At 71.8% G+C, this 115,343-nt stretch carries 99 protein-coding genes and 3 pseudogenes (2 of these 102 only partly in view); 61 read left to right on the top strand and 41 right to left on the bottom strand.

What is annotated here, in order from left to right; all coding sequences use genetic code 11:
* The 6 genes and pseudogenes from ASF78_RS19410 to ASF78_RS23450 all read left to right on the top strand — a co-directional run.
* Positions 1-432: the 3' portion of a GNAT family N-acetyltransferase gene (locus ASF78_RS19410; RefSeq protein ID WP_200940662.1), read on the top strand. It extends 45 nt beyond the left edge of the window; the window shows 432 of its 477 coding nt (coding positions 46-477); the start codon falls outside the window, past its left edge; its stop codon occupies positions 430-432.
* A 43-nt stretch (positions 433-475) separates the two neighbouring features.
* Positions 476-820, top strand: a complete 345-nt coding sequence (locus ASF78_RS22115) for a sigma factor (protein ID WP_082495249.1) — start codon at positions 476-478, stop codon at positions 818-820.
* A gap of 65 nt (positions 821-885) precedes the next feature.
* Entirely contained in the window at positions 886-1,758 is an 873-nt protein-coding gene (locus ASF78_RS19400; protein ID WP_156374243.1) for a hypothetical protein, read from the top strand.
* Between the two features lie 225 nt (positions 1,759-1,983).
* Positions 1,984-4,653 (top strand): annotated as a pseudogene (locus ASF78_RS23460) (GDSL-type esterase/lipase family protein); the annotation flags it as partial.
* 621 nt (positions 4,654-5,274) lie between these two features.
* A pseudogene (locus ASF78_RS23455) lies at positions 5,275-7,086 on the top strand (rhamnogalacturonan lyase); the annotation flags it as partial.
* 640 nt (positions 7,087-7,726) lie between these two features.
* On the top strand, positions 7,727-11,233 hold the full coding sequence (locus ASF78_RS23450) for a hypothetical protein (protein WP_056593431.1): 3,507 nt from the start codon (positions 7,727-7,729) through the stop codon (positions 11,231-11,233).
* A gap of 173 nt (positions 11,234-11,406) precedes the next feature.
* Here ASF78_RS23450 and ASF78_RS19385 read toward each other — a convergent pair whose 3' ends face one another.
* Positions 11,407-12,618, bottom strand: coding sequence for an alpha-hydroxy acid oxidase (locus tag ASF78_RS19385; protein WP_056593428.1), 1,212 nt, complete (start codon positions 12,616-12,618; stop codon positions 11,407-11,409).
* Positions 12,619-12,846: 228 nt separating this feature from the next.
* On the opposite strand from ASF78_RS19385, the gene ASF78_RS19380 reads away from it, so the two are divergent.
* The 6 genes from ASF78_RS19380 (at position 12,847) to ASF78_RS19355 (ending at position 18,765) form a co-directional block, all read left to right on the top strand.
* Positions 12,847-14,172 (top strand): ABC transporter substrate-binding protein, encoded by a 1,326-nt coding sequence (locus tag ASF78_RS19380; protein WP_056593426.1) that lies wholly within the window; start codon positions 12,847-12,849, stop codon positions 14,170-14,172.
* Between the two features lie 197 nt (positions 14,173-14,369).
* The gene (locus tag ASF78_RS19375) at positions 14,370-15,236 is read left to right on the top strand and encodes a carbohydrate ABC transporter permease (RefSeq protein WP_369816353.1); all 867 of its coding nucleotides are present in this window, start codon (positions 14,370-14,372) and stop codon (positions 15,234-15,236) included.
* On the top strand, positions 15,236-16,147 hold the full coding sequence (locus ASF78_RS19370) for a carbohydrate ABC transporter permease (protein WP_082495207.1): 912 nt from the start codon (positions 15,236-15,238) through the stop codon (positions 16,145-16,147). The genes ASF78_RS19375 and ASF78_RS19370 overlap by 1 nt, the downstream gene beginning before the upstream one ends.
* Before the next feature lie 44 nt (positions 16,148-16,191).
* Complete coding sequence (locus tag ASF78_RS19365) at positions 16,192-16,896, top strand: hypothetical protein (RefSeq protein ID WP_082495206.1); 705 nt, start codon at positions 16,192-16,194, stop codon at positions 16,894-16,896.
* Positions 16,897-16,899: 3 nt separating this feature from the next.
* On the top strand, positions 16,900-17,220 hold the full coding sequence (locus ASF78_RS19360) for a hypothetical protein (protein ID WP_056593420.1): 321 nt from the start codon (positions 16,900-16,902) through the stop codon (positions 17,218-17,220).
* Positions 17,221-17,385: 165 nt separating this feature from the next.
* Positions 17,386-18,765 carry a hypothetical protein gene (locus ASF78_RS19355; protein ID WP_056593417.1) on the top strand — a complete coding sequence of 460 codons (1,380 nt, stop codon included), beginning with the start codon at positions 17,386-17,388 and terminating at the stop codon, positions 18,763-18,765.
* Here the strand turns inward: ASF78_RS19355 and ASF78_RS19350 are convergent.
* Positions 18,752-19,768 (bottom strand): alpha/beta hydrolase, encoded by a 1,017-nt coding sequence (locus tag ASF78_RS19350; protein WP_056593415.1) that lies wholly within the window; start codon positions 19,766-19,768, stop codon positions 18,752-18,754. The two genes, ASF78_RS19355 and ASF78_RS19350, sit on opposite strands and share 14 nt — an antisense overlap.
* Before the next feature lie 172 nt (positions 19,769-19,940).
* Positions 19,941-21,458: an alpha-N-arabinofuranosidase gene (locus tag ASF78_RS19345; RefSeq protein ID WP_056593412.1), complete on the bottom strand. Its 1,518-nt coding sequence runs from the start codon at positions 21,456-21,458 to the stop codon at positions 19,941-19,943.
* Positions 21,459-21,569: 111 nt separating this feature from the next.
* On the opposite strand from ASF78_RS19345, the gene ASF78_RS19340 reads away from it, so the two are divergent.
* The 3 genes from ASF78_RS19340 to ASF78_RS19330 are packed head-to-tail and all read left to right on the top strand — an operon-like array spanning position 21,570 to position 24,642.
* On the top strand, positions 21,570-23,000 hold the full coding sequence (locus ASF78_RS19340; protein ID WP_056593409.1) for a Gfo/Idh/MocA family protein: 1,431 nt from the start codon (positions 21,570-21,572) through the stop codon (positions 22,998-23,000).
* Positions 22,997-23,917 (top strand): PmoA family protein, encoded by a 921-nt coding sequence (locus ASF78_RS19335; RefSeq protein ID WP_056593406.1) that lies wholly within the window; start codon positions 22,997-22,999, stop codon positions 23,915-23,917. The genes ASF78_RS19340 and ASF78_RS19335 overlap by 4 nt, the downstream gene beginning before the upstream one ends.
* Complete coding sequence (locus ASF78_RS19330) at positions 23,914-24,642, top strand: cupin domain-containing protein (RefSeq protein ID WP_056593403.1); 729 nt, start codon at positions 23,914-23,916, stop codon at positions 24,640-24,642. The genes ASF78_RS19335 and ASF78_RS19330 overlap by 4 nt, the downstream gene beginning before the upstream one ends.
* Before the next feature lie 138 nt (positions 24,643-24,780).
* Here the strand turns inward: ASF78_RS19330 and ASF78_RS19325 are convergent, their stop codons facing one another.
* Entirely contained in the window at positions 24,781-25,275 is a 495-nt protein-coding gene (locus ASF78_RS19325; protein ID WP_056593399.1) for a hypothetical protein, read from the bottom strand.
* A gap of 144 nt (positions 25,276-25,419) precedes the next feature.
* Here ASF78_RS19325 and ASF78_RS19320 point away from each other — a divergent pair, with 144 nt between their 5' ends.
* Positions 25,420-25,923, top strand: a complete 504-nt coding sequence (locus tag ASF78_RS19320) for a hypothetical protein (protein ID WP_156374242.1) — start codon at positions 25,420-25,422, stop codon at positions 25,921-25,923.
* A gap of 3 nt (positions 25,924-25,926) precedes the next feature.
* Here ASF78_RS19320 and ASF78_RS19315 read toward each other — a convergent pair whose 3' ends face one another.
* The 5 genes from ASF78_RS19315 to ASF78_RS19295 form a co-directional block, all read right to left on the bottom strand.
* The gene (locus ASF78_RS19315; protein ID WP_056593395.1) at positions 25,927-27,573 is read right to left on the bottom strand and encodes a bifunctional 3'-5' exonuclease/DNA polymerase; all 1,647 of its coding nucleotides are present in this window, start codon (positions 27,571-27,573) and stop codon (positions 25,927-25,929) included.
* Between the two features lie 34 nt (positions 27,574-27,607).
* The gene (locus tag ASF78_RS19310) at positions 27,608-28,417 is read right to left on the bottom strand and encodes a nucleotidyltransferase domain-containing protein (RefSeq protein WP_056593392.1); all 810 of its coding nucleotides are present in this window, start codon (positions 28,415-28,417) and stop codon (positions 27,608-27,610) included.
* Between the two features lie 107 nt (positions 28,418-28,524).
* Positions 28,525-29,175 (bottom strand): GNAT family N-acetyltransferase, encoded by a 651-nt coding sequence (locus ASF78_RS19305; protein ID WP_235518708.1) that lies wholly within the window; start codon positions 29,173-29,175, stop codon positions 28,525-28,527.
* A gap of 82 nt (positions 29,176-29,257) precedes the next feature.
* A complete protein-coding gene (locus ASF78_RS19300; protein WP_056593387.1) occupies positions 29,258-30,472 on the bottom strand; it encodes an ABC transporter permease in 1,215 nt (404 codons plus the stop codon).
* Positions 30,469-31,404: an ABC transporter ATP-binding protein gene (locus ASF78_RS19295; RefSeq protein ID WP_056593383.1), complete on the bottom strand. Its 936-nt coding sequence runs from the start codon at positions 31,402-31,404 to the stop codon at positions 30,469-30,471. Before ASF78_RS19295 ends, ASF78_RS19300 begins: the two co-directional genes overlap by 4 nt.
* 47 nt (positions 31,405-31,451) lie before the next feature.
* Here ASF78_RS19295 and ASF78_RS19290 point away from each other — a divergent pair, with 47 nt between their 5' ends.
* Positions 31,452-32,549 carry a DNA glycosylase AlkZ-like family protein gene (locus ASF78_RS19290; protein WP_056593380.1) on the top strand — a complete coding sequence of 366 codons (1,098 nt, stop codon included), beginning with the start codon at positions 31,452-31,454 and terminating at the stop codon, positions 32,547-32,549.
* A 4-nt stretch (positions 32,550-32,553) separates the two neighbouring features.
* Here ASF78_RS19290 and ASF78_RS19285 read toward each other — a convergent pair whose 3' ends face one another.
* The 5 genes from ASF78_RS19285 to ASF78_RS19265 all read right to left on the bottom strand — a co-directional run bounded on the left by ASF78_RS19285 (position 32,554) and on the right by ASF78_RS19265 (position 38,413).
* Positions 32,554-32,946 (bottom strand): hypothetical protein, encoded by a 393-nt coding sequence (locus ASF78_RS19285; protein ID WP_056593377.1) that lies wholly within the window; start codon positions 32,944-32,946, stop codon positions 32,554-32,556.
* A gap of 119 nt (positions 32,947-33,065) precedes the next feature.
* Positions 33,066-35,030, bottom strand: a complete 1,965-nt coding sequence (locus ASF78_RS19280) for a beta-galactosidase (RefSeq protein ID WP_056593374.1) — start codon at positions 35,028-35,030, stop codon at positions 33,066-33,068.
* On the bottom strand, positions 35,027-35,881 hold the full coding sequence (locus ASF78_RS19275; RefSeq protein ID WP_235518707.1) for a hypothetical protein: 855 nt from the start codon (positions 35,879-35,881) through the stop codon (positions 35,027-35,029). Before ASF78_RS19275 ends, ASF78_RS19280 begins: the two co-directional genes overlap by 4 nt.
* Positions 35,882-36,045: 164 nt before the next feature.
* Positions 36,046-37,155: a Gfo/Idh/MocA family protein gene (locus ASF78_RS19270; RefSeq protein ID WP_056593371.1), complete on the bottom strand. Its 1,110-nt coding sequence runs from the start codon at positions 37,153-37,155 to the stop codon at positions 36,046-36,048.
* 211 nt (positions 37,156-37,366) lie between these two features.
* Positions 37,367-38,413 carry a LacI family DNA-binding transcriptional regulator gene (locus ASF78_RS19265; protein ID WP_056593368.1) on the bottom strand — a complete coding sequence of 349 codons (1,047 nt, stop codon included), beginning with the start codon at positions 38,411-38,413 and terminating at the stop codon, positions 37,367-37,369.
* Between the two features lie 260 nt (positions 38,414-38,673).
* On the opposite strand from ASF78_RS19265, the gene ASF78_RS19260 reads away from it, so the two are divergent.
* From ASF78_RS19260 to ASF78_RS19240, 5 genes are all read left to right on the top strand, one after another.
* Entirely contained in the window at positions 38,674-39,039 is a 366-nt protein-coding gene (locus ASF78_RS19260; protein ID WP_056593366.1) for an L-rhamnose mutarotase, read from the top strand.
* Positions 39,036-40,190, top strand: a complete 1,155-nt coding sequence (rhaI, locus tag ASF78_RS19255) for an L-rhamnose isomerase (protein WP_056593363.1) — start codon at positions 39,036-39,038, stop codon at positions 40,188-40,190. The genes ASF78_RS19260 and rhaI overlap by 4 nt, the downstream gene beginning before the upstream one ends.
* Positions 40,187-42,211, top strand: a complete 2,025-nt coding sequence (locus ASF78_RS19250) for a bifunctional aldolase/short-chain dehydrogenase (RefSeq protein ID WP_369816347.1) — start codon at positions 40,187-40,189, stop codon at positions 42,209-42,211. Before rhaI ends, ASF78_RS19250 begins: the two co-directional genes overlap by 4 nt.
* Positions 42,212-42,248: 37 nt before the next feature.
* A complete protein-coding gene (locus ASF78_RS19245) occupies positions 42,249-43,712 on the top strand; it encodes a rhamnulokinase family protein (protein WP_056593356.1) in 1,464 nt (487 codons plus the stop codon).
* Between the two features lie 154 nt (positions 43,713-43,866).
* Entirely contained in the window at positions 43,867-44,523 is a 657-nt protein-coding gene (locus ASF78_RS19240) for a class II aldolase/adducin family protein (protein WP_056593353.1), read from the top strand.
* 1 nt (position 44,524) lies between these two features.
* On the opposite strand, the gene ASF78_RS19235 is transcribed toward ASF78_RS19240, so the two are convergent.
* A complete protein-coding gene (locus ASF78_RS19235; protein ID WP_056593350.1) occupies positions 44,525-45,430 on the bottom strand; it encodes an AEC family transporter in 906 nt (301 codons plus the stop codon).
* Positions 45,431-45,471: 41 nt separating this feature from the next.
* Positions 45,472-45,945, bottom strand: a complete 474-nt coding sequence (locus ASF78_RS19230) for a hypothetical protein (RefSeq protein ID WP_056593347.1) — start codon at positions 45,943-45,945, stop codon at positions 45,472-45,474.
* Between the two features lie 119 nt (positions 45,946-46,064).
* Between ASF78_RS19230 and ASF78_RS19225 the strand changes: the two genes are divergently transcribed.
* The 3 genes from ASF78_RS19225 to ASF78_RS19215 are packed head-to-tail and all read left to right on the top strand — an operon-like array spanning position 46,065 to position 49,977.
* Positions 46,065-46,823 carry a 3-ketoacyl-ACP reductase gene (locus ASF78_RS19225; RefSeq protein WP_056593344.1) on the top strand — a complete coding sequence of 253 codons (759 nt, stop codon included), beginning with the start codon at positions 46,065-46,067 and terminating at the stop codon, positions 46,821-46,823.
* Positions 46,823-48,844 carry an FAD-binding protein gene (locus tag ASF78_RS19220; protein ID WP_056593341.1) on the top strand — a complete coding sequence of 674 codons (2,022 nt, stop codon included), beginning with the start codon at positions 46,823-46,825 and terminating at the stop codon, positions 48,842-48,844. The genes ASF78_RS19225 and ASF78_RS19220 overlap by 1 nt, the downstream gene beginning before the upstream one ends.
* Positions 48,844-49,977, top strand: coding sequence for an SGNH/GDSL hydrolase family protein (locus ASF78_RS19215; RefSeq protein WP_056593338.1), 1,134 nt, complete (start codon positions 48,844-48,846; stop codon positions 49,975-49,977). The genes ASF78_RS19220 and ASF78_RS19215 overlap by 1 nt, the downstream gene beginning before the upstream one ends.
* On the opposite strand, the gene ASF78_RS19210 is transcribed toward ASF78_RS19215, so the two are convergent.
* The 6 genes from ASF78_RS19210 to ASF78_RS19185 all read right to left on the bottom strand — a co-directional run bounded on the left by ASF78_RS19210 (position 49,954) and on the right by ASF78_RS19185 (position 55,639).
* Complete coding sequence (locus ASF78_RS19210) at positions 49,954-50,499, bottom strand: hypothetical protein (RefSeq protein ID WP_056593335.1); 546 nt, start codon at positions 50,497-50,499, stop codon at positions 49,954-49,956. The two genes, ASF78_RS19215 and ASF78_RS19210, sit on opposite strands and share 24 nt — an antisense overlap.
* A gap of 3 nt (positions 50,500-50,502) precedes the next feature.
* Positions 50,503-50,769, bottom strand: coding sequence for an SHOCT domain-containing protein (locus ASF78_RS19205; RefSeq protein WP_156374241.1), 267 nt, complete (start codon positions 50,767-50,769; stop codon positions 50,503-50,505).
* 65 nt (positions 50,770-50,834) lie between these two features.
* Positions 50,835-51,722: a sugar phosphate isomerase/epimerase gene (locus ASF78_RS19200; RefSeq protein WP_056593330.1), complete on the bottom strand. Its 888-nt coding sequence runs from the start codon at positions 51,720-51,722 to the stop codon at positions 50,835-50,837.
* The gene (locus tag ASF78_RS19195; RefSeq protein WP_056593327.1) at positions 51,719-52,882 is read right to left on the bottom strand and encodes a Gfo/Idh/MocA family protein; all 1,164 of its coding nucleotides are present in this window, start codon (positions 52,880-52,882) and stop codon (positions 51,719-51,721) included. The genes ASF78_RS19200 and ASF78_RS19195 overlap by 4 nt, the downstream gene beginning before the upstream one ends.
* A gap of 130 nt (positions 52,883-53,012) precedes the next feature.
* Positions 53,013-54,527: a mannitol dehydrogenase family protein gene (locus ASF78_RS19190; protein WP_056593323.1), complete on the bottom strand. Its 1,515-nt coding sequence runs from the start codon at positions 54,525-54,527 to the stop codon at positions 53,013-53,015.
* Positions 54,524-55,639, bottom strand: a complete 1,116-nt coding sequence (locus tag ASF78_RS19185) for a LacI family DNA-binding transcriptional regulator (protein ID WP_082495204.1) — start codon at positions 55,637-55,639, stop codon at positions 54,524-54,526. The genes ASF78_RS19190 and ASF78_RS19185 overlap by 4 nt, the downstream gene beginning before the upstream one ends.
* Positions 55,640-55,852: 213 nt before the next feature.
* On the opposite strand from ASF78_RS19185, the gene uxaC reads away from it, so the two are divergent.
* The 4 genes from uxaC (at position 55,853) to ASF78_RS19165 (ending at position 59,549) form a co-directional block, all read left to right on the top strand.
* Positions 55,853-57,337 (top strand): glucuronate isomerase, encoded by a 1,485-nt coding sequence (uxaC, locus tag ASF78_RS19180; RefSeq protein ID WP_056593321.1) that lies wholly within the window; start codon positions 55,853-55,855, stop codon positions 57,335-57,337.
* Positions 57,334-57,963, top strand: a complete 630-nt coding sequence (eda, locus tag ASF78_RS19175; protein ID WP_056593317.1) for a bifunctional 4-hydroxy-2-oxoglutarate aldolase/2-dehydro-3-deoxy-phosphogluconate aldolase — start codon at positions 57,334-57,336, stop codon at positions 57,961-57,963. The genes uxaC and eda overlap by 4 nt, the downstream gene beginning before the upstream one ends.
* 25 nt (positions 57,964-57,988) lie before the next feature.
* Positions 57,989-59,092, top strand: a complete 1,104-nt coding sequence (locus ASF78_RS19170) for a sugar kinase (RefSeq protein ID WP_056593314.1) — start codon at positions 57,989-57,991, stop codon at positions 59,090-59,092.
* A 247-nt stretch (positions 59,093-59,339) separates the two neighbouring features.
* Entirely contained in the window at positions 59,340-59,549 is a 210-nt protein-coding gene (locus ASF78_RS19165; protein WP_056593312.1) for a hypothetical protein, read from the top strand.
* 30 nt (positions 59,550-59,579) lie between these two features.
* On the opposite strand, the gene ASF78_RS19160 is transcribed toward ASF78_RS19165, so the two are convergent.
* On the bottom strand, positions 59,580-59,783 hold the full coding sequence (locus ASF78_RS19160) for a hypothetical protein (RefSeq protein WP_056593309.1): 204 nt from the start codon (positions 59,781-59,783) through the stop codon (positions 59,580-59,582).
* A gap of 232 nt (positions 59,784-60,015) precedes the next feature.
* Complete coding sequence (locus tag ASF78_RS19155; RefSeq protein ID WP_056593307.1) at positions 60,016-61,545, bottom strand: UxaA family hydrolase; 1,530 nt, start codon at positions 61,543-61,545, stop codon at positions 60,016-60,018.
* Between the two features lie 89 nt (positions 61,546-61,634).
* Here ASF78_RS19155 and ASF78_RS19150 point away from each other — a divergent pair, with 89 nt between their 5' ends.
* Complete coding sequence (locus ASF78_RS19150) at positions 61,635-62,657, top strand: LacI family DNA-binding transcriptional regulator (protein WP_056593304.1); 1,023 nt, start codon at positions 61,635-61,637, stop codon at positions 62,655-62,657.
* On the opposite strand, the gene ASF78_RS19145 is transcribed toward ASF78_RS19150, so the two are convergent.
* From ASF78_RS19145 to ASF78_RS19135, 3 genes are all read right to left on the bottom strand, one after another.
* Positions 62,654-63,340, bottom strand: coding sequence for a FadR/GntR family transcriptional regulator (locus ASF78_RS19145; protein WP_056593303.1), 687 nt, complete (start codon positions 63,338-63,340; stop codon positions 62,654-62,656). The genes ASF78_RS19150 and ASF78_RS19145 overlap by 4 nt on opposite strands.
* 25 nt (positions 63,341-63,365) lie before the next feature.
* Positions 63,366-64,235, bottom strand: a complete 870-nt coding sequence (locus ASF78_RS19140; RefSeq protein WP_056593301.1) for an amidohydrolase — start codon at positions 64,233-64,235, stop codon at positions 63,366-63,368.
* Between the two features lie 97 nt (positions 64,236-64,332).
* Positions 64,333-66,159 (bottom strand): gamma-glutamyltransferase family protein, encoded by a 1,827-nt coding sequence (locus ASF78_RS19135; RefSeq protein ID WP_082495202.1) that lies wholly within the window; start codon positions 66,157-66,159, stop codon positions 64,333-64,335.
* A gap of 226 nt (positions 66,160-66,385) precedes the next feature.
* Here ASF78_RS19135 and ASF78_RS19130 point away from each other — a divergent pair, with 226 nt between their 5' ends.
* A complete protein-coding gene (locus ASF78_RS19130; protein ID WP_369816352.1) occupies positions 66,386-67,831 on the top strand; it encodes a beta-1,3-glucanase family protein in 1,446 nt (481 codons plus the stop codon).
* A 9-nt stretch (positions 67,832-67,840) separates the two neighbouring features.
* On the opposite strand, the gene ASF78_RS19125 is transcribed toward ASF78_RS19130, so the two are convergent.
* On the bottom strand, positions 67,841-68,302 hold the full coding sequence (locus ASF78_RS19125; protein WP_056593298.1) for a tRNA (cytidine(34)-2'-O)-methyltransferase: 462 nt from the start codon (positions 68,300-68,302) through the stop codon (positions 67,841-67,843).
* A 28-nt stretch (positions 68,303-68,330) separates the two neighbouring features.
* Here ASF78_RS19125 and mgrA point away from each other — a divergent pair, with 28 nt between their 5' ends.
* Positions 68,331-69,356, top strand: a complete 1,026-nt coding sequence (mgrA, locus tag ASF78_RS19120) for an L-glyceraldehyde 3-phosphate reductase (protein WP_056593297.1) — start codon at positions 68,331-68,333, stop codon at positions 69,354-69,356.
* A gap of 180 nt (positions 69,357-69,536) precedes the next feature.
* Here mgrA and ASF78_RS19115 read toward each other — a convergent pair whose 3' ends face one another.
* A complete protein-coding gene (locus ASF78_RS19115) occupies positions 69,537-70,511 on the bottom strand; it encodes an acetylxylan esterase (RefSeq protein WP_056593292.1) in 975 nt (324 codons plus the stop codon).
* Between the two features lie 2 nt (positions 70,512-70,513).
* On the bottom strand, positions 70,514-71,599 hold the full coding sequence (locus tag ASF78_RS19110; RefSeq protein WP_056593289.1) for a LacI family DNA-binding transcriptional regulator: 1,086 nt from the start codon (positions 71,597-71,599) through the stop codon (positions 70,514-70,516).
* A 252-nt stretch (positions 71,600-71,851) separates the two neighbouring features.
* On the opposite strand from ASF78_RS19110, the gene ASF78_RS19105 reads away from it, so the two are divergent.
* The 9 genes and pseudogenes from ASF78_RS19105 to ASF78_RS23445 all read left to right on the top strand — a co-directional run.
* Complete coding sequence (locus tag ASF78_RS19105; RefSeq protein WP_056593287.1) at positions 71,852-74,158, top strand: glycoside hydrolase family 3 N-terminal domain-containing protein; 2,307 nt, start codon at positions 71,852-71,854, stop codon at positions 74,156-74,158.
* A complete protein-coding gene (locus ASF78_RS19100; RefSeq protein ID WP_235518706.1) occupies positions 74,155-75,192 on the top strand; it encodes a sugar ABC transporter permease in 1,038 nt (345 codons plus the stop codon). Before ASF78_RS19105 ends, ASF78_RS19100 begins: the two co-directional genes overlap by 4 nt.
* A complete protein-coding gene (locus ASF78_RS19095; RefSeq protein WP_056593283.1) occupies positions 75,186-76,097 on the top strand; it encodes a carbohydrate ABC transporter permease in 912 nt (303 codons plus the stop codon). The genes ASF78_RS19100 and ASF78_RS19095 overlap by 7 nt, the downstream gene beginning before the upstream one ends.
* A 30-nt stretch (positions 76,098-76,127) precedes the next feature.
* Positions 76,128-77,795, top strand: coding sequence for an extracellular solute-binding protein (locus ASF78_RS19090; protein ID WP_056593280.1), 1,668 nt, complete (start codon positions 76,128-76,130; stop codon positions 77,793-77,795).
* Between the two features lie 57 nt (positions 77,796-77,852).
* On the top strand, positions 77,853-79,868 hold the full coding sequence (locus ASF78_RS19085) for a beta-galactosidase (RefSeq protein WP_056593277.1): 2,016 nt from the start codon (positions 77,853-77,855) through the stop codon (positions 79,866-79,868).
* On the top strand, positions 79,865-81,379 hold the full coding sequence (locus ASF78_RS19080; protein ID WP_056593275.1) for a xylan 1,4-beta-xylosidase: 1,515 nt from the start codon (positions 79,865-79,867) through the stop codon (positions 81,377-81,379). The genes ASF78_RS19085 and ASF78_RS19080 overlap by 4 nt, the downstream gene beginning before the upstream one ends.
* A gap of 5 nt (positions 81,380-81,384) precedes the next feature.
* Positions 81,385-82,062, top strand: a complete 678-nt coding sequence (locus ASF78_RS19075) for a DUF624 domain-containing protein (RefSeq protein WP_082495248.1) — start codon at positions 81,385-81,387, stop codon at positions 82,060-82,062.
* Between the two features lie 96 nt (positions 82,063-82,158).
* Positions 82,159-83,886, top strand: a complete 1,728-nt coding sequence (locus ASF78_RS19070) for an Ig-like domain repeat protein (RefSeq protein WP_056593273.1) — start codon at positions 82,159-82,161, stop codon at positions 83,884-83,886.
* A 241-nt stretch (positions 83,887-84,127) separates the two neighbouring features.
* Positions 84,128-84,787 (top strand): annotated as a pseudogene (locus tag ASF78_RS23445) (Ig-like domain repeat protein); the annotation flags it as partial.
* Between the two features lie 317 nt (positions 84,788-85,104).
* Here the strand turns inward: ASF78_RS23445 and ASF78_RS19060 are convergent.
* The 4 genes from ASF78_RS19060 to manD form a co-directional block, all read right to left on the bottom strand.
* Positions 85,105-85,317, bottom strand: coding sequence for a hypothetical protein (locus ASF78_RS19060; RefSeq protein ID WP_156374240.1), 213 nt, complete (start codon positions 85,315-85,317; stop codon positions 85,105-85,107).
* 72 nt (positions 85,318-85,389) lie between these two features.
* Positions 85,390-85,716 (bottom strand): hypothetical protein, encoded by a 327-nt coding sequence (locus ASF78_RS19055; protein WP_156374239.1) that lies wholly within the window; start codon positions 85,714-85,716, stop codon positions 85,390-85,392.
* A gap of 304 nt (positions 85,717-86,020) precedes the next feature.
* Positions 86,021-88,156, bottom strand: coding sequence for an alpha-glucuronidase (locus ASF78_RS19050; RefSeq protein ID WP_369816346.1), 2,136 nt, complete (start codon positions 88,154-88,156; stop codon positions 86,021-86,023).
* Entirely contained in the window at positions 88,153-89,436 is a 1,284-nt protein-coding gene (gene manD / locus ASF78_RS19045; RefSeq protein ID WP_082495201.1) for a D-mannonate dehydratase ManD, read from the bottom strand. Before manD ends, ASF78_RS19050 begins: the two co-directional genes overlap by 4 nt.
* A gap of 185 nt (positions 89,437-89,621) precedes the next feature.
* Between manD and ASF78_RS19040 the strand changes: the two genes are divergently transcribed.
* The 3 genes from ASF78_RS19040 to ASF78_RS19030 are packed head-to-tail and all read left to right on the top strand — an operon-like array spanning position 89,622 to position 92,132.
* Positions 89,622-90,626, top strand: a complete 1,005-nt coding sequence (locus tag ASF78_RS19040) for a LacI family DNA-binding transcriptional regulator (protein ID WP_056593261.1) — start codon at positions 89,622-89,624, stop codon at positions 90,624-90,626.
* Positions 90,627-90,681: 55 nt separating this feature from the next.
* A complete protein-coding gene (locus tag ASF78_RS19035) occupies positions 90,682-91,656 on the top strand; it encodes a phosphotransferase enzyme family protein (protein WP_056593260.1) in 975 nt (324 codons plus the stop codon).
* The gene (locus ASF78_RS19030; protein ID WP_056593255.1) at positions 91,653-92,132 is read left to right on the top strand and encodes a nucleoside deaminase; all 480 of its coding nucleotides are present in this window, start codon (positions 91,653-91,655) and stop codon (positions 92,130-92,132) included. Before ASF78_RS19035 ends, ASF78_RS19030 begins: the two co-directional genes overlap by 4 nt.
* Before the next feature lie 53 nt (positions 92,133-92,185).
* Here ASF78_RS19030 and recQ read toward each other — a convergent pair whose 3' ends face one another.
* On the bottom strand, positions 92,186-94,189 hold the full coding sequence (gene recQ / locus ASF78_RS19025) for a DNA helicase RecQ (protein ID WP_235518705.1): 2,004 nt from the start codon (positions 94,187-94,189) through the stop codon (positions 92,186-92,188).
* A gap of 110 nt (positions 94,190-94,299) precedes the next feature.
* On the opposite strand from recQ, the gene ASF78_RS19020 reads away from it, so the two are divergent.
* The 5 genes from ASF78_RS19020 to ASF78_RS19000 all read left to right on the top strand — a co-directional run bounded on the left by ASF78_RS19020 (position 94,300) and on the right by ASF78_RS19000 (position 97,617).
* Positions 94,300-95,094, top strand: a complete 795-nt coding sequence (locus ASF78_RS19020; RefSeq protein WP_056593252.1) for an SDR family oxidoreductase — start codon at positions 94,300-94,302, stop codon at positions 95,092-95,094.
* A 23-nt stretch (positions 95,095-95,117) separates the two neighbouring features.
* Positions 95,118-95,693 (top strand): orotate phosphoribosyltransferase, encoded by a 576-nt coding sequence (gene pyrE, locus ASF78_RS19015; protein ID WP_056593251.1) that lies wholly within the window; start codon positions 95,118-95,120, stop codon positions 95,691-95,693.
* Positions 95,694-95,701: 8 nt separating this feature from the next.
* Entirely contained in the window at positions 95,702-96,412 is a 711-nt protein-coding gene (locus tag ASF78_RS19010) for a DUF3137 domain-containing protein (protein ID WP_056593250.1), read from the top strand.
* Between the two features lie 48 nt (positions 96,413-96,460).
* Entirely contained in the window at positions 96,461-97,030 is a 570-nt protein-coding gene (locus ASF78_RS19005) for a LemA family protein (protein ID WP_056593249.1), read from the top strand.
* 188 nt (positions 97,031-97,218) lie between these two features.
* Positions 97,219-97,617, top strand: coding sequence for a hypothetical protein (locus tag ASF78_RS19000; protein ID WP_056593246.1), 399 nt, complete (start codon positions 97,219-97,221; stop codon positions 97,615-97,617).
* Here ASF78_RS19000 and ASF78_RS18995 read toward each other — a convergent pair.
* Together ASF78_RS18995 and ASF78_RS18990 are read right to left on the bottom strand one after the other, a co-directional pair.
* Positions 97,614-98,354 (bottom strand): HAD-IIA family hydrolase, encoded by a 741-nt coding sequence (locus ASF78_RS18995; protein ID WP_056594026.1) that lies wholly within the window; start codon positions 98,352-98,354, stop codon positions 97,614-97,616. The two genes, ASF78_RS19000 and ASF78_RS18995, sit on opposite strands and share 4 nt — an antisense overlap.
* Before the next feature lie 41 nt (positions 98,355-98,395).
* Positions 98,396-99,130: a VTT domain-containing protein gene (locus tag ASF78_RS18990; protein ID WP_056593245.1), complete on the bottom strand. Its 735-nt coding sequence runs from the start codon at positions 99,128-99,130 to the stop codon at positions 98,396-98,398.
* Positions 99,131-99,214: 84 nt separating this feature from the next.
* On the opposite strand from ASF78_RS18990, the gene ASF78_RS18985 reads away from it, so the two are divergent.
* From ASF78_RS18985 to fbaA, 7 genes are all read left to right on the top strand, one after another.
* Positions 99,215-100,219, top strand: coding sequence for a LacI family DNA-binding transcriptional regulator (locus ASF78_RS18985; RefSeq protein WP_056593244.1), 1,005 nt, complete (start codon positions 99,215-99,217; stop codon positions 100,217-100,219).
* 152 nt (positions 100,220-100,371) lie between these two features.
* Positions 100,372-101,730: an extracellular solute-binding protein gene (locus ASF78_RS18980; RefSeq protein ID WP_056593243.1), complete on the top strand. Its 1,359-nt coding sequence runs from the start codon at positions 100,372-100,374 to the stop codon at positions 101,728-101,730.
* Between the two features lie 15 nt (positions 101,731-101,745).
* Positions 101,746-102,687 carry a carbohydrate ABC transporter permease gene (locus ASF78_RS18975; protein ID WP_056593242.1) on the top strand — a complete coding sequence of 314 codons (942 nt, stop codon included), beginning with the start codon at positions 101,746-101,748 and terminating at the stop codon, positions 102,685-102,687.
* On the top strand, positions 102,687-103,607 hold the full coding sequence (locus ASF78_RS18970) for a carbohydrate ABC transporter permease (RefSeq protein WP_082495199.1): 921 nt from the start codon (positions 102,687-102,689) through the stop codon (positions 103,605-103,607). Before ASF78_RS18975 ends, ASF78_RS18970 begins: the two co-directional genes overlap by 1 nt.
* The gene (locus ASF78_RS18965) at positions 103,607-105,142 is read left to right on the top strand and encodes an alpha-N-arabinofuranosidase (protein WP_056593240.1); all 1,536 of its coding nucleotides are present in this window, start codon (positions 103,607-103,609) and stop codon (positions 105,140-105,142) included. The genes ASF78_RS18970 and ASF78_RS18965 overlap by 1 nt, the downstream gene beginning before the upstream one ends.
* 1 nt (position 105,143) lies before the next feature.
* Complete coding sequence (locus tag ASF78_RS18960) at positions 105,144-105,779, top strand: TrmH family RNA methyltransferase (RefSeq protein ID WP_056593238.1); 636 nt, start codon at positions 105,144-105,146, stop codon at positions 105,777-105,779.
* An 81-nt stretch (positions 105,780-105,860) separates the two neighbouring features.
* Positions 105,861-106,886: a class II fructose-bisphosphate aldolase gene (gene fbaA / locus ASF78_RS18955; protein WP_056594021.1), complete on the top strand. Its 1,026-nt coding sequence runs from the start codon at positions 105,861-105,863 to the stop codon at positions 106,884-106,886.
* Positions 106,887-106,934: 48 nt separating this feature from the next.
* On the opposite strand, the gene ASF78_RS18950 is transcribed toward fbaA, so the two are convergent.
* Positions 106,935-107,354: an STAS domain-containing protein gene (locus ASF78_RS18950; protein WP_056593236.1), complete on the bottom strand. Its 420-nt coding sequence runs from the start codon at positions 107,352-107,354 to the stop codon at positions 106,935-106,937.
* A 169-nt stretch (positions 107,355-107,523) separates the two neighbouring features.
* Between ASF78_RS18950 and ASF78_RS18945 the strand changes: the two genes are divergently transcribed.
* Complete coding sequence (locus tag ASF78_RS18945) at positions 107,524-109,560, top strand: SpoIIE family protein phosphatase (protein WP_082495247.1); 2,037 nt, start codon at positions 107,524-107,526, stop codon at positions 109,558-109,560.
* Here the strand turns inward: ASF78_RS18945 and ASF78_RS18940 are convergent.
* Positions 109,557-109,928, bottom strand: coding sequence for an STAS domain-containing protein (locus ASF78_RS18940; RefSeq protein WP_056593234.1), 372 nt, complete (start codon positions 109,926-109,928; stop codon positions 109,557-109,559). The two genes, ASF78_RS18945 and ASF78_RS18940, sit on opposite strands and share 4 nt — an antisense overlap.
* Positions 109,929-110,025: 97 nt before the next feature.
* Here ASF78_RS18940 and ASF78_RS18935 point away from each other — a divergent pair, with 97 nt between their 5' ends.
* Positions 110,026-110,454, top strand: coding sequence for a DUF3151 domain-containing protein (locus ASF78_RS18935; protein ID WP_056594016.1), 429 nt, complete (start codon positions 110,026-110,028; stop codon positions 110,452-110,454).
* A gap of 124 nt (positions 110,455-110,578) precedes the next feature.
* Entirely contained in the window at positions 110,579-111,865 is a 1,287-nt protein-coding gene (locus ASF78_RS18930) for an adenylosuccinate synthase (protein WP_056593231.1), read from the top strand.
* Here the strand turns inward: ASF78_RS18930 and ASF78_RS18925 are convergent.
* Both ASF78_RS18925 and ASF78_RS18920 read right to left on the bottom strand, forming a co-directional pair.
* Entirely contained in the window at positions 111,858-112,439 is a 582-nt protein-coding gene (locus ASF78_RS18925; RefSeq protein WP_056593230.1) for a GNAT family N-acetyltransferase, read from the bottom strand. The genes ASF78_RS18930 and ASF78_RS18925 overlap by 8 nt on opposite strands.
* 19 nt (positions 112,440-112,458) lie before the next feature.
* Positions 112,459-113,712 (bottom strand): MFS transporter, encoded by a 1,254-nt coding sequence (locus ASF78_RS18920; protein WP_056593229.1) that lies wholly within the window; start codon positions 113,710-113,712, stop codon positions 112,459-112,461.
* Between the two features lie 75 nt (positions 113,713-113,787).
* On the opposite strand from ASF78_RS18920, the gene ASF78_RS18915 reads away from it, so the two are divergent.
* Together ASF78_RS18915 and ASF78_RS18910 are read left to right on the top strand one after the other, a co-directional pair.
* Positions 113,788-114,384 (top strand): helix-turn-helix domain-containing protein, encoded by a 597-nt coding sequence (locus ASF78_RS18915; protein WP_056593228.1) that lies wholly within the window; start codon positions 113,788-113,790, stop codon positions 114,382-114,384.
* Positions 114,385-114,490: 106 nt separating this feature from the next.
* On the top strand, positions 114,491-115,343 hold the beginning of the coding sequence (locus ASF78_RS18910) for a phosphoenolpyruvate carboxykinase (GTP) (protein ID WP_056593221.1). Its footprint extends 1,004 nt past the window's final position; 853 of the gene's 1,857 nt are visible here — the first part of the coding sequence; it begins with the start codon at positions 114,491-114,493; the stop codon falls past the right edge of the window.

Genomic DNA, 115,343 nt, shown 5'->3' with positions numbered 1-115,343 from the left:
GAGGTCTTCCGGCGCGCGATCCGCCGGACGGCCGCCCGCGACTACACGCCCGAGCAGGTCGCTGCCTGGGCGAGCGACGACATCGACCCGGACGGGTGGGCCGCCCGGCGCCGGTCGGCGCGCACCCGGGTCGCGGAGGTCGACGGCCGGGTCGCCGGGTTCACGGACGTCGACGAGCGCGGGTACGTCGACATGCTGTTCGTCGACCCGGCGGTCGCCCGACGCGGTGTGGCGACGGCGCTCCTCGGGTGGGCGACGGCGACGGCGCAGGAGCTGGGAGCCACGGAGCTGAGCACCCACGCGAGCCTGACCGCGCGCCCGTTCTTCGAGGCGCACGGGTTCGTGGTCGTCGTCGAGCAGCAGCCCGTGCTGCGTGGGGTCGCGCTCACGAACTTCGTGATGCGTCGCGCCCTCGAACCAGTCGGTGGCTGACAGTCAACCTGTGGCCGTCGGCGAGCGTGTAGAGAGTATGACCATGCCGATCGTCGCCGGACCCGTGGTCCCGGCAGAGCCCGTCGACGCGGACGACATCGTCGTGCTCGTCGCCCCGGCGGGCCGCGATGCCGAGTTCACGGCGTTCGTCCGGGCGGCGACACCAGCGCTGACGCGCACCGCGTGGCTGCTGTGCGGCGACGTGCACCAGGCCGACGAGCTCGTCCAGAGCGCGCTGGTGCGCACCTACCTGGCCTGGCCCCGTGCACGCGAGCGGGACCCGCTGGCCTACGCGCGGGTGGTCTACGTCGAGCAGCGTGAGACGCACGAGATCCCCGTGCAGCCGACGATCGAGATGGCCGGGTGCGTGGCGTGGGAGTCCTGCTGACTCCGGGCCGAAGGCCGCCCGTCACAGGGCTTCGCCCGTAGCCGCACCTGCGGCACCATCGGTGCATGTCCGTACGGTGGTGGGTGGCGGTGCCGGCGGTGGTGCTCGCGCTCGCGGGCTGCAGCGGGCCGACGCCGTCGACCACCCCCACGCCCCTCCCTGCCGACGTGCTCGCCGGGATCAGCGTCGAGCTCCGGCAGGGCCGCAGCACCTGGGCGGACCGCGTCGTGCAGGTGCGCGTGACCAACGCCGGACCGGGGGACGTGTCGGTGACAGGGGTGCGGCTGGCGACGCCGGACGTCGAGGGGGTCGCGTCGACCGACAAGGGCAGGATCCTGCGGGCCGGGGTGGACCGTGACTTCTCGGTGGCGCTGGGCGACCCGCTCTGCGACGAGCCGGGTTCGGGTCCGGCCACCGCGGAGGTCGACCTCACCGACGACGCGGGCCGGCGGTCGACGGTCGTCGCCGAGCCGACGGACCCGCAGGGGCACCTGGCACGGATCCACGGCGAGGACTGTGCGGCCGTCGCGGTAGCGGAGGGGGCGACGCTGACCCTCGCGGACACGATCACGACGAGCGACGTCGACGGGACCCTCGCCGCGCAGGTGCGGCTCGAGGCCGAGCCGGTGCCCGGTGGGCCGCGGGTGGAGGTCACGCAGGTGGACCGGACGGTGCTGTTCGCGCCGCCCGGGGGAGCCGTGAGCTGGCCGGTCGCGCTCGATACCGAGGACGGTGCGGGCGCCGTCAGCCTGCCGGCGGTCGCGGGGCGGTGCGACCTGCACGCCGTCGCGGACGACAAGCGCGGGACGTTCTTCGGCGTCCACGCGCGCGTCGACGGGGTGGCGCAGCCGGTGTTCTACCTGCCGTCCAGCGAGGCGTTGCGGTCCGCCCTGTTCAGTTTCATCCGGACGGCGTGCGGCGTGCCGACGGACGGGTGACGTCCGGCGCCGCCGCCCGAGGCGGCGGGGACCCGACCGGCCGCCACTGACCGCGTCGTTGTCGCCCGGTCCCGGAAAGACCGGGACGGCGAGCGCTTTCCCCAGTTTGCCCGAAACCCTTGCGCGACCCGGGATCGCGGCTGTACGAATGGTCCTGCTTGCGCCGGTGAATCGTTCCAAGGATCCAGCCGGTGTGCTCTCAACGACGAGACAAAGGGTGATGCCATGCGCTCGACGCGCGTGCACAACGGCAACCGACGGGCACTTCTGGCCGGGGCGGCCGCGGCCGCGCTGGTGGCCACGGCAGGGCTGCCCGCCCTGGCGGCGGACCCGCCCACCACGTGGAAGTTCGACCTGGGTACCGCGACGAGCCCGGTGGCCGACGGCTACCAGCAGGTGTCGGACGCGACCCGCTACAGCGCAGCCACCGGGTTCGGCATCGTGCCCGCCGACGGTGTCACCCCCATCTCGCGCGACCGCGGTGCGGAGGATCCCGCTGACCGCGACTTCGTGCTCGCCACCGCGTGGACGTTCGTCGTCGACGTGCCCAACGGCACCTACGACGTGACCGTCCGCTCGGGTGACCTGCTCGCGGGCAGCAGCACCACGAAGACCACCGTGACCCTGGAGGGCGCGGGCGGCGGCTCGCTGAGCAGCAAGGTCGCCACCGTGTCCGGCACCTGGCCGGCCACGGTCGCCGACGGCCAGCTCACGATCGGGGTCACCGGCACTGGTGCGGGCGGCTACGTGAGCTCGATCGTCGTCGCGCAGACGGGGACCGCCCCCGAGGAGCCGGAGCCCGGCACGTCGACGATCGCCGCGCCGACCTCTGTCCGGCTGGCCCACGTGACCTCGGACGCGGTCACGCTCCGCTGGAACGAGGTGGCGGGCGCCACCGGGTACGCGGTCTCGCGGTCCGACGCCGTCGACGGCACCTACACGGAGATCGCGCGGACCGCCGCGCGCGACGTGGTGACCACCGACCCCGTCGACACCTCGATCCTGCACTACTACCGCGTGCAGGCGATCGACGCGGCCGGGTTGTCCGTCCCGTCGGCGGCCGCGGTGAGCAGCCTGCCGGCCGCGCCGACGGTCCCGGCCGTCCTCGACTTCGACCTGGGCAGCGGAGCGCTCTCGCCCGGCACGACGAGGCTCGATGCCACCAGCGCGTACAGCGCGACCACGCGGTACGGCTTCGTCGACACCCGGGCCGTCACGGCGACGGATCGCGGCACGGCCGACGCGTTGCGCTCCGACTTCGTGAGCGTGGGCGACACCGAGCTCGTCGTCGACCTGCCGAACGGCGACTACACCGTGAGCCTGGTCGCGGGCGACGCCACCGAGGCGACCGACGTCGCGATCACCGCCGAGCAGATGGCGAAGGTCGCCGCGACGTCGAAGCCCGCGGGGCAGTTCCTCGAGATGTCGTTCGACATCGCGGTCGTCGACGGCCAGCTCAACCTCGAGCTCGCCGGCTCGGCGCCGAAGCTCAACCAGCTCCGGATCGCCGCGCAGAGCCCGCGGGCACCCGGCAGCGAGCCGACCGTCTGGGTCACGGGTGACTCGACCGTGCAGTCGTACACGGCGGACTACGCACCGCAGGCCGGCTGGGGCCAGATGCTCGACCGGTTCCTGTCCGACGACGTCACCGTGGACAACCGGGCCATCGGCGGGCGCTCGTCGAAGAACTTCATCAGCCAGGGCCGCCTGGACGAGGTGCTCCGCCTGGTCAAGCCCGGCGACTACCTGTTCGTCCAGTTCGGGCACAACGACGCCAGCTACGGGGTCGACGACCGGTTCGCCGCTCCCGACGACTACGCCGAGTACCTGCGCACGTTCGTCGACGGTGCCACGCAGCGCGGCGCGCAGCCCGTGCTCGTCACGCCGGTGTCCCGTCGCAGCTTCGATGCGGCGACCGGGAAGTTCAACGTCTCGTTCCCGGAGTACGTCGCCGCGGCGACCGCCCTGGCGACCGAGACCGGCACCCCGCTGGTCGACCTCTCGGCGTCGAGCCGTGCCTACCTCGACGAGATCGGTCCCGAGGCGTCGACGAGCGTGTTCCTGCACGTGCCCGCCGGGGTCTACCCGGGCCGCCCGAACGGCACGGTCGACGACACCCACTTCCAGGAGTACGGCGCCATCCAGCTGGCCCGCCTCGTCGCCGGCGACGTCGCCGACCTGGACATCCCCCTGGCCGACGAGGTGGTCGACGTCGCACCGCCCGCCGAGGTCCCGGCCGCACCGGCCGGTCTGGTCGCGGGCAGCGTCTCCAACGCCGGCGTGCAGCTGACCTGGACGCCGAGCGAGGGTGCAGACATCTACCAGGTGTTCCGCAAGGACGCCGCCGCCGGGGACGACGCGTACGCGCTCGTCGCCACCTCGACGCTGCCGCAGGCCGCGATCGGCGGGCTCGTCGAGGGCGCGTCGTACGACCTGCGGGTCGTGGCGGTCAACGGCCGCGGGCCGTCGGCACCGTCGGCGACCGTCCGGGTCACGACGAAGGCCGCGCTGTTCAAGTTCGACGTGCAGCTGGCCGGCAACCCGCTGATGCCGGGCTACACCGAGGTGAGCGAGCAGTCGGTGTACACCCCGGAGATCGGCTGGGGCTGGCTGGACCCGACCGGGATGGGAGGTCGTGACCGGGGGATCGGCTTCACGCCGCCGCCGAACGACCTGCAGCGCGACTTCCTGCTGCCGGGCACGCAGCACGTGTTCGCCGTCGACCTCCCCAACGGCAGCTACGCCGTCAAGACGTACAACGGCGACTGGATCGGCACCAGCCGCTCCAACGTGCAGCTCGAGGGCAAGGACTTCGGCGCCTCGAACGCGGGCCGCGGCGCCGTGTCGGAGAAGGTCAGCCAGCCCGTGCTGGTCACGGACGGGCAGCTGAACCTGGTGATGACGGGGACCTCGTCGCGGCTGAACGGCATCGAGATCACGCCGCTCCTGCTGGCCCCGAGCGCCCTCACGCTGGACGACCTCACCATCGACGGCACCGCAGTCGAGGTCGCCCTGAGCTGGACCGGGACGCCCGACGCCGCCGGCTACCGGGTGTACCGGACGGCGGCGGGAGCGGCTGCTCCGGTCGCGCTGGCCGACGTCACGACGACGACGTTCGTCGACACCACGCCGGACGTGGGGCTCGCGTACGGGTACCACGTCGTGGCCCTCGACCCGAGCGGCGTCGAGTCGGTTCCGACGGACACCCTCGACGTGACCACCGTGGACCTCGACGTCCCGACGGCCGCCGTGCCGACCGGGCTGCGCCTGGGCGCGGTGAACAAGAACGACGTCACCGTCCGATGGGACGCCGTCGACGGTGCGCTGTTCTACCAGGTGCTCCGCGAGGCGAAGGACGGGACGTTCGTCGTCGTCGGACGCGCTGACGGACCCACCTACACGGACACCACGGTGCTCACCACCATCGAGTACACGTACCGCGTGGCCTCGGTGAACGCCGGCGGGGTGTCGGCGTCGTCCGAGGCGATCACGACCCCTGCCGTCACCACCCTGGCACGGCAGGCCGAGCGGCTCGACCGCTCGCCCGTGGCCGTGCAGACCGACGCCGGCGTGTACCTCGGCTGGCGTCAGCTGGGCCTGGACCCCGACTCGATCGCGTTCCACGTGTACCGGGACGGCACCAGGATCACCGACGCGCCGATCACGACCAGCACCAACGTCCTCGACGAGGACGGAGCCGGTGACGACGTCTACCGGGTCAGCTCGGTGGTCGACGGCATCGAGCGCTGGGCCACCGCGGAGTTCCGCGTGTGGGACAGCCAGCACCTCGACGTGCCCCTGGACAAGCCGGCCGACGCGTATACCAAGGACGGTCAGCCGTACTCGTACCGGGCCAACGACGCGTCCGTCGGGGACCTCGACGGTGACGGGCAGTACGAGATCGTCGTCAAGTGGGACCCGTCCAACGCCAAGGACAACTCGCAGGGCGGCTACACGGGCAACGTGTACGTCGACGCGTACGAGCTGGACGGCACGCGACTGTGGCGGATCGACCTGGGCCACAACATCCGCGCCGGTGCGCACTACACCCAGGTCCAGGTGTTCGACCTGGACGGCGACGGGACGGCCGAGGTCAGCATGAAGACCGCGGACGGGACCGTCGACGGCGCGGGCACCGTGATCGGCGACGCGCGGGCGGACTACCGGAACAGTGGCGGTTACGTGCTCACCGGGCCGGAGTTCCTCACCGTGTTCTCCGGCGCGACCGGCGCAGCCGTCGACACGCTCGACTACACGCCCCCGCGCGGCGACGTCGGCGCCTGGGGCGACGCGTACGGCAACCGGGTCGACCGGTTCCTGGCCGGGGTCGCCTACCTCGACGGCGAGAAGCCCAGCGTCGTGTTCAGCCGCGGCTACTACACGCGGACCGTCGTGGTCGCCTACGACTTCGACGGGTCGTCCCTGAGCGAGCGCTGGACGTTCGACTCCGACGTCGCGGGCTCCGAGTACACCGGCCAGGGCAACCACAACCTGTCCGTGGCCGACGTCGACGGGGACCAGAAGGACGAGATCGTCTTCGGGTCCATGACGCTCGACGACGACGGGTCGGTGCTCTACAACACCGGCCTCGGGCACGGGGATGCGCTGCACCTGAGCGACCTCGACCCGAGCCGGCCCGGCCTCGAGGTGTTCGCGGCGCACGAGGACATGGGTGCGTCGGGCAACCTGGGCGCCACGTTCCGCGACGCCGCGACCGGCGAGGTGATCTGGTCGATGCCGGCCGTCGCCGACACCGGCCGTGCGGCGTCCGGCGACATCGACGCTGCGCACCCGGGTGCCGAGTCGTGGGCCGTGGTGTCCGACGGCGAGTGGAACTCGCCGGACGGCGAGCTGCGGGCCGCGGACGGCACCCTTCTCGGGACCACCATCCCGGCGGCGAACTTCCTGACCTGGTGGGACGGCGACCTCCTGCGGGAGATCGGCGACCACGACTACGACGAGACACTCGGGGCCGGGGTGCCGACGATCGCGAAGTGGGACGGGGACACCGGTACCTCGCAGGAGGTCTACCGGGCGACGGGCACCCTGTCGAACAACTCGACCAAGGGCACCCCGGCGCTCCAGGCCGACCTGTTCGGCGACTGGCGCGAAGAGCTGGTCACGCGTCTCGACGACTCCTCGGCCCTCCGGATCGCCACGACGGTGGACCTCACCGACCACCGGCTGCGCACGCTGCAGTCGGACCCGGTCTACCGCCTGGGCGTCGCGTGGCAGAACACCGGCTACAACCAGCCGCCGCACACGGGCTACTTCCTGGGTGAGGGCATGTCCACCCCGCCGTCTCCCAGCATCGTCTACACGGGTGCCGCGCCGGGCCCGGACGAGCGGGTTCCCGGACCGGCCACCGCCAAGCCCGCCAAGGGCGTCCTGTCCAGCGACAACTGGGACAAGGACAGCAGCTACACGGTCGCCCTGAACCTGTGGTGGGGCCAGAACGCCCAGTCCGTGACGCTGCTGGAGAACGGGGTCGAGGTCGCCACGCGGGACCTCGTCGACGCCACGCCGGCGGCCCAGTCGGCGGCCTTCCAGCTCACCGGGAAGCGCAACGGCACGTACGTCTACACCGCGGTGCTGACCAACCAGCACGGGTCGACGACGACGTCGGCGCTGACCGTCACGGTGACGGCGGCCAACCCCGGCACCCCGGCGCTCAGCCACGACAACTGGGACGGCGACGGGTCGTACACCCTCACCACCAACCTCTGGTGGGGCACCAACGCGACCGAGTACCGGCTGTACGAGGACGGGGTGCTCATCGACACCCGGTCGCTCACCGCCGACGGGTTCAACGCCCAGAAGGCCACCACCGAGGTGACCGGCCGGGCGGTCGGGACGCACGTCTACCGCGCGGAGCTGTCCAACCCCCTGGGCTCCACCAGCAGCTCCGACCTCCGGGTCACGGTCCGGCGCTGACCCAGCGCTACCCCCTTCCCACCGAAAGGTCACCATGCAGCTCCGCCGAACATCTGCCCTGGTCGCGGCCGCGGCACTGGCCCTCGCGGCCGTCCCGCTCGCCGCCGGACCGGCCGCCGCGGCCGGCCAGGACCACCTCTTCGACTTCCAGTGCGCGGGCAACCCCACCGCGCCCGGCCACACGGCCGTCTACCCGAACACCGCCTACAGCGCGTCGACCGGCTTCGGTCTCACCGTGCCCCTCGCGGCCAACGCCTGCCGTGACCGGGGCAGCGAGGACCCCGCCCTGCGGGACTTCATCCTGCCGCCGACGACGGGCTCGACGTTCGTCGCCGACGTGCCCGACGGCACCTACACGGTGATCCTGCGCACGGGCGACGGGATCGCGACGAGCAACACGGGCGCGACGGTCGGCGGCATCGCGGTGCCGGCCCGTCGCGCCGACGCCGGGGTCGTCGACGAGCGCGTCGTCGACGGCGTGCAGGTCACCGGCGGACAGCTGTCGATCGTCGTCACCGGCTCGTCGGCCCGCCTCAACTCGATCCAGATACTGCAGCCCGTCGAGTCACCGACCGGGGTGACCGCAGCCGTGACCGCCACGGCGACCGAGGCGTCCGTCGGGCTGACCTGGTCACCGGTCGAGGGCGCCGCGGGCTATCGCGTCTACCGCTCCGAGGTGGGCGGTACGGCCGTCGCCGTCGGCACCGTCGACCCCGCGACCCCCGCCTGGACCGACACCGACGTCCGTCTGGCCGAGCAGTACACCTACGCGGTGAGCACGGTCGGCGCGACGGGCCGCGAGAGCGCGCGCTCGGCCGAGGTGTCGGCCACCGTCGTCGACCCCGCCGTCGCACCCCCGGCGGTCCCCACCGGGCTGACGGGTGCCTGGGCTGCCGACGGCATCGCCCTGTCCTGGGCCGCGGTGCCCGGCGCCGTCGCCTACGACGTGTACCGCGCGCGCTCGGGCTTCGACCCGGTGGTGGTCGCGCGGACGACCGAGCGCACCTGGACGGACGCCACCGCGCAGGCGACCGTCGACTACGACTACCGTGTCGCGGCCGTCGGCCCGGGCGGCCGCAGCGCCGTCTCGCCGGTCCTCGAGATCGCCCGCTCCGTGCAGTTCGTGCGCGAGGCCGAGCGGCTGGACCGCGCACCCGTCGCCGTCGCGACGGACGGCGGGGTCTACGTCGGCTGGCGCCTGCTGGGTCTCGACGAGCAGGACCTGCCGTTCCACGTCTACCGCGACGGCGTGCGCGTCACGTCGACCCCCGTCACCGGCAGCACCAACGTGCTCGACCCGGCCGGCACGGCGACCTCGACCTACCGGGTCAGCACCGTCGTCGGCGGCATCGAGCGGTGGGCCACCCCGTCGTTCGAGGTGTGGGACCAGCAGACGCTCGACGTGCCGATCAGCAAGCCCGCCGACGGTGTCACGCCGGCCGGCGAGGCGTACACGTACCGCGCCAACGACGCCTCGATCGGCGACGTGGACGGCGACGGCCAGTACGAGATCGTCCTGAAGTGGGACCCGTCCAACTCCAAGGACAACTCGCAGGCCGGGTACACGGGCACCGTGTACGTCGACGCCTACGAGCTGGACGGCACGCAGCTCTGGCGGGTCGACCTCGGCCGCAACATCCGCGCCGGCGCGCACTACACGCAGCTGCAGGTGTTCGACCTGGACGGCGACGGGAAGGCCGAGGTCGCCATGAAGACGGCCGACGGCACGGTCGACGGCGTCGGCACGGTCATCGGCGACGCCGCGGCGGACTTCCGGAACGCCACCGGCTACGTCCTGGCCGGTCCCGAGTTCCTCACGGTGTTCGACGGCCTCACCGGTGCCGCGGTCGACACCATCGACTACACGCCGCCGCGCGGGAACGTCGGCGCGTGGGGCGACACGTACGGCAACCGCGTCGACCGGTTCCTCGCCGGGGTCGCGTACCTCGACGGCCAGCACCCGAGCCTCGTCGTCAGCCGTGGCTACTACACGCGGGCCGTCCTCGTCGCGTACGACTTCGACGGGGCCTCGCTGAGCCCGCGGTGGACGTTCGACTCCGACGTCGAGGGCAGCCAGTACCGCGGGCAGGGCAACCACAACCTGTCCGTGGCGGACGTCGACGGGGACCAGAAGGACGAGATCGTCTTCGGGTCCATGACCATCGACGACGACGGCACGGCGCTCTACACGACCGGCCTCGGCCACGGCGACGCCATGCACGTGTCCGACCTGGACCCGTCGCACCCCGGCCTCGAGGTGTTCGCGGCGCACGAGGACATGGCGTCGTCGCGCAACCGCGGCGCCACGTTCCGGGACGCGGACACGGGAGCCGTCCTGTGGTCGATCCCGGCCACCCGCGACACGGGCCGTGCGGCAGCGGGGGACATCGACCCGCGGCACCTCGGTGCCGAGGGCTGGGCCGTCGGCGGCGACGCCGCGTGGAACTCCCCGGTGGGCGAGCTCCGGACGGCGAAGGGCGAGCTCCTCTCGACGTCCATCCCGCGGGCCAACTTCCTGACCTGGTGGGACGGCGACCTGCTCCGGGAGGTCACGGACCACGACTACTCCGAGGCGACGGGGTCGGGTGTTCCGACGATCTCGAAGTGGGACTGGGAGACGTCGACGTCCGACGAGGTGTACCGGGCGACCGGCACCCTCACCGTCAACGGCACCAAGGGCAACCCGACCCTGCAGGCCGACCTGTTCGGCGACTGGCGCGAGGAGATCGTCACGCGTCTCGACGACTCCTCGGCCCTCCGGATCGCCGCCACGGTCGACCTCACCGACCACCGGCTGCGCACCCTGCAGTCCGACCCGGTGTACCGGCTCGGCGTCTCGTGGCAGAACACGGCCTACAACCAGCCGCCGCACACGTCGTACTACCTGGGCGAGGGCATGACCACGCCGCCGGCGCCGGCCATCGCGTACACGCAGCCGCTCCCCGTGGGCGACCGCGTGCCCGGACCCGCCACCGGCAAGCCCGGAGCCGGGGTCCTGTCCAGTGACAACTGGGACGGAGACGGCACCTTCAAGGTGTCGATGAACCTGTGGTGGGGCCAGAACGCGCAGTCGGTGACGTTCTACGAGAACGGTGTCGCGCTGGGGACGCAGGACCTGGTCGACGCCACCCCGGCCGCGCAGGCCGCTGCCCTCCAGGTGGCCGGCCGGACGAACGGCACCTATGTGTACACGGCGGTGCTCACCAACCAGCACGGGAGCACGACGACCTCGCCGCTCACGGTGACGGTGAACAAGGCGAACCCCGCGACGCCGGTCCTCAGCCACGACAACTGGGACGGTGACGGCACGTACACGCTGACCACCAACCTGTGGTGGGGCACGAATGCCACCGAGTACCGGCTGTACGAGGACGGCGTCCTCATCGACACGCAGTCGCTCGTCGCCAACGGGTTCAACGCCCAGCAGGCGGTCACCACGGTCACCGGGCGGCCCGTCGGGACGCACGTGTACCGCGCCGAGCTGTCGAACGCGCAGGGGTCGAGCACCAGCCCGGAGGTGAAGGTCAAGGTCACCCGCTGACCTGCCCGACGCGACGGCCGCCCCGCACACCGGGGGCGGCCGTCGCCGCACCCGCAACGTCCGCACTCGCGCGTGCTGGAGCCCGCACGAACGCGGACGTCCCACCCACCCACAGCGCAACGTCCGCACTCGATCGGGCTCCGGGCCCATCGAGTGCGGACGTTGCGGGTGGGTCAGGGGAGGCGGACGTGCTGGGGGCCCAGCTCCTTGACGGTGGAGACGCCGAGCAGCGCCATGGTGCGGCGGACCTCGCGCTCGAGGATCTCGACGGCGCGGTCGACGCCGCGCTCGCCGCCGGCCATGAGGCCGTACAGGTAGGCGCGCCCGACCAGCGTCGCGTCGGCACCGAGCGCGAGGGCGGCGACGACGTCGGCGCCGGACAGGATGCCGGTGTCGACCCAGACCTGGGTGCGGTCCCCGACGGCCTCGGCGACGTCGGGCAGGAGGCGCAGCGGCACGGGGGCGCGGTCGAGCTGGCGGCCGCCGTGGTTGGACAGCACGACGGCGTCGGCCCCGGCGTCGGTGACGCGGCGGGCGTCCTCGACGGTCTGGATGCCCTTGATGATCAGGGGCCCGTCCCAGGACGCGCGAATCCACTCCAGGTCCGCGATCGTCATGGTCGGGTCGAAAAGCTTGTCCAGCAGGTCCGCGACGGTTCCCGACCAAGAGGACAGCGACGCGAAGGTCAGCGGCTCGGTGGTCAGCAGGTTCATCCACCAGGCGGGGTGGGTGGCGGCGTCCACGACGGTCTTGACGGTCAGCGCCGGGGGGATCGAGAAGCCGTTGCGTGCGTCGCGCAGCCGGGCGCCGGCGACCGGCACGTCGACGGTGAGCATGAGCGCCTCGTACCCGGCGGCCTTGGCGCGGGCCATGAGGTCCTCACCGGCGGAGCGGTCCTTCCAGACGTACAGCTGGAACCACTTGCGCGCGTCCGGGCCGGCCTTCGCGACCTCCTCGATGGACGTCGTGCCCATCGTGGACAGCGCGTACGGGATGCCGCGGCGCTGCGCCACGCGGACCACCGCGCGCTCGCCCTCGTGGTTCATCATCCGCGTGAACCCGGTCGGGGCGAACGCGAACGGCAGGGCGGACGCGGTGCCGATCATGTCGGTCGTCGGGTCGACGTGGGACACGTCGTGCAGGATCGACGGCTGGAACTCGAGCTCACGGAACAGGTGCCGGGCGCGGCGCAGGCTGATCTCGGCCTCGGCGGCGCCGTCGGTGTAGTCGAAGACCGAGCGGGGTGTGCGCTTGCGGGCCAGGGTCCGCAGGTCGGCGATGGTCAGCGCGTCCGCGAGGCGACGCTCGGTGCCGTTCAGGACCAGGGGCTTGGGTCGCATCAGCGGCTTGAGCTCGGACCACGAGGGGATCTGACGGTCGGTCACCGGGGGCTCCAGGGTGTGTGGCGCATCGTCGGGCAGCACAGGATTGAAACGATACATTATCGTGGGCGCCGCCCGGTGGACAGGGCGGCGGGCTGGGTCGAGTCTGGCACTGTGACGCGGAGCACAACGTCTTTGTAACGATTCAGTGAGATTCGTTGACAGCCGCTCGAACGCTCGCCTAACGTCCGGAATGCGCTTTCACACCCCGAGCAAGGAGGCTCAACGACGATGAAGCGAATCATCTGGAAGACAGCCGCTGTAGCAGCCGTCGCCGCCCTCGCCCTGACCGCCTGCTCGTCTGGCGACTCCGGCGAGACCGAGCCCACGGCCAGCTCCACCGGTCCTGACACGTCCGAAGTGACCCTGAACTTCACCTGGTGGGGCAACGACGACCGCGCCGCCCGGTACAACGAGGCTCTCGCGCTCTTCGAGGAGAAGTACCCGTACATCACGGTCCAGACCAGCTTCGCTGCGTTCCCGGACTACTGGACCGCGCGCTCCACCGAGGCCGCCGGTCGCTCCCTCCCGGACGTCATGCAGTTCGACCTGTCGTACCTGCGTGAGTTCAACCAGAACGGCCAGCTGCTCGACCTGCAGGAGTGGGTCGACAACGGCACGATCAACCTGGACGGCTTCGACGAGACGCTCACCACGGCGGGCGTCCTCGAGGACAAGATGATCGGCATCCCGACGTCGACCAACACGTTCGCGATGTTCCAGAACCCCAACGTGATCGAGCAGACCGGGGCGACGTTCCCCGACGAGGCCGAGTACACGTGGGAGGACTACAACGAGTTCATCGCCGAGGTCTCCGGCGCCGGCGAGACGACGGCCGACGGCTACGCGCTGTACGGCGCGGTCGACTACACCGGCACCTTCTGGTTCTTCATCCAGTGGCTGCTGCAGAAGGGCGTCACGCCCTTCGAGGACGACGGCACCTTCGGCTTCGACGAGGCCGACGTCACCGAGTTCCTCGACCTGACGGCCGACCTGCGGGCCGACAAGGCGGTCTTCCCCGTCGACCGCAACGTCTCGCTCGCACCCAAGGGCGGCTTCACGGTCAACGAGACCGCGTCCGAGATGAGCTGGGACAACTTCCTGGCCGGCTACGTCGCCGACTCGGGCACGGACAACCTCGCGATGGCGCAGATCCCGTCGATCGAGGCCGGCGAGAAGGCTCTGTTCTTCAAGCCGTCCATGCTGCTGTCCTCGGGCGCCAACACGGAGTACCCCGAGCAGGCCGCGACGCTGATCAACTTCCTGCTCACGGACCCCGAGGTCGGGACGATCTTCGGCACCTCGAAGGGTGTCCCGGCGGACGCCGCCCAGCGCGCCGCCGTCGACACCACCGAGGGCAGCGTCGACGCCCAGGTGATCGCGTACGAGGAGGCGGTCGCCGAGCAGGTGACCGAGTCCACCCCGATCCCGGTCAAGGGCTTCGGCACCATCGAGGCCAAGTGGCGGACCCTCGCCGAGGAGCTCGCCTACGGCACGCTCACCGTGGACGAGTTCGCCGAGCAGTGGTTCGCGGAGGCTGAGCTCTCCACCCAGTGACACCGGTGGTGGGCCGCCCGTCGGCACGGCGGGCGGCCCACCCCACCGCGTAAGGACGACCGGTCCGTACGCTCCAGCACTCTAAGAAACCCGACGAACGGATCACGCTCGTGACCCTCACTGCTGAGGCTCCGACAACGGGCCCCTCGACGGCCGCGCACACCGCGGCCCGCAAGCGCCGCAAGCGGACCGAGTCCCTGGCCGGCTACGCCTTCCTGAGCCCCTGGTTGCTCGGCTTCGTCCTGCTCACGGCCGGCCCCATGATCGCCTCGCTGTACCTGGCGTTCACGAACTACAACCTGTTCGCGCCGCCCGAGTGGATCGGCCTGGAGAACTTCACACGTCTGTTCTCCGACCCGAACTACCAGCAGGCGTGGAAGGTCACCCTCACCTACGTCGTGCTGGGAACCCCGATCAAGCTGCTCGCCGCGCTGGCCGTGGCGATGCTCCTGAACAACGCGTTCAGCGGCAAGGGTTTCTACCGGTCCTCGTTCTACGCACCCTCGCTGATCGGGGCCTCGGTCTCCATCGCGATCGTGTGGAAGGCGATGTTCATCGACAACGGCATCGTCGACCAGGTCCAGCAGTTCTTCGGCTTCCCCGCCGGCGGCTGGGTCGGTGACCCCGAGCGCACGATGCCGATGCTCATCCTGCTGACCGTCTGGCAGTTCGGGGCGCCCATGGTCATCTTCCTGGCGGGGCTCAAGCAGATCCCGCAGGAGCTGTACGAGGCCGCGTCGGTCGACGGCGCCGGGCCCTCGCGCAAGTTCCGCCAGATCACGCTCCCGATGCTCTCGCCGGTGATCTTCTTCAACCTGCTGCTCGAGATGATCCACGCGTTCCAGATCTTCGCGTCGGCCTTCATCATCTCCAACGGCACCGGCGGTCCCGCCCGGTCGACGCTCTTCTACACGCTCTACCTCTACTTCCGCGGCTTCCAGGACTTCCAGATGGGCTACGCCTCGGCGATGGCCTGGATCCTCGTGATCGTCGTCGGCGCACTCGCGGCCGTCTTCTTCTGGAGCTCGAAGCGTTGGGTCCACTACTCCGGGGAGGGGAAGTGATGAGCACCGTCACGTCGACGTCCGACCACATCGTCAGCACGCAGGACAGCGCGCGGCTGCGGCAGTCCACCAAGAACCGGAAGCGCGGACGGGCCCTGGTCTTCCACCTGTGCTCGCTCGCCCTGATCGTGATCGTGCTCTACCCCGCGGTGTGGATGCTGATGTCGTCGTTCAAGCCGTCGAGCGAGATCGTCGGCAACGTCAGCCTCATCCCCGCCGACTTCACGCTCGCCAACTTCCAGAAGGCCATCGAGGGCATCGGCGGCGTCTCGTTCTGGACGTTCTTCATGAACTCCGTGATCCTGGCCGTCGGCTCCGTCATCGGGATCACGCTGTCCTGCTCGATCAGCGCCTACGCGTTCGCCCGGATCGACTTCCCCGGCCGGAACATCTTCTTCGCGCTCATGATCGGCACGCTCCTGCTGCCGTTCCACGTCGTGATCATCCCGCAGTACATCGTGTTCAACCGGCTCGGCCTGGTCGACACCTTCGTGCCGCTGCTGATCGGCAAGTTCCTGGCCGCCGAGGCGTTCTTCGTCTTCCTCATGGTCCAGTTCATGCGCAACCTGCCGCGTGAGCTCGACGAGGCGGCACGCATCGACGGCGCCGGGCACGTGCGGATCTTCCGCTCGATCATGCTCCCGCTGATGAAGCCCGCGCTGGTCACCAGCTCGATCTTCGCGTTCATCTGGTCCTGGAACGACTTCTTCGGACCACTGCTGTACCTGAAGAAGCCCGACCTGTACTCGCTGCCCATCGCGCTGCGGCTCTTCGTCGACCAGACCACGACCTCCGACTACGGCGCCCAGATGGCCATGGCCGTCCTCGCCCTCGTCCCGGTCATGCTCTTCTTCCTCGTGTTCCAGCGCTACCTCGTCGAAGGCGTGGCGACGCAGGGGCTCAAGGGCTGATGGGCGTTTCCGCAGGGCGGCAGGAGCATGTCAGCCTGGGAGGCATGAGCACCCCGCTTCCCGACGACGACTCCCGCCGCCCGGCGGACGCACCGCAGGGCTCCGACGACGTCACAGCACGTCCCGACGACGTCACGACGGGTCCCGACGGCGACGCGACGCCCGGTCCCGACCAGAAGCCGCTGCTCGGCGGCGGGCGGTTCGGGCTGTTCAGCGAGGCGCTCCTGGTCGGCCTCGGCGTCTCGGTGCTGAGCCTCCCGGTCATCACGGCCGTCCCCGCGCTCGCCGCCGGGGTGTCCCACGTCCGCCGTCACCTCGACGGTCGGCCCGACACCGTCGCCGCGCTCTGGGAGGACTTCAAGGCTGCCTGTCGCGGCGTCTGGCTCGTCTCGATCGGCATGCCGGTCCTCCTGCTCGTCCTGCTGTTCAACCTGCAGCTCATCGGCGTCGGCGGGATGCCCGGCGGGACCGGGGTCCGGATAGCAACCGTGTTCCTGGTCGCCGTCCTGCTCGTCGTCGTGCTCCGCTCCGCGGCCGGCTGGTCACCCCGCGCGCGGTGGGGGACCGTCGTGCAGACCGCCGCCAAGCGCGCCGGTGACGACCTCACCGGCACATTCCTGCTGATCGTCGCCCTCGGGCTGTGCGCGGTGATGGTCTGGATGCTCGCGCCGCTCGCCGTGATCGTCCCGGGTCTGCTGTCGCTGGCAGTCGTCGCCATCGAGCACCGCGCGACCGTCCGTCAGGGCTAGCGAGTGTCGAGTCTCGAGCTCTCGGATCGTTGGTCGGGTCTCGACGAATCGACTGACCAGGTCGAGGCCAGTCGGGCGAGGATCCTTGCCGAGCTGCACCGGGAGCTCGGCGAGTCGCACGAGCTGTTCGACCAGGTCGTGCGGGTCGAGGCGTTCTTCGAGGCCAGCGACGACGTCATCGTCAGCCTCGTGGACCACACCTTCGCGCTCGTGCACCCGACGTACTCAGGTAGGCGCGAGACCCCACCGTGGCCGCTGGCTCGGCGACTCGGGACCAGGGCGGAAGCCTCAGTAGCGATCGCGCGGTGGGAGTGCGACTGGTGATGGAAACGCCCGGGGCCGATCACGCCATGGGACCTCGGCCGTTCACTTGGGCAGCCCGACCACGGGAGTCCTGACCGACATGCGGATGGCTGTAATTCGCCTGCGCCTGCTCTTCTCAGTTGCTCGTGGCTAATCTCTAGGGAAGCCCGAGCGAAGGAGCTCACCGTGGTCGAGGAGAACTGGCACGAGGCGAGGTTGATCCCGACGTCGGGAATCAACGGCGCCGACGAGCAAGAACGTCGAGCCACGTCGGCCCTGCTGGCTGTGATGTGCGCCGTTCGTGAGTACGGGCGATCGTTGACCAAGCCGTTCGGTGCGCCGGCCGGTGCTGTCGAGGCCTATATCGAAGTGCCGTTCATGCTCGGAGAGTCGCGCCTCTATCCAGACGGACTGATAAGAGTCAAACGCGGTCAGAAGGCCTGGACTGCTCTCATCGAGGTCAAGACAGGTGGCAATGCGCTGGCCGTTCCCCAGATCGAGTCCTACCTCGACATCGCGCGTGAGCAAGGCTTTGACGCCGTCATCACGATCTCGAACCAGATTCCAGCCGTCGCGGGTCAGCACCCCACGAAGGTCGACAAACGCAAGTTGCGGAAAGTCGAACTTCACCACCTGTCCTGGACGCAGGTGTTGGCCGAAGCCGTGATGCAGAAGGAGTTCCGCGGCGTCGCGGATCCTGACCAGGCTTGGATTCTTGGAGAACTCATCCGATATCTCGAGCATCCACGCTCCGGCGCCCTCGAGTTCGACGACATGGGCGAAAGCTGGGTCGCCGTTCGAGAATCCGTGCGCGCAGGTACCCTCCGCGCGACCGACAAGGGTGTCACCGAGGTCGCCGCGAGGTTCGACGCACTTCTGAGGTTCTCGTGCTTGACGCTCGGCCGACAGCTCGGAGCCGAGGTCGTACCCGTCCTGTCACGGAAGGAGCAGGCCGAGCCGCACCTGCGGACGCAGTCCCTGGTTGCGGGGTTGGTGTCGTCGGGTCAATTGGCAGGTGCGGTGCGCATACCTGGGACGGCGGGGGATCTCGTGATCACAGCGGACCTTCGGGCGAGCACAGTCACGTGCCACATCGACATCGACTCCCCGCGAGAGGGGCGGCCGACGACCCGGGTCAACTGGCTCGCTCGGCAGCTCAAGAACGCGCCCGAGACGGTGAGGGTCGAAGCCTTCGTCATGCACGCCCGTGGGCCTGGGGCGGCTGAGCTGTTGCGCGTGGTCCGGGAGAACCCGTCAGCTCTCGTCGTCGACCCGGCGCGCGAGATCAAGTCGTTCCGCGTCGCAAACTCTGTCGCGATGGGATCCAAGCGCGGCCGCGGCAGGGGTGCGTTCATCGACTCCGTCCTTGCCGCGGTGGACGTCTTCTACATCGAGGTGGTCCAACAGTTGAAAGCATGGGCCGCCACGCCACCACGCCTTCGACCCGAGCTCACCAAGGACGCTTCCGAGCAGGACGTGCCGCCGTCGCTCGTGTCCACGGCTCTTTCGTCACAGGACGGTGCGGAAGAGCCGACGCCGCTGGAGCCTGTTGCTACGGCTGACTAGCCCGCGGGGGCAGGCCCGCGATGAACCGCTGGATCGCGGCCAGCGCCTCCTGGCCTGCGTCGGTGCCGAGCCGGAACTGGTACTGGTGCCCCAGGGGCGGCACGTGGTCGGCGTCGAAGAGGAGGGTCTCGTGCGGGACGCCGAGCCTCTCGAGCGTGGCGATCAGCGACAGGGTGTGGCCGAGCCCAGGATCGGCGTTGCCGCAGGAGACGAACGTCGGTGGGAAGTCGGCGGTCAGGTGCTCGACGACGGAGATGCCGGAGAAGCGCGCGTCGTCGAGGTAGTTCAGGGTGCCGGTGAACGAGCGCATCACCGAGTCGACGAACCAGCGGTTCGGACCGCGGAGCCCGCGGGCGAGTGACATGTCGAACGCCCCGCAGAAGAGCACCGTCCCGGCGAGCTGGTCGGGGGTGATCCGCGGGTGGGCATCGATCGAGTCGGCGTACGCCGGGCTGGTCACCATGCCTGCGACCTGGGCGCTGATCTGGGCGCCCGCCGAGTCGCCTGCCAGGACCAGGCGTCGTGCGTCGACGCCGAGCTCGTCGGCGTGCTCGGTGAGGTAGGCGAGGGCGTCGAGCAGCTGCAGCGCGGCGGTCGGGTAGGTGGCGCGCGGGGAGATCGAGTAGCCGACCCCGACCACCGTGCACCCCCCGCCGGCAATGACCCGCAGGTAGTTGGCGATGTGGTCCTTGCTGCCCGACAGCCACGCGCCCCCGTGCACCCAGACGATCGTCGGGAGCCCGGTCCCGGAGGTCGCGGACCGGTGCACGTCGAGGCGGGCGTCGGGGTCGTCGTCGCGGTAGGGGATGTCCAAGGTGGAGACCACGTGCCCGGGGACGAACGGTGCGGTCGCGGTCAGCCGCTCGGCGCCGTTGCGGTCGAACCGGCGGCGGATCACCACCGACGCCGGCTTGGGGCTCAGGTAGGAGGCCACCCCGACGCCCACCAGCCCGGCGGCGACGAGCCCGACCAGCCAGCCGATCGCGAGCCCGAGGCGCCTCATCCTCCGATCGTCGCACCAGGGTGCGCCGATCACGACGGCGAGCGCCGGAGCCCGCCAGAACCAGCCGCTCTGGTGACGCGAGTGCCGGGTGGGATGGGTGTCGCGCCCCACCGGTCCCATCCGCCACAGGAGCGGCTGGGTCGGGCGTGGCTGGGCGGGCGCGTCCGCGCCGTCAGGTGCGGGTGAGCGTCCCCGGGAGGGCGGTCCACGACTCCGGGGCGAGTGTCACGACCGTGCTGCCGGTCGCCGACGCGGGGCCGTCCACCTCGGAGACATGCCGCTCGGCGAGGGCGGCCGCGTGCTCGGGTCCCTCGACGGCGGGCTCGTGGTCGGCGGTGACCTGCACGCCACGGCCCAGTGCGAGCGTCACGCCCGGGTGCGACAGCTCGACCTCGACGGGTTCGGCGGAGCGGTTGACCAGGAACACGGCGACGTCGGAACCGTCGAGGGTCGCGGCGGCGGTGACCACGGGGACGTCGCCGTGGGCGACCGTCGTCAGGGACGGACCCGAGACGCGCAGGTCGAGGGCGGTGCCGCGGGCCAGGCGCGCGGTCGTCGCGAAGGGGTGGAACGTGGGCTGGCGCCAGGCCGGTCCGCCGGGTTCGGTCATGATCGGCGCGATGACGTTGACCAGCTGGGCCAGGCACGCGACGGGCACGCGGTCGGCGTGATTGAGCAGGGTGACCAGCAGGTCGCCGACGACGACCGCGTCGAGCGCCGAGTAGACGTCCTCGATGATGCGCGGGGCGTCGCGCTGCAGCGGCAGGTTCTTCTCGCCGGGGAAGCGGGACTGCAGGTACCAGACGTTCCACTCGTCGAACGAGATGGTGACGACCTTCTCGGAGCGGCGACGTGCGGCGACGGCGTCGGCGGACGCCTCCACGCGGCGGATGAACCGGTCCATCGCGGTGCCGGACCCGAGGAACGACGCGCGGTCGCCGTCCAGCTCCTCGTAGTAGGCGTGCATCGAGACGTGGTCGACGACGTCCCAGGTGTGCTCGAGGACGGTCTGCTCCCAGGAGCCGAAGGTGTCCATCATCATCGACGACGAGCCGCAGACGACGAGCTCGATCGACTGGTCCACCAGCCGCATGGCCTTGCCTGCCTCGGCGGCGAGCTTGCCGTACTCGTCGGCGTCCTTGTGCCCGATCTGCCACGGGCCGTCCATCTCGTTGCCCAGGCACCACAGCTTCACCCCGTACGGCTTCTCGCGGCCGTTCGCGATGCGCAGGTCGGCCCAGCGCGACCCGGCCTCACCGTTGCAGTACTCCACCAGCGCCGCCGCCGCGGCGACCCCACGGGTGCCCAGGTTGACGGCCATCATCGGCTCGATGCCCTCGCGCTCCGCCCACTGCAGGAACTCGTCGGTGCCCACGGTGTTCGGCTCGATGGTCCGCCAGGCGAGGTCGATGAACGGCAGACGGTCCTCGACGGGGCCGACCGCGTCCTCCCACACGTAGTTGGACACGAAGTTGCCGCCGGGGTACCGGACCATGCTGACGCCGAGCTCGCGGGTCAGGTCGGCGACGTCCCGGCGGAACCCGTGCTCGTCGGCCGTCTCGTGGCCCGGTTCGTAGATGCCGGTGTAGACGGCGCGCCCGAGGTGCTCGACGAACGACGCGAACAGGCGGCGGTCGATCTCGCCGACGCGGAAGTCGGGGTGAAGCAGGACGGTGGCTCGCGCGGACATCCGGATCTCCTCTGTGCAACGTTCTCGTCCACGGCCTAGGCTACCTACTCGACGGACAACGCTTTCCACAGGTCCGTCGCGACGAGGCGACGACACACACCGAGGACACCCGTGAGCGACCAGAACCCCACCGCACCGCGTCCCGCATCGAGCAGCAGCACGTCCGCCGGACCGGGCGTCGTGCCGGAGTTCGCCCCCGCGCCGGACGGGCAGCACCTGCGGTACGCCGTGGCCGGCACCGGGCACCGGGCGGGCATGTACGTCGACGCGATCGTCGGGGAGCACGCCGACGTCGCCATCCTCGTCGCGCTGCTCGACACCAACCCGGGTCGGATGGACCACTACGAGGGCGTCGTCTCCGGGGCCCTCGGTCGGCCGGCCGGGCTGCCGCAGTACGCGCCCGACGGCCTGGAGAAGATGATCGCCGAGCAGGCGGTGGACGTCGTCGTCGTCACCGCGCCCGACCACGCGCACGCGGAGCTGGTCGCGCGGGTGCTCGCCGCCGGGGCCGACGTGGTCGTCGAGAAGCCGCTGACGGTCGACCGGCCAGGCTGCCGACGCATCACGGGTGCGGTCGCGGAGACCGGCCGGGACGTCGTCATGACGTTCAACTACCGGTACGCCCCGCGGAACTCCTCCCTGCGTCAGGTCATCGCGTCCGGCGAGATCGGCGAGGTCACCTCGGTGCACTTCGAGTGGGCGCTCGACACCGTGCACGGCGCCGACTACTTCCGTCGCTGGCACCGCGACAAGAAGAACTCCGGCGGACTGGTCGTGCACAAGTCGAGCCACCACTTCGACCTGGTCAACTGGTGGATCGGCGACGTGCCCGCCCGCGTCTACGCGCGCGGCGGCCTGAAGTTCTACGGCGACCGCAACGCCGCCGACCGTGGCCTCGGCGCCCGGCCGGCCCGTGGCACTGGTGTCGTCGGTGACCCGTTCACGCTCGACCTGAACGCCGACCCCCGCCTGAAGTCGCTGTACCTCGACGCCGAGGAGCACGACGGGTACCTGCGCGACCAGGACGTCTTCGGCCCGGGGATCACCATCGAGGACAACCTGGCGCTGCTCGTCGACTACCGGCGCGGCGCCACCCTGACGTACTCGCTGAACGCGCACAGCCCCTGGGAGGGGTACCGCGTCACCGTCAACGGCACCGCCGGCCGCGCGGAGCTCGAGGTCGTCGAGCGTGGTGCGATCGCGCTCGACGAGAACGGGAACGCGCTGCTCGACCCGTCGGCCACGCCGACGTCGCTCGGCGACGCGCTGCGTCCCGAGGGGGAGCGGCTGCTGGTGCAGAAGCACTGGGAGCGGGCCTCCGAGTACCCGATCCCCGACGGCATCGGCGGGCACGGCGGCGGCGACGCGATCCTGCTCAAGGACGTGTTCCGACGCCATCTGCGCGTCTCCGAGGATGCGCTCGGCCGCCCGGCCGGCTACCTCGACGGGGTGCGGGCGGTCTCGGTCGGCATCGCGGCCAACCAGTCGCTCGTCACCGGCCTGCCGGTGACGATCGCCGACCTGGACCTGGGCGCGTCATGACCCGTCTCTCCGCCCTCCACGACGTCGGTCGTGCGGTCGACGTCGTCGCCGACGGCACCACCCTGGCGCAGTACGTCTACGTCCCCACCGACGTGCAGCTGGAGAGCCCGCGCCCGTATCTGCACCCCGTCCGCACGCGCGGCGGCGACCTGGTCACCGCGTTCCGCCCGCACGACCACGTGTGGCACAAGGGCATCGCCTGGTCCCTGCCGGTGGTCGGGGAGCACAACTTCTGGGGCGGCCCCACGTACGTGCACGGGCAGGGGTACGTGCAGCTGGAGAACGACGGGTCGATGGACCACGTCGCGCTCACCGACCTGCAGGTCGGGCACGACCGGGTCGGTCTCACGCACAACCTCGCGTGGCACACCCAGCAGGGGGCGCACGTGGTCGACGAGCAGCGCACCCTCGGGTTCGTCGTGCCCGTGGATCGCGACGACGCCTGGGTGCTGACGTTCGAGACGACGATGACCAACGTGTCGTCCGCCGACCTGACCATCGGGTCGCCCACCACGCGCGGCCGCGAGAACGCCGGCTACGGCGGTCTGTTCTGGCGCGGTCCGCGGTCGTTCACGGGCGGAACCCTGCTCGCCCCCGACTTCTCCGGCGGGGAGGAGGCCCGGGGGACGCGCGGCCCGTGGATGGGTTTCGTCGGCCGGCACGACGACACCGGCGGGGCGTCGACCGTCGTCATCGTCGACGGCACCGACAACCCGTCGCACCCGCCGCAGTGGTTCGCCCGCACCGAGCAGTTCGGCTGCCTGAACCCGGCACCGTTCTTCTCGACGGAGGTGCCGTTCGCCCCCGGTGACACCCTGCGGTTCGCGTACGCGGTCGTCCTTGCCGACGGCACCTCCGACCCCGCGTCGGCCGCCTCCCTGGCAGCACTCGGTGAACGCGAGATGCTGTCCCGATGAACGGACTTCCCGGTGGCGTGTCCGTCAGCCACCTACGTGTCTACGACTGGCCCGCGTCCGACGGTGTCGGTCGGGCCGGCAGCGGGTCACCGCACCTGCACGTGGTGTCGTCGGAGGCGTACGTCGTCCTCGCCGGCACCGGCTCGGTCCACACCCTCGGGCCGGCGGGGTTCACGGTCCACCCGCTGCGCCCCGGCTCGATCGTGTCCTTCGGTCCCGGGGTCGTCCACCGCGCCGTGAACGACGGCGACCTCGAGGTGCTGGTCCTGATGTCCAACGCGGGCCTGCCCGAGGCCGGCGACGCCGTCCTGACCTTCCCCGCGTCGGTCCTCGCCGACCCGGCCGCCTACCGCGAGGCCGCGACCCTCCCCGGCAACGGGGCGTCCGACGACGAGATCGCCGCGGCTGCCCGCCGTCGCCGCGACCTCGCCCTGGAGGGGTACGCCGAGCTCGGCGTCGCCGTCGACCGTCTCGGACCCGCCGCGCTGAAGCCGCTCCACGACGCCGCCACGCGCCTGGTCCGTCCGTTCGCGCCACGCTGGCAGGAGACGTGGACGCGCAACGTCTACCCGCAGAACGAGGACACCGCGGCGGCGCTCGAAGGCCTGTTCCGTGGCGTCGCCCCGCACCTGGCGCGCGGCACCGTATCCGGCATCGACGCGGACCCGGCGCCTCGCCGCTACGGCATGTGCGGTCGGCTCCAGACCTGGCCGACGCCGACCTGAGCAGTCCGTCCGCGCCGAACTCGTCCGCCCGCGCCGAACTCGTCTGTCCGCGTCGAACTCGTCTGTCCGCGTCGAACTCGTCTGTCGCAACCGACGAGCTCGACGCGGACAGACGAGCTGGGCGACCTCTGAGCGAAGTCAGCGGTTGTCGCTCTTGGCCTGGCGGGCCGCCCCCTGCGCCTGGGAGGACGCGTCACGCTTCGCCCCACCGGTCGTCTGGGTGTGGCTCCTGGCCTCGCCGGGGCCGACACCCCCTCCGGACGGGCTGCCGCTGCCCGGGCCGGTCGACCGGTTCGCGCGGGCCGCGGCGAGGCGCTCCTGCTTGAGCGCCTCGGCGGCCTCGGCGGCGCGCCTCTGGAGCAGTCCGCTCACCCGGGCGAGCGCGTCCTCGAAGACCTCGGCCTTCTGCGCCGCCTGCGTGTTCTTCGGCCGGGAGACGCCCCGACCGCCGTGCTCCTCGACACCGGCGCTGGCCCGGCGGCGGTAGTTCTTCTGGTGCTTCTTGCGCGCCCGACGGATGCGGGAGTGCAGCCTGATCAGCTGGTCCTCGTCGAGCTCCTCCATGCGGGCCGGCTCGGTCTCGCGCAGCAGATCGCGTTCCTGTCCGTTGAGTGCGCCGAGCAGATCGTCCATCGGAGTTCCCCCGTCGAGTCGTTCCCGCGCCGTTGCGTCGTTTTCGACCGTATCGGGCAGAGGCTGCCGTGTCGCGGGCAGCCGGACATGCTCCCGCGCAAGGCACGATAGGTTCCGTTGTCCGACCGCGAGGTGGAGGAACAGGTGGACGAGCGCGTCACCCGTGTGGGGAGGTTCCTGCACAACAAGGGCCCGGCGGAGATGCTGTACGGGGCGCTCGTCTCGAGCGTCGTCCTGGCCGCCACGAGCGCAGGTGCCAAGAGCGGCGAGCTCGTGGCCCTGGCCACAGCGATGGTCTCGGTCACGTACTGGCTCGCCCACGTCTACGCGGACGCGATCGGCGGGCGGTTCGAGGACGTCGACCACAGCGCGCACCACCGGCTCCGGCACGCACTGAAGAACAACACGGGCGTGCTGCTGGGCAGTCTCCCCGTCCTCGTGGTCTTCATCATCGGACGGCTGTTCGGCCTGGACGTGACGGACGCGGCCTTCCTCGCGCTCTGGTTCACGGTCGCGATGCTGGCGGGGGTCGCTGCGTTCGCGGCACACCGGGCCGGGGTCCGTGGCGCTCCGCTGCTGGGCGAGACCGCGCTGGCGGCCGGCTTCGGGCTCCTCGTCATCGCGCTCAAGCTGATCCTGAGCCACTGACCTCTACTTCGCCTGGTCGTAGCTGTCCACGACGGCGACGTTCAGCGCGAAGTCCACGGGCGTGTCGCCGAACAGCAACCGCCCCGCCTCGATCGCCGACTCCCGCACCGCGTCGGCGACCACGTCGGCCACGTCCACGGGGGAGTGCACCATCACCTCGTCGTGCAGGAAGAACACCAGGTGCGGCCGACCGTCGACCGCCAGCAACCGACGTCGCAGCGACGCCATCCAGCACAGCGCCCACTCGGCGGCGGTGCCCTGGACGACGAAGTTCCGCGTGAACCGCCCCCAGTCGCGCCCGCGCCGGCGGGCAGCCCGGACGTCGTCCGCCCCCGCCCCCTCGGCCGACGCCGCGGCGAGCTCGGCCTGCCAGGCGGCGTCGGGACGCGGGGACGTGCGGCCGAGCCAGGTGGACACGACGTCGCCGCGCTCCCCGGCGCGGGCACCTGCCTCGACCAGCGCGACCGCCCGCGGGTAGGCCTTGGTCAGCCGCGGCATGAGGACGGCCGACGGGCCGGTGGTGGCGCCGTAGATGGCACCGAGCATCGCGTACTTGGCCTCGGAGCGGGTCTCGACGATGCCCGCGTCGACCACGCCCTGGTACAGGTCGGCGTGCCGACCGGCCGCGGCCATGGCGCCGTCACCGGACATCGCGGCGAGCACGCGCGGCTCCAGCTGCGCGGCATCGGCGACGACGAGCTTCCACCCCGGATCCGCCCGCACGGCCGCACGGATGCTGGCCGGCAGCTGCAGAGCGCCACCTCCGCTGGTCGCCCACCGCCCGGTGACCACGCCCCCGGGTACGTAGTCCGGACGGAACCGGCCGTCGTGGACCCACGCCTCCATCCACGCCCACCCGTTGGCGCTGAGCAGGCGGGACAGCTTCTTGTACGCGAGCAGCGGCTCCCGGACGGGATGCTCCAGGGCCTTGATCTCCCACGTGCGCGTCGACTCCACGTCGCAGCCCGCCGACCGCAGCCCGCGCAGCAGGTCCTGCTGTGAGTCGAGGTTCAGCGACGGCTGCCCGAGCGCCTCCCGGACGGCGTCGGCCAGCGCCTCCAGCTTGGGCGGCCTTCCCGACCGCGGCCGCGCACCGAGCAGGTCCGTCAGGAGCGCGTCGTGCGCCTCGACGCTCCACGGCATCCCGTCGTGCTGCATCTCCGCGGCGATCAGCGCACCCGTCGACTCCGCGGCGAGCAGCAGCCGCAGACGACCGGGCTCGTCGGCACCCTCGACCGCCGCGAGCTGGCGTCGGAGCTCCTCCTGCGGATCGGCGACCACGGACGGTCCGACGTCGTCGAACAGGCTGCCCTCGACCGGCGGCGGTTCCCGCGGCCCGTCCCACGGTCCCGAGGGTGCGGTGGCCAGCGCCGACGACTGCGCGTAGACGCTCCGGCGCAGGATCGCGTGGCAGAGCCGCAGGTCGTGGCACCGCTCGACGCGCACCCCCGCGGCCAGCAGCGGCGGGTAGCGGCGCGACGTGTCGTCCCAGACCCACCGCGGCCGGTCCGCCTCCCGCTCCGCGACCGTGGCCGCCAGGTCCTCGGCAGCGACGACCACGGAGCCGAGCGGCTCACCCTGGTCCGTCAGTGACTGCAGCTCCACGACGCCGGCGCGCGACGGGTCGTCGAGGAGCAGCAGCAAGGACACGGCTCATGGTCGCAGCCGGGTCCGACACCACTGGTCAGGCCGCGTACGTCCGGACCGCGTGGCGGAAGAAGTCCGCGGCGAGCACTCGCGTCGCGTCGAGGTCCGTGCGCCGGTCCTCGAGCCAGGGGCGGTCGCGCAGCTCGGCCGCCACCAGGTCGGCGAGCACGGCCGGCACGGCGCCCGCGCCCATCTCCCGCGTGACCGCCTTGAGCGCGACGAGCTCGTGGATCGCCTCCCCCTGCGCGGACGTCAGGTCCGTCTGCGCAGCCAGCTCCCCGAGCGTCATCGGGGGGAACGCGGCACCCGGGCGCCGGTCCAGCCAGCGCACCGCCAGGGCAGGGCGCAGCGAGTAGAAGAGCTTCTTCAGCGGCATCGAGCCGTCGTCGCCGACGAACCGCGCCCACTGCTGCCGCCCCACGCTCACGTAGTGCCGGCCGACGAGCGAACGGTCCCCGACCTCGTCGGCCAGCGCGAGGAACTCCTCGGCGAACGCCGGCTCCGACCGGTAGACCATCGGCGAGCCGAGCCACTCCGTGATCGCCGCGTTGCCCTTGAGCAGCAGCTGGACCGCCTTCTTCAGGTCCCACCCGTTGACGTCGAGCAGCCCGTCCGGCGCCCACTCGACGACGTCGCGCCGAGGCCACGGGCTGAGGTAGTCGTCGGCCCTGCGCAGGTAGACGAACCGGCAGTCGTAGTCGCTGTCGGGGGACGGGAAGCCCCACGCACGGCTACCGCTCTCCACGGCCGCGAGCACGCGGACACCCTCGGCGCGGACGACGTCGTCGAGGAGGGCGTCGATGGCGTCGACCGTGGGGGCGTCGAACGAGGAGGGCAGCGTGCGCATCGCGCGAGCGTAGGGGGTGGTGCCGGGAGGGCGCTCCGGGAAATCAGGTGACGACGCCCGCGCGCGGTCGAGGGGCGAACTTCACCCGCCCGCTGTCCGCGGAGTGGTCACCGTGCGACCGTCACACCGACCGGGTCGCGGCGCATCGGGAAGATCCACGGGCCGTCGTTCGGGGTGCCGAGAGGCACGCGCGTCTTCACGGAGCCGTACCCGAGGGCGGTGTAGTAGCCGACGTTGTCGGGCTTGGTGGTCTCCAGGTAGGAGGGTCCGCCGGCGCAGTCGATGACCGCGAAGACGGTCGCCATGAGCCGCTTCCCGCGACCGGCCCGTTGCAGGTCAGGCCGGACGCCGAGCGCCTCGACGTACCAGGAGTCGGACGGCACGCCTGCGGAGGTGACGTCGCCGAACTTGATGATGCCGAGGCTGTGCTCGCGGGTGTGCAGGGCGATGCGCGCGATCCGGAACGACTGACGCCACCAGCGGGCGGGGGTCATCGGGTAGGTGCCGGGCGGGTAGAGGGCGATGGCCCCCGTCACGGCCCCGTCCAGCCGGGTCACGTACGCCTGCCCGTACCGCACTGCGTCGGAGAGGGTCATCCGGTACATCGCGCGCAGCTCGCGTTCGCGGCGGGCACGCACGGGGAACAGGTGGACGAAGCCGGGGTCGTCGGCCAGGGCTGCTGCCAGCACCGTTGCCGCGTCCGCGATGCCGGACGGGTGCAACGGCTCGACGACATCGGGCGGCGGGGGAGCGGACATGTCGCGCATCCTCTATGGGACATGCGTCCAGATGCAACCCCCGAATGACTCCCGTGAACACCCGCCTGACCAGCGCAAACACTTACGACGCTGTCAGTGCGTCCTTGAGCTTGATCCGCCCGCCGCTGCGCAGGACCGCGTTGGAGTAGATGCGGCCCGCGAGCCAGACCAGCACGGGGATCAGGGCGAGCGACAGCCCGAGGGACAGCGCGACCTCCCACGGGGCGACCTCGCCGAGCGCGATCCGCATGGGCATGAGCATCGGCGCGCAGAACGGGACGAAGCTCAGGACGACGACCAGCGGGTTGGTCGGGTCCCACGGCGCGATGCTGATGCCGATGATGTACGGGATCATCATCAGCGTCATCACGGGTGCGGTCACCGAGCCGACGTCCTCCTGCCGGGACACCAGCGCGGCCAGCGCGGCGAGCGCCAGGGCGTACATCGTGAAGCCGACGACGAACCACACGATGACCCACAGCGCGGTGACGCCGAGGTTGATCGAGCTGGCGTCGACGAGCCCGAGGAGCGCCGCGGTCCCTGCACCCGCACCGACGACGAGCACGACCTGCGTCAGCCCGATGACCCCGATGCCCAGCACCTTGCCGGCCATGAGCTGCCACGGCCGCACGGTCGCGAGCAGCAGCTCGACGACGCGCGACGACTTCTCCTCGACGACGCCCTGCGCGACGAGCTGGCCGGCGGTCATCAGGGAGATGAACAGCAGGATGCCGGCCACGAACCCCGCCACGACCTGCGCGGAGTCGCGTTCCGGCTCGGGCTCGAGCGCGGTGACGTCCGCTGCGGCCTGCGCGATCTCGCGGCCGACCTCGCCCGGGTCGCCACCGAGGTCGGTGACCGCCGACGAGAGCGCCTCCTGCTGCGCCAGCGACCCGAGCACGGGCGCCAGCGCGTCGGGGAGCTCGGTGTGCACGAGGACGGTCAGCGGGTCGGTCCCCGTCACGACCGCGCTGACGGTGCCGTCCTTCAGCAGCGGCTCCGCGGCCTCGGCGGACGCGACCTCCTGCGTCTCGATCGTCGTGCCCGTGACGGAGCCGAGGGCGACGAGCTGCTCGGCCACCCCCGACGCCTCGGGCGTCACGCCGACCTTCTGGGCGGAGTCGGACTGCTGCCCGACGAAGTGCAGCAGGACCCCGCCGAGCACCACGGCGGCGACGAGCGCGACCGTCGTCCAGACGAACGCCTTGGACCGGACGCGGGTGCTGATCTCCCGCCCCGCGATGAGCCGGATGGCGGCGCCGTTCGAGATCTCGACGACGCTCGGGCGGGGGGTCATGCGGACACCGTCTCTCGGTCGGTCGCGGTGACGTCGGTCGTGACGACGTGCCGGTACAGCTCGGTCAGGGAGGGGCGGAGCAGGCCGAACTCGTGCACCGGGCCCGCGGCCATCGCGGCCCGCAGGATCTCCTGGTCGACGGCATCGGCGGCCTGGCCGCGCACCTCGACGACGGACCGGGTGCCCTGCGCGGAGACGAGGTGGGCCGACGGCACCGCGGTGATCCACGTCGACGCCGGCGGCCCGTCGACCACCCATCGCCTGTCGTCGGTCCGGCGCAGCTCCTCGATCCCGCCGAACTTGACCATGGAGCCGCTCTTGATGATCCCGACCCGGTCGCACAGCGACTCGACGAGCTCGAGCTGGTGCGACGAGAAGAGCACGGGCACACCCGCGTCGGCCTGCTCGCGCAGCACGCCGCTCATCACGTCGACCGCGACGGGGTCGAGGCCGGAGAACGGCTCGTCGAGCACGAGGATCTCGGGGGAGTGCACGAGCGCGGCGGCCAGCTGGACGCGCTGCTGGTTGCCCAGCGACAGCTTGAGGATCTCGTCGCCACGCCGCTCCGCGATGCCGAGCACCTCGGTCCAGTGCTCCATCGCGGCCTTGGCCGACGACGGGTTCAGCCCGTGCAGCCGCGCGAGGTACACGAGCTGGTCGCTGACCTTCATCCGCGGGTAGAGGCCGCGCTCCTCGGGCATGTACCCGATGCGCTGCCGCACCGCCAGGTCGACCGGCCGGCCGTCCCAGCGCACCTCGCCCGAGTCGGCCTCCAGCACGCCGAGCACGATCCGCATCGTCGTCGACTTGCCGGCCCCGTTGGAGCCGACGAAGCCGACGATCTCGCCTGCCCGCACCTCCATCGACAGGTCGCGCAGCGCGCGGACCTCGCCATACGTCTTGTGGAGGGACTCCATCGTCAGTGCACCCATGCCGCACATCGAAGCATCTGTCGGTGGCCAGGCCTAGTCTGCCGAGCGTGCACCAGCTCACCCGTGCCGACGCCCGCAGGATCGCGGTGCGCGCCCAGCGCCTCACCGCGGACCGGCCGACGGACGTGCACGACACCGTGCACGACCTGTGGCTCCTCCTGCTCAACCCGACCGCAGCGATCGCCCCCAGCGCGGACCTTGTGCTGTGGAGCCGGATCGGGTCCGCGTACGACCCGCGGGAGCTCGCGGACGCCCTCGAGCAGCAGTCGATCCTGGAGTTCCGCGGCACGCTCCGGGTCGCCGAGGACCTCGCGCTCTACCGCGCCGAGATGGAGGTCTGGCCGGAGGTCGGCGCGCGCGCGACGGACTGGCAGCGGTCCAACCGGCGGTGGGTCGCGGACAACGAGGGGTGCCGCCAGGACATCCTCGAGCTCCTGCGTGCCGACGGTCCGCTGCCGCTGAGCGAGCTCCCCGACACGTGCGCGCGGCCGTGGCGGTCGTCGGGGTGGAACAACAACCGCAACGTCACCATGCTGCTCGACCTGATGATGCAGATGGGCGACGTCGCCGCGACGGGTGGCACCGGCCGTGACCGGCTCTGGGACCTGGCCGAGCGCGTCTACCCCCAGGTCCCCCCCGTCCCCCTGGAGGACGCGTTCCGGATCCGCGGCGAGCGCCGCCTGGCCGCCCTCGGCATCGCCCGGACGCGGGGTCCCGCGCACCCCGTCGAGCCCGTGGACGTCGGCGAGGCGGGCGAGGCCGCGGTCGTCGAGGGGGTGCGCGGACAGTGGCGGGTGGACCCCGCCCAGCTCGACGCCCCGTTCGAGGGCCGGGCCGCGCTGCTGTCCCCGTTCGACCTGCTCCTGCACGACCGCAAGCGCATGACCGACATCTTCGAGTCCGACTACGTCCTCGAGATGTTCAAGCCCGCGGCCGCGCGACGCTGGGGCTACTACGCGCTCCCCGTGCTCGTCGGCGACCGGCTGGTGGGCAAGCTCGACGCGACGGCCGACGTCAAGGCCGGGGTGCTACGGGTCCACGCGGTGCACGAGGACGAGCCGTGGGACGGCGATGCCCGTGCCGCCGTCGACGCGGAGATCGAGGACCTGGCGCAGTGGCTGGAGCTCGACCTCGTCCGCTCCTAGCCGATCAGTAGTGGAAGCCCACGGTCTTCACCGTCTGCTGGCCGGCCGAGTTGATGAACTCCACGAACAGGGTCGCGTACTGCCCGTGGTAGTACCCGTAGAGCTGCGTGCAGCGCCGGTCCGAGTCCCCACCGCGGTCCAGGACCTCGCCGTGCTGGCCGTTCCCTGCCACGACCGCCGCGTACGCCGTCGCGCCGGGCACCGAGTGGTACGCACGGACGCACAGGATGCCGGTGCCGGTGTTCAGCGTCGCGTAGGCCTTCCACTCACCGTTGGCCACGATGACCGAGTCGACCGTCGTCGTGTGCGCGCTCGCGGCGGAGGCACCGGCGACCAGTCCGGCGGTCGCGAGTGCTGCCGCGGCGAGCGCCCTGCTGACCTTGCTGACCTTGTTCACTGGAGAGTCCTCTCGTCCGTGTCGGATCGGCCGTGACGTGGGCCCGGGCCTGCCCCGAGGGCATTCCGGGCACAGTAGCCAGGGTCGGACGGTGCGGCACGCCGAGACGACGCGGCCGGTCAGCCCTCCCGGACGACGGCGACCGCACCCGGCGCGACGACGACCGTCCCCGGCGCGGGCTCGTCGCGGAGCAGCTCGTGGCCCGACGCCGGGACCTTGACCTCGTCGGAGGAGTGGTTGAGGACGAACAGCCAGGAACGCCCGTCGTCGGCGACCCGGCGGACCGCCTCGACGCCAGGCAGCTCCGGGGTCAGCCCCGCCTCGGCGATGAGCGCGTCCGTCACGCCCTGCAGCCCGTCGGCGTCGAGGCGCGTGCCCAGGTACCAGGCGGCTCCCGCGCCGACGGGCCGTCGGGTCAGGGCCGGCCAGCCGGCGAGGTCGCCGTCGGCGAACGTCCGGACCGCCGAGGTGCCGGGTTCCAGGTGGGTCTGCTCGGACCACACGTCGGCGGGGGTGCCGTCGTCGAGCGTCAGGACCTCGCCGTCCTGGAGCGCCCAGAACTCCTCGGTACGGACGCCCAGCAGCTCGCGGAACGCGCCCGGGTAGCCGCCGAGCCGGATGTGGTCGTTCTCGTCGGCGATGCCCGAGAAGTAGGTGACCAGCACGGACGCACCCCGTTCGGCGGCCCGCGCGATGTTGGCGGCGTCGGCGTCGGTGACCAGGTACAGCCCCGGCACGACGACGAGCGAGTACCCCGACAGGTCCGCCGACGGCCGCACGATGTCGACCGTGACGTTCCGCTGCCACAGCGCGCGGTAGTGGGCGAGGACGCGGTCCGGGTAGGTGACCGCGGCGGACGGGTGGCTGTCGAGCTCGGTGCCCCACCAGGCGGGGTAGTCGAAGACGATCGCCGCGCGCGCGTGGACGCGGCTGCCTTCCACCTCGCTCAGAGCCGTCAACGCATCGCCGAGCGCCACCGTGCTCCGCCACACCTCCGTGTCGGTCCCCGCGTGCGGCAGCATCGCCGAGTGGAACTTCTCCGCCCCCGCGGCGGACTGGCGCCACTGGAAGAACATCACCGCGTCGGCGCCGCGGGCCACGTGCGCCAGCGAGTGCCGGAGCATCTCGCCCGGACGCTTGGTGCGGTTCCGCGGCTGCCAGTTCACCGCGCTCGTCGAGTGCTCCATGAGCATCCACGGGTCGCCGCCGGCGACGCCGCGCGTGAGGTCGGCGCTGAACGCGAGCTCGACGTGGGCCTCCGGGTCGTGGGCGCGCGTGTAGTGGTCGTTGGCGATGACGTCGAGGTCGTCGGCCCACGAGAAGTAGTCCATCCACTTCGTGCCCGTGGAGAGCATGAGGTTCGTGGTCGTCGGCACGTCCGGGGTGACCTCGCGCAGCACGTCCCGCAGCGCGCGGTAGTGCACCAGCAGCTCGTCGGACGAGAACCGCGCGAAGTCCAGCTGCTGCGTCGGGTTCGGGTACGTCGGGGCGCTGCGCGGGGGCAGCACCTCGGCGAAGTCGTCGTACCGCTGCGACCAGAACGCCGTGCCCCAGGCGTGGTTGAGGGCCTCGACCGTGCCGTACCGGTCCGCGAGCCAGCGTCGGAACGCGACCGCGGCGTCGTCGGAGAAGTCGTGCGGGACGTGGCAGCCCAGCTCGTTGTCGACGTGCCAGAGCGCCAGCGCCGGGTGAGTCCCGTACCGCTCCGCCATCGTCCGCGTCATCCGCAGCACGTACTCGCGGTACGCCGCCGACGACACCCGGTACGCCTGCCGACCGCCCGGGTGCAGCACCGTGCCGTCCGCCAGGACCGGCAGGAACTCCGGGTGCTTGCGCGTCAGCCACGGGGGCGGGCTCGCGGTGGCGGTCGCCAGGGTGACCTTGATGCCGGCCGCGTCGAGCCGGTCGAGGATGTCGTCCAGCCAGCCGAAGTCGTACTCGCCCTCGCGCGGCTCCAGCTGTGCCCAGCTGAAGATCCCCACGCTGACCAGCGTGACGCCGGCCTGCTGCATGAGCTCGACGTCCTCGATGCGGGTGGCCAGCGGCCACTGCTCAGGGTTGTAGTCGCCGCCGTACTGGATCATCGGGTCCTCGTCGCTCGTCGTAGGTCTAGCTCAACAGGTTCGGTCGGGTCGCACACCAGGTGGCCGTCGACGACGCGGGCCACGGCCACGCGGACGACCGCACGTCTGGTCGCCGGGTCCTCGCCGGCTCCGGTCTCACCGAACGGTGACACGTCGTGCGTGAAGTAGAAGATCCAGGCCTCGTCGTCGGTCGTGACGACGTCCGCGTGGTGCCCGCGCGGTTCGACCAGGATGTGCCCGGCGGGTGTCCACCGCGACAGGTCGTCCGACCGGTACACCGCCTGGCCGCGCCACTCGTCGACGATCAGCCAGTGCCACCCGCCGAGCGTGAACACGTTCGGGCCCTCGTGCGGACGGCCCTCGATGACCGGCCGCGACGGGCCCCAGGTCTCCAGGTCGTGCGAGTCGGCGCACCAGGTGGTCGAGCCTGCCGCCTCGTCCTTGAACCACAGGCGGTAGCCGTCGGCCGTCGGTACGACGCAGGCGTCGATCACGTGGTCCGAGCTCAGCGGCACGACCCCGCGGTACTCCCAGGACACCAGGTCGTCGGACACGTGGTGCAGGATGTGCCGCTCGTGTCCGGCCCACTGCTCCGGGACGCCGGTGATGTAGCTGACGAACAGGTGGAACCGGCCCTCGGCGAACACGACCTCCGGTGCCCAGAGCGTGTTCCGGCCTTCCCCGGGGTCGAGCCCGTCGACCACGCCGCGGTGCGTCCAGGTCAGCCCGCCGTCGTCGCTCGTCGCGACCGCGATGTCCGTCCCGTGCACCCACCGGACGCCCGGCCCGTCGTCGTCGACGCGGCGCTGTGTGGCGAACAGCCACCAGACCCCGTCGGGCCCCTCGACCACGGTGGGATCGGTCGGCGCCCCGAGCGGATCGGTGAACAGAGGATCCGGCGCAACGTCCGCAGATCCGCTCGTCGGGACGACCGATCCCGCGGACGCAGCGCGTGCGTCCGAGGTTGTGGTTGCTCTGGCAGCCACGTCCTCGGACGTCGTGGTGGGGTGGCCGGTCATGCGGGCCGGAGGTCCTCGATGTCGTGCAGGAAGCCGTCGCGCAGGGTGCTGCCCGGGGCCAGGTCGGCCTTGGTGACCGGGCGGCCCAGGGTCGCCGACGCGTAGATCGCGGTGACCAGCTCGAGCGACCGGTGCGGGTCCGCGGCGACCGGCGGCAGCGGCTCCCCGGAGCGCAGCGACGCGTACACCGCGCGGAGCAGCGGGGTGTGGCCGGAGGGCTCGTCGTCGACGGGCAGCGCCCACGACGACGGCGTCGCGTCCGGCTCCGCGCCCGTGCGCGACGGGGCCGCGGTGAGCCGCCACGAGCGGGCGTCGTGGCCGTAGAGGTGCTCTACCTCGACCGTGCCGAGCGTGGTGTCGACCCGCACGTAGCTGACCTGTCGCGGCGACAGCGCGGTGGTCAGCACGGACACGATCGCGCCGTTGGCGAACCGGACGACCGCCGTCGACGTGTCCTCGGTCTCCAGGTCGCGGTCCAGGCGGAACGCGCGGGCATCGACCTCAGCCCACTCGCCGAGCAGGAACGCCAGCAGGTCGAGCTGGTGGATGCCCAGCCCGAGCAGGGGACCGCCGCCCTCCGTCGCCCACTTCCCGCGCCACGGCACCGCGTAGTAGTCCTCCTGCTTGCGGTACCAGAGCGTGTGGCAGACGCCGACGAGGGGCCGCCCGAGCGTGCCGTCCGCCAGGAGCTTCTGCACGTGGCCGACGGCGGTCCCGGTGCGCTGCTGGAACACGACCGCGTACTCGCGACCGACCTCGTGGGCGACCTCGAGGACCGCGTCCAGGTCCGCCAGCGACAGGACGGGCGGCTTCTCGCAGACGACGTGGGCGCCCGCGCGCAGGGCGGTGATCGCCTGGTCCCGGTGCAGGCCCGGCGGGGTGCACAGGTGGACGACGTCGACGCTCTCGGTGCCGAGGAGCGCGTCGAGGCCGTCGTAGCGCCCGGCGACGCCGTACTGGTCGGCGAACGGGTCTCGCACGGCCGGGCTGGGGTCCGCGACAGCGACGAGCTCCGCGAGGGGGTCGAGCGCGACCACGGCGGCGTGGGCGTGCGCGATGGCACCGGTCCCGACGATGGCGACCTTCAACGTGCCCTGCTCCGTCACGTGCGGCTCCCTTGCTGCATGAATCGACTCAATGCCACGGTAAGCGCTTGCCTACCCATCCGTCCATCGGCCGCCCTTATCCCTGCCGAACTCGTCACTCCGAGTCGAGCTCGTCTGCTGCAACCGACGAGTTCGACTGCAACCGACGAGTTCGGGTTGCCTTCCGGATGACGTGGGGGTCTGCTCGAGGTGCGGACAGGGGGCCGCTCGCTCAGGTCGACGGGTCCGAGGAGCCTCGGATGACCAGTTCCGGCTGGAACTGGACGCGTTGGTGCTGGAACGACGCACCCTCCGAGCGCTGGCGCAGGAGCAGGTCGGCGGCGGTCCAGCCCAGCTGGTGCGTCGGCTGGCGCACGGACGTCAGGGGCACGGTGAGCATCGACGCGAAGACGACGTCGTCGTACCCGACGACCGCCATTTCGTCGGGGATCGAGACGCCGTGGGCCCGGAGGGCGCGCAGGGCGCCGAGGGCGGTGAGGTCGTTGACGCAGAACATCGCGGTCGGCCGGGCGCCGTCGGCGGCGAGGAGCCGGTTGACCCCGTCCTCGCCGCCCTCGGCGTTCAGCGAGCCGATCGTGACCTCGACGAGGGCCGCCGCGGGGTCCAGCCCGGCGCCGGTCAGGGCGGCGATCACCCCCTCGCGACGGTCGACGCACTGCTTGATCGTCTGCGGCCCGTTGATGAAGGCGATCCGGGTGTGACCGAGGCTGACCAGGTGCTCGACGGCCAGGGCGCCACCGCGCACGTCGTCGACCGCGACCGAGGAGATGTCGTCGACCGGGGAGGTGGTGTCGAGCAGGACCACGTCGATGCCGCGGTCCCGCAGGGCGATCAGGGCGTCCAGCGAGCCGGCGGACGGCGTGACCATGACGCCCTGCACGCCGTGCTCCTCGAACAGCCGCAGGTAGCGGGCCTCCCGTTCGGGGTCCTCGTCGGACGAGCTGAGCATGAGCGTGTACTCGTCGGCGGCCAGTCGGTCCTCGACGCCGCGGGCGACCTCGGTGAAGAACGGGTTGGCGATGTCGAGCACGATGGCGCCGACCGTCTGGATGGTGCCGGCGCGCAGCTGCCGGGCGGAGGCGTTGCGGACGAACTGGAGCTCCTCGATCGCCACGAGGACGCGGTCACGCGTGGTGTCGCTGACCTGGTCGGGGCGGTTCAGCACGTTGGAGACGGTGCCGACCGACACACCGGCCCGCTTGGCGACGTCCGTGATGGAGGGTCGGCGGTCGGCGCGTCCCCGGGTCGTCGTCGACATCGACCGTCGTCCTCTCCGTCGAGCTTTCGAGCGTGCGCCCGATGGTAGTTGCCCAGCGACGGCCGCCGTGGGCGCCTCGCTGCACCATGACTGTTGTGGCTCTTTCGCCGTGCGCGTACGGTGCACGGTAGTGAATCGATTCATCGATGACAAGGAAAGGTCTCCCGCTGACCGCTTCCCGGGCCTACCCTTGACATCGCGGTAAACGCTTACATAGGGTGCGTGAATCGTTTCAACGTCGAATCGAGGAAGGTGGGCGCATGACCCGCGTGTGCTTCGTCTCCCGTGTCCGGCCCGACCGGCTGGACGAGTACCGGTCCCGGCACTCCGCCGTGTGGCCCGAGATGCTCGAGGCCCTGCGAGACACCGGCTGGCGGGACTACTCGCTCTTCCTGTCCGGTGACGGCCTGCTCGTCGGCTACCTCGAGACCGACGACTACGCCGCCGCCCAGGAGGCCATGACCCGCACCGCGGTCAACCCGCGCTGGCAGGCTGAGATGAGCGAGTTCTTCGTCGACGACGGCAACCCGGACGAGGGCTTCACGGTCCTCGACGAGGTGTTCCACCTGGAGGACCAGCTGCGTGCGGCCGGCCTCGACACCCACCCCCAGGAGCTCAGGGCATGACCATCCACGACGCACTACGGCAGCAGACGATCGAGCTCCCCTCCTGGGCGTTCGGCAACTCCGGCACCCGGTTCAAGGTGTTCGCCCAGCAGGGCGTCCCGCGCGACCCGTACGAGAAGATCGCCGACGCCGCACAGGTGCACCGGTACACGGGCGTCGCGCCGCGGGTCAGCCTGCACATCCCGTGGGACCTGGTCGACGACTACGACGACCTCGCGCGGCACGCCAAGGAGCAGGGCGTGTCCATCGGGGCGATCAACTCGAACCTGTTCCAGGACGACGACTACATGCTCGGCTCGCTGACGCACCCGTCGGCGACGGTCCGGGCGAAGGCCGTCGCGCACCACCTGCAGTGCATCGACGTCATGCGCGCCACCGGGTCCACCGACCTGAAGCTCTGGCTGCCGGACGGCCTGAACTACCCCGGGCAGGACTCGCTGCGCGCACGGCAGGACCGGCTCGCGGACTCCCTCGCCCAGATCTACGCGGCCCTCGACCCGAACCACCGGCTGATCCTCGAGTACAAGTTCTTCGAGCCGGCGTTCTACTCGATGGACATCCCCGACTGGGGTACGTCACTGCTGCACTGCCTCGCGCTCGGCGACCGCGCGTTCGTCGTGCTGGACACCGGGCACCACGCGCCGGGCACCAACATCGAGTTCATCGTCGCCCAGCTGCTGCGCGCGGGCCGGCTCGGCGCGTTCGACTTCAACTCGCGGTTCTACGCCGACGACGACCTCATGGTCGGCTCGGCGGACCCGTTCCAGCTGTTCCGGATCATGCACGAGATCGTGCAGTCGGGAGCCCTGGCCCCGACGTCGGGCGTCAACTTCATGCTCGACCAGTGCCACAACATCGAGCCGAAGATCCCCGGGCAGATCCGCTCGGTCATGAACGTGCAGGAGGCCACGGCGAAGGCGCTGCTGGTCGACGCCGACGCCCTGCTCGCCGCGCAGACCGCCGGTGACGTGCTCGGCGCCAACGGGCTGGTCATGGACGCGTACAACACGGACGTGCGGCCGTTGCTGGCCGACCTGCGGGCGTCGCAGGGCCTCGACCCCGACCCGATCGGGGCGTACAAGGCGTCGGGGTACGCGGAGACGATCGTCGCCGAGCGGGTCGGCGGCACACAGGCGGGATGGGGAGCATGAGCGTCGCAGAAGAGCTGGTCGCACGGTCCAACAGGCTCGGGGGGGACCCGCGGACCACGAACTACGCGGGCGGGAACACGTCGGCGAAGGGGAGCGCGACGGACCCGGTGACCGGGTCGGACGTCGAGCTGCTCTGGGTGAAGGGCTCCGGGGGTGACCTGGGGACGCTGACCGAGAAGAACCTCGCGGTGCTGCGCCTCGACCGGCTGCGCGCGCTGGTCGACGTCTACCCGGGCGTGGAGCGCGAGGACGAGATGGTCGCGGCGTTCGACTACTGCCTGCACGGCAAGGGGGGTGCGGCGCCGTCCATCGACACGGCGATGCACGCCCTGGTCGACGCGGCGCACGTGGACCACCTGCACCCGGACTCGGGGATCGCTTTCGCGACGGCCGCCGACGGCGAGAAGCTCACGGCCGAGGTCTTCGGCGACACCGTCGTGTGGGTGCCGTGGCGCCGGCCCGGGTTCCAGCTCGGGCTGGACATCGCGGCGATCAAGGCCGCGAACCCGCAGGCGATCGGCTGCATCCTGGGCGGGCACGGCATCACCGCCTGGGGCGACACGTCGGCCGAGGCCGAGGAGCGGTCTCTGCACATCGTGCGGACCGCCGAGGAGTACATCGCCGCGCAGACAGGCCCGCACCCCTTCGGCGAGGTGGTGAACGCCGCGCTTCCCGACGAGGAGCGTCGTGCCCGTGCGGCAGCGCTGGCGCCGGTGATCCGGGGACTGGCCTCGACGGACAAGCCGCAGGTCGGCCACTACACCGACTCCGAGGTCGTCCTCGACTTCGTGTCCCGCGAGGCGCTGGGCCGTCTGGCGGAGCTGGGCACGTCCTGCCCGGACCACTTCCTGCGCACGAAGGTCAAGCCGCTGGTCGTCGACCTTCCGTCGGATGCACCCGTCGAGGAGGTCGTCGGCCGGCTCAAGGAGCTGCACGCCCTGTACCGGGCGGACTACCAGGGCTACTACGACCGCAACGCGACCCCGGACAGCCCGGCGATCCGAGGCGCCGACCCGGCGATCGTGCTGGTCCCGGGCGTGGGGATGTTCTCGTTCGGCAAGGACAAGCAGACCGCGCGCGTCGCGGGGGAGTTCTACGTCAACGCGATCAACGTGATGCGCGGCGCCGAGGCGATCTCGACGTACGTGCCCATCGACGAGGCCGAGAAGTTCCGCATCGAGTACTGGGCGCTGGAGGAGGCCAAGCTCGCGCGCATGCCGAAGCCCAAGCCGCTGGCCACCCGCGTCGCGCTGGTCACCGGCGCCGGGTCGGGCATCGGGCGCGCGATCGCCGAGCGGCTCGCCGCCGAGGGCGCGTGCGTGGTCATCGCCGACCTCAACCTCGACGGGGCTTCCGAGGTGGCCGCTTCCTTGGGTGGCCCCGACGTCGCGATCGCTGTGCAGGCCGACGTGACCTCCGAGGACGACATCGCGCGCCTGATCGCGGAGACGGCGCTGGCGTTCGGTGGTGTGGATCTCGTCGTGAACAACGCCGGGCTGTCGATCTCCAAGCCGCTGCTGGACACCACGGTCAAGGACTGGGACCTGCAGCACGACGTCATGGCCCGCGGCTCGTTCCTGGTCGCCCGCGAGGCGGCCCGCGCGATGATCGCGCAGGACATGGGCGGGGACATCGTCTACATCGCGTCGAAGAACTCCCTGTTCGCCGGCCCGAACAACATCGCGTACTCCGCGACGAAGGCCGACCAGGCCCACCAGGTCCGCCTGCTGGCCGCCGAGCTGGGCGTCCACGGCATCCGCGTCAACGGGGTCAACCCTGACGGCGTGGTCCGTGGCTCGGGGATCTTCGCCGGCGGCTGGGGCGCCCAGCGTGCCGCGACCTACGGCGTGCCGGAGGAGGAGCTGGGTGCCTACTACGCCCAGCGCACCCTCCTGAAGAAGGAGGTCCTGCCCGAGCACGTCGCCGCGGCCGTGTTCGCACTGACTGGCCCGGACCTGGTGCAGACCACGGGCCTGCACGTCCCCGTCGACTCCGGCGTCGCGGCGGCCTTCCTGCGATGACCGACCAGAACGGCACGTTGCTTGGCGGGGCGGCGCGGTGAGCGCGTTCGCCGCCGTCGACCTCGGGGCGTCCTCCGGGCGGGTCATCGTCGGGAACGTCGACGACGGACGGGTGGCGCTGCACGAGGTCAACCGGTTCCCCAACGGGCCCGTGCAGGTGGCGGGTGCGCTGCACTGGGACGTGCTCGGGCTCTACCGCGGCGTGCTCGACGGCCTGCGCGCTGCGGGCCGCGAGGCCGGGGTGCTCAGCGGCGTCGGCATCGACTCGTGGGCCGTCGACTACGGGCTCCTCGACGGGGACGGGGCCCTGGTGGGCAACCCGTTCCACTACCGCGACGGGCGCACCGACGGGGTGCCGGAGAAGGTCTTCACGACGGTCCCCGCGGCCGAGCTCTATGCCCGCACGGGGCTGCAGGTGCAGCCGTTCAACACCGTGTTCCAGCTGGTCGCCGCGCAGGGCACCGCGGCGCTCGCGGCGGCCCGCAGCGCTCTGCTGATCCCCGACCTGCTGGGCTGCTGGCTGACCGGCGCGCGGGTCGCGGAGGTGACCAACGCGTCGACCACCGGCCTGCTCGACGCGTCGTCGCGGACGTGGGCGACGGACCTCGCGGAGCGGCTCGGCATCGACAGCACGATGCTGCCGCCCCTGCTCGACCCGGGTGCGTTGCTGGGCCACGTGCGGGCGGACGTCGGGCTGCACGGGTCGGTGCCGGTGTGGACGGTGGGCTCGCACGACACCGCGTCGGCGGTCGTCGCGGTGCCGGCCGTCGGCGACGACTTCGCGTACATCTCCTGCGGGACGTGGTCGCTCGTCGGGCTCGAGCTCGACCAGCCCGTGCTCACGGAGGCCAGTCGTGCGGCGAACTTCACCAACGAGGCCGGGGTCGACGGCACGGTCCGGTACCTGCGCAACGTCATGGGCCTCTGGGTGCTCCAGGAGTCGATCCGCACCTGGAACGAGGCCGGGCTCCCCGCGGACCTGCCCGACCTGCTGGCGGCGGCCGCCCGGGTCCCGGCGCTGACCACCGTGGTCGACCTCGACGGCCCGACGTTCCTGCCGCCGGGCGACATGCCGGCCCGCATCGCCGACGAAGCCGTGCGGACCGGGCAGACGCCTCCGCAGTCGCAGGCCGAGACGGTCCGGTGCATCCTCGACTCCCTCGCGCTGGCGTACCGGCGGGCGGTCCGGCAGGCGGCCGACCTGGCCGACCGGTCCGTCGACGTCGTGCACGTGGTCGGTGGGGGAGTGCGCAACGAGCTGCTGTGCCAGCTGACCGCGGACGCGACCGGGCTGCCCGTGGTCGCCGGACCCGTCGAGGGTGCTGCGCTGGGCAACGTCCTGGTGCAGGCACGGGCCGCCGGGGTGCTGTCCGGAGGCCTCGCGGACCTGCGCGCGGTGGGCGCCCGCGGTCTCGAGCTCCGGCGCTACGAGCCAGGGGCGACCGGCGGCCCGACCGACCGGCAGTGGTCCGCCGCGGAGCGCAGGGTCGACGGTCCGTAGGACCGGCGCGTGGGGCCGCTCGGGACGGGTCCGCGCGCCGGTGGAGCCATCGTGCGGCAGGCGTGTCCGTGCAGACAGGGACGTTCGTCCCTCGTCGGCAGAGGACCGTCGCGACAGACTCGATGAAAGGATTCAACCATCGAAGGACGTCGACATGCTGCAGTCCCACCGCGCCGCACGGGCGACCGCGCCGGTGCGCGACGAGATCCTCTACTACTGCCGCGAGTCCGTCCGGGCCGGGCTGAACTTCAACACCCAGGGGAACATCAGCGTCCGCCTGGGTGACGACGCGATCGTCATCACGCCGTCCGGCGTGCGGTACGACCTCATGGCCCCCGAGGACCTGGTCGTCGTCGACCTCGACGGGAACGTCCTCGAGGGGAGCCTGCTGCCGTCGACCGAGCTGCCCGTGCACCTCGCGCACTACCGGCGTCGCCCGGACGTGCGGGCCGTCGTGCACACCGAGTCGACCTTCGTGAACGTGCTCGGCGTCCTCGGCCGGACCGTCGACCCGGTCCTGCTCAACATGGTCCTGTACGCCAAGGGTCCGGTCCCGGTCATGCCCTTCGAGTTCTCGACGCACGCCGAGTTCGGCAACCGCAGCGCCGACCTCATGGGCGACGACGTCAACGCGCTCGTGTGGGCCAACCACGGGCTGCTGGCCGTCGGGACCACGCTCGAGCTCGCGTTCAAGGTGGCCGTCGCCGTCGAGGAGAACGCCGAGGTGCTGCACCACGCGAGTCTGGCGGGCGTGCCGAACGTGCTGGTCTACGACCGCATCGAGGTCCCCGACGGTGCCCGGCTGCCCTGAGTCACCCGAGCGTGGCGGCGACGACGAGTAGCACCGGCACGCACAGCACCGTCGTCACGAGCCCGGCGTCCCGCGCGAGCGCCTCGCCGTGCCGGTACTGCATCGCGTAGACGAGGACGTTCTGCGCGGTGGGCAGCGCGGCCATGGCGACGACCGCCAGGAGCGCGTGCGGCGGCAGGCCGACGGCGGTGCCGAGCGCCCAGGCGAGCAGCGGGTGCAGCACGGCACGCAGACCGACCGCGACGGCGAGGTCGGGGCGCGGGGCGGCGGAGTCGACGGTGCGCGGCACGGCGAGCGCCATGCCGAACGTGAGGAGCGCGAGCGGCGCGGCCGCGGCACCGACCAGGCGGAACGGCTCGTACACCACCTCGGGCAGCGACCACGGCAGCGCCGCCAGGACGAGGCCGACGAGCGTCCCCACGATGATCGGGTTGCTGAGCGTCCGGCGCAGGACGGACCCGCCCCGGGACCCTCGGTCGAGGACGGCGAAGGCGATCGGCGCCAGGACCAGGAGCTGGAACAGCAGGGTCGGGACGACGGCGACCGCGTCGTCGAGCAGGTAGACGGCCAGCGGGAGGCCCACGTTGCCGGCGTTGACGTACGACGACGCGAGCGTGCCGACGGTGACGTCGGCGGACGATCGTCGCAGGGCGAACCGCAGCACGACGACCGCGATCAGGGCGACCGCCACCGTGGACGACCAGGTGACGACGGCCTGGCGCGACAGCAGCAGGTGCAGGTCGGCGTGCGCGACCGTCGTGAGCAGCAGCGCCGGGGTGGCCACCGCGAAGACGACGCGCGCGAGCACGGGAGCCGCCCGCTCGCCCAGCACCTGCCGGCTGGCCAGGAACCAGCCGAGCGCGACGACCGCGCCCATGGTGCCGAGCGCGGTGACGACGGCGCCCATCAGGTCGGGGTCTCGTCAGTCACCCGTCGATCCTCGCAGGATCAGCGCCGTGCGATGTCACGCCCCAGGTGGGCGGGCTGCAGGCCGGACACGCGCAGGCGTCGGCGGTCCGCGGCGGTGTCGTACATGAGCTGGGTGTGGAAGTAGTTGACCTGCTCCAGCACGGCGAGCACCCAGAACGCGAGCCCGGCGACGACCTCGTCGAAGGGGCCCGTCACCAGCGCCACGACCAGCACGGGAAGTGCGAGGCCGAGCAGGACGGGGTTCAGCCGGCGCAGGACGGCGTAGACGCCCATGCCCGCGGGGTTCGCCGGGCGGTGGAGCTTGAGCAGCCAGTAGGCGGAGCCCTGCAGCAGGATCACGAGCGCCAGCACGGTGCCGAGAAGGTTGGCGGGTGAGAGGGGCAGCCCGATCAGGCCGTAGGCGACCCAGGGCAGCACGACGACGCTGGCCAGCTCGCCCGTGGCCAGCGACCACAGGCGTCGGCGCACGGGGGACGAGGTGGTGCGCGGCATCGGTCGAGCGTAAGCCGACCTGGTGGTGGAAAGCGCTTGCCTGGACCTGCTCGGACATGGCACGATCGGTTCCGACGCGCAGGTCAGACGTGCGTCCCGCACACGGAGGTAGGGCAACGATGCCGGCAGTCGCACTGGTCACCGGGGGTAATCGGGGGATCGGCCTCGGAATCACGAAGCGGCTGCTCGCCGACGGCTTCGCAGTCTCGATCCTCGCCACGCGCGAGGAGCCGACCGAGCTGCTGGAGTCGCTCGACGCACCCGGCCGGGTCCGCTACGTGCGCGGTTCGGTGGCCGACCTCGAGGACCACGCCCGGTTCGTCGACGACGCGGTCGAGGCCTGGGGTCGCCTCGACCTGCTCGTGAACAACGCCGGGGTCGCTCCCAGCGTGCGGGCGGACCTCCTCGAGGCCGGCCCCGAGAGCTTCGACCGGGTGCTCGGCATCAACCTGCGCGGACCGTACTTCCTGACGCAGACGTTCGCCAACAAGGTCATCGCGCTCGGGAGCGACCGCCTCCCGCGGGCCACGGTGGTCAACGTGTCGTCCATCTCCGCGACGACGGTCTCCACCAACCGCGGCGACTACTGCATCTCCAAGGCCGGCGTCGCCATGGCCACCCAGCTGTTCGCGGTGCGCTTGGCACCCGAGGGGATCGTCGTCTACGAGGTCCGGCCCGGCGTGATCGCCACCGACATGACCGCGGGCGTCACCGAGAAGTACGACGCCCTGATCGCCGAGGGCCTCGCGCCCATCAACCGCTGGGGCCGTCCGTCCGACGTCGCCGGCGCGGTCTCGGTCCTCGCGTCCGGCCAGACCCCGTACTCGACCGGCGAGGTGTTCCACGTCGACGGCGGCATGCACATCCCGGTGCTGTGATGACGACCTCGCTGAACGGCGTCCCCGTCGTCACCGTCAACACCGTCGTCGTCGGCACCGGCTCCGCCGGGTTCTGCGCCGCCGACCGCCTCTGGGAGCTCGGCCAGACCGACCTCGTCATGGTCGCCGACAAGGTCAACGCGGGCTCGTCGCGCAACGCGGGCTCCGACAAGCAGACCTACTACAAGCTCACGCTCTCGGGCGGCGACGGCGACTCCGTGCGGGAGATGGCCGAGACGCTGTACTCCGGTGGCGCGATGGACGGCGACAACGCGTTGGCGGAAGCCGCCCTCTCTGCTCGTGGTTTCCTGCGCCTGTGCGACCTGGGCGTGCCGTTCCCGCAGAACCGGTACGGCGAGTTCATCGGCTACAAGACCGACCACGACCCGCGTCGGCGCGCCACGTCCGTCGGTCCGTACACCAGCCGGTCGATGGTCGAGCAGCTGGAGAAGAAGGTCCACCGCAACGGCACGCGCATCTACGACGAGTGCCGCGTGGTCGACGTCATCGTCTCCGAGGGGGCCGTCGCCGGGCTGCTGGTACTGCGCACCGACGTGCCGCACGACGGTGCCGAGTCCCCGTTCCTGCTGTTCCGCTGCACCAACATCGTCTACGCGACCGGCGGCCCCGCCGGGATGTACGCGACACGCGTCTTCCCCAACGGACAGTGGGGTGCGTCCGGCGCCGCGTACCGCGCGGGCGTGCACGGCAAGAACCTCACCGAGTGGCAGTTCGGCCTGGCCTCGACGCACCCGCGCTGGAACGTGTCCGGGACGTACATGCAGGTCATCCCGACGTTCATGTCGACGGACGCTTCTGGAGAGGACCCGCGCGAGTTCCTCACCGAGGCGATCCCCGACTACGGACAGCTGATGTCGCTGGTGTTCCTCAAGGGGTACCAGTGGCCGTTCGACATCCGGAAGGCCCTGGACGGCTCGTCGCTGATCGACCTGCTGGTCTACCGGGAGACGGTCCTGCGCGGGCGGCGGGTGTTCCTCGACTTCCGTCGCAACCCCGTCCAGCCGGAGTTCGACCCGTCCGCGCTCAGCCCGGAGGCCTACGAGTACCTCGACCGCGCGGGTGTCCTGTTCGGCACGCCCATCGAGCGGCTGCGGCGCATGAACGAGCCCGCGTACCAGTTCTACCTCGGCAAGAACCCGTACGTGGACCTCGAGACGACCATGCTCGAGGTCGACGTCTGCGCGCAGCACAACAACGGCGGGCTCGTCGTCGACGCCTGGTGGCAGTCGAACATCGAGGGGTTCTTCCCGGTCGGCGAGGCCGGCGGCGCCCACGGCGTGTACCGGCCCGGCGGCGCCGCCCTGAACAGCGGGCAGGTCGGCGCGACGAGGGCCGCGCAGTTCATCGCTGCCCGTCGCACGGCGGACCCATCGCCCTTCGACGAGGCCGCGACGCCGGTTCTCCAGGCCGCTCTCGCTCTCGTCGAGGCGTCGTCGGCGCGGGCAGCCTCCGGGACTCCCGACAACACCGGGGACCTGCTGCGCGAGGTGCAGGTGCTCATGAGCGCCAAGGCCGGGCCGGTGCGCTCCGCGGAGTCGATCCAGGAGGCGCTCGTCCAGGTCCACGCGTGGCTCTCGTCGTACGAGGAGACGGTGTCCGCCGACGCCTCGTCGCGACGCTCCATCAACCGCACCTTCCTGGTCCGCGACATCCTCACCAGCGCCTACGTGTACCTGTCCGCGATGGCCGACTACGTCGCGCACGGCGGTCGGTCGCGCGGGTCGGTGCTCTACACCGACCCTGCCGGTGCGATCCCGCACGGCCTCACCGAGCTCCCCGACGTCTTCAGGTTCACGCTCGACGGCGGTGCGCTCGACGACGAGGTGCAGGAGACGTCCTGGGTGCCCGCTGACGGGTTCACGCCGGTGGTGCCGCGCGCGTCCGACGACCCCGCCGGCGAACCCGTGTTCCGCTGGCGGCCGCGTCGGCCCATCCCCGAGGACGACGACTTCTTCGAGAACGTCTGGCGCGAGTTCCGCGAGCACGGGAACATCCACTGATGCGCATCGCCCTGCCGGATCCCCGGGTCGACATCCGGGGGGCGGCATGGGTGGAGGACGGCCTCCCGCACCGGCTCCCGGCCTGGGCGCGGCCGCAGTTCTCCGACGAGTTCATGGCGATGGTCGAGGCGCAGCCCTCCGGGGTCCGGCTACGGCTGCGGACCGCAGCGCGGTCCGTCCGTCTCGACGTCGAGGTGCTCCGCGTCGCCGTCGACCCCGCGCCTCCCGGTGAGCCGCAGCCCTACGACGTCGTCGTCGACGGTGAGGTCGTCCCGCAGACCGCGGGCACCGCGTCGCACGCCGGGGTCATCGCGCTCGAACCGCTCGCGCGGACGACCACCGAGCGGCCCGGACCGCCGGGCGTCGTCCACCTGGCCCTCGGCGGGGACGGCAGCGTGGAGCGTGACATCGAGGTCTGGCTGCCCCCGGGGGAGACCACCCGGCTCGTCGCGCTGACCGCCGACGCTCCCGTGTCCGCGCCGACGCCCGTCGTCGCCCCACGCTGGGTCCACCACGGCTCGTCGATCAGCCACGGCGCCGGAGCCGCATCGGCCCTCGGCGCCTGGCCGATGGTCGCCGCCCGCATCGCCGGTCTGGACCTGGTCAACCTCGGGTTCTCCGGCAACGCCGTGCTCGACCCGTTCGTCGCCCGCGCCATCCGCGACCAGCCCGCCGACCTCATCACCCTCAAGCTCGGCATCAACGTCGTGAACCACGACGCGATCCACCTGCGCGCCTTCGCCCCCGCCGTGCATGGCTTCCTCGACACCATCCGCGACGGCCACCCGACCACGCCGCTCGTCGTCGTCTCGCCGCTCCTGTGCCCCTTGGTCGAGACCACCCCGGGACCGACGTCGCTCGACCCCGCCGACCCGTCGGTCTTCCGCACCACCGGCGACTGGTCCGAGGTCGCCGACGGCAAGCTCACGCTCACCGCCATCCGGACCGCGCTGCACGAGATCGTCGACGCACGCGCGGACCCGGCCCTGACCTACGTCGACGGCACGTCCCTGTACGGCTGGCCCGACTGGGACGACCTGCCGATGCGCGACCTCATGCACCCCGACGCGGACGCGCACCGACTGATCGGCAAGCGGTTCGCGGCGGTGCTACAGACCCTCCAGCGCACCTAGCTGCTCGCGCCACAGGGCGTCCATCGCGTCGTGGTCCCGCATCAGGTCGACCGACACCAGCAGCCGACGCGGCGTCAGCGAGAGCCACCACGGTCCGGTCACCGGGACGACCTCGGTGACGTGCTGACCCCGTGCCGGACTCGCACCGATCCACGACGACAGCCACTGTGGCCGATAGGCCCGTATCACCCGGGACGACTCCCAGTGCTGGGCCTGCACCCACCGATCCAGCTCGTGGTGCTCGTCGTCCATCACCTCGTCGTACAGCGCCGCGAGGGTGGTACCGCTCGGTGGCGGCACGTACTGCGCCGCGGGCGAGCCGACGATCGCGCTCCACCAGTCGTCCCAGCCGGCCTGCGTCACGGTCGCGTGGGAGATCCTGGCGTGCACGGTCAGCGTCAGAGGCGGGATGTCCGTCCCCACCTGCAGGCCGAACCGGTCGCGAACGTAGAGTGCCGCGGTGAAGCCGACGCCGTCGGTCAGCTCGACCGTCAGTGTCCGCGACCGATCCCGGTCGAACACTGCTCAGACCTCGCCGAGGATGCGCTGCCGCATCTCCCCGTGCTCGTCCGCGGTGATCAGCCCGCGCCGGTACAGGTCCTGCGCCTCCGCGAGCCGCACCGACGCGGACCGGTCAGGAGCGAGGTCGGTGGTCTTCGCCACCGCGGCCTTCCGGACCGAGAGCACCACGGCGAGAACGACGATCGTCACGAGGATCAGCGGCCCGACGACGATCGCGACACTCCAGGCCACGTCGTAGCCGGAAGGCAACAAGGGACTCGTCTCATCCATGGCGTCCTCCTGCTCGGGTCGGCCCGGTCACGCTAGCGCCACCGACGAGGGCCTGTCCCCGGAACTCAGAGGTGCGGCAGGACGAGCCGGACGTACCGGTCTGCCAGCGTCGCGACAGTCTCGTCGCCCGGGGTGTCCCAGATGGACTGGTTGAAGATCTCCACCTCGACGTCGCCGCGGTACCCCGTCTCGGCGACCCACCGCGTGATCGTCGCGAAGTCGACGTACCCGTCGCCCACGTGCCCGCGGGACAGCAGCGCGTCTGCCGCCAGCGGGAGCGTCCAGTCGCACACCTGGTAGCTCGCGATCCGGCCAGCGGCACCCGCGCGGGCGATCTGGCGCTGCAGGTCCGGGTCCCACCACACGTGGTAGGTGTCGACGACGACGCCCACGACGTCCGACGGGTACGGCTCCGCGATGTCGAGCGCCTGACCGAGCGTCGAGATGACCGCCCGGTCCGCCGCGAAGATCGGGTGCAGCGGCTCCAGCACCAGCCGGACACCGTGCCCGGCCGCGAACGGCGCGAGCTCCCCGATGCGGTCCGCGACACGCTGGCGCGCGCCGACGATGTCGCGACCACCCGTCCCCGGCAGTGCCGGGCCGCCCGGCGCGCTCGCGGCAGGCAGGCCACCGACCACCATGATCAGCTCGCGCGTGCCGAGCGTCGCCGCCTCGACGATCGCGCGACGGTTGTCGTCGAGCGCAGCCGTCGCAGCCGCGTCGTCGTCCGCAGTCAGGAACCCGCCCCGGCACAGCGACGAGACCCGCAGACCGGCGTCCGCGATGATCTTCGCGGACTCGCCGACCCCGGCCTCATGGACGCGGTCGCGCCACACACCGATCGCCGGGAGTCCTGCGCGCACCGCACCATCGACGGCCTCGCGCAGGGTCCACGACTTCGTGGTCGCCGTGTTGAGCGACAGCCGAGAGAGGTCGGCGCTCTGGGCGGTCACAGCGTGATCGTCGGGATGTCGAGACGACGGCCCTCCGCCGACGACTGCAGCCCCAGCTCGGCCAGCTGCACGCCACGCGCGGCCGACAGCAGGTCGAACCGGTGGGTGCGCCCCGCGACGACGTCGCGCAGGAACTCCTCCCACTGCAGCTTGAAGCCGTTGTCCAGGTCGCCGTTGGCCGGCACCTCGAGCCACTGGTCGCGGAACGACTCCGTGACCGGCAGGTCCGGGTTCCACACGGGCTTCGGGGTGTGCGCGCGCTGCTGGGCGACGCACTTGTTCAGTCCCGCGACCGCCGAACCGTGCGTGCCGTCGATCTGGAACTCGACCAGCTCGTCGCGGTACACGCGCACCGCCCAGGAGGAGTTGATCTGCGCGACCACCGGGTCGCCGCCGGGCGTCTCGATCTCGAAGATCCCGTACGCGGCGTCGTCGGCCGTGGCGTCGTACGCGGCGCCGCGCTCGTCCCAGCGCGTCGGGATGTGCGTCGCGGTCTGCGCGTTCACCGTCTTGACCGTGCCGAGGATGCCTTCCAGCACGTAGTTCCAGTGGCAGAACATGTCGACGACGATGCCGCCGCCGTCCTCCTTGCGGTAGTTCCAGCTGGGGCGCTGGGCCTCCTGGCCGTCGCCCTCGAACACCCAGTAGCCGAACTCGCCGCGCAGCGACAGGATCCGGCCGAAGAAGCCTTCGTCCACCAGCCGGCGCAGCTTGACCAGACCCGGCAGGTACAGCTTGTCGTGCACGACGCCCGCGGTGACGCCCGTGGTCTCGCGCAGGCGGGCGAGGTCGATCGCCTCCGCCAGCGTCTCGGCGGTCGGCTTCTCCGTGAAGATGTGCTTGCCGGCCTTCATCGCCGCGGTCAGCGCCGAGTAGCGGCGGCTGGTGACCTGCGCGTCGAAGTAGATGTCGACCGTCGGGTCGTTGATGACGGAGTCCGCGTCCGTCGTCCAGTGCTCCACGCCGTGCAGCTCGGCCAGCTCACGGACCTTGTCGGCGTTGCGGCCGACGAGGATCGGCTCCACCTGGACGCGCGTGCCGTCCTCGAGCGTGACGCCGCCCTGGTCGCGGATCGACAGGATCGAGCGGACGAGGTGCTGGCGGTAGCCCATCCGGCCGGTGATGCCGTTCATCCCGATGCGCAGGGTGCGGGTCGTCATGAGTGCTCCGAGTGTTCTGGACCGCGGTGTCGGTCGGAGTGTGGAATGCGCTTTCCAGCGTAGCCTACCGGAACGCCACCCCGTCAAGAGCTCAGAGCCGAGAGCTGATCGCCAGGGCCGGCTCTCCGGGTCACGCCCGGATGCTCAGCAGCTCCCCGACGGCGCCGCGGACGGCCGAGCGGAACGCGTCCGACCCGGCCAGGTCGTCACCGAACACGGCCCGCACGTCGAGCATCCGGTCGGCCAGTGCGTCGAGCGGTCCCTCGGCGGCGGCCGCGAGCGTCGTCGCCAGCGGGTCGTCGAGGCCCACCTGCCGACCGTCCACCTCGAGCTCGCCCTGCGAGGTCGCCCGCACGTAGGCGATCCAGGCGGCAACGGTCGCGGCGGCGGCGATGGGGACCGCCCCGCTGTCGAGGCGGTCGCGGACCGTGCCCAGGAGCCGCTGCGGCAGCTTCTGGGACCCGTCCATGGCGACCTGCACGGTGGTGTGCCCGGTGTTCGGGTTGGCGAACCGGGACAGGACTTCGTCCCGGTACTGCGCGAGGTCGAGCCCGTCGGGTGCGACGAGCGTGGGCAGGACGTCGTCGTCGACGAGCGCCCGGACGGTCGCCTCCAGGTCCGGGTCGGCGACCGCCTGCGCGATCGTCGCGTGCCCTCGCAGGGCTCCGAGATAGGCCAGGGTCGAGTGGCTGGCGTTCAGGACGCGCAGCTTGGCGCGCTCGTACGGCGCGACGTCCTCGGTCAGCGTCGCCCCGACGCGCTCCCAGGCCGGGCGCGGCCCGGCGAACGAGTCCTGGATGACCCACTGCGTGAACGGTTCGCCGATCACCAGACCTGCGTCGCTCAGTCCGAGCAGCGACTGCGCCTCGGCGCGGTGTGCGTCGGTCGTCGCAGGCACGATCCGGTCGACCATCGTGCCCGGGAACCGCACCGACGTCTCGACCCACTCCCGGAGCCGGTCTCCGTTCGGCACGGCGTCCAGGGTGGCGGCGACGAGCGCCGCCAGGACGGCACCGTTGTCGGCGAGGTTGTCGCAGCAGACGACGGTGAGGTTGCCGGCGTCCTGCCTCGCCCGCAGGGCCAGGGCCCGCAGGAGCAGGCCGAGCGGCGAGCGGGCCGGGGCGTCGTTCCGGCCCCCGCGCAGCTCTGCGGCCAACACGTCGAGGTCGGCCACCAGATCGGGGTCCGCGAGGTCCGGGCGACCGTCGGCCGCCCGCCGGTACCCCTTCTCCGTGACCGTCAGGGTCACGACGTGCGTGGTCGGCGCGGCGATCGTCGTGAGCACCCGGGGGGTGTCTGTCCCGGGGAACGCGACGTCGCGCAACGATCCGACGAGTCGCAGCGAGGTCTCGTTGGTGCCCTTGGTCAGCACGCCGTAGAGGCCGTCCTGCGGCGCGAGCTGCTCGACGACGCGGGCGCTGCGCTGTGTGACGCCGAGGATGCCCCATCGGTTCTCGCCCGACGCCGCGGCGGCGTCCTCGGTGAAGACGGCCTGGTGCGCCCGGTGGAACGCGCCGAGGCCGAGGTGGACCAGCCCGACGCTCACGTCACCGGGGTCGATGGCGGGTGCCTGCACCCCGGACGGCAGCCCGGAGGTGCTGAGGGTCGCGCGCGAGAGCCGAGGCGCGCTGTCGTGGGTGGTCATCCGCGTGCCTCCGACGACTGGGCCGACGCCACACCGGTGGAGGCGCGGACCACGAGCTCGACCCCGATGAGCACCGAGGGTGGCGCGGTTGCCGCGCCGGTGGTCCCGATCGTGATCGGCGGTGTCGCGTGGCGCGTCCGCTCGGCTGCCGTCAGAGCGGCCGCGAGCGCGGACTCGGTCGCCGTCGGGACGGAGCCCGCCTCGATGAGCAGGTCGACCGCGGCCCGGCCGAGGCGGGCCAGCGGGACCGTGACGGTGGTGAGTGCCGGCGAGACCAGCGTCGCCGCCGGGATGTCGTCGTACCCCACGACGGAGACGTCCTCGGGGACGCGTACGCCCCGGGCGCGCAGCCTGCTCAGGATGCCGAGCGCGAGCAGGTCGTTGTGCGCGAGGACGGCGGTGACACCGCTCGCTGCGACGAGGTCACCCGCCGCCACGCCGCCTCCGAAGAGCGGGGGGAAGTGTCCGAGGTCGACCACGTCGATGCTGCGCAGGCCGTGCGAGGCGTGCTCGAGCCCGCGCCGCCGCTGGGCGTCGGACCACGAGCCGACCGGGCCTCCCGCGTAGCCGATCCGACGGTGCCCGAGGGCGTACAGGTGGGTCACGGCCTGGCGGATGCCGTCGGCGTTGTCGATGACGACGGACGGCAGTCCGGAGTGCAGCCGGTTGACGAGCAGCAGCGGGACGTCGTCGTCGAGCACGTCCTTTCCGAGCCGGTCGAGCTCGGCGTCGGTCATTCGCGGTGAGCAGAGGATGACGCCGTCCACCTGTGCACCGAGATGCCCCACCAGCTCGCTCTCGAGGCGGGGGTCCTCCTCGGCGTCCGCGACGAGCAGGGCGAAGCCGAGCGCACGGGCGCGCGCCTGGACTCCCTTGGCGACGGCGGCGAAGAAGGGGTTCTCGAGGTCCGGCACCACGAGGCAGAGGTTGCCCGTGCGACCGGTGATGAGCTCCCGCGCGGCCCGGTTGGGCCGGTAGCCGAGGTCGCGGGCGACCTGCTGGACGTGCTCGCGGCGGGCGGGGGCGACGAGATCGGGGGCGCTGAGCGCCCGGGAGGCCGTCGCCGGTGAGACACCAGCGGCTCGCGCGACATCGCGCAGCGTGACCACCACAGTCCCTCCTTGTCTCGACCCCTCGATGGATGAATGCGATTTCAGCATGGCACGTCAGCGCGCCGCAAGTGTCGTCCCGACATGCGGGATCCCTCAGCCGTGGGGCTTGTGGTCAGCGCTTTCACCTGGTTGGGTGCGATGAATGCGTTTGCACTGCGCGTCATCGGGGAATCCTCCCGAGCGCGGACCACAGCTGTTCCGAGGAGGATCCCGATGGTGAGCGAGACCGGGTGGTCGTTGCACCCCGACCGGGCGTTGCCCAGCGACCCCGGCGTGCGTCCGATCGCTCGGGAGATCCTTGCCGCGACCGCGACGCTCCCGATCGTCTCCATGCACGGACACGTCGACGCGGGGCTCCTGGCGCGCGACCAGCCGTTCCCGGACCCGGCGACGCTGCTCGTGACGCCCGACCACTACCTCGTACGCATGCTGGTGTCCCAGGGGGTGCCGCACGACGCTCTCGGGGTGCCGCGCCGGGATCGCCCGGGCGTCGTGGCGGACCCGCGCGAGGTCTGGCGGACCTTCGCGACGCACTGGCCGCTGTTCCGGGGCACGCCCACGCGCTACTGGATGGAGCACGTCCTCGTCGAGGTGTTCGGGTTGGAGGAGCGGCCCTCCGCCGACTCCGCCGACAGGCTGTACGACCTGCTGTCCGAGCGCCTGGAGAAGCCGGCGTTCCGTCCGCTGGCTCTCTTCGACGAGTTCGGGATCGAGATCCTCGCGACCACGGACGCGGCGACCGCGACCCTCGCCGACCACGCGGACCTGGCGGACCGCGGCTGGGGAGACCGGATCGTGCCGACGTTCCGGCCGGATGCGCTGCTGCACGTCGACCGTCCCGGGTGGCGGGCGGACGTCGCCCTGCTCGAGGAGCGTTCCGGGGTGGCGATCAGCGGGTACCGCGACCTGGTGCGCGCGCTCGAGGAGCGCCGGCGCGCGTTCGTCGCGGCCGGCGCGCGCGCCACGGACCACGGGCACCTCCACGCCGACACGACCCCGTTGAGCGGTGCCGAGGCGGAGCGGATCGTGTCCGCGGCGCTGCGCGGTGACGTCGCCGCGGCGGACGCGCAGGCGTTCTCAGGTCACATGCTGTTCGAGATGGCCCGCATGTCGGCCGAGGACGGCCTGGTCATGCAGCTGCACCCGGGGGTCCTGCGTGACCACGACCGCGCGGTCCTCGACCTGCGGGGTCCGGACGTCGGCTACGACATCCCGACGACGACCGAGTACGTGCGCGCCCTGCGCCCGGTGCTGGAGGCGTTCGGACACCATCCCGGTCTCCGGCTCGTCCTGTTCACGGTGGACGAGGACACGTTCAGCCGCGAGCTGGCGCCCATCGCGGGCGTGTACCCCGCCGTGCGGCTGGGCGCGCCGTGGTGGTTCCTCGACACCCCGGACGGGATGCGGCGCTTCCGCGAGGCGGTCACGGACTCGGCCGGGTTCGCGAACACGACCGGGTTCGTCGACGACACGCGCGCGTTCTGCTCGATCCCCGCGCGACACGACCTCGCGCGCCGCATCGACGCCGGCTTCCTGGCCCGGCTCGTCGCGGAGCACCGGCTGGACGCCGACGAGGCGATCGAGACTGCTGTCGATCTCGCCTACCGCATCCCGCGTGAGGCGTATGCTCCACCCCACACGGCAAACGCTTTCCCGCGGTCGAGCGGGTCCGAGCACGGTGCGAAGGAGCACAAGTGAGCGACATCCTGGAGCGCCTCGCGGCGCACCGCCTGGTCCCCGTCGTCGTGATCGACGACGCCTCGCACGCCGACGCGCTGGCGCAGGCTCTCGTCGACGGGGGGCTCCCCGTCGCGGAGGTCACCTTCCGCACCGCGGCCGCAGCCGACGCGATCCGTGCGATCGCCGCGCGGGGTGACGTCCTCGTGGGCGCGGGCACGGTGCTCACCCCGAAGCAGGTCGACGACGCCGTGGCCGCGGGCGCGTCCTACGTCGTCTCGCCCGGCACGAGCCGCGCGGTCGTCGAGCGCTGCCAGGAGCACGGCATCCTCGCCCTGCCCGGCGCCGTCACGGCCACCGAGGTCCAGGCTGCCCTCGAGCTCGGCCTGACCACCGTGAAGTTCTTCCCCGCCGGCACCTCGGGCGGCGCCAAGGCGGTCGCCGCGCTCGCTGCTCCGTTCGGCGACGTCGGGTTCGTCCCGACGGGCGGCATCGGGCCCGCCAACCTCGCGGAGTACCTGGCGCTGCCCTCGGTCCGTGCCGTCGGTGGTTCCTGGATGGTTCCCCGTGACCTCATCCGTGGCGGCGACCTCGACGCCGTCCGGGACCTCACGGCCGAAGCCGTCAGCCTCGTCGCCCACCCCTGACCTCGATCGCGAAGGAACACCGCTCATGTCCGACCTGGTCATCCGCCCCGCGGGCGAGACACGCTACGACGCCGTCTCCCTCGGCGAGGTCATGCTCCGCCTCGACCCCGGCGAGGGTCGCATCCGCACCGCCCGGTCGTTCCGGGCCTGGGAGGGTGGCGGCGAGTACAACGTGTCCCGCGGGCTGCGCCGTGCGTTCGGGCTGCGCACCGCGATCGTCACCGCGCTCGCGGACAACGAGGTCGGTCGGCTGGTCGAGGACCTGATCCTGACCGGCGGGCTGGACACCTCGTTCATCCGGTGGGTGCCCTACGACGGCATCGGCCGTCAGGTCCGCAACGGGCTCAACTTCACCGAGCGTGGCTTCGGTGTCCGTGGCGCGGTCGGCGTGAGCGACCGTGGGCACACCGCCGCGGCGCAGCTGGCACCCGGGGACGTCGACTGGGAGCACCTCTTCGGTGAGCTCGGGGTGCGGTGGTTCCACACCGGCGGCATCTTCGCGGCGCTCTCCGACACTGCTGCCGAGACCGTGATCGAGGCCGTCACGGTCGCACACAAGCACGGCACCGTCGTCAGCTACGACCTGAACTACCGACCGAGCCTCTGGAAGGCCGTCGGTGGGCAGGCTCGCGCGCAGGAGGTCAACCGGGCGATCGCCCCGCACATCGACGTCATGATCGGCAACGAGGAGGACTTCACCGCCTCGCTCGGCTTCGAGGTGGAAGGTGTCGACGAGAACCTGTCGGCGCTGGAGCTCTCGTCGTTCGCCGCGATGATCGACCGCGTGGCCGAGGCGTACCCGAACTTCCAGGTCATCGCCACGACGCTGCGAACGGTCCACTCGGCGACGGTCAACGACTGGGGAGCCATCGCCTGGTCGAAGGGCACAGGGCTGGTCAGTGCCACGCACCGGGAGCGTCTGGAGATCCTCGACCGGGTCGGGGGCGGCGACTCGTTCGCGTCCGGCCTGGCGTACGGACTCCTCGCCGGTGAGGACCTGCAGACCGCCGTCGAGTACGGCGCCGCGCACGGTGCCCTGGCGATGACGACACCGGGCGACACGACCATGGTCAGCAAGGCCGAGGTGCTCAAGCTCGCCGGTGGCGGCGGAGCCCGCGTCGACCGCTGACCACCACGGCCCGCCCGGAGGTCGCGGACGTGGTCCGAGCCCCGACACCTGAGCGGGTGGTCGCGCTCGTGGCGGCCTCGATGGCGCCGACCCGCCGACATCGACCCACAGGGACCGACATGGAGCCGCGTGGCGATGTGGACCAACGGGCGCACCCCCGTGCCCTCGTGGTGCACTTGGGCCAGCATCCGCACCCTCAGCACGACCCCCGGAGGTACCCGTGAGCCACTCGAGACTGCCGTCAGCGATGCCTGGAGCATCACTCGAGCTGGACCCTGAGGGTCAGCTGCACTGCCCGCGGTGCCGGGCGCTGACGCTCGAGGTCGCGGGGATCGACCAGATGGACGGCATGCCGTGGGTGAACCACGCGCTCGTGTGCCGGTCGTGCGGCATCACGTCGCGCCTCGCCCTGGTGGGTGCCTTCGGGCGCACGGTCCTGCGGTGGCTCGACGACTGAGCAGTCGTCGTCGGGCGATCCGCCCGCGCGTCAGTCGGTCGGCGTGGTTGCGGCCGTGATCGTCCAGGTCCCCACGGGCGCGTAGGTCGAGTCGGAGATCGTCTCGCCGGACCCCGGCTCGAGGGGATAGTGCTTCACGTTCCCGGCCCAGTAGCGCAGGATCCGGCCGAGCTCCTCGAGCGGGGCGTCGGCGACCGCCCCGGCGGACAGGTCGACCTCGAGCACGAACTTCATCACAGCGCCTCTCGATGGTGGGTCTCCGACGATACGTCCGGGTACGCCGAAGCCGTCGCGGCGGGGGTGCACCTCGTGATGGTGGGTCTCCGACGATAGGTCCGGGTACGCCGGTGCCGTCCCGACGGAGGTCGGCGCCGCCGAGGACGGCGCGGGCGTGCATGCGCGGCAGGCCGTGCGTCGAGGGCTGCGGTCCGACGGCCGTCAGGTGCCCACCGAGCACAGCATCAGGTCAGGTGACGGCGCCGAGCTGCCAGGGGACGAACTCGTCGGACCCGAGGTCGAGCTCCTCGGAGACGGTCTGACGGCCGGAGGCGACGGCGATGATCAGCTCGAACAGCTCCTCGCCGACGGAGGCGACGGTCGCGGTGCCGTCGACGATGCGTCCGGCGTTGAGGTCCATGTCCTCGGTCATCCGCAGGTAGGTGGCGGTGTTCGTCGCGACCTTGATGGACGGTGTGGGCTTGCAGCCGAGGACGGACCCGCGGCCGGTGGTGAACACGACGACGGTCGCGCCGCCGGCGACGAGGCCGGTGACGGACACCGGGTCGTACCCGGGGGTGTCCATGAAGGTGAAGCCGCGGGCGGTGACGGGCTCGGCGTACTCGTAGACCTCGACGAGCTCGGCGGTGCCGCCCTTGGCGACGGCGCCGAGCGACTTCTCGAGGATGGTCGTCAGACCACCGGCCTTGTTGCCGGGGGAGGGGTTGTTGTCCATGGTGCCGCCGCCGGCGGCGGTGTAGCCCTTCCACCAGTCGAGCCGGTCGAGGAGCTTCTGCCCGACGTCACGGGAGACGGCGCGGCGCAGGAGGAGGTGCTCGGCTCCGAACACCTCGGGGGTCTCGGCGAGGATCGAGGTGCCGCCGCGGGCGACGAGCTGGTCGGACGCGTGGCCGAGCGCGGGGTTGGCGGTGATGCCGGAGTAGCCGTCGGACCCGCCGCAGTTGAGGCCGAGCACGAGCTCGGAGACGGGTGCGGGGGTGCGCCGCAGCGCGTCGATCGCGGGCAGCATCTTCTCGATGGCCTCGACACCGGCGCGGACGGTCCGGCGGATGCCGCCGGTCTCCTGGATGACGAGCGTGGTGACGGGCTTGTCGGCGGGCAGGTCGAGGCCGTCGAGGAGCGACTCGGCGGGGATCATCTCGCAGCCGAGGCCGAGGACGAGCAGTCCGGCGATGTTGGGGTGGTCGGCGTAGCCGCGCAGGGTGCGCCGGGTGATCTGGGCGCCCTCGCTGGTGGGCACGAGGCCGCAGCCGGTGTCGTGGGTGAGGGCGACGACGCCGTCGACGTGCGGGTAGGCGTCCAGGACGCGGCCGCGGAACTGGTCGGCGATGAGCCGGGCGGTCGAGGCGGAGCAGTTCACGGAGGTGACGATGCCGACGTAGTTGCGGGTACCCCACCGGCCGTCGCTGCGGGCGTAGCCCTGGAACGTGCGCTGGGGTCCGTCCGGTACAGGCAGGGTCACGCGTGCGGTGCCGAACTCGTAGGCGCGCTCGCCGTCGTCCATGCCGAGGTTGTGGGAGTGGACGTGGTCGCCGACGGCGATGTCCCGGGTGGCACGGCCGATCGACTGCCCGTACTTGTGCACGGGCGAACCCGCGGCCACGGCCCGGACGGCGAGCTTGTGGCCGCGTGGCACGCTCTGGGTGACCACCAGGGTGTCGAGCTCGGTCCCGGACTGGAGGTCACGCGTCGCGACGCCCACATCGTCGTCGGGTCGCAGCACGAGAACGCAGTCGGCCAGGCTGAGCGGCGTCGTCACTGCGTCAGGATACCGCTTTCCCGAGCAATGCACCGGCGTGCCCACCCCGAACGCGCCACCGACACCCGGCAAGCGCCTACCCTCCACACATGGCCGCATCCGTGACCCTCAGTGACGTCGCGCGCGAGGCGGGCGTCTCCCTCGCCACCGCTTCCCGCGCGATCAACGGCAGCGCCAACCGCACCGTGCGCGCCGACCTGCGCGACCGGGTGCTCGCGGCGGCGACCCGCTTGCGGTACACCCCGGACGCGAACGCCCAGGCGATGGCGCGGGGCCGCACGACGTCGCTGGGTCTCGTGGTGCACGACATCGCGGACCCGTACTTCTCCTCGATCGCGGCGGGTGTCGCCCGTGCGGCGGACCGCGCAGGCCTGCAGGTGACGCTCGCGAGCACCCAGCACGACCCGAGCCGCGAGAGCGGGCTGGTCGACCTGCTGAAGCGGCAGCGGGCGCGCGCGATCGTCATCGCGGGTGGTCGCCTGGACGACGAGGCCACCAACGACGAGCTGCGCGCAGCGCTGGCCGACTACCGGTCGGTCGGAGGGTCCGTGACGCTCATCGGCCAGCCGATCCTGGGCGTGGACAGCATCGTGGTCGACAACGCGCAGGGCGCCGGGGACCTGGCCAAGGCCCTGCACGGTCGCGGGTACCGCCGGTTCGCCATCCTGGCCGGCCCCGTCGACCACCTGACCGCGTGCGAGCGGCGCGACGCGTTCCGCGGGGCGCTCGCGGAGCTGGGCAGCCCGGTGCCGGACGACGCGGTCATCACGAGCGCGTTCACGCACGAGGGCGGCGAGGACGCCATGCGCGCCCTCCTGCGCGGCGGCGAGCTGCCCGAGCTGGTGTTCGCGGTCAACGACGTCATGGCCCTCGGCGCGCTCGCGGCCGGTCGCGAGGCGGGGATCCGGGTACCGGAGGACGTGGCGCTCGCGGGGTTCGACGACATCTCGACCCTGCGCGACGTCGTCCCCGCCCTCACGACCGTGCGGATCCCGCTGGTCGACATCGGGATCGCCGCGACCGAGCTCGCGCTCGCAGAGACGTCCGACGAGCCGCGACTGACGCACGTGCCGACGCAGGTCGTCCTGCGCGACTCGACCCCCGGCCGCTAGCGCGACCAGACCCCCGTCGCGGAGTCCTCCAGGCCGAGCAGGTGCGTCGCCATCCGCAGTCGTGCACGGTCGGGGTCGCGGGCGGCGACGGCGGCGAGGATGGCTTCGTGCTCGACGAACGCCCGGTCCTCGGCGCCCTCGTCGGAGAGCCCGCGCCAGAGCCGGGTGCGGGACGCCCGCCCGGCGAGGCCGACGACCAGCGCCGCGAGGACGGGGTTGCCGGATGCCCGGGCGACCTCCTCGTGGAAGGCCAGGTCGGCGTCGACGAGCCGGTCGTGGTCGAGGGGGCTCTCCACCAGGGCGCGCGCGGTCTCGTCGAGGACGGCGCGCAGGCGTGCGAGGCAGTCGTCCTGGACGTGGAGCGCGGCGAGGCCGGCGGCTTCGGTCTCGAGGATGCGGCGGACGGTGTGGAACGCGGCGGCGTCATCCTGGAGCTCGGCGACGAAGCCGACGGGGGCGAGCAGCAGCGCGGGGTCGAGCGTCGTCACGTAGGTGCCGTCGCCGTGCCTCGACTCGAGGATGCCGAGCGTCCCGAGCGCGTGGACGCCTTCGCGCAGGGAGCCGCGGGAGACGCCGAGGGTGGCGGCGAGCTCCTTCTCGGCGGGCAGCCGCTGTCCTGCCTGGAGCCGTCCGTCGAGGATCATCTGCTTGACCCCGTCGACGACGTCATCGGAACGTGACACGGAGCGAACTTACGCGGTCACGCGGTCAGAACGAGTCGAACGGCAGCCCGTACACCTGGGTGGCCGTCCCGCCGAGCACCGCTGCACGGTCCTCGTCACCCAGCTGGTCCACGGTCGAGCGCAGGCCGTGCCAGACCTGGGCGTACGAGTCGCCCTCGAGGAGCGCGTACGGCCAGTCGCTGCCGAGCATGAGGCGGTCGGGGCCGAACACCTCCAGCGCGCGGTCGACGGCGGGCCGCAGGTGGTCCGGGGTCCAGCCCGCACCGGCCGCGGTGGTCAGGCCGGACAGCTTGGCGACGACGTTCGGCATCTGCGCGACGGCGCCCAGCAGGGCGGACCAGCGCGCCCAGGCGTCCCGGTCACCCGCCCGCAGCGCGGCGAGCGGCGGAGAGCCGAGGTGGTCGAGGACGACCGTGAGCTTGGGGTGGTTCTCGGCGAGGGTCGCGACGTGGGCCAGGGCGGCCGGCGTGTGCGCGGTGAGGTCGAGGGTCAGGCGACGCTCGGTGAGGAGCGTGAGGCTGTCGTCGACGGCCGCGTCGAGCAGCCAGTCGGGATCCCGACCGTCGTGGCCCCGGTGGCCGATGCCGACGATGGGCTCCCGTCGCCACTTGTCCAGCTGGTTGGCGGCGTCGTCGGGGGCGTCGAGGGGCACCCACGCCACGACCCCGGCGACGCGGGGGGACGAGAGCGCCTGGAAGAGCATGAGCTCGGAGTCCGCGCGGTTGTCCGCGGCCTGCACGAGGACCACCCAGGCGACGTCTTCGTCGGCCAGCTGGTCCTCGATGTCCGGGACCCGGTACGTGCGGTGCACCCCTGCGTTCTCCGCGGTCATCCAGGGGTAGTGCACCGTGTCCGGGTTCCACACCTGGAGGTGGGCATCCACGACATTGGGCATGAACGCGACGCTAGCAGTGGTCCGATGTCTGAGGGCTGTGCGGCGTCGATCCCTCATCGAACCCTCATCGGATCCTCAAGTCATCGGAGGACTTGACTCACCGGCCGACGGCGTAGCCCTGCATGCCCCGCGGGTTCGCCGCCGCGACGAGCAGTCCGTCCGGCCGCACCCCGGCCGCGCTGAGCCGCCCGAGCTCCCACGGGCCGACGGTCTCCACCTGGTGCCCGCGGTCGGCGAGCGCGTCCAGGACGTCCGCCCCGAGGCGGGCCTCGGCGACCAGTCCGCGCGGTGTGTGGGTGCGCGGGTAGAAGGAGCTGGGGACGTGCGTCGAGTGCCAGGCCGGCGCGTCGATGGCCGCCTGCAGTGCGGCACCGCCGACGAGGTGCCGCAGCAGGAACGGCACGGTCCACTGGTCCTGCTGGTCGCCGCCCGGGGTGCCGAACGCCACGCCCGATCCGTCGTCGTCGAGGAGCAGTGCGGGGCTCAGCGTGGTGCGCGGGCGCTTGCCGGGGGCGAGGCTGTTGGGCAGCCCCGGCTCCAGCCAGAACATCTGCGCGCGGGTCGGCAGGGCGAACCCGAGGCCGGGGACGACCGGGCTCGACTGCAGCCACCCGCCCGACGGCGTCGCGGACACCCGGTTGCCCCACCGGTCGACGACGTCCACGTGGCAGGTGTCGCCGGGGCTCAGGCCGAGGGGGGAGACGGTGGGCTCGCCGACGCCAGGGCCCGATCCCGACAGGTCGCCCCGCACCGCGGCGGAGATGCGCGGCTCCCGCCCGCCGGGCGAGCCGGGGCGCAGGCCGTCGGTCGCGACGGGGCCGACGAGCTCGGCGCGCGAGGCCGCGTACCGCGCGGACAGCAGGGTCTCGAGCGGGACGTCGTCGACGTCGCCGTACCAGGCCTCCCGGTCGGCGAACGCGAGCTTGGCCACCTCGACCACGGTGTGCACGAGCTCGACGGTGTCGTTGGTGCGCACGAGGTCGCCGACGCCGAGGGCGTCCAGCATCGCGAGCTGCTGCAGGAGGACCGGTCCCTGCCCCCAGGCGCCGGTCTTGTGCACGGTCCGGCCGGCGAACCGCAGCGACGTCGTCGGTTCCTCGGTCGCCCGCCATCCGGCCAGGTCGGAGGCTCGGAGGAGGCCGGTGTGTGGTCGGCCCGACGAGTCCTGCACGGCGACGCCCGCCTGGAAGGCGTCGACGGCCTCGGCGACGAACCCCTCGTAGAACGCGTGCCGTGCCGCCTCGATCTGCGCCTCGCGCGAACCGGTGCCCGCCAGGAGCCGCTCGAACGTGTCGGCGAGCACCGGGTTGCTGAACCGCCCGCCCGCGACCGGGACCTCGCCGTGGGGCAGGTAGACCGCGGCGGACGTGGGCCAGTGTTCGGTGAACATCGGGGCGACGGTGGCGATCGTCCGGCTCGCGGCCCGGACCAGCGGGTACCCGTCGCGCGCGTAGCCGATGGCCGGCGCGAGCACGTCGGCGAGGGGGAGCGTGCCGTACCGCGCGAGCAGGTCGAGCCACGCGCCGAACGCGCCCGGGACCACGGCAGCCAGGTGCCCCGTGCCGGGGACGAGGTCCAGGCCCAGGTCACGGTAGGTGTCGATGGTCGCGGCCGCCGGGGCGGTGCCCTGCCCGCAGATCACGAACGTGTGCCCGTCGGCGGCGCGGTGACCGATGATCGGGGCGTCGCCGCCGGGGCCGTTGAGGTGCGGCTCGACGACGCTGAGCGTGAAGCCCGCGGCGACCGCGGCGTCGAACGCGTTGCCGCCGGCCTCGAGCATGCGCATGCCGACGGACGACGCGAGCCAGTGCGTCGAGGCGACCATGCCGAAGGTGCCGACGAGCTCGGGGCGGGTGGTGAACACGTCTCGATCCTGCCTGACGGGGGGCGGTAGCACCCCTTGCACACTAATCCGCGCAGTCATAGTGTCCTGCGACTGGTGTTGATACGTGTCAACACGGGTGGGGCAAGCCGGCAACTGAGTGAGGAGCGGGTCGATGACGACCAGCAGACGGGTGATCGGGGCGCTCAGCGCGCTCGCGGTCGCGGTGACGACGATGGTGGCGGCCGCCGCAGGAGCGCAGGCGGTGGGCCCTGATCGGCTGCCGCTGACCATCACGAACTCCAGCGGCCGTGGTGAGGCGGTCTACGTGTACGTGCTCGGGACGAACCTGAGCACCGGGCGGCTCGGCTACGTCAACGCGGCCGGCACGTTCACCGCGTGGCCCGCGGGATCGAACCCGCCGTCGGCCGCACCCGACGTGGCCATCGCCGGACCGGGCAACGGCGGCAGCACGACGGTCCAGGTGCCCCGCGGCATCTCCGGCCGCGTGTACTTCTCGCTCGGGCAGAAGCTGAAGTTCTTCCTCACGCCCGACGGGCTCGTCCAGCCGGCGCCGTGGGCCAGCGGGGACGCCAACCACCAGATCCTGTTCGACTGGAGCGAGTTCACCTACAACGACGCCGGACTCTGGCTGAACAGCTCGCAGGTCGACATGTTCGCGGTGCCTCACACGGTCACCGTCACGGGTGCGCAGGGCACGCGGCGCACCGGCGACCTGGTGGCCAACGGCCGGGAGAACACGATCAACCAGATCGCCGCCCAGCCCGGGTGGGGCAACACCGTGGTGCGACGGTCCGACGGCACGGTCCTGCGCGTGCTCGCCCCCGGCAAGGCCGCGGGTGCGGGCCTGTTCAGCACGACGTACCTCGACTCCTACATCGCGTCGGCATGGAACGCGTACACCGGCAAGACGCTCACGGTCGTGCCGTTCGGCGACCAGCCGAACCTCAGGTACTTCGGGCGCACCTCGGGCACGACGATGCGGTTCACCAACGGCGCCGGGCAGCAGGTCGCGTCCTTCAACCGGCCGAGCAGCGCGGACGTGTGGGGCTGCGACGGCGCCCTGCACGCCCCCAACGACCAGGTCGTCGGGCCCATCGCCCGCACCCTGTGCGCCGCCCTCAACCGCGGCACGCTCGGCACGGTCGACACCCAGCCCAGCACCGACGCGTCGGCGTTCTACAAGAGCAACCCGACGAACCAGTACGCGCGGATCGTGCACGCCAACATGGCGGACGGGAAGGCGTACGCGTTCGCGTTCGACGACGTCGGCGCCTTCGAGTCCCTGGTGCACGACGGCTCCCCGTCCGCGGCGGGCCTGATCATCCAGCCGTTCACCGGGGGCGGCACGACGAACCCGCCGCCCACGGGCAACGGGAGCGCGCTCGTGAACGCGAACGGCATGTGCCTCGACAACAGCGCGCAGAACACGGCGAACGGCAACAAGATCCAGATCTGGGGCTGCAACGGCACGGTCGCCCAGAAGTGGACCTTCGTGGAGGCCGGCACCACGCTGCGCGTCCAGGGCAAGTGCCTCGACGTCGCAGGCGGCGGCACCGCCAACGGCACCAAGGTGCAGCTCTACGACTGCAACGGCACCGGCGCGCAGGTGTGGGTCCCGCGCAACGGCGGCTACTACAACCCGGCGTCCAACCGGTGCCTCGACAACCCGGGGCACTCGACGACGCCCGGCACGCAGGTCCACATCTGGGACTGCAACGGCGCCAACGCGCAGAAGTGGCGTCTGGGCTAGGACGGCCGGCTAGACGCCGCCCTCGAAGCCCAGCTGTCGCCACGCCTCGTACGTGGCGACAGCTGCGGCGTTCGACAGGTTCATGGACCGGCGGCCGGGGAGCATCGGGATGCGCACCTGGGCGGTGATCCGAGGGTGCTCCAGCACGTCCGCGGGCAGTCCCGTCGGTTCCGGGCCGAACAGCAGCACGTCGTCGGCGCGGTAGGCGAGGTCGGTGTGGTGCTGCGTCGCGTGGGTGGTGAAGGCGAAGACCCGCCCCGGGACCGTCGCCAGCAGGGCCTCCAGGTTCGGGTGCACCACGACGTGCGCGAGGTCGTGGTAGTCCAGCCCCGCACGACGCAGCTTGGCCTCCGACAGGTCGAACCCGAGCGGCTCCACCAGGTGCAGGGTCGAGCCGGTGCCGGCCGCCAGCCGGATGGCGCTGCCGGTGTTGCCGGGGATGCGGGGCTCGAAGAACGCGACGTGCAGCACGCGCCGATCCTACGGATAGCGTGGAGACATGCCTTTTGCTGCCGACGAGACCCGCTACGACTCCATGACCTACCGCCGGACCGGTCGCAGCGGGCTCGACCTGCCCGCCCTGTCGCTGGGTCTGTGGCACAACTTCGGCGACACCACACCGCTCGACGCCCAGCGCGCCATCCTGCGCCGCGCGTTCGACCTCGGCATCACGCACATCGACCTGGCCAACAACTACGGCCCGCCGTACGGCTCCGCGGAGGAGAACTTCGGCCGCGTCCTCGCGTCCGACCTGCGCCCCTACCGCGACGAGCTCGTCATCTCCTCCAAGGCCGGCTACGACATGTGGCCCGGCCCGTACGGCGACGGCGGCTCGCGCAAGTACCTGCTGTCCTCCCTCGACCAGTCCCTGGCGCGCATCGGGGTGGACTACGTCGACATCTTCTACTCCCACCGCCCCGACCCGTCGGTGCCGGTGGAGGAGACGATGGGCGCCCTGCACACGGCGGTGACCAGCGGAAAGGCCCTGTACGCGGGCATCTCCAACTACACCCCGGCCCAGACGCGGGTCGCGCAGCAGGTCCTCGCCGACCTGGGCACCCCGCTGCTCATCCACCAGCCGAGCTACTCGATGTTCAACCGGCACATCGAGAACGTCGCCGACGGGCAGACCGAGAGCCTGCTCGACGTGGTCGGTGACCTGGGGATCGGCACCATCGTGTTCTCCCCGCTCGCGCAGGGTCTGCTCACGGGGCGGTACCTGTCCGGTGACGTCCCCGCCGACTCGCGCGCCGCCGTCGGCCACTTCCTCAAGCCGTCCGCCGTGTCCGAGACGTACCTGTCCCGCGCGCGGGCGCTGAACGAGATCGCGTCGGGCCGCGGCCAGTCGCTCGCGCAGCTGGCCCTGTCCTGGGTCCTGCGCGACGACCGCATCACCTCCGCGCTGGTCGGCGCCAGCTCGGTCGCCCAGCTGGAGGACAACGTCACGGCCCTGACGGCCGGGCCGCTGACCCCGGACGAGATCGCCGCGATCGACCCCCACGCGGTCGACGGCACGGGCCGCTGACCCGCTGATCGCCAGCCGGTTCTCGAGCGACCACCGCCCTCGAGCGACCGAAGCCCTCGGTCGCGGTGGCGAACTCGTCACCCCGCGCCGGACTCGTCCGTTGCGACTGACGAGTTCGGCCGCGACTGACGAGTTCGGCCGCGACTGACGAGTTCGGCCGCGACCGACGGGCTCGGCGGGTCAGGCGGCCGGTGGGCGCAGGTGGCCCGCCAGCCAGGTGAGCTGGCGGGACGTGTGGTGGGCCTCGCCGCCCTCGTGGTGGTTGTACGGGTAGACCGCGATCTCGTGGTCCGCCGCGTACGCGTTGTGGGCGGCGAAGACCGTCGACGGAGGGCAGACCGTGTCGCGCAAGCCCGTCGCGAACAGGGCCGGAGCCGTCGCGCGCGCCGCGAAGTGCACCCCGTCGACGTACGACAGGGTCCGGAGCACCTGGTCGGCGGCGCCACGGTGGACCGCGAGGTACCGGACGATCTCGCCGTACGGGTCGGCGTCGGTGATCGCCAGGGCGCGCGGGATGTCGCAGAGGAACGGCGCGCTGACCATGACCGCAGCCAGGTCGGGTGCCAGTCCCGCGACGGCGAGCGCGATCCCGCCGCCCTGGCTGTTCCCGACGACGGCCACCTGGGCGACCCCCCGCAGCGCGCGGGCCGCGTCGACGGCGCGGACGGCGTCGGTGAAGACGCGGCGGTAGTAGTACGTCGCGGGGTCGAGGATGCCGCGCGTGACGAAGCCGGGTGCGGCGGGGTCGGAGCCGACGGGGTCGGGGGTGTCGCCGCCGGACCCGTACTGGCCGCCCTGCCCGCGGGTGTCCACGAGAAGGTGCGCGTACCCGGCGACGGCCCAGGTCAGCCGCTCCTGCGGCAGCCCGCGACCGCGCCCGTAGCCGAGGTACTCGACGACGGCCGGCAGATCCTCGGTCACGCCTGCGGGCCGGGTGTACCAGGCGCGCACCGGCTGCCCGTCGAACCCGGCGAAGGTCACGTCCCAGGTGTCGACGAGGGTGAGCCCGGTCCCCACGGGGACCACGTCGACCAGCACGTCGTGGCCGCGGGCCCCGGCGATCGACGCGGCCCAGAACTCGTCGAGGTCGGGGGGAGACGGGACGTCGGAGCGGTAGCGCTCGAGCTGGTCGAGCGGGAGGTCGAACAGCGCCACGGTCAGGACACCGTCGCCGGGGGTGCGGTGCTCTCGCGGATCACCAGCTCGGTGCCGAGCTCGATGCGCGGGTTCGCCGGAGCCTCGCCGCGGGCCATGCCCAGGACCATGCGGGTGGCGGTCGCGGCCATGTCGTAGAGGGGCTGGTGGATGGTGGTGAGCGGGGGGCCGATCCACTCGGTGACGGGCAGGTCGTCGTAGCCGACGACCGACAGGTCCTGGGGCACCCGCAGTCCCAGCTCACGGGCCGCGCGGAGCACGCCGAGGGCCTGGAAGTCGGAGCCGGCGAAGATCGCGGTCGGGCGGTCGGGCCGGTCGAGCAGGTCCATGCCGTGCGTGTAGCCACCGCCGACGAAGAAGTCGCCGTACCGCACGAGCCGCGGGTCGACGGTGACGCCGGCCTCGTCGAGCGCGGTGCGGTACCCGTCGATACGGGCGCGGCTGCAGAGCACGTCCACCGGGCCGGAGACGACGGCGATCTTGCGGTGACCGAGGCCGAGGAGGTGGCGGGTGGCCGCGAGGCCGCCCGCCCAGTTGGCGGAGCCGACGGTCGGGACACCGGCGGGCTGCTCGCCGGCGGTGTCGACGACGACGAACGGGATCGACCGGGTCTCCAGCTGGCGGCGCTGTGCGGGGTCGAGGTCGGACAGGACGAGGATGACGCCGCGCGGGCGGCGGGCCAGCACGTCGTCGAGCCACTCCTGGCGTGGCCGGTGCGCGCCGCCCAGCTCCGAGAGCACGACGCCCAGGCGTTCGGGTCCGGCGACGGACTCGACCCCCTTGATGATCTGGACGGACCAGCCGGCGTCGAGCTCGTGGAAGACCAGGTCGAGCAGGCCCGGCCCGGTCTGGGCGCGGCCCCGGCGGCGGCGGTACTGGTGGCGGTCGATGACCTCCTCGACGCGCGCCCGGGTGACCGCGGCGACGTCGGTGCGGCCGTTGAGCACCTTGGACACCGTCGGGATCGAGACGCCGGCCTCTTCTGCGATCAGGGCGATCGTGGCTGCGCTCCCGGTGCTCCCGGGGACCTCGGCGCTGGCCACGTCCTCGGGTGCGGCGGCGCCGTCGTCGGCGCTGGTGGTCGTCATGGTGGGGCGTCCCGGTCTGCTCGTCGCAACTATCGGGCCGAACGTAGCACTGACCAGCGGCTCGGCCCAGCACCGTCCGGGGATGTCATCCGCTGTCCAGGAGGGCTCCGAATGAGAAACGTTTGCCAAAGTTCCCGTGCGGATTGCCAGGTCCGGCCGGGGCGCCTAACGTCCGTCAGCGGCAGATATCGACAAAGCAGTCGATACTTTCGACCCTCACAAGGCTGTGAGACAGGGAGGTGGCACGGTCACATGACGGCGCACGAGTCCACGCGTCAGGCCCAGGTCGACGACCTGGTCACCCGGATGACCCTCGACGAGAAGCTCTCGCAGCTGGTCGGCCTCTGGGTCGGGGCCGACGCGGGTGGCGCAGGCGTCGCGCCGCACCAGTCCGAGATGACCGACGACGGCCTCGACTGGTCCGACGTCATCCGCGACGGGCTCGGCCAGCTGACCCGACCGTACGGATCCGCCCCCGTCGACCCCGGCGCCGGCGCGCGGTCGCTGGCCGCGTCGCAGGCCGAGATCGTCGCCGCGAACCGCTGGGGCATCCCCGCACTCGTGCACGAGGAGTGCCTCGCGGGGTTCGCTGCCTGGGGCGCCACGGCCTACCCGGTCCCGCTGTCCTGGGGCGCCAGCTTCGACCCCGAGCTGGTCGAGGAGATGGCCGCCCGGATCGGCGCGTCGATGCGCGCCGCGGGCGTGCACCAAGGGCTCGCACCGGTGCTCGACGTGACGCGCGACTACCGCTGGGGCCGGACCGAGGAGACGATCGGTGAGGACCCGTACCTCGTCGGCACCGTCGGTACCGCCTACGTCCGCGGGCTCCAGGCCGCGGGTGTCGTCGCGACGCTGAAGCACTTCGCCGGGTACTCGGCCAGCCGCGCGGGCCGCAACCTCGCCCCCGTCTCGATCGGTCCGCGCGAGCTCGCCGACGTGATCCTGCCCCCGTTCGAGATGGCGGTCCGCGACGGCGGCGCGCGCTCGGTCATGCACTCCTACGCCGAGCTCGACGGCGTCCCGTCGGCGGCGGACAGCACCCTGCTCACCACGGTCCTGCGCGACCGGTGGGGGTTCACCGGCACGGTCGTCGCGGACTACTTCGGCATCCGGTTCCTGCAGACGCTGCACGGCGTCGCGGGGTCCGAGGGGGAGGCGGCAGGGCTGGCGCTCGCGGCCGGCGTCGACGTCGAGCTGCCGAGCGTGCACTGCTACGGCGAGCCGCTGCGGGAGGCGCTGGCCCGCGGCGAGGTCGACGAAGGCCTGGTGGACCGGGCTCTTCGCCGGGTGCTGACGCAGAAGGCCGAGCTCGGTCTGCTCGACGCCGACTGGTCGCCCGCCACCGACCCGGACCTCGTCCTGGACGACGAGGTGAGCCGCGACGTCGCGCTCCGGCTCGCCCGCGAGGCGATCGTCCTGCTGACCAACCGGGGGCGGACCCTCCCGCTGCGGCCCGGCGCGCGGGTCGCCCTCGTCGGGCCCCTCGCGGACGACCCGATGGCGATGCTCGGCTGCTACTCGTTCCCCGCGCACGTCGGCGTGCACCACCCGGAGCACGGGCTCGGCATCGAGATCCCGACGGTCCTCGACGCGCTGCGGAGCATCCAGACCGACGTCACCTACGCCCGCGGCTGCGACGTGACCGACCCCGACCGCAGGGGGTTCGCGGCGGCCGTCACCGCGGCACGCGACGCCGACGTGTGCGTCGTCGCGGTCGGTGACCGGGCTGGGCTGTTCGGCCGCGGCACGTCCGGCGAGGGCTGCGACGCCACCGACCTGCACCTGCCGGGCGTCCAGGCCGACCTGGTCCGGGCGCTGCTCGACACAGGGACGCCGGTCGTCCTGGTGCTGCTCACCGGGCGGCCCTACGCGCTCGGGTCGCTGGCAGGCGACGCGGCGGCCGTCGTGCAGTCGTTCTTCCCCGGCCAGCTCGGCGGGCAGGCGCTCGCGGAGGTGCTCACGGGCGCGGTGTCGCCGTCGGGCCGGCTGCCGGTCGGCATCCCCGCGGACGCCTCGGGCCAGCCGGGTACCTACCTGTCGGCGCCGCTGGGCCGACGCTCCGGCGTCTCCTCGGTGGACCCGACCCCGGCGTTCCCGTTCGGCCACGGCCTGTCGTACACGGCGTTCTCCTGGTCGGCCCGCGCCACCAGCGACGAGTGGGCGGTCGACGGGGACGCGACGGTCGAGGTCCTCGTCACCAACACGGGGGACCGGGCCGGCGCGGACGTCGTGCAGCTCTACCTGCACGACCCGGTGGCCCAGGTGACGCGGCCCGTCGTGCGCCTCGTCGGGTACGCCCGCGTGGAGCTCGACCCCGGTGAGTCGGCACTCGTCTCGTTCGTCGTCCCCGCCGACGTCACCGCCTTCACGGGCAGGTTCGGCGCGCGGATCGTCGAGCCGGGAGACGTCGAGCTCCGGGTCGCGCGCTCCAGCGCCGACGACAGCGACGCCCTCGCGCTGCGCCTCACGGGCGACCTGCGGACCGTCGACCACACGCGCCGGCTGACCACCGCGGTGTCGGTGACCCCGTTGCACGCGTTGGAGGTGTCGAACGCATGAGCCTGAAGGAACCCGCGGTGGCCGAGCCGCTGGCGCCCATCGCGCCGGCGCTCGACCCGAAGCGCAAGAAGTCGCGCAACCCGCGCAAGGAGACCTGGGTCGCGCACGACGGCTCGATCATCCCCGCCGCGCACCAGACCTGGCGGACGGCGCTGCGCAAGGACTGGCGGCTGTACTCGTTCCTGGTCCTGCCGCTGCTCTTCCTGCTGGTCTTCCGGTACGTGCCGATCCTCGGCAACGTCGTCGCGTTCCGCCGGTTCCGCCCCGGCGGCAGCATGTTCGGCGACGAGTGGGTGGGCCTCTACTACGTCCGGATGTTCATCAACGACCAGCAGTTCTGGCACGCGTTCACCAACACGGTGATCCTCGGGTTCCTCACCCTCCTGGTGGTGTTCCCGCTGCCGATCATCCTGGCGCTGATGCTCAACGAGGTCCGGTCGCGCCGGTTCAAGCGCAGCATCCAGACCATCTCCTACCTGCCGCACTTCATGTCCGTCGTCATCGTCGCGGGCATCGTCTTCCAGCTGACCAGCGTCAACGGCACGGTCAACCAGATCATCGAGGCGACCGGCGGGCAGGCGATCACGTTCATGCAGGAGCCGTCGTGGTTCCGCACGATCTACCTGACCTCCGAGGTCTGGCAGACGGTCGGCTGGGGCACGATCCTCTACCTCGCGGCGCTCACGACGATCGACGAGCAGCTCTACGAGGCGGCCCGGATCGACGGCGCCAACCGGTGGAAGCAGACGTGGCACATCACCCTGCCGGGCATCCGCCCGACGATGATCGTGCTGCTCATCCTCAACGTCGGCACGTTCATGGCGGTGGGCTTCGAGAAGATCCTGCTGCTGTCCAACCCGCTGATCTACTCCACCGCCGACGTCATCTCCACGTACCTGTACCGGGTCGGGATCGTGTCCAACTCGATCAGCTACGCCACCGCGATCGGCCTGTTCGAGGCGATCATCGGCGTGACGCTGATCCTGTCGGCCAACGCGATCTCCCGGAAGACCGTGGGGGCGAGCCTGTGGTGACCACCGACCTCACGCGCGCCCCGTCCCGGGGAGTCAAGGACAGCAGGTCCTACCGCGGCTTCCGCCTGGTCAACGGCGCGATCCTGATCGTCGTCGCCGCACTGGTCCTGTACCCGTTCGTCAACATCGTCGCCCAGGCGTTCAGCTCCGAGGGCTACATCAACTCGGGACAGGTCAACCTGATCCCGCGCGGGTTCAACCTCACCACGTTCGAGGTGGTGTTCGGAGACTCGATGTTCTGGCGCAACTACCGCAACACCGTCGTGTACACGGTCGTCGCCACGGCGATCGCGATGGCCCTCACCACGACGTACGCGTACGCGCTCTCGAAGCACCACCTCAAGGGCCGCAAGTTCTTCATCGGCGTCGCCGTCGCCACCATGTTCTTCAACGGTGGCCTGATCCCGAACTACATCCTCATCAGCCAGCTCGGGTTCCGGAACACCCTCTGGGCGATCGTCCTGCCCAACGCCATCAGCATCTTCAACCTGCTGGTGATGAAGTCGTTCTTCGAGAACTTCCCGAGCGAGCTCGAGGAGGCCGCCTCGATCGACGGCATGAGCACCTACGGCGTCTTCTTCAAGGTGGTGCTCCCCCTGAGCAAGGCCGTGGTGGCGACGATGCTGCTGTTCTACGCGGTCTCGTTCTGGAACGGCTGGTTCGGCGCGTTCCTCTACATGGACGACCCCAACCTCTACCCGGTGACCGTCTACCTGCGCAACCTCATGGCGGGCGTCACCGGCGGCACCTCGATCCAGGGCGGCGGCACCGACAACCTGACCCAGATCGGCGCCAACGTGCAGTCCGTGACCATGCTCCTCACGGTCCTGCCCATCATCTGCCTCTACCCGTTCCTCCAGAGGTACTTCGTGTCGGGCGTGATGCTCGGCGCGGTCAAGCAGTAGCCAACGCACTCAATCTCAACGAGGAGAATCATGAGGACCACCAGGAAGCGCGTCGGGGCGGCGGCGTCGGTCGCGGTGCTCGCGCTCACGCTCACGGCGGCGTGCTCGTCGGACGGCGGCGGGACCGACGAGCCGTCGGCCAGCACCAGCGGCATCCCCGACGCCCAGCGCGTCGGAGCCATGGACGACTTCGCGGTCGGCACGGAGTTCGTCGCGACGGAGCCGATCGAGCTCGGCGTGCTGTACCGCGACCACCCGAACTACCCGCTGAACGAGGACTGGCTGTTCTTCTCGCACCTCGAGGAGAACAACAAGGTCAGCTTCGACCTGACCAGCGCGCCGCTGTCGGACTGGGACGCCAAGAAGTCGCTGATCATCAGCGCGGGCGACGCACCGGACCTCATCCCGGTGACGTACCCCGGGCAGGAGACGCAGTTCGTGTCCGGCGGTGCCCTCCTGCCGATCAGCGACTACGTGCAGTACATGCCGAACTTCCAGCAGCGGATCGAGGACTGGGAGCTCCAGCCGTACATCGACAACCTCAAGCAGGCCGACGGCAAGTACTACATGCTCCCCGGCCTGTACGAGTCGCCCCAGCCGCAGTACTCCATCGCGGTCCGCCAGGACGTGTGGGAGCAGGCCGGGATCACCGAGGACCCGCAGACGTGGGACGACCTGCGGGACGACCTGGAGACGATCAAGGCCGCGAACCCCGACGTCTGGCCGATGTCGGACCGCTGGTCGACGACGAACAACAGCCCGCTCGGGGCCACGCTGAACCTGGCGGCACCGAACTTCGGCACGGTCGCCGGCTGGGGCTTCGGCAACGGCCTGGTGTTCGACGAGGACTCCGAGACCTTCTCCTACGCGGCGTCGGGCGACGGCTACAAGGAGCTCGTCACGTACTTCGCCTCGCTGGTGGAGGACGGCCTGCTCGACCCGGAGTCGGTCACGCAGGACGACGACACCGCCAAGCAGAAGTTCGGCAGCGGACAGTCGCTGTCGATCTCGGGCAACACCCAGGAGATCACCAGCTACGCCAAGACGTTCACCGACGCGGGCAACACCGACGCCCAGGTGCACCTGATCCGGGTGCCCGAGGGCCCCGCGGGTGACAACGTCGCGTCCGGCAGCCGGGTCGCGTCGGGCTTCATGCTCTCGTCGGAGGCGGCCGAGAAGCCGTATTTCCTCGCGCTCCTGCAGTTCGTGGACTGGCTGTACTACTCCGACAGCGGCCTCGAGTACGCCAAGTACGGCGTCGAGGGCACCACGTTCACCACGGACGGCGAGACCCGTGCCCTGGCGGCCGACGTCGACTGGAACGGCGTGAACCCCGCCGGGACCAAGAAGCTGAACGCCGACTTCGGGTTCAGCAACGGCGTCTGGATGCTGGCCAACGGCACGACCGACGAGCTGATCCGCAGCCTGAACACCGAGGCCACGAACGAGTTCATCGACGCCATGGCGGACAAGTCCGAGCTGCCGCTGGTCCCGTCCGCGCCCCTGGACGAGATGCAGCAGGAGCAGATCACGCTGTGGCAGGCCGCGCTCAACGACTCGGTCACGCAGAACACGGCCGCGTTCATCCTCGGCCAGCGCCCGATGTCCGAGTGGGAGGACTGGCAGACCGAGCTCAAGGGCCTCAACGTCGACCAGTACGTCGAGACCTTCAACCAGGCGCTCGCCGCCAAGGGCTGAGTACCACCGGCCGGCCCCGCGCACCGCGCGGGGCCGGCCCTTGCCACGGGAGAGCCGATGAGGAACCAGATCCGGTACGGCGGCGACTACAACCCCGAGCAGTGGCCCGAGGCGGTCTGGGACGACGACTACGCCGCGTTCGACCTCGCCGGGATCACCACGGTGACGCTCGGGGTCTTCGCGTGGGCGCACCTGCAGCCCGCCGAGGACCGGTACGACTTCTCCCGGCTCGACGCGATCGTCGAGCGCGCGACCGCCGAGGGCCGCTCGATCGTGCTGGCGACGCCGAGCGGGGCGATGCCGCCGTGGCTCGCCCGAGCGCACCCCGACGCGTGCCGGGTCGACTTCGAGGGGCGCCGGCACGTGTACGGCCAGCGCCACAACCACTGCCCGTCGTCGACGGCGTTCGCGCGGCTGTCGGTCGCGCTCGCGGGCCGGCTGGCGGAGCGCTACGGGGACAACCCGTCGGTCGTCGCGTGGCACGTCGGCAACGAGTACGGCGGTGCCTGCTACTGCGACCGGTGCGCCGCGGCGTTCCGGGTCTGGCTCCGCGAGCGGTACGCGACGCTGGACCGGCTCAACGACGCGTGGAACACCACGTTCTGGTCGCACACCTTCACGGACTGGGAGGAGATCCAGCCGCCGTCCGCGTTGTCCGAGCACTGGCGTGGCCCGAACCACACGGCGTTCCAGGGCATCACGCTGGACTACCGCCGGTTCCTGTCGGACGCGCTGCTCGGCGGCTTCCTCGCGGAGAAGGCGGCGATCCGCGCGCACGTCCCGCACACGCCGGTGACGACGAACCTCATGGGCCTGTACCAGCCGGTCGACTACCACCGCTGGGCCGAGCACCTGGACCTGGCGACGTGGGACAACTACCCACCCGACGACCCGTCGCCGGTGCGCACCGCGGCCCGGATGGCCTTCGCGCACGGCGCGATGCGGGGACTGCGCGGGGGAGCGCCGTTCTGGGTCATGGAGCAGACCCCGTCGACCACGGCCAGCCGGGACGTCAACGCGGTGAAGCGTCCGGGCGTCCTCGGGCTGTGGACCTGGCAGTCCGTGGCGCACGGCGCCGACGCGACCTTGTTCTTCCAGCTGCGGCAGTCGCGCGGCGCATGCGAGAAGTACCACGGAGCCGTCCTCGACCACGCGGGCCGGACGGACACCCGGGTGTTCCGCGAGGTGGCCGCGCTCGGTGCGCAGCTGGCGAGCCTGGGGGACGCGACGCTCGGCGCCCGGACGCCCGCCCGGGTCGCAGTGCTGCTCGACTGGGACTCCTGGTGGGCGGTCGAGATGTCCGACGGGCCCAACCGCAACCTCCGCTACCTCGACGTGCTCGGCGCGTACCACCGTGCGCTCTGGAACCTGAACGTGCTGGTCGACGTGGTCCCGGTGACCGCCGACCTCGACGGCTACGACGTCGTCGTCGCCCCCCTGCTGCACCTGGTCAAGGGTGACCTGCCGTCCCGGTTGCGGACGCTGGTCGAGCGCGGCGGCACCCTCCTGACCACGTTCCTGTCCGCGCGCGTCGACGAGGACGACAACGCGTTCCTCGCCGACGCGCCCGGCCCGCTGCGGGACCTGCTCGGGCTGCGGGTCGAGGAGACCGACGCGCAGCAGCCGTCGGTGGTCAACCCCGTCGCACTGGACGGCCGGGTGCACGAGGCTCGGCACGTGTTCGAGATCGTGGTGCCGGACCACGGCACGACCGTGGTCGCGACGTACGGCGCCGACTTCTACGCCGGTACCCCGGCGGTCACGCGCGCCGTGCGCGGCGACGGCGAGGCCTGGTACGTCGCGACCGCGCTCGACGACGCCGGCGTCACGGACGTCGTCCGACGCGTGGTGGACCGGCACGGGCTCGTCGGCCCGCACGCGGACACCGACGGCGTCGAGGTGGTCGACCGCGTCTCGCCGGACGGTGTCCGCCACCGGTTCGTCCTGCACCACGGGGACCACGCGGTGACGGTGACGTCCGAGGTCACCGGCACCGACCTGCTCACCGGCCGGCGCGTGAGCGTCGGCGATCCACTCACCCTGAACCCGACCGAGGTGCTCGTCCTGTCATGAACCGTGTCCTGATCCCCAGCCAGCCGACCGGCCCGCTCCCCGACGCGTGGCGCCACTGCGTCGGCACCGGCCGCCTCAACCTCGCACTGCGCGCCGACTACCAGGAGTCCGCCGCGCTGGTGCAGCGCGAGATCGGGTTCCGGTACATCCGCGGCCACGGCCTGCTGTCCGACGACATGGGCGTCCTGCGGCAGTCCGAGGGGGTGACCCGGTACTCGTTCACCTACGTGGACCAGGTGGTCGACTCCTACCTGCGGATCGGGCTCAAGCCGTTCCTCGAGCTCGGCTTCATGCCGTCGGCGCTCGCGTCGGGGGACCAGACGGTCTTCTGGTGGAAGGGCAACGTCACGCCGCCGCGCGACCACGACGATTGGACCGCCCTGGTCCGCGCCGTGCTACGGCACCTCATCGACCGGTACGGCCTCGACGAGGTCCGGACGTGGCCGATCGAGGTGTGGAACGAGCCGAACCTGACCGTCTTCTGGCAGGACGCCGACCAGGCCGCCTACCACCGGCTCTACGAGGCGACGGCCCGCGCGGTCAAGGACGTCGACGCGTCCCTGCAGGTGGGCGGGCCCGTGCTGTCGCCGGGGTCCGACGAGTGGTGGGCGCCGTTCGCCGACTTCGTCGCGACGCGGGACGTGCCGATCGACTTCGTCAGCCGCCACGCGTACACGTCGGGCCCCGCCCAGAACGTGCCCTTCGGCGTCTATCAGACGTTCGAGCGCCCCCAGGCGCTGCTCGACCAGTTCGACGCCCCCCGCCGACACCTGGAGGGCACCGCGCTCGCGGGCCTGCCGGTCCACATCAGCGAGTTCAACACCTCCTACCGCCCCGACAACCCGGTCCACGACACCGCCTGGAACGCCGCCTACCTGGCGCCCGTGCTGGCCGGTGGCGGGGACCTGGTCGACTCGTTCTCGTACTGGACGTTCTGCGACGTGTTCGAGGAGGCCGACATCCCGACCTCGCTGTTCCACGGCGGGTTCGGGCTGCTGACCCACCGCCAGGTGCGCAAGCCGACCTACCACTTGTACGCGTTCATGGCCCGCATGGGTTCCTCCGTGCTGGCCCGCGGCGACGACCACCTCGTGTGCCGGGACGACGACGGACGCGTGACGGTGCTCGCGTGGCAGCCGGTGGGGGGTTCCGACGACGGCCCCTACGGCTCCGCGCCGGCGACGCACGAGATCCGGCTGCGGGTGCCCGTGGCCACGCCGAGCACCGCGGTCGTCCGTCGCTCCGTCAACGAGACCGAGGGCAACGCCTGGACGGCCTGGCGCGAGCTCGGCCGCCCCCGGAACCCGTCCGAGCGAGTCCTCGACCTGCTCCGCGACGCCTCCGTGCCCGCTGTCCGGCACGACGCCCTGTCCGCCACGGACGGCCACGTGGACCTCGACCTGGTGCTCGGGCAGCACGAGGTGACCCTGGTCGAGCTGCTGCCGGTCACGCCCGACGAGCACCCGGGCCTGGACGACAGGCGGCTGCTCGGGCAGGACGTGGTGGGATGACGGCCATGACGACCCGACCCGACGACGAGATCGGCACCGGCCCTCTCCCGCGCTGGTCGGCGGTCGTCTACTGGTTCCTCGTGGTCGAGGGGATGCTCGTCCTGACGTCCCTGCCCGGCCTGGTCCTCCTCCAGCTGCTCGAGCGGGACACCAGCAACATCCCGCTCATGGCCCTGGCGTGCGTCCCGTTCGCCCCGTCGGTCGCAGCAGCCGTGTACGCGTGGCGGGTGTTCGGCCGCGACCGGGACCTGTCCCCGGCGCGGCACTTCTGGCGTGGCTACCGCCTCGACGTGCTCGACGTCCTCCGGTGGTGGGTCCCGACGCTCGGCATCCTCGGCATCATCGCCGTCAACCTCACCCACCTGGGCGCCGTCGGCTTCTCGCCACTCCTCGGGGTCGCGTTGGGCGCGGTGGCGCTGCTCGTCGTGCTCTGGTCCGCGCACGCCCTGGTGCTCAGCGCGCTGTTCTCGTTCCGCACCCGTGACGTCGCCCGGCTCGGCGCCTACTTCGTGGCCGGCAAGCCGCTGGTCACGCTCGGGTTCGTGTCCGTGCTGGTGCTCACCCTGGCCGTGACCTACGCGTCGGACTGGCTCCTCGTCCTGCTCGCCGCACCGCTGACCTACCTGTACGCGCGCACCGCGGCGCCGGTCGTGGCCGCGGCGGAGGCGCAGTTCACCGCCTGATCAGCGGGCCGACGGAAACGCCCACGGCGGGAGCCGCGCTGCCCTAGGGTCGGCCTCGTCACGCTGCCCCCGCGCGACCCCTCGAAGGAGCACCCGATGAGCACCACCGAACGTCCGACGCTGCGGCGGCTGCTCGCGATCGCTGCCGCCGTCGCGCTGGCCGTCACCACCGGCACGGCAGGCGCGACCCCCGCGTCGGCCTCGACGGCGGACTGGACGATCACCCTGACGTTCTCCGCAGACACCGTGCTCGTGGGCGAACCGGTGGTGGCCACGGCGACCGTCGCGGGCGCGGGCGCGGGCGCTGGCGCCGTGCCGACCGGCGACGTCCTGTTCGATCTCGGAGACCCCGACGACCAGACGCGGGTCCCGCTCGTGAACGGCGTCGCGACGATCCAGTTCGACGACCTGCCGGTGGGAGGTCACCAGGTCTGGGCGTTGTACTCCGACGACGACCGCTGGCCGTGGAACCTGGATTACAAGACCGCGTGGGTGATCGAACCCGTGGTCCCCGTCATCGACGAGGTGCGGCCCGGGGTCATCGGGTCGGGTGGACAGCGCGTCACGCTGTACGGCTCGCACGTCCGGGGCGCCTCGAGCGTCACGTTCGACGGGGTCCCGGCCACCGTCGTGTCGACCTACGAGGACTACGCCGTCGTGTTCGAGGCGCCCGCGCACGCCCCCGGCACGGTCCCGATGGTGGTGACGACCCCTGCGGGCAGCTCGACCCCGGTCTCCGTGCAGGTCGTCGACGCGAGTGACGGCGTGGTCGCGATCCCCCCGGTGCGGGTCCACGAGGGATGGCCGATGTACTCCAACGAGATGTGCATGCAGATCGCAGGGAAGGCCGGGGTCCCGGGCGCGGCGTCCGGAGTGGTCGTCAACGTGACGACAGCAGCCGCGACCGGGCCGGGGTACGTCGTGGTCTACCCCTGGACGGGCGCCTATCCCGTGCCGACGACGTCGACGGTGAACTTCGAGCCCGGCCGCGACGTCGCGAACACCGCCTTCGTCGCGCTGCCCGCCAACGGCGAGCTCTGCTACAGCCTCGTGGGGGGGATCGCCACCGTCATTCTCGACGTCACGGGCTTCGTCATGCCGGGCTCCGGTGTCGAGCTGAGGGAACCGGTGCGGCTGCTCGACACGCGCGCGTCCCGCCCGGTGGCCTCGGGGGCGGTCCAGACGGTGCAGGTGACGGGTCAGGCGGGGGTCCCCGCGGATGCTGCGGCGGTGATCGTCAACGCGACCGTCACGGGTGTCACCGGCCTCGGGAACCTGCGGGTGTTCCCGGCCGGGCAGTCCGTCCCGACGGCGTCGGTGGTCAACTACGCGCCGGGCAAGGACAAGGCGAACACGACGATCGTGCCGCTGTCGTCGGCGGGGAAGCTGTCGTTCGTCTCCGACACGGGCGGGTCCACCGCGCACGTGATCCTCGACGTCGCCGGCTGGGTCACCGCCGGCGGCGTGCTGCGGGGTCAGGCCCCGACCCGCGTGCTCGACACCCGTGGCGGGTCCGTGCACGTCGGCGCGGTGTCCGGCCCGCTCCAGGCGAAGAAGGCGTACACCGTCGAGGTCCCGAGCGCGCTCGTGCCGGCGGGTGCGTCCTCCGTCGTCCTGAACGTCACGGCGATCGGGCCCAGCGCACTCGGCAACCTGCGGGTCTACCCGAGCGGTGCGGCCGAGGTCCCGGAGATCTCGACCCTGAACTACGTCCCCGGGCGGAACGGCGATCGGGCCCAGCGCACTCGGCAACCTGCGGGTCTACCCGAGCGGTGCGGCCGAGGTCCCGGAGATCTCGACCCTGAACTACGTCCCCGGGCGTGACATCCCGAACCTCGTGGTGGTCGACCTCCCTGACACCGGGCCGGCGACCTTCACGCTGTACTCGGACATGGGGGCAGGGGGGACGGTCCACGTCGCCGCGGACGTCGCGGGGTTCGTGGTCGCTCCCTGAGCGTGCGAGGTGCTGCCGTGGGGATCGCGCGGATGAAAAGCGTCACGACGGGGTCTGCGCTGCCCTAGGGTCGGCGACATCACGCTGCCCCGTCTGCGCGAAGGAGCATCCATGCACCGCGCCCCCGCGCCCGCGGTGAGCAGCCGGCGCCGAACACTGCGACGGATGCTGGCCGCCGGGACGGTGGTCGTCGCCCTGGCCGCCGGTACCACCACGCCCGGTACCGCCGCTGCCGCTGCCGGTCCGCCGCAGCCGACGACCACGACCCTCACCATCTCGCCGCAGCAGGGGTACGAGGGCACCCCCGTGACCGTCACCGCGACCGTCTCGGCCTCTGTCGGCGTCCCCTCGGGAGTCGTCGCCATCGAGGTGCCCGGGCTCGACTGGGTGGGGTCGTCCGTCCCGCTGGTCGACGGGGTCGGCTCCCTGGTGCTCGAGGGCCTCGGCCCGGGCACGTTTCGTGTCACGGCTACCTACCTCGGGCACGATGACTTCGCCGCTTCCGCGGACCTGTCGTGGGAGCACCTCATCACGGTGGCGCCGGCCATCGCCCCGTTCGTCGACCACGTCCAGCCGTCGGCGATCGTGGCGGGTCGTGAGGAGAGGGTCTGGGTCTACGGGACCCGGTTCGCCGGCGCGAGCGTGACGTTCGGTGGCGTACCGGTCACCCCCGTCACGGAGACGAGCTACTTCGTGTCCTTCGTGATCCCGGCTCATCCCGCCGGGTCGTATCCCGTGGTGGTGACGACGCCGGACGGGACGTCGACACCCATCACCGTGACTGTCGTCGACACGACCGACGGCATGGTGTCGCAGGTGCCTGCGCGGATCGACTCCGAGCAGCCGCGGGTCGACTGGCCGACCTGTCTCGACGTGGCGGGGCAGGGCACCGTCCCGGTGGGAGCGGCCGGCGTGATCCTCAACGTCACCACGACACAGGTGTCGGAACCGGGCTACGTCGTCGTCTTTCCCCGGTCCGACGGCGGCCACGACGGGCACATGCCGACGACCTCGACGGTGAACTTCGAGCCCGGGAGCGACGTCGCCAACACGGCCTTCGTCGCCCTGAACTTCGCCGGCTTTCTCTGCTACCGCGCCTCCCACCCGGGGGTGCGGGTGCTGCTCGACGTCACTGGGTTCACCATGCCGAGCTCGGGCGTCGAGCTGCTGGACCCCGTCCGGCTCCTCGACACGCGCACGTCCACACCGGTAGCACCGGGCATCGTCCGGACGGTGCAGGTGTCGGGCCAGGCCGGGGTGCCGGCCGACGCGACGGCCGTGATCGTCAACGCGACGGTCACCGGGACCACGGGCCTGGGAAACCTGCGCGTCTTCCCCGCGGGGACGCCGGTCCCGACGACGTCCGTCGTCAACTACGTGCCCGGCAAGGACAAGGCGAACGCGACGATCGTGCCGCTGTCGTCGTCGGGAAAGCTCTCGTTCGTCTCCGACACGGGAGGGTCCACCGCGCACGTGATCCTCGACGTGGCCGGGTACGTCACCGACGGCAGCGTGCTCCAGGGCTCGACCCCGACGCGCATCCTCGACACGAGGCCGGGGGGCAGGCGCGTCGGCGCGCAGGCCGGCCCGCTGCAGGCGACGAGGCCGTACACCGTGGAGATCCCGAGCGCGCTCGTGCCGGCGGGTGCGTCCTCCGTGGTCCTGAACGTCACGGCGATCGGGCCCAGCGCACTCGGCAACCTGCGGGTCTACCCGAGCGGTGCGGCCGAGGTCCCGGAGATCTCGACCCTGAACTACGACGGCGATCGGGCCCAGCGCACTCGGCAACCTGCGGGTCTACCCGAGCGGTGCGGCCGAGGTCCCGGAGATCTCGACCCTGAACTACGTCCCCGGGCGGGACATCCCGAACCTCGTCGTGGTCGACCTCCCGGACACCGGGCCGGCGACCGTCACGCTGTTCTCGGACATGGCGCCGGGCGGCACGGTGCACGTCGCCGCCGACGTCGTGGGGTTCGTGGCCGCTCCCTGACCGCGGCGGGCGCATCAGTAGATGGTGCGCCCCGTCGCGTCCGGCACGCCGGAGCGGCGGAGGAACGCGCTGCGGACGTGGTCGCGCCACTCGCGCGCGCTGCGCTCCTGCTCGGCCAGGCGCTCGGTGACCCGGTCGAAGAGCGCCTGCGGCACGCGTCCCTCGGCCTCGGACCAGGCCGAGGCCATCTCGACGACCTCGTCGTACCCGTCGGCGTGCGTGTCGTAGATGTGCTGGATGACGGTCGACCCGCTGTGCAGGACGTGCGTGTACGGGACGTGGTGGAAGAACAGCAGCAGCTCGTCCGGGCAGGTCTCCACGGACTCGTAGACGTCCCGCCACGGCGGCGGGTACTGGCCGGTGAAGCCGGTGCCGGTCGTTCTCGTGCGGTCGACGCCGATGCCGTCGCGGTCGGCGAAGTGGTAGGTGCCCCAGGCGGTGTACTCGTAGCCGTCCACGTCGGGGCCGTAGTGGTGACCCGGGCGGACCATGAAGCCGACGCCGAGCGGGGCCGTGTACTTCTCGTAGGTGTGCCAGGAGCCGTCGAGCACGGCATGCACCGCGGACCGCACGGTCGGGTCGTCGCCGAACGTCAACCCGATCCACTCGTCGAGGATCACGTCCGGGTCCTCCTCGCCCCACGCCAGCCGGGCGAACGCGTAGAGGTTCGCCTGGGCGAGGGGGTGGCCCGTCCAGTACTCGTCGTCCCCGACGTTGGAGACGGCGACGAGCCCCGCGGGACGCCCGTCGGCCAGCCCGGCGGCGAGGTGCCCGACCGTGCGTCCGCCCTCGGCCAGCGGGAACCGCAGGATCTCCGCCCACTGCGGGCCGAGGTACACCGCGTGCTTCTGCTGCCCGGTGTACTCCTGCGTGACCTGCAGCTCGACGGCCAGCCGGGTCTGCGGCATCGCGGCGATCACGGGGGAGACCGGCTCGCGGACCTGGAAGTCCATCGGGCCGTACTTGACCTGCAGGACGACGTTGTCGTCGAACCGGCCGTCCAGCGGCGTGAAGTGGTCGTACGCCGCCCGTGCGCGGTCGGTGGAACGGTCGCGCCAGTCCTGGTGGTGGTCGTAGACGAACGCCCGCCAGAACACCGTCCCGCCGAACGGACTCAGGGCGCGTGCCAGCAGGTTCGCTCCGTCGGCGTGGTCCCTGCCGTACGCGAACGGACCGGGCTGCCCCTCGGAGTCGGCCTTCACGACGAACCCGCCGAAGTCCGGGATCGTCTCGTAGACGCGGCGGACCGCGGCCGCCCACCAGTCCTGCACCGCCGGGTCCAGCGGGTCCGCCGTCGACAGGCCGCCCACGGTGATGGGAGCCGCAAAGCTCACCGACAGGGAGACACGGATGCCGTGCGGCCGGAAGACGTCGGCCAGCCGGGCGACGTCGCCGAGGTGGTCCGTGAGCAGCCGGGCCTCGGCGGCGTGCACGTTCACGTTGTTGAGCCCGACCGCGTTGATGCCGACCGACCCGAGCAGCCGCGCGTACTGCGCGACCCGGGTCAGGTCGTCGCGGACCCGCCCGTCGGCGTAGAAGATCGAGCCGCCCGCGTACCCGCGCTCCACCTGGCCCATGACGGCGTGGACGGCCGCGTTGTCCCAGTGGTCGAGCATGCGGATGTCGTGGACCGGTCCGTCCCACGACAGCTCGCCGTCGGGCGCGGCGAACGCGGCCTCACCCCGGCGGACCAGGTCGTGCAGCCCGTAGAGCAGGCCGGCTGCGCCGTCGGCCATCACCACGGTGGTGTCGCGAGCGCGCACGGTGGTGAACGAGCCGTGGCCGATGGTCGTCCACCGACCGATCTCCCACGCGTCGCCGAGAACGGCGGCGATGGCCGGTAGGTAGGGGTCGTGGCGTTCGGGGATGCCGGGCCGGGGGACGAGCCGGGTGTCGACGCTGCCCGCGCGCGCCACGCCGGGGACGATCGCGAGGACCACGTCCTGCGCCTGCGCGACCTCGGCGCTCACGGGCTGCGCCTCGGTCGTCGTCGTCAGGCTGCCGCCGAACCGCTGGGTGGCAGCGGCGACCTCGGCGACGACGGTGTCCGCGACGGGCCCGTCGTCCGGCCCGACCGCGACGAGCACGCGCCGCGACCCGAGGGCCCGGAAGGCTTCGTCGGGCAGCCACATGGGGTGTGCGGCGGTCACCAGTCGTGCACCGTGCCGTCCTTGAGCCGGTTGAACGGCAGGTACGCCTGCTCGTACGGGTACCGCGCGGCCGCGTCGTCGTCGTAGGTGACGCCGAGGCCGTTCGCGGAACCGGGGTGCAGGTACCCGTCCTCGAAGGTGAACGTCTGCTGGAACACCTCGTTCGTGCGGGCGCCGTGCTGCATGTACTCCTGGATGCCGAAGTTGTGGATCGCCAGGTCGAGGTGCAGGGCGGCGGCCATGCCGACAGGGGAGATGTCCGTCGGTCCGTGGATGCCGGACTTGATCTGGTACTGCGCGGCGAAGTCGAGGATCTTGCGCAGCGCGCTGATGCCGCCGGTGTGGGTGACGGCGGACCGCACGTAGTCGATGAGCTGCTCGCGGACCAGCGTCTGGTAGTCCCACACGGTGTTGAACACCTCGCCGATGGCCAGCGGCGTGGTGGTGTGCTGCCGGACGAGGCGCAGGGCCTCCTGGTTCTCGGCGGGCGTGCAGTCCTCCAGCCAGAACAGGTCGTACGGCTCCAGGTCCTTGCCGAGCCGCGCCGCCTGGATCGGGGTCATCCGGTGGTGCCCGTCGTGCAGCAGCGGCACCTCGGGGCCGAACTCGTTGCGGACCGCCTCGAAGACCGTGGGGATGTGCCGCAGGTACGCGCGGGTGTCCCAGTCCTCCTCGGCCGGCAGGGGAGCGCGCTGGGCGGGCTCGTAGTCGTAGCGGCCCGACGACGACGGCTGCGCGGCCACCCCGTAGACCGCGTCGATGCCCGGCACGGAGGTCTGCACGCGGATGGAGCGGAAGCCCTGCTCCTGGTGCTCGCGGATGGAGTCGAACAGCTCGGGCAGGTCCCGCCCGCTCGCGTGGCCGTAGGCCATGATCCCGGTCCGGCTCGCTCCGCCGAGCAGCTGGTACAGCGGCAGCCCGGCGATCTTCGCCTTGATGTCCCACAGGGCGACGTCGACCGCGGCGATCGCCGCCATGGTCACCGGACCGCGCCGCCAGTAGGCCGAGCGGTAGAGGAACTGCCAGGTGTCCTCGATGCGGTGGGCGTCCCGGCCGAGCAGCAGCGGCACCACGTGGTCGGACAGGTAGGACGCCACGGACAGCTCGCGACCGTTCAGCGTCGCGTCGCCGAGCCCGACGACCCCGTCCTGCGTGGTCAGCCGGAGCGTGACGAAGTTGCGGTCCGGGCTGGTGACGAGCACCTCCGCGGACCGGATCGCGGAGCCGCGCTGCGCGGGGGCCAGGTCGCTCGGTGCGGTGTCGGGGTGGTCCGTCGGCATGCCTGCTCCGTCCCGCCGACGACGCCGTCGGCGCTGCTCTGCTCCCTCGCGCACCACCGCCCGTGCGGCGGGGGCGGGTCCACCGTAGGCGAGCCGCGCGGGTGGGGCAAACGTTTGCCGATGGTTGCCATCTGCGGGCTCCGCCGCCACGATGGGACCGCACCGCCCCCCACCGACGAGGACCCATGACCAGGCCACCCACCCTCCGCGACGTCGCGGCCGCCAGCGGCGTGGCCATCTCCACCGCGTCGCGCGCGCTCACCAAGCCGGGCCGGGTCAACGAGCGCACCGCCACCCGGGTCCGCGAGGCCGCACGTCAGCTGGGCTACGCGCCGAGCCCCACCGGCCGCGCGCTCAGCTCGGGCCGCACCCGCATGGTCGCCCTCCTCGTGCCCGACGTCACCAACCCGTACTTCTTCGGCATCGTGCGCGGCACCGCCGCCCGGCTCCGTGCCGACGGGTACGTGCACGTGCTGGTCGACGCCGAGGAGTCCGTCGAGGCCGAGGAGCGGGCCCTGCGCGCGCTGCGCCCCACCGTCGACGGAGCCGTCCTGGCCGCCTCCCGGCTCGACGACGACCGCCTCACGGCCTGGTCGCACGAGTTCCCCATGGTCACCGTGAACCGCCCGGTGCCGGACCAGTCGGGAGTGCTCGTCGACACCGCGGGCGGAACCGGCCAGGCGCTCGCCCACCTCGCCTCGCTCGGGCACCGCCGCGTCGCCTACGCGGGCGGCCCGCGCGCGTCCTGGTCGGACCGCCGTCGTCGCGCGGTGCTGCGCACGGCCGCCAAGCGGCTCGGTGTCGAGGTCGTCTTCCTCGGTCCGTTCGTCCCGCGCCGCGAGGACGGTGCCGCCGCGGCCGATGCCGTCCTGCACGCCGACGTCACCGCGGTCCTGGCGTTCGACGACCTGCTCGCGTTCGGCATCCTCGACCGCCTGGCCGAGCGCGGCGTCGACGTGCCCGGCGCGATGAGCGTGGTCGGCTGCGACGACGTCTTCGGCGCGGACCTGGTCCGCCCGGGCCTGACCACCATCGCCGCCCCGCTGGAACGTGCCGGGCACGCGGCCGCCGACCTCCTGCTCGCGCGCCTGGACCCCACCCACCCGGGCGGCACGGTGACCGTCGAGCTCCCCACCCACCTGGTGGTCCGCGGCTCCACCGGCACCGCGCCCTTGCGCCTGGTCCGCTGACCGCCCTGCACACAAACACCGTGACCGGGCGGGTCCGCGCCGCAAGGATGCGCAGATGCTCCCCCTCAGCGAGATCGCCCGCGTCAGCGCCACCGTCGACGAGTCCTGGCGCAGCCCGGTCGCCGACGAGGTCGCGGCCGCGTGGGGGATCACCCCCGGCGACGCCCGATGGCTCCGCTCCAGCGCGACGCACGTGTTCGTCGTGCCCGCGGACGTCGACCCCCGCGGGGTGCTGTTCGTGCGCTTCGTGCCCGCGTCGCTGCGCACCGTCCGGGACCTCGAGGCGCCGGCGCGGCTCCTTGCGGCGTGGGCCGAGCACGGAGGGACCGTCGCACCCGTGCCGTCGACAGCCGGCCGGCTCGTCGAGACGGTGCCCACCGCGCTGGGCGTCATGCACGCCACGGCGGTGCCGGCCGCGCCGGGGGAGGAGCTCGAGCTCGGTGACCTGACGGCACCGCTCGCGCAGTCCTGGGGCGCGGCACTGGGGCGCCTGCACCGGGACGCGCCGCCCCTGACGGCCGCCGACGAGCCACCTCCGCTGGACCTCGACTCCCTCGGGCTCGACCCCGTCCTGCAGGCTGCCGCCCGCGCGGTGCTGGCCGAGGCGGACCGGCTCGACGCCCCCCGCGGCACCCTGCACGGCGACCTCGAGCTCGACAACCTGCGCTGGTCCGACGGCCGGCCCACTGCGTTCGACGCCGACGAGACCCGCACCGGCCCGTTCGTCCAGGACATCGCCGCCGCGGTCAGGGACCTCGTCGGTGAGACGCCCGGCCGCGTCGAGCACCCGGCGCTCCTCGCGGCGTTCCTGACCGGCTACCGGGGAGTCCGTCCCCTCGGGTACGACGAGGTGGCCGAGCTGGAGCTGCACAGCGCCGCGGTGGCCGTCCGTCTGCTGGTCTCGATCGCGCACCTGGACGCCGACCAGGTGGCTGACGAGGAGCAGTGGTCGGTGGACATGCGGGCGTCACTGGTCGAGCACCGGCGCCGGTTGCGCGCCCGCGTGCTGGCCGCCACGGTGGCCGCATGACCCTCTCCGCCACGGACCTGACCCACCTGACGCGCGCGGTCGAGCTCGCCCGCGAGGCGCTCGACGACGGCGACGAGCCCTATGGCTCCGTGCTGGTCGACGCCGCCGGGCAGGTCCGGTTCGAGGACCGCAACCGCGTCAAGGACGGCGACGAGACCCGTCATCCCGAGTTCGAGATCGCCCGCTGGTCCGCGAACCACCTGACGCCGCAGGAGCGCGCGGCCTCCACGGTCTACACCTCCGGCGAGCACTGCCCGATGTGCGCCGCCGCCCACGCGTGGGTCGGCCTGGGCCGCATCGTGTACGCGACGTCGTCGGCGCAGACCGGCGCGTGGCTGGCGGAGTGGGGCATCCCCGCGGGGCCGGTGGCGCCCCTCCCGATCACCACGGTCGCGCCCGGCCTGCCCGTCGAGGGCCCGGTCCCCGAGCTCGCCGACGAGGTCCGCGATCTCCAGCGCCGCAGGTTCGGGCGCTGACCTCAGAGGACCAGCCGCTCGCGGGCCGTCAACCAGGAGCCGTCGACAGGCGGTCAGGCGGGTTCGGTCACACCGGCCAGCGCCGCCAGCAACCCGGGCCCGTGCCGCTCCAGCTTGGTCGCGCCGACGCCGCTGATCCCGCCCAGGGCCTCCAGCGACGTCGGCCGCTGCGTGACGACCTCGCGCAGCGTCGCGTCGTGGAACACCACGTAGGCCGGCACCCCCTGCTCCTTGGCGACCCCGGCGCGCCACGCCCGCAGCACCTCGAACAGCTCGACGTCGTCGCCCGTGAGGTCCGCCGCGGCGGTGGCCCGCGCACCGCGCGAGCCGCGGGACCGCACGACCTTCTCGGTCTCCCGACGCAGCCGCACCTCGCGGGCACCGCGCAGGACGTCCGCGCTGTCGGGGGCGAGCCGCAGCGTGCCGTAGCCGTCGCTGTCCACGCCGAGCAGCTCCATGGCCAGCAGCTGCCGCACGACCCCGCGCCACTCCCCGTCGGACAGGTCCTTTCCCAGCCCGAACGTGGACAGCGACTGGTGCCCGAGCTGCGTGACCCGCGGCGTCTCCTTGCCGAGCAGGATGTCGACCAGGTGCCCCGCCCCGTACCGCTGCCCCTGCTTCTCGAGCCGGACCACCGTGGACAGCAGCTTCTGCGCCGCGACGGTGCCGTCCCACGACTCGGGGGGTGTCAGGCAGGTGTCGCAGTTGCCGCACGGCTCGGACGGCTGGCCGAAGTAGTTGAGCAGCTGCACGCGGCGGCACGACACCGTCTCGCAGAGTGCGAGCATCGCGTCGAGGTGCGCGGTCAGCCGGCGCTTGTGGGCGGCGTCGCCCTCGGACGTGTCGATCATCCGGCGCTGCTGCACCACGTCGGCCAGGCCGTACGCGAGCCAGGCCGTCGACGGCAGGCCGTCACGCCCGGCGCGGCCGGTCTCCTGGTAGTAGCCCTCGACGGACTTCGGCAGGTCCAGGTGCGCGACGAACCGCACGTCGGGCTTGTCGATGCCCATCCCGAACGCGATCGTCGCGACCATCACGATCCCGTCCTCGCGCAGGAACCGTGACTGGTTCCGTGCTCGCACCTGCCGGTCGAGGCCGGCGTGGTACGGCAGCGCGGTCACGCCGCGTTCGACCAGGAACTGCGCGGTCTGCTCGACCGAGTTCCGCGAGAGGCAGTAGACGATGCCCGCGTCCCCCTCGTGCTCGGTGCGCAGGAGGTTGAGCAGCTGGTCCCGCGGCTTGTCCTTGGGGGCGATCCGGTACTGGATGTTGGGCCGGTCGAAGCTGGCGACGAAGTGCTTGGCGTCCCCGAGCTGCAGCCGCTGCGCGATCTCCGCGTGGGTCTGCTCGGTGGCGGTGGCCGTCAGCGCGATCCGGGGGACCTCGGGCCAGCGCTCGTGCAGCATCGACAGCTGCAGGTAGTCGGGCCGGAAGTCGTGCCCCCACTGGGACACGCAGTGCGCCTCGTCGATGGCGAACAGCGCGACCGTGCCACGGTCCAGGAGCTCGATGGTCTCCCGGACCCGCAGCCGCTCGGGCGCCAGGTAGAGCAGGTCCAGCTCGCCCGCGAGGTACGCGTCCTCGACCTTGCGGCGTTCGAACGACTGCTGCGTCGAGTTGAGGAACCCAACCCGCACACCGAGAGCCGACAGGGCGTCGACCTGGTCCTGCATGAGGGCGATCAGCGGGGACACGACGACCCCCGTGCCCTCCCGGACCAGCGCGGGCACCTGGTAGCACAGCGACTTGCCGCCACCGGTCGGCATGAGCACCAAGGCATCGCCGCCGCGGACGACGGTGTCGATGATCTCGGCCTGCTCCCCCCGGAAGGCGTCGTACCCCCAGACGGTGTGCAGGACCTCGGCCGCGGCCGCCAGCGCAGCCTCGGGGTCGAGGGTCTGGGCGACCTCGCGGGGGATGTCGGGACGTGGCGGGGGCTCGGAGCGCCCGCCACGGGCCGGCTCGTGCTCGGGCGGCGCAGCGTCGTAGAACGGGTCGAACGGCGGCTCCTCGTCGAGAGGCCAGCCCGGCACGTCGCTACCCCACCCGTCAGTCACGCGGCACACCCTACGTCCGACCGCCGACGGTCCGGATCGCCCCGTCCACAGGCCTGAGCGCGGTCGGGACGCGGCGCGCGACGCCTACGACCGATCCGTAGGGTGGGCGCATGGCAACCGCACTCATCACCGGCGCGTCCGCAGGCCTGGGCCTGGAGTTCGCCTGGCAGCTGGCCACGGCCAAGCACGACGTCGTCCTGGTCGCCCGCAACGAGGAGCGGCTGACCCGCCTCGCCGCCCAGCTCGAGGCCGCCGCGGGCATCCGCGCCGAGGTGCTCGTCGCGGACCTGTCGGTCCGGTCCGACGTCGAGCGCGTCGCCGACCGCCTGCGCGCCACCGAGCGCCCCGTCGGCCTCTTGGTGAACAACGCCGGACTGGGTCTCAACCAGCGCTTCGTGCCGGGCGACCTGGCCCGCGAGGAGACCGCGCTCGCGCTCATGGTCACCGCGGTCATGGTCCTGTCGCACGCGGCCGCGGGTGCGATGGTCCCGCGTGGCCGGGGAGCGATCCTCAACGTCGCGTCCGTCGCCGCCCTGCTCACCTCGGGCACGTACTCCGCGCACAAGGCGTGGGTCCGCGTGTTCACCGAGAGCCTCGCGGTCGAGCTGCGCGGCACGGGCGTCACCGCGACCGCGCTGAACCCGGGGTTCGTGCACACCGAGTTCCACGAGCGCGGCGAGATCGACATGACCGCCTACCCGGAGATCGCGTGGCTGAACGCCGAGGACGTGGTGGCCACCGGCCTCGCCGACGTCCGCCGCGGCGCCGTCCTGTCGACCCCGAGCCTGCGCTACCGGACCCTGTCGGCGGTCGCCCGGGTCGTCCCGCGGTCCACGGTCCGCGCGTTCGGCCGCTACCGCCGCTCGTTCCAGGGCCAGGACACGGACGCTCCCACCGTCGGCTGACCCTCGCCGGTAGCCTGACGGCCGTGACCCACGACCTCACCCTGACGCCCCGCGAGCAGCTGCTCGACCTCATCAAGACCCTCGCGGTCGTGCACGGGAAGGTCACGCTGTCGTCGGGCCGCGAGGCCGACTACTACGTGGACCTGCGTCGGGTCACGCTGCACCACCGCGCCTCCCCGCTGATCGGTCACCTGCTGCTCGACCGGTTGGAGGAGGTCGGCCTCGGCACCGCGGAGATCGACGCCGTCGGCGGGCTGACGCTCGGCGCCGACCCCGTCGCGACGTCCCTCCTGCACGCGGCCGCGTCGCGCGGTCAGGACCTCGACGCGTTCGTCGTCCGCAAGGAGGGCAAGGCGCACGGGCTCCAGCGCCGCATCGAGGGCCCGGACATCGCCGGCCGCAAGGTCGTCGTGGTCGAGGACACCTCGACCACGGGCGGCTCGGCCATCATGGCGATCGAGGCCGCGCGCGAGGCCGGTGCGGAGGTGGTGGGTGCCGCCGTCATCGTGGACCGGGCGACGGGGGCGCAGGAGAAGATCGAGGCGCTCGGCGTGCCGTACCACTTCCTCTTCGGCCTGACCGACCTCGGCCTGGCCTGACCCCGACCATGAGCGACGGCCTGTTCGGTGTCGTGGTCGTCCTCGGCATGGTCGTCGTGCTCGGCCTGTTCGTCGCCGGGTTCTGGGTGCAGAAGAAGCGCCACGAGCGGTTCCGGGCATGGGCGCTGCGCAACGGGTGGACCTACGCGCAGTCCGAGCGGGCGCTCGTCGACATCTCGCGCGGGCAGCCGTTCGACCAGGGGAGCTCGAGGAGGGCCATCGAGGTCCTGCGCGGCACGTACGACGCGCGGCCGGCGCTGTCGTTCACGTACGTCTGGACGACGGGCAGCGGGAAGAACCGGAGCACCCACCACGCGCATATCGTCGGGCTGGCCCTGCCGACGTACCTGCCGACGGTCGAGGTGACGCCCGAGGGCATCGGCGCCAGGCTGGCCAAGCTCGTGGGCGCCCAGGACGTCCAGTTCGAGTCGGACGCCTTCAACCGGGCCTACCGGGTGGCCGCGACGGACCAGCGGATCGGGCACGCGATCCTGCACCCGCGGCTCATGGAACGCCTGCTGCGGGCCGACGCCGTGGGCAGCGCCTGGCGCATCGGCGGCACGTGGATCCTCTCGTGGGAGTCCGGCACCACGGACCTCGACCGCCTGGCGCCCCGGCTCGGCCTGCTGTCCGCGGTCGTGCGCTCGGTCCCGCGGCACGTCTGGCAGGACCACGGCTACGACCCCACCCCGACCACGATCGGGCAGCCGGACGACTGACGCCCGGCGCTACGATCACCTGAACCGCCCTACCTCGGAGGCCCTGCCGTGACCGCTGGTGTCATCGTCCTGATCGTCATCGCCGTGATCGTGGTGATCGCCCTCATCTGGGGCATCGCGACGTACAACGGCTTCGTCCGCCTGCGGAACCTGGTGCAGGAGGCGTGGCGCCAGATCGACGTCGAGCTGCACCGCCGCCACGACCTGATCCCGAACCTGGTCGAGAGCGTCAAGGGCTACGCGGCCCACGAGCGCGGCGTGTTCGACGAGGTCGCGCGCGCCCGTGCGGCCGCCGCCGGACCGGCCTCGGGTCCGGCCGAGCAGGCCGCCCAGGAGAACCAGCTGACGCAGGCCCTCGGTCGGCTGTTCGCCGTGGCGGAGGCCTACCCGGTGCTCCGTGCGAGCGAGAACTTCCAGCAGCTCCAGGCGGAGCTGACCAACACGGAGGACCGCATCGCTGCCGGCCGGCGGTTCTACAACGCGAACGTCCGCGAGCTGAACACGAAGGTCGAGACGTTCCCGCCGAACATCATCGCCAACATGTTCACGTTCGAGCGGGCCGAGTACTTCGAGGTCGAGGAGCCCAGCGTCCGCGCGGCCCCCGAGGTCAGCTTCTGACGCAGTCACCACCGAGGCGGTAGCGCGCCCCCTCGGCGGCAGTGCACGTCGCGGATCGTCTCGAGTCGAGGTGATCGACGGTGGGGTCTCATCGTGCAGGACCGTCGACCCGCCCGGCGGACGGGAGAGACGTCGGGAAGCTTCGCCTGCGCGGACGTACGAGGGGCCTGCAGCTCGTTCTCGGGCTCGTGTTCGGGCTCACCGTCGTCGGCATGGGCATCGGGGCGGCGTTCGCGCCCGACGGCGGGTGGCTCGTTGGTGTCGGCGGCGTCGCGATCGGGGGGTTCTTCGTCGTGATCGGCGTGCGTGGGGCGCGGCGGGGGATGGACGCCGACCAGCACGGCATCCTCGTCAGGAACATGTTCACGAGCCGGTGGGTGCCGTGGGAGAGCCTGCGCGACATCGGCTTCGAGGTGGTCCCGAACGACGCGGGCGGGACGGCTTATCACCGCCTCCTCCTCGACACGACGCACGGGTCGGTCGTGACGCAGGCACCCGGCGGGAGCGACGAGCCCGGCGGCCGGCTCGACCTGGTGCGGACGGCGCTCCTGAGGATGCGCGATCAGGCGATCGCCGACGGGCCCTAGACCCGACCGACCAGGTCCTGCACCGAGTCCAGGATCTCGGTCGGACGGAAGGGGAACGCCTCGACGTCGGCCAGCTTCGTGGACCCGGACAGGACCAGGAACGTCCGCAGGCCCGCTTCGATGCCGGCGACGACGTCGGTGTCCATCCGGTCGCCGACCATCACGGTGGTCTCGGAGTGCGCGTCGATCCGGTTGAGCGCGGAGCGGATCATCATCGGGTTGGGCTTGCCGACGAAGTACGGCTGACGGCCGGTCGCGGCGCTGATCATCGCCGCGACCGCACCGGTGGCCGGCAGGTCACCGTCGGCGGAGGGCCCGGTGACGTCCGGGTTGGTGGCGATGAACCGGGCGCCGCCCTGGATCAGCCGGATGGCCTGGGTGATCGCCTCGAAGGAGTATGTCCGCGTCTCGCCGAGGACGACGAAGTCCGGCTGCGCGGCGGTCAGGGTGTAGCCCGCCTCGTACAGCGCGGTGGTCAGCCCCGCCTCGCCGATGACGTACGCCGAGCCGCCCGGCATCTGGTCGGTGAGGAACTGCGCGGTGGCGAGCGCCGAGGTCCAGATCGCGTCCTCGGGCACGTCGATCCCGGACGCGGCCAGCCGGGCGCGCAGGTCCCGCGTCGTGAAGATCGAGTTGTTGGTGAGGATGAGGAACGGGCGGTCCCCGTCGCGGAGCGCCTTGACGAACTCCGCGGCGCCGGGCAGCGCCGTGCCCTCGTGCACGAGGACGCCGTCCATGTCCGACAGCCACGAGCGGATCTCGCGCGGGCCGTGGTGCGTCACGCGCCGAAGGCCTTGCGCTCGACCTCGTCGCGCTCGGTCTGGTCGTCGTAGCGCTCGTCGCGCTCCTCGGGCTCCGCGCCCTTCCGGCGTGCCCTGAGGAGCTCGACGCCGATCGGGACCACCGAGAGACCCACCACGACGATGAGCAGGATCTCGATGTTCTCCTTGATGAACGTGAAGTTGCCCAGCCAGTAGCCGAGCAGGGTCACGCCGACCGCCCACAGCAGGGCACCCACGACGTTGTAGGTGACGAAGTGCCGGTACCGCATCCCGCCGACGCCCGCGGCGACGGGCGCGTACGTCCGCACGATGGGCACGAACCGGGCGACGATGATCGTGCGCCCGCCGTACTTGTCGAAGTACGCGTAGGTCTGGTCGATGTACTTCTTCTTGAAGAAGCGCGAGTCGGGCTTGTTGAACACCTTCGGCCCGAGGGTGCGGCCGATGAGGTAGCCGGTCTGGTCGCCGAGGAACGCGGCGGCGAACAGGACCAGGCAGAGCACCCAGATGTTGATGTCGAGGGAGTCCTGCGCGACGAGGGCGCCCGCGGTGAACAGGAGCGAGTCGCCGGGGAGGATCGGGAACAGCAGACCCGTCTCCACGAAGATGACGAGCGCGATGCCGACGAGGGCGGCCGTCCCGAACGACTCGATCAGGTGGTCGGCGTTCAGGAAGTCCGGCCCGAGGGCCGCGATCGGTCCGGCGGCCGTGAGGGCGGTCGTCATCAGCATGTGCCCAGAGTACGGGGCCGGTAGCGGGCGACCCGTGGGCCACTTGTGCGGACTCTGTGCGCCGCGGTGCTGAACAATGGCGGCGTGCGGGCCACCGTGAAGGACGTCGCTGCCCGGGCAGGGGTCTCGCCGAAGACGGTCTCCAACGTCATCCACGGCGTCGTCTTCGTGCGCCCGGAGACGCGGGAGCGGGTCGAGCGTGCGCTCGCGGAGCTCGACTACGTGCCCAACCTCGGCGCGCGCGGGCTGCGCAACGGACGGTACGGGCTCATCGCGCTGGCCCTGCCCGACCTGTCGACGGCGTACTCGGCGGAGCTCGCGCACCACTTCGTCGAGGAGGCGCACTCGCGCGGCTGGTCCCTGCAGATCGAGGAGACCGCCGCCGAGCCGGGGCGGGAGCGCGACCTGCTGTCCCGGGCGCGGTCGCACCTGGTCGACGGGCTCGTGCTCAACCCGGTCTCCCTGGAGGACTCCGCCGTGCCGGTGGTGCCGGGGCCGCTGCCGCCGACGGTGCTCATCGGCGAGGTCGTGCAGGACCGGGCGGACCACGTGGGCGTGGACAGCGTCGGGGCGTCGCGGGACGTCACGGAGCACCTGTTGGTGACGGGCCGGCGACGCATCGCGGCGGTGGGTACGCCCCCGCCGGGTGTGGAGACGGCGGCGGCCCGGCAGCGCACCGAGGGGTACCGGGCGGCGCTCGCGGCGGCGGGGGTGGTGCACGACCCCGACCTGGAGATCCCGGTGCGGCACTGGACCACGGAGCAGGCGGTGGAGGCGACGCGTGCGCACCTCACCCGGCACCCGGCGCCCGACGCGTTCGTCTGCTTCACGGACTCGATGGCGCTCGGCGTGCTGAGCGTGCTGTGGGAGAGGGGCCTGCGCGTGCCTGACGACGTCGCGGTGGCGGGGTTCGACGACGTCGCCGCAGCCCGGTACGCGGTCCCGCCGCTGACCACGGTGGCGTTCGACCTGCGGGGGTACGCGGTGGCTGCGCTGGACCTGCTCACCGACCGCATCGCGGACCCCGACCGGCCGGCGCGGCAGGTCGTGTACCCCCACCGGGTCGTGGTCCGCGCCAGCACCGCCTGACGGAGCCGCTCGTCACGAGTCCGATGACTCGGGTCGAGCGCTTCCGTTGCGGGTCCGTTCCAACGATGTAATGATGCGAACCGGACACGGCGACGACGCCGGGCCTGGCTACCGACGACGACGTCGGACGCGTCTCACGAAGGAGTGAGGGCATGGCACTGCACCACCTTGCGCCCCCGAGCGCAGCAGATCCGCCCGGACCGGGCCTCACCCGCCGCCAGATGCTCATCGGCTCGCTCGCCGCAGTGGGCGGCGTCGCCGCGATCGGGTCGCTCGCCGGCTGCACCCCCGCGAACGCGTCGGCCGACGGCGTCCGCCAGCTGGCCTTCTGGCACCTGCTCAGCGGCGGCGACGGCATCAACATGGCCGGCCTGGTCGACGACGTGAACGCCCTGGACCACGGCTACGAGGCGACCCAGACCGTCCTGGCCTGGGGGGCGCCGTACTACACGAAGCTCGCCATGGCGAGCGTCGGCGGCCGGTCCCCGGACACCGCGATCATGCACGCCTCACGCGTGGCCGGGTATGCGCCGGGCGGCCTCCTCGACCCCTGGGACCTCGACCTGCTGGCCGAGAACGGCGTGCAGGAGTCCGACTTCCTCGAACGCGTCTGGGCCAAGGGCGGGCTCGACGGCAAGCAGTACTCCATCGCCCTCGACTCGCACCCGTTCATCATGATGTACAACCTCGACGTCGCCGAGCAGGCGGGGGTGCTCGGGCCCGACGGCCAGCTGGCACCGATCGACAGCCCGGACCAGTTCCTCGAGGTCGCGCGGGCCATGCAGGCGGTGACCGGCAAGCACGGGCTCTCGTACGGGTACCTCGGCGACGGTGCCCAGATGTGGCGGCTGTTCTACACGCTCTACAAGCAGCACGACGCCGAGTTCGACCTGTCCGGCGAGACGGCCGTGGTCGACGACGACGCCGCCGTCTCGTCGCTCGAGTTCATCCAGCAGCTGCTGGACGGCACGGTCTGCACCCCGAGCGGTGACTACGGCACGGCGGTCTCGGAGTTCATGTCGGGGGAGAGCGGCATGTTCTTCACCGGCGTGTGGGAGCTGCCGACCGCCAAGAACTCGGGCCTCAACGTCGACGCCCAGCCGATCCCGACGCTGTTCGGCACGCCCGCTGCCTACGCCGACTCGCACGCGTTCACGCTCCCGCACCAGTCCAGCCCGGACGAGGAGCAGCGGCGCGCGACGTACCGGTTCGTGGCGGACGTCCTCAAGAACTCGCTCGCGTGGGCCGAGGCCGGGCACATCCCGGCGTTCCAGCCCGTCGTGCAGAGCCCCGAGTACCAGGCGCTGCTGCCGCAGGCGCACTACGCGCCGGCCGCCGAGATCCTCAACTACGACCCGGAGGCCTGGTTCACCGGGTCGGGCAGCGACTTCCAGAACTACTTCCTCGAGACCGTCCAGGGCGTCTACCTCGACGGCTCGGACCCGGCGGAAGGCTTCGACGCCTTCATCCGACGCGTGAACGTCCAGCTCTCCAAGCCGAACCCCGTCTGACCGGAAGGAGTCGACATGTCCACCGCAGCTCTCAGCGCCGCCGCCGGCACACGCGCAGGCTCGTCGGAGATCCGGGCCGGCGAGCGTTCGGCCCACCACCGCAACAACCGCATCGGCTGGGCGTTCGTCGCACCGTTCGTCATCGTGTTCGTGATGTTCCTGATCTGGCCGCTGATCCACGGCTTCTACCTCAGCTTCACCGGCGAGAGCATCACCGGCGCGAACGGCCAGCTGATCGGTTTCGCGAACTATGCCGAGGCGCTCCAGGACCCGATCATGTGGCGCTCCCTGCTGAACACCCTGTGGTTCACGGTGCTCTCGACGATCCCGCTCGTCGTCGTCTCGCTCGCCCTCGCTCTGCTGGTCCACCAGGGGCTGCCCGGCCAGTGGCTCTGGCGCCTCTCGTTCTTCATGCCGTTCCTGCTCGCGTCGACCGTCGCCGCGCAGATCTGGATCTGGATGTACAACCCGCAGCTCGGGCTCGTGAACTACCTGCTCGGCGCCGTGGGGGTCGATCCGGTGGCGTGGCTGCAGGATCCGTCGTGGGCGATGTACGCGGTCGTGGTCATGACGACGTGGTGGACCGTGGGGTTCAACTTCCTGCTCTACCTCACCGCCCTGCAGAACATCCCGGAGCAGCAGTACGAGGCGTCCGCGCTCGACGGTGCCGGTCGCTGGCGGCAGCTGCGGTCGATCACCGTGCCGCAGCTGGGCCCGACCACCGTGCTCATCGTGATGCTGCAGGTCCTGGCCTCGCTCAAGGTGTTCGACCAGATCTACGTCATGACCAACGGTGGTCCGGCCGGCGTCACCCGGCCGGTCGTCATGTACATCTTCGAGACCGGGTTCACCGGCTACCGGTTCGGGTACGCGTCCGCCATCGCGTACATCTTCTTCGCCCTGATCGTCATCATCTCGGTCGGCCAGGTCCGGCTGACGTCCCGCAGGAGCGCCTGATGACCGCCGTCGCCACCGAGCCCACGACCAAGCCCACCGTCCACCACCCGCGCGGCAGGTTCGCCGAGCGGGCCGGCCTGCGCATCGGCGAGCGCTTCGCCAGCCCGGGCCGCATCGGGGCGCTCGTCGCCCTGGTGGTGCTCGCCGTGCTCTGGCTCCTGCCGTTCCTGTGGGCCCTCGTCACGTCGTTCAAGACCGAGACGGACGCGGCCGCGACACCCGTGTCGTTCTTCCCGAAGAGCGGCTTCACCACCGATGCGTACTCGAACGTGCTGAGCCAGGGGAACATCCCGCTCTGGACGTGGAACAGCCTGCTCACCGCGACCGCGATCACGATCATCACGCTCGTGGTGTCGGCGCTGGCGGCCTACGGCTTCTCCCGGCTCGAGTTCACGGGTCGGCGCTGGCTGTTCTGGGGGATGATCGCGTCGATCATCATCCCGCCGCAGGTGCTCATCGTCCCGCTGTTCTACGAGATGCTCACGCTCAACCTCGTCGACACCTACTGGGCCGTGATCCTGCCGCAGGTCGTCGCACCGGCCATGGTGTTCATCCTCAAGAAGTTCTTCGACCAGATCCCGGTCGAGCTCGAGGACGCCGCGCGCATCGACGGCGCCGGCCGCCTGCGGGTGTTCTGGTCGATCGTGCTGCCGTTGTCGCGGCCGATCCTCGCCGCCGTCTCGATCATCGTGTTCATCGCGGCGTGGAACAACTTCCTGTGGCCCTTCATCGCCACCAGTGACTCGTCCCTCATGACGCTGCCCGTCGGCCTGCAGACCGTGAAGAGCGCCTACGGGCTCCAATACGCGCAGGTCATGGCGTCGGCCGTGCTGGCGGCGATCCCGCTCGTGGTCGTCTTCCTCTTCTTCCAGCGCCAGATCATCAAGGGCTTCGCCACCACCGGTTTCGGAGGCCAGTGATGACTCGTGCACGCATCACGCTCGATCGCGACTTCGTCGTCGGGGAGGTACCCCGCCGGATCTTCGGGTCGTTCGTCGAGCACATGGGCCGGTGCGTCTACACCGGCATCTACGAGCCCGGTCATCCGACGGCCGACGAGCAGGGCTTCCGTCGCGACGTGCTGGACCTGGTCCGGGAGCTGGGCGCGACCGTCGTCCGGTACCCGGGGGGCAACTTCGTGTCCGGGTACGCGTGGGAGGACGGCGTCGGCCCGGACCGCCCTCGGCGCCTCGACGGTGCCTGGCACACGGTGGAGACCAACGCGTTCGGGCTGCACGAGTTCGTCGAGTGGTCCCGCCTTGCCGGGGTCGAGGTCATGGAGGCGGTGAACCTGGGCACCCGGGGCGTCGAGGAGGCGCGTGCGCTGGTCGAGTACGCCAACCACCCCGGCGGCACGGAGCTGTCCGACCGGCGGCGCAAGAACGGCCACGAGGACCCGTTCGACATCCGGCTGTGGTGCCTGGGCAACGAGATGGACGGCCCGTGGCAGATGGGCGCCAAGACCGCCGACGAGTACGGCCGGCTCGCGCAGGAGGCCGCCAAGGCGATGCGCCTGGTGGACCCCCGGATCGAGCTGGTGGCGTGCGGCTCGTCGAACTCCGGCATGCCGACGTTCGGTGCGTGGGAGCAGACGGTGCTCGGGCACACCTACGACCAGGTCGACTACGTCTCGCTGCACGCCTACTACCAGGAGCACGACGGCGACCACGCGAGCTTCCTGGCCAGCGCGGTCGACATGGACTACTTCATCGAGTCGGTCGTCGCGACGGCCGACGCCGTCCGGGCACGCGGAAAGCACAGCAAGCTCATGCACCTGTCCTTCGACGAGTGGAACGTCTGGTACGCCACCGGCAAGGACACCGCGGACCAGCCGCACGTGATCGAGAAGGCCGGGACCTGGCGCGAGCACCCGCGGATCATCGAGGACGAGTACTCGGTCACCGACGCCGTCGTCGTCGGGACCTTCCTCAACTCGCTGCTGCGGCACGGTGACCGCGTGAAGATCGCCAACCAGGCCCAGCTGGTCAACGTCATCGCGCCCATCCGCTCGGAGGAGGGCGGTCCGGCGTGGCGGCAGTCGATCTTCTGGCCGTTCGCGCGGACGGCGGCCCTCGCCCGCGGCGTGATCCTGCGGGCGGCCGTCACCTCCGACCGTTACGACACGGCGAGGTTCGACGCGGTCGACCTGGTGGACATGGCGGCGACATGGGACGAGGAGCACGGCCGCGTCGCGCTGTTCCTGGCGCACCGGGGTCTCGACGAGGACGCCGAGGTCACCGTCGACCTGCGCGGCTGGGCGGCCGGTCAGGTCCGGCGCGCGGAGGTGCTGACCGTGCCCGAGGGCGGCGACCGGCACACCACCAACGCGCAGGACGCGCAGGACCGCGTCGGGCTGCGTCCGCTCGACGGGGTGCGGGCCGACGACGGCGCGGTGAGCCTGCGGCTGCCGCCACTGTCCTGGGCGGTGGTCGAGCTGGAGGTCACGCTGGCCTAGCGTGGCGCCCGTGGACGAGGAGCGTGCGGAGGTCGGGGTCGGCCCGTGGGTCGGCGAGTGGCCGACGGATGAGCGGTACGACCCGCAGCTGCTGGCCGACGGGGACCGTCGCAACGTCGTCGACGCCTACCGCTACTGGTCCGTCGAGGCGATCGTCGCCGACCTCGACACCCGTCGGCACCCGTTCCACGTGGCGATCGAGAACTGGGCGCACGACCTCAACATCGGCTCGGTCGTCCGCACCGCGAACGCGTTCCTCGCGGCCGAGGTGCACATCGTCGGCAACCGCCGCTGGAACCGTCGCGGCGCCATGGTCACCGACCGCTACCAGCACGTCCGGCACCACCCGACGGTCGAGGACCTGGTCGTCTGGGCGGCGGGGCGCGACCTCCCGGTGCTCGGCGTCGACAACCTCCCCGGCTCCGTGGCCCTGGAGGGCTACCCCCTGCCGCGCGCCTGCGTGCTGCTGTTCGGCCAGGAGTCGGTCGGCCTGTCGGACGCCGCCCGCGACGCCGCCGTCGATGTCCTGCACATCGCCCAGTTCGGGTCGACCCGCTCGATCAACGCGGGCGCGGCGGCCGCGATCGCCATGCACGCCTGGATCGCCCGCCACACGCCACCGGCTGTCCAGGGGTAGAACGTCCCGGGCGTCGGGTTCCACCGGCGTGCCAGAATCGGTTCGATAACCCCCTCCCTCTACGCGCAGGAGATGCTGCAGATGGCCATCGCCACCCCCGAGGTCTACGCCGAGATGATCGACCGGGCGAAGGCGGGCAAGTTCGCCTACCCGGCCGTGAACGTCACGTCGTCCCAGAGCGTCACCGCCGCGCTGCAGGGCTTCGCCGAGGCGGAGTCCGACGGCATCATCCAGGTCTCCGTCGGCGGCGCCGAGTACGCGGCCGGCTCGACCGTCAAGGACCGCATCGCCGGCTCGCTCGCCCTCGCGGCGTACGCGGCCGAGGTCGCCAAGGGCTACCCGGTGACCGTCGCCCTGCACACCGACCACTGTGCCAAGCAGAACCTCGACTCCTGGGTGCGGCCGCTGCTCGCGCTCGAGATCGAGCAGGTCAAGGCCGGCAAGCTCCCCACGTTCCAGTCGCACATGTGGGACGGCTCGTCCGTGCCGCTCGACGAGAACCTGGTTATTGCCGAGGAACTTCTGGAACTTTCAGTTGCCGCCCGCACGATCCTCGAGATCGAGGTCGGCGTCGTCGGTGGCGAGGAGGACGGCCACACGGCCGAGATCAACGACAAGCTGTACACGACCGTCGAGGACGGCCTGGCCACGGTCAAGGCGCTCGGTGCGGGCGAGAAGGGCCGCTACCTGACGGCCCTCACGTTCGGCAACGTGCACGGCGTCTACAAGCCGGGTGCGGTCAAGCTGCGTCCGTCGATCCTCGCGGAGATCCAGAAGGCCGTCGGCGAGGCCATCGGCAAGGAGAACCCGTTCGACCTGGTGTTCCACGGTGGCTCCGGCTCGACCGAGGCCGAGATCGCCGAGGCCGTCGACAACGGCGTCATCAAGATGAACATCGACACGGACACGCAGTACGCGTTCAGCCGTCCCGTGGCGGACCACTTCTTCCGCAACTACGACGGCGTCCTCAAGGTGGACGGCGAGGTGGGCAACAAGAAGGCCTACGACCCGCGCGCCTGGGGCAAGCTCGCCGAGGCCGGCATGGCCCAGCGGATCGCGGAGGCCTCGCGCCAGCTCCGCTCGGCCGGGCACACGCTCGGCGCCTGACACCCGAACACACGAAAGGCCCCCGGTCACCCGGGGGCCTTTCGTGTGTCAGCTCGTGCTGTCTCCGACCGGTTGGAACTCCGACTCGTCTCCCTCGACGACGTCCAGGAGCTCACCGATCCGTGTGACCTCGAGCAGGAACCGCACGGTGGGCGGCACCCGCAGGAGGCGGACGCGATGCTGGGACCGGATCGACAGACGGGCCAGGAACGCGACGCCCGAGGAGTCCATGAACGTCACGTGGTGAGCGTCGACCTCGATGGGCAGACCCACCTGCTCCGCCTCCGCCGTCGCTTCCTGCAGCTCCGGTCCGAGGTCGGCGTCGACCTCTCCCGAGAGCACGATGCGGGTGGCGTCGGTCCCCACGATGACCTGCACCGCTCCCGGCTCGCCGACGATCCCGGCACCTTGGTCGGTCTGCGAGACGTCCGCAGGCCCGTCGGGGATCGTGCTGTTACCGTCGCGCACGGCGCTCCTTTCAGCTTCTTCCGGCAGGCCCGCGCCGCTTCTCGACGACCAGCCTGTTCGGAACGCTAGACGATCGGAGGTGGTGGTGGTCAACTCCCACGCCTCCCGCCTACCCGATCGGGCCCTCGCCGAGGTCCGTGACCGCGCCCTCAAGTCGACTTCGGTCCCGATGGCGCTGCTGGATGCGACGGCGACGAACCTCCCGGTGATCTGGGTCAACGACGCGTTCGAGCGGGTCACCGGCTACGGCGTGGAGGAGGCGCGGCGTCGCCAGACGGCCGTCCTCGAGGACACGGCGCTGCAGCAACCCGATCTGGTGCTGCTCCAGGACGGACTGCGCGCGGGGCGGGAGATCGCCCACACGATCGTCCTGCGCCGGGCCGACGGCACCCGGCTCGCCTGCCGCGCGCACCTCTCACCGGTCCGTGCAGGCGACGACGGTCCGCTGACCCACTGGGTCGCCGCGCTCCAGGACCTGACCGAGCAGCTGTCGCACGACGCCGAGCAGGCGGCGATGGTGGAGACGGAGCGTCGCGAGCGGCGCAGCCTCGGGCTCATCGCGCAGGTCTCGGACCTCCTGATGGACGTCGACGACCCGCACGCCCTGCGCGAGATCGCGACGATCCTGCGCCGGGCCGTGGTCGGGTGGGCGGCGTTCTACCTCAACGACGGCGGCCTGCGCGTGGCCGACGGGATCGACGCGGGGCGCCCGCCGACCGGCAAGGGCTCGCGGCACGGGGAGGGCCCGGGCGGGCAGGACGTCGCCGTCGATGCCGTCCAGCAGCTCCTCGACGCCGAGACGGACCGCCCGGTCGAGCTGGCGCTCGGGGGGTCCTACGGTGCCGGGAGCGCGTCGGCGTGGCTCGCCCAGCAGGCCGACGCGGAGCTGGGGGCGGCGCCGCACGGAGTCGGGCGCTCGGTCCTCGTCTTCCCGCTGCCCGGTCGCCGCCGGGTGCTCGGCGTGCTCGTCGTGCACGCCCACGACGGCCACGGCCTGCGGGACCTGGAGCCGTCCGTGCGCACGGTCCTGGACCTGACCGCCCGCCGCGTCGGGCTCGTCATCGACAACGCGCGCCTGTACGACCGCGAGCACCGGCTCGCCGAGACGCTCCAGCGGGCGATGCTCCCGGAGCAGGCCGAGGTCGACGGTCTGGACGTGTGGACGTACTACGCGCCGAACTCCGAGAACGCCCAGGTGGGCGGCGACTGGTACGACGTGCTGCAGGTCAGCCAGGACGTGGTCGGCGTGGTCATCGGGGACGTCGTCGGGCACGACGTCGAGGCGGCGGCGTCGATGGGCCAACTGCGCTCGGTGGTCCGCTCCTACATCTTCGACATCACGACGCCCGGCCCGGTGCTGGAGCGCGTCGACCAGCTCGTTGCGGGGATGCGGGTGCCGCGTCCGGCGGGCCTGGTCCTGTCGACCCTCAGGCGGACCGACGAGGTGTGGCGGCTGGAGTACTCCCGGGCGGGGCACCTGCCCGCGCTCCTGGTCCGCGGCGGTACGGTCACGCTGCTCGACGCGGCCGGCGGTCCCCTGATCGGCTTCGGGGGGACGCCGCGGGCCACCGGGTCGGTCGACCTGGAGCCCGGTGACGTCGTCGTCTACTACACGGACGGGCTCATCGAGCGGCGCGACCGCGGCCTGCGCGACGGGCTCGCAGCCCTGTCCGCGGTGGCCGCGGGCGTCACCGCACGGGACGCGGCGGGCGTCGGCGAGGAGCTGCTCTCCCGGCTCGCGGACCACCCCGAGGACGACGTCGCCGTCGTCGTGGTGCGGGTGCCGTCACCGCTCGACACGTCCGAGCGCACGCGCAGCCCACGCCGCCGGCGCTGGTCCCTGCCGAGCGAGGCGGCATCCATCGGGCGCGCCCGGCACGCGGTGGTGCGGACCTGCCAGGCGTGGGGGATCGAGGACGCGGCGAACGCCGAGCTGGTGGTCTCCGAGCTCGTCGCCAACGCCGTCCTGCACGGGTTCGGGCACGTGTCGCTGCAGCTCTACGACACCGGGGACGGTCTGCGCATCGAGGTCGAGGACGCCAACCCGGCGCCGCCGGTCACGACCGACGGGCACCCCGGGCGGGTGGGCGGTTTCGGCATGCAGATCGTCGAGCGGCTCGCGGACTGGGGCTGGCGCCAGTCGCGCGGCGGCAAGCTCGTGTGGGCGAAGGTGCGGCCGGGCTCGCTGCCCGCAGGAAGTCGTTAGGCCGGGGCGGACGCGCCGTCGGGGCGGCGGAAGTCCGACTGCTCGACGCCCGACTCGCACCGGTGGTCCGCGTCGATGCGGAACAGGTCGAGGGCGCCGCAGATCTCGATGACGAACAGGTCGCGCGGGTCCGCACCGCGCAGGACGGTCGCTCCGCCGCGCTTGCGGCCGGCGTCCGCCAGGGAGATGAGGAACGCCGCACCCGTCGAGTCCATGAAGGTCACGCGGCACATGTCGATGACCACGAGCTGGCGGCGAAGACCCACGACGCGCGCGGCGATCTCCGGGAACTGGTCGCGCTCGGCCAGGTCCAGATCGCCGGCGACGGTCAACGTCGTCGACGTCGAGGACGTCGAGATCTCGATCATGGGCACCCTGTCTGGAGGGGGGAGGTGCACACCGAACGGTGGTCCAGGTCGGCGGGACGACTGTAGTCGCGCTCCCAGACGCGTGCACACTGAGCGCATGAGCCACGAGAACCTGCTGGACGGTCCCGCCCCGACACTGCTCCCCGCCGCCGGCCCGGACGCCGACGCCCGCGCCGCGCTGAGCAGCGGCAGGAACCCCCGGGAGGCTGTCCCGGCCGCACCGGCGGCGTCGATCCTGTGGGCGCAGCTGGCGGAGCGGGCGCTCTCGGACGACGGCGACCCGGTCGCCGCCTACGCGTACGCCCGGACGGGCTACCACCGCGGCCTGGACGCGCTGCGCCGCGCCGGGTGGCACGGTCGTGGCCCGATCCCCGCGGACCACATCCCGAACCAGGGGTTCCTACGGTCCCTGCTCGCGCTCGCGGAGGCGGCGGAGGCCATCGGCGAGTCCGAGGAGGCGACCCGGTGCGAGACGTTCCTGACGGACAGCGGCACGTCCGTCAGCGAGGTCGCGAACCTGCGGTGACATGACCATTCCTTGACGATCCGGTAGCCTCTGTGGGTACTGGGTCACTGCCGCCCGGTGCACGGCCCCGGCAACTTCCGGCACCCGGGTCCGCACCGTAGGCAGGGTGGGAGTGGTGATCTGGATGCCGGCCGTCGTGGTGCTCGGAGCTCAGTGGGGCGACGAGGGCAAGGGCAAGGCGACCGACCAGCTCGGTGCGCGGACGGACTACGTCGTGAAGTTCAACGGCGGGAACAACGCGGGCCACACGGTCGTGATCGGTGGCGAGAAGTACGCCCTGCACCTGCTCCCCTCCGGGATCCTGTCGCCGGGCGTGGTGCCGGTCATCGGCAACGGCGTCGTCGTCGACATCGAGGTCCTGTTCGAGGAGATCGACGCGCTCGAGGCGCGCGGCGTCGACACCTCCGCCCTCAAGGTCTCGTCGGCCGCCCACGTGATCGCCCCGTACAACCGCACGCTCGACAAGGTCACCGAGCGGTTCCTGGGCAAGCGCCGCATCGGCACCACCGGCCGCGGCATCGGCCCCGCGTACTCCGACAAGATCAACCGCGTCGGCATCCGCGTCCAGGACCTGTTCGACGAGAAGATCCTGCGGGAGAAGGTCGAGGGAGCCCTCGACCAGAAGAACCACCTGCTGGTGAAGGTCTACAACCGCCGGGCCATCACCGTGGACGAGACGGTCGACGACCTGCTGCGCCACGCCGAGCGTCTGCACCCGCTGGTCGCCGACACCCCGCTGCTGCTCAACACCGCGCTGGACGAGGGCAAGACGCTCGTCTTCGAGGCCGGTCAGGCCACGATGCTCGACGTCGACCACGGCACCTACCCGTTCGTCACGTCCTCGTCGGCCACGGCCGGCGGCGCGTGCACGGGCTCGGGCGTGGGGCCGACGAGGATCGACCGCGTCGTCGCGGTCGCGAAGGCGTACACCACCCGCGTGGGCGAGGGGCCGTTCCCGACGGAGCTGCTCGACGACGACGGCGAGTGGCTGCGGCAGACGGGTGGCGAGTTCGGCACGACCACGGGCCGCCCGCGCCGCACCGGCTGGTACGACGCCGTCGTGGTCCGCTACGCCAGCCGCGTCAACGGGCTCACGGACCTGGTGGTCACCAAGCTCGACGTGCTGACCGGCCGGGACAAGATCCCCGTCGCCGTGGCGTACGACGTCAAGGGCCGCCGGTTCGACGAGATGCCGTACGACCAGTCGGACTTCCACCACGCGACGCCGATCTACGAGTACCTCGACGGTTGGTCGGAGGACATCTCGGGGGCCCGCGAGTTCGACGACCTGCCCGCCGCTGCGCAGCGCTACCTGCTGCGGCTCGAGGAGATCTCCGGCGCGCGCATCTCCTCGATCGGCGTCGGTCCCGGCCGCGAGGCCACGATCGTCCGGCACGAGCTGCTCAGCTGATCGGTCCGTCCCCGGACACGCGGGCGTGCAGGTGCATGTCGTGCCAGCCGTCCGCGTGCAGGGCGTCGCCGCGCTTCGTCCCTTCCAGGCGGAAGCCTGCCCGGGTGGCGACCGTGCAGGAGGCGGGGTTGGCCACCGAGTGGTCCACCTCGATCCGGTGCAGCCCGAGCGTGGTGAACGCCCAGGTGCTGAGCGTGCGCAGCGCGGTGGTGGCGATCCCCCGGCCGCGGGCCTGCGGCAGCACCCAGTAGGAGATGTCCGAACGCCCGTCGCCGTGTTCCAGCGACCTCAGGCTGATCTGGCCGAGGACCTCGTCGGGGGTCGCGACGGCCCATCCGGCCCCGGTCTCGGTCGCCCACCTGCTCGTCCAGGACGCCACCCACGCGGTGGCCTCGTCCCGGTCCATCGACCGGTCGTGCCACCTCCGGATGGCGGGGTCGGCGTAGGCGGCGACCACGACGGGGGCGTCCTCGGTGCGCCACGGCCGCAGGTGCAGACCGTCGGCGTAGAGGACCGGCTGGGTCAGGTCGCGCTGGGTTCCCGGGGTGATCGCGGGCGGGGTCAGTCGGGGCACGCCAGCAGTATGTCGAGGGTCAGACGACTGTGGCGACGGGTATGGGGGCGGCGAGCTCGAGCTCCGCGACCATCCGCTGCCGGACGACCGCGACCGGGTAGGCGATGGCCGCGAGGCAGACGACCGTGGCGCCCACGAACACGGCGGGCAGGCCCCACTGCTCCGCGACGAGCCCGCCGAGCAGCGCCCCGACGGGCATGAGCCCGTAGGCCAGGGTCCGGCCGGCGCCGCCGACGCGGCCGAGCATGCCGGGTGCGACCATCCGCTGGCGCATCGACTGCGAGATGACGTTCCCGTTGGTGTTGAGGAAGCCGAGGAAGAACACGGCGACTGCGATCGCGGGCACGGTCGGCACCAGCACGGGGACGAGGAGCAGGAGGGTGTTCAGGGTCCAGCAGCCGAGGAGCAGCCGGACCTCGGGGATGCGGCGGCCGAGCGGCTCGGCGGCGAGCGAGCCGAGCACCGCGCCGACGGCCAGCCCCGCGAGCACCAGGGGGTAGTGGGCGGGTTCGAGGCCGACGCGCGACCCCGGGCCGACCATCCAGAGCACGAACACCGCGAAGTAGCCGGTGTTCGCCATGTTCAGGACGCTGCCGGCCACCAGCAGCGGGCGCAGGACGGGGTGTCGGACGAGGAACGCGACACCCTCGCGGACCTCGGAGACGGCCGAGCTCTTGCGGGTCGCCGCGTGCTTGTACGTCCCGGGGATCCGGGTGGCGACGAGGAGCAGCGCGAGCACGCCGAGACCGGCCGGCACCCCGAACAGCCAGCCGGCGCCGAGGGCGACCAGCGCGCCGGCGACCGGTCCGCCGACGAACGCGGACATCACCTGCTGCGCCGCGAGCGTGCGCCCGTTCGCGGCGTCGAGGCGGGAGCGCGGCACGAGGTCCGGGACCAGGGCCGAGCCGGCGAGGTCGACGAACACGTCGGTCACGCCGTAGAGCAGCACGATCGTTGTCAGGGCGGTCATCGTCATGTGCCCGGAGGCGACCAGCCAGACGGCGACCCCGAGCAGGACGGCGCGGGCGGCGAGCCCGACCACCTGGGTGTACTTGCGGTCGCGGCGGTCGACGACCACCCCGGCGGCGAGCCCGAGCACGAGCCAGGGGAGCCACGCCGCGGCGGTGAGCAGGGCGATCTGGCTGGGGGAGCGCGTGAGCGTGAGGGCGTACAGCGGGACGCCGGTCTGCACGATGCCGTCGCCGAGGTTGGCCATCCCGGTGGCGGTCAGGTGCGCGGCGAAACGCCGGCCGAGGGGTTCGCGCTCGCTCATGGGGAGCTCCGGTCCGAGAGGGTACGATCGAAGAGAAAACTCTGCAAAGACAATTCTGCAAAGGTATCTCTGCGAATGAGCGAGAGCAAGCCCCTGCCCTTCCGTGCCCGCGCCATCGGGCCGGAGGAGCTCAAGGCGCTGGCGCACCCCCTGCGGATGGCGATGTACGACTACCTGTCCGAGCACGGGTCGGCCACCGCCAGCCAGCTCGGCCGGCACCTGGGGGAGAGCAGCGGGCAGACGAGCTACCACCTGCGCCAGCTGGAGAAGCACGGGTTCGTCGAGGACGACCCGACCCACGCCCGCGGTCGCGACCGGTGGTGGCGCACCGTCGGGTACAGCATCGACGGGCGCGACATGCTCCGGGACCCCCGCACCGCGGATGCCGCGCACGCGCTGCTCCAGGGGGTCGTCGCCGAGCGGGCGAAGGTGCTGCAGCGTTGGCTCTCGACCGGCGACACCCCGGAGTGGGAGCGCGTCGCGCACAACGACTCGTCGACGGGCGATCTCACGCTCGACGAGCTCCAGGAGATCGTGCTCGCGGTCGAGGAGACGATCGACGGGGCCCTCAAGCGCGCGAAGGCCCGCAAGGCTGCCGGTGAGACAGAAGGGCGACGGCGCGTGCGGATCTACTTCGACGCGCTGCCGCTGCCGCTCGACGATGGCGCCTGAGTTGTGCAGATCGAAAGAATCGCGGATGTTTCAGCCCTGAGGTGATGGAATCCGCGGGCGAAGAGGTCCACGGTGGAAGGACTGGATCCTTTCCCCGGAGGTCGTCATGACGCTCGTCGAGCACCACCCCCTGCTCACCGCCCCGGCTGCGCCCGGCGCGCACCGGCACCGTGCGCTGCAGGCGTGGGTCGGTGCGGTCGCGTCGCTCACCGAACCGGACGAGGTCGTCTGGGTCGACGGCTCCGCCGAGCAGGCAGCCGTGCTGATCGAGGGGATGGTCGACGCGGGCACGCTCCTGCGGCTGAACGAGAAGCTGCGACCGAACAGCTACCTCGCGCGCTCCGACCCGTCCGACGTCGCCCGCGTCGAGGACCGGACCTTCATCTGCTCGGTCGACCCCGACGACGCCGGCCCGACCAACCACTGGCGCGAGCCCCACGTCATGCGCGCCGAGCTGGCGGGCGTGTTCGCCGGGTCGATGCGCGGCCGGACCATGTACGTGGTCCCCTTCTCGATGGGCCCGCTGGGCGGACCGATCTCGCAGCTCGGCGTGCAGGTCACCGACTCCCCGTACGTCGTCGTGAGCATGCGCGTGATGACGAGGGTCGGCACCCCGGTGCTGGACCTCCTCGGTGCCGACGGCGACTTCGTCCCGGCCGTGCACTCGGTGGGCGCACCCCTGGAGCCGGGCGAGAGCGACGTCCCCTGGCCGTGCAACGACACGAAGTACATCGCGCACTTCCCCGAGACGCGGGAGATCTGGTCCTTCGGGTCCGGGTACGGCGGCAACGCCCTGCTGGGCAAGAAGTGCTTCGCGCTGCGGATCGCGTCGGTGATGGCCCGCGACGAGGGCTGGCTGGCCGAGCACATGCTGGTGCTGCGCGTGACCTCGCCGACCGGGGCGGTGTCGCACGTCGCCGCCGCGTTCCCGTCCGCGTGCGGGAAGACCAACCTCGCGA

The organism is Cellulomonas sp. Leaf334, assembly GCF_001424195.1.
GTDB lineage: Bacteria > Actinomycetota > Actinomycetes > Actinomycetales > Cellulomonadaceae > Cellulomonas.
The sequence above is the reverse complement of the archived record's forward strand: the minus strand, read 5'-3'. Positions and strand labels throughout refer to the sequence as shown.

What these genes read in the sequence shown, in the direction of transcription:
- ASF78_RS22115 (WP_082495249.1), top strand. Translation starts at nt 476, where the DNA reads ATGCCGATCGTCGCCGGACCCGTGGTCCCGGCAGAGCCCGTCGACGCG.
- ASF78_RS19400 (WP_156374243.1), top strand. Translation starts at nt 886, where the DNA reads ATGTCCGTACGGTGGTGGGTGGCGGTGCCGGCGGTGGTGCTCGCGCTC.
- ASF78_RS23450 (WP_056593431.1), top strand. Translation starts at nt 7,727, where the DNA reads ATGCAGCTCCGCCGAACATCTGCCCTGGTCGCGGCCGCGGCACTGGCC.
- ASF78_RS19380 (WP_056593426.1), top strand. Translation starts at nt 12,847, where the DNA reads ATGAAGCGAATCATCTGGAAGACAGCCGCTGTAGCAGCCGTCGCCGCC.
- ASF78_RS19370 (WP_082495207.1), top strand. Translation starts at nt 15,236, where the DNA reads ATGAGCACCGTCACGTCGACGTCCGACCACATCGTCAGCACGCAGGAC.
- ASF78_RS19365 (WP_082495206.1), top strand. Translation starts at nt 16,192, where the DNA reads ATGAGCACCCCGCTTCCCGACGACGACTCCCGCCGCCCGGCGGACGCA.
- ASF78_RS19350 (WP_056593415.1), bottom strand. Translation starts at nt 19,768, where the DNA reads ATGAGGCGCCTCGGGCTCGCGATCGGCTGGCTGGTCGGGCTCGTCGCC.
- ASF78_RS19345 (WP_056593412.1), bottom strand. Translation starts at nt 21,458, where the DNA reads ATGTCCGCGCGAGCCACCGTCCTGCTTCACCCCGACTTCCGCGTCGGC.
- ASF78_RS19335 (WP_056593406.1), top strand. Translation starts at nt 22,997, where the DNA reads ATGACCCGTCTCTCCGCCCTCCACGACGTCGGTCGTGCGGTCGACGTC.
- ASF78_RS19330 (WP_056593403.1), top strand. Translation starts at nt 23,914, where the DNA reads ATGAACGGACTTCCCGGTGGCGTGTCCGTCAGCCACCTACGTGTCTAC.
- ASF78_RS19325 (WP_056593399.1), bottom strand. Translation starts at nt 25,275, where the DNA reads ATGGACGATCTGCTCGGCGCACTCAACGGACAGGAACGCGATCTGCTG.
- ASF78_RS19310 (WP_056593392.1), bottom strand. Translation starts at nt 28,417, where the DNA reads ATGCGCACGCTGCCCTCCTCGTTCGACGCCCCCACGGTCGACGCCATC.
- ASF78_RS19305 (WP_235518708.1), bottom strand. Translation starts at nt 29,175, where the DNA reads ATGTCCGCTCCCCCGCCGCCCGATGTCGTCGAGCCGTTGCACCCGTCC.
- ASF78_RS19300 (WP_056593387.1), bottom strand. Translation starts at nt 30,472, where the DNA reads ATGACCCCCCGCCCGAGCGTCGTCGAGATCTCGAACGGCGCCGCCATC.
- ASF78_RS19295 (WP_056593383.1), bottom strand. Translation starts at nt 31,404, where the DNA reads ATGGGTGCACTGACGATGGAGTCCCTCCACAAGACGTATGGCGAGGTC.
- ASF78_RS19280 (WP_056593374.1), bottom strand. Translation starts at nt 35,030, where the DNA reads ATGATCCAGTACGGCGGCGACTACAACCCTGAGCAGTGGCCGCTGGCC.
- ASF78_RS19265 (WP_056593368.1), bottom strand. Translation starts at nt 38,413, where the DNA reads ATGTCGACGACGACCCGGGGACGCGCCGACCGCCGACCCTCCATCACG.
- ASF78_RS19260 (WP_056593366.1), top strand. Translation starts at nt 38,674, where the DNA reads ATGACCCGCGTGTGCTTCGTCTCCCGTGTCCGGCCCGACCGGCTGGAC.
- rhaI (WP_056593363.1), top strand. Translation starts at nt 39,036, where the DNA reads ATGACCATCCACGACGCACTACGGCAGCAGACGATCGAGCTCCCCTCC.
- ASF78_RS19250 (WP_369816347.1), top strand. Translation starts at nt 40,187, where the DNA reads ATGAGCGTCGCAGAAGAGCTGGTCGCACGGTCCAACAGGCTCGGGGGG.
- ASF78_RS19240 (WP_056593353.1), top strand. Translation starts at nt 43,867, where the DNA reads ATGCTGCAGTCCCACCGCGCCGCACGGGCGACCGCGCCGGTGCGCGAC.
- ASF78_RS19235 (WP_056593350.1), bottom strand. Translation starts at nt 45,430, where the DNA reads ATGGGCGCCGTCGTCACCGCGCTCGGCACCATGGGCGCGGTCGTCGCG.
- ASF78_RS19230 (WP_056593347.1), bottom strand. Translation starts at nt 45,945, where the DNA reads ATGCCGCGCACCACCTCGTCCCCCGTGCGCCGACGCCTGTGGTCGCTG.
- ASF78_RS19225 (WP_056593344.1), top strand. Translation starts at nt 46,065, where the DNA reads ATGCCGGCAGTCGCACTGGTCACCGGGGGTAATCGGGGGATCGGCCTC.
- ASF78_RS19220 (WP_056593341.1), top strand. Translation starts at nt 46,823, where the DNA reads ATGACGACCTCGCTGAACGGCGTCCCCGTCGTCACCGTCAACACCGTC.
- ASF78_RS19215 (WP_056593338.1), top strand. Translation starts at nt 48,844, where the DNA reads ATGCGCATCGCCCTGCCGGATCCCCGGGTCGACATCCGGGGGGCGGCA.
- ASF78_RS19205 (WP_156374241.1), bottom strand. Translation starts at nt 50,769, where the DNA reads ATGGATGAGACGAGTCCCTTGTTGCCTTCCGGCTACGACGTGGCCTGG.
- ASF78_RS19195 (WP_056593327.1), bottom strand. Translation starts at nt 52,882, where the DNA reads ATGACGACCCGCACCCTGCGCATCGGGATGAACGGCATCACCGGCCGG.
- ASF78_RS19190 (WP_056593323.1), bottom strand. Translation starts at nt 54,527, where the DNA reads ATGACCACCCACGACAGCGCGCCTCGGCTCTCGCGCGCGACCCTCAGC.
- uxaC (WP_056593321.1), top strand. Translation starts at nt 55,853, where the DNA reads ATGGTGAGCGAGACCGGGTGGTCGTTGCACCCCGACCGGGCGTTGCCC.
- ASF78_RS19170 (WP_056593314.1), top strand. Translation starts at nt 57,989, where the DNA reads ATGTCCGACCTGGTCATCCGCCCCGCGGGCGAGACACGCTACGACGCC.
- ASF78_RS19165 (WP_056593312.1), top strand. Translation starts at nt 59,340, where the DNA reads ATGCCTGGAGCATCACTCGAGCTGGACCCTGAGGGTCAGCTGCACTGC.
- ASF78_RS19160 (WP_056593309.1), bottom strand. Translation starts at nt 59,783, where the DNA reads ATGAAGTTCGTGCTCGAGGTCGACCTGTCCGCCGGGGCGGTCGCCGAC.
- ASF78_RS19150 (WP_056593304.1), top strand. Translation starts at nt 61,635, where the DNA reads ATGGCCGCATCCGTGACCCTCAGTGACGTCGCGCGCGAGGCGGGCGTC.
- ASF78_RS19140 (WP_056593301.1), bottom strand. Translation starts at nt 64,235, where the DNA reads ATGCCCAATGTCGTGGATGCCCACCTCCAGGTGTGGAACCCGGACACG.
- ASF78_RS19135 (WP_082495202.1), bottom strand. Translation starts at nt 66,159, where the DNA reads ATGACTGCGCGGATTAGTGTGCAAGGGGTGCTACCGCCCCCCGTCAGG.
- mgrA (WP_056593297.1), top strand. Translation starts at nt 68,331, where the DNA reads ATGCCTTTTGCTGCCGACGAGACCCGCTACGACTCCATGACCTACCGC.
- ASF78_RS19110 (WP_056593289.1), bottom strand. Translation starts at nt 71,599, where the DNA reads ATGACGACCACCAGCGCCGACGACGGCGCCGCCGCACCCGAGGACGTG.
- ASF78_RS19105 (WP_056593287.1), top strand. Translation starts at nt 71,852, where the DNA reads ATGACGGCGCACGAGTCCACGCGTCAGGCCCAGGTCGACGACCTGGTC.
- ASF78_RS19100 (WP_235518706.1), top strand. Translation starts at nt 74,155, where the DNA reads ATGAGCCTGAAGGAACCCGCGGTGGCCGAGCCGCTGGCGCCCATCGCG.
- ASF78_RS19090 (WP_056593280.1), top strand. Translation starts at nt 76,128, where the DNA reads ATGAGGACCACCAGGAAGCGCGTCGGGGCGGCGGCGTCGGTCGCGGTG.
- ASF78_RS19085 (WP_056593277.1), top strand. Translation starts at nt 77,853, where the DNA reads ATGAGGAACCAGATCCGGTACGGCGGCGACTACAACCCCGAGCAGTGG.
- ASF78_RS19080 (WP_056593275.1), top strand. Translation starts at nt 79,865, where the DNA reads ATGAACCGTGTCCTGATCCCCAGCCAGCCGACCGGCCCGCTCCCCGAC.
- ASF78_RS19075 (WP_082495248.1), top strand. Translation starts at nt 81,385, where the DNA reads ATGACGACCCGACCCGACGACGAGATCGGCACCGGCCCTCTCCCGCGC.
- ASF78_RS19070 (WP_056593273.1), top strand. Translation starts at nt 82,159, where the DNA reads ATGAGCACCACCGAACGTCCGACGCTGCGGCGGCTGCTCGCGATCGCT.
- manD (WP_082495201.1), bottom strand. Translation starts at nt 89,436, where the DNA reads ATGCCGACGGACCACCCCGACACCGCACCGAGCGACCTGGCCCCCGCG.
- ASF78_RS19040 (WP_056593261.1), top strand. Translation starts at nt 89,622, where the DNA reads ATGACCAGGCCACCCACCCTCCGCGACGTCGCGGCCGCCAGCGGCGTG.
- ASF78_RS19035 (WP_056593260.1), top strand. Translation starts at nt 90,682, where the DNA reads ATGCTCCCCCTCAGCGAGATCGCCCGCGTCAGCGCCACCGTCGACGAG.
- ASF78_RS19030 (WP_056593255.1), top strand. Translation starts at nt 91,653, where the DNA reads ATGACCCTCTCCGCCACGGACCTGACCCACCTGACGCGCGCGGTCGAG.
- ASF78_RS19020 (WP_056593252.1), top strand. Translation starts at nt 94,300, where the DNA reads ATGGCAACCGCACTCATCACCGGCGCGTCCGCAGGCCTGGGCCTGGAG.
- ASF78_RS19010 (WP_056593250.1), top strand. Translation starts at nt 95,702, where the DNA reads ATGAGCGACGGCCTGTTCGGTGTCGTGGTCGTCCTCGGCATGGTCGTC.
- ASF78_RS18995 (WP_056594026.1), bottom strand. Translation starts at nt 98,354, where the DNA reads ATGGACGGCGTCCTCGTGCACGAGGGCACGGCGCTGCCCGGCGCCGCG.
- ASF78_RS18990 (WP_056593245.1), bottom strand. Translation starts at nt 99,130, where the DNA reads ATGCTGATGACGACCGCCCTCACGGCCGCCGGACCGATCGCGGCCCTC.
- ASF78_RS18980 (WP_056593243.1), top strand. Translation starts at nt 100,372, where the DNA reads ATGGCACTGCACCACCTTGCGCCCCCGAGCGCAGCAGATCCGCCCGGA.
- ASF78_RS18975 (WP_056593242.1), top strand. Translation starts at nt 101,746, where the DNA reads ATGTCCACCGCAGCTCTCAGCGCCGCCGCCGGCACACGCGCAGGCTCG.
- ASF78_RS18970 (WP_082495199.1), top strand. Translation starts at nt 102,687, where the DNA reads ATGACCGCCGTCGCCACCGAGCCCACGACCAAGCCCACCGTCCACCAC.
- ASF78_RS18965 (WP_056593240.1), top strand. Translation starts at nt 103,607, where the DNA reads ATGACTCGTGCACGCATCACGCTCGATCGCGACTTCGTCGTCGGGGAG.
- fbaA (WP_056594021.1), top strand. Translation starts at nt 105,861, where the DNA reads ATGGCCATCGCCACCCCCGAGGTCTACGCCGAGATGATCGACCGGGCG.
- ASF78_RS18945 (WP_082495247.1), top strand. Translation starts at nt 107,524, where the DNA reads ATGGCGCTGCTGGATGCGACGGCGACGAACCTCCCGGTGATCTGGGTC.
- ASF78_RS18940 (WP_056593234.1), bottom strand. Translation starts at nt 109,928, where the DNA reads ATGATCGAGATCTCGACGTCCTCGACGTCGACGACGTTGACCGTCGCC.
- ASF78_RS18935 (WP_056594016.1), top strand. Translation starts at nt 110,026, where the DNA reads ATGAGCCACGAGAACCTGCTGGACGGTCCCGCCCCGACACTGCTCCCC.
- ASF78_RS18930 (WP_056593231.1), top strand. Translation starts at nt 110,579, where the DNA reads ATGCCGGCCGTCGTGGTGCTCGGAGCTCAGTGGGGCGACGAGGGCAAG.
- ASF78_RS18920 (WP_056593229.1), bottom strand. Translation starts at nt 113,712, where the DNA reads ATGAGCGAGCGCGAACCCCTCGGCCGGCGTTTCGCCGCGCACCTGACC.
- ASF78_RS18915 (WP_056593228.1), top strand. Translation starts at nt 113,788, where the DNA reads ATGAGCGAGAGCAAGCCCCTGCCCTTCCGTGCCCGCGCCATCGGGCCG.